At 53.2% G+C, this 86,672-nt stretch carries 76 protein-coding genes and 1 pseudogene (1 of these 77 running past the window's edge); 19 read left to right on the forward strand and 58 right to left on the reverse strand.

Annotation, left to right across the window (positions count from 1 at the left end):
• Both prfB and secA read right to left on the reverse strand, forming a co-directional pair.
• Positions 1-252, reverse strand: a protein-coding gene (gene prfB / locus C6I21_RS08775; protein ID WP_105959081.1) for a peptide chain release factor 2 whose coding sequence is annotated in 2 segments (ribosomal slippage) — positions 1-179 and positions 181-252 — 1,101 coding nt in all; it reaches 850 nt to the left of the window's first position. Because the reading frame shifts where the segments join, the coding sequence is not laid out codon by codon here.
• A 25-nt stretch (positions 253-277) separates the two neighbouring features.
• A complete protein-coding gene (gene secA / locus C6I21_RS08780; RefSeq protein ID WP_105959082.1) occupies positions 278-2,812 on the reverse strand; it encodes a preprotein translocase subunit SecA in 2,535 nt (844 codons plus the stop codon).
• Positions 2,813-3,097: 285 nt separating this feature from the next.
• Here secA and glcT point away from each other — a divergent pair, with 285 nt between their 5' ends.
• The 3 genes from glcT (at position 3,098) to C6I21_RS16180 (ending at position 7,218) form a co-directional block, all read left to right on the forward strand.
• Positions 3,098-3,943, forward strand: a complete 846-nt coding sequence (gene glcT, locus C6I21_RS08785; RefSeq protein WP_105959083.1) for a glucose PTS transporter transcription antiterminator GlcT — start codon at positions 3,098-3,100, stop codon at positions 3,941-3,943.
• Positions 3,944-4,127: 184 nt separating this feature from the next.
• Positions 4,128-6,155 carry a glucose-specific PTS transporter subunit IIBC gene (gene ptsG / locus C6I21_RS08790; RefSeq protein WP_105959084.1) on the forward strand — a complete coding sequence of 676 codons (2,028 nt, stop codon included), beginning with the start codon at positions 4,128-4,130 and terminating at the stop codon, positions 6,153-6,155.
• Between the two features lie 826 nt (positions 6,156-6,981).
• A complete protein-coding gene (locus C6I21_RS16180; protein WP_181186190.1) occupies positions 6,982-7,218 on the forward strand; it encodes a hypothetical protein in 237 nt (78 codons plus the stop codon).
• A 171-nt stretch (positions 7,219-7,389) separates the two neighbouring features.
• On the opposite strand, the gene hpf is transcribed toward C6I21_RS16180, so the two are convergent.
• The 3 genes from hpf to C6I21_RS16185 all read right to left on the reverse strand — a co-directional run bounded on the left by hpf (position 7,390) and on the right by C6I21_RS16185 (position 8,560).
• Positions 7,390-7,944: a ribosome hibernation-promoting factor, HPF/YfiA family gene (hpf, locus tag C6I21_RS08795; protein WP_105959085.1), complete on the reverse strand. Its 555-nt coding sequence runs from the start codon at positions 7,942-7,944 to the stop codon at positions 7,390-7,392.
• Between the two features lie 155 nt (positions 7,945-8,099).
• The gene (gene cspD / locus C6I21_RS08800) at positions 8,100-8,297 is read right to left on the reverse strand and encodes a cold-shock protein CspD (protein WP_105959086.1); all 198 of its coding nucleotides are present in this window, start codon (positions 8,295-8,297) and stop codon (positions 8,100-8,102) included.
• Positions 8,282-8,560: a hypothetical protein gene (locus C6I21_RS16185; RefSeq protein WP_142393241.1), complete on the reverse strand. Its 279-nt coding sequence runs from the start codon at positions 8,558-8,560 to the stop codon at positions 8,282-8,284. The genes cspD and C6I21_RS16185 overlap by 16 nt, the downstream gene beginning before the upstream one ends.
• A 55-nt stretch (positions 8,561-8,615) precedes the next feature.
• Between C6I21_RS16185 and C6I21_RS08805 the strand changes: the two genes are divergently transcribed.
• Positions 8,616-9,053, forward strand: coding sequence for a single-stranded DNA-binding protein (locus tag C6I21_RS08805; RefSeq protein ID WP_105959087.1), 438 nt, complete (start codon positions 8,616-8,618; stop codon positions 9,051-9,053).
• Positions 9,050-9,292, forward strand: a complete 243-nt coding sequence (locus C6I21_RS08810; RefSeq protein WP_105959088.1) for a hypothetical protein — start codon at positions 9,050-9,052, stop codon at positions 9,290-9,292. The genes C6I21_RS08805 and C6I21_RS08810 overlap by 4 nt, the downstream gene beginning before the upstream one ends.
• A 49-nt stretch (positions 9,293-9,341) precedes the next feature.
• On the opposite strand, the gene manA is transcribed toward C6I21_RS08810, so the two are convergent.
• Positions 9,342-10,298, reverse strand: coding sequence for a mannose-6-phosphate isomerase, class I (gene manA / locus C6I21_RS08815; RefSeq protein WP_105959089.1), 957 nt, complete (start codon positions 10,296-10,298; stop codon positions 9,342-9,344).
• 187 nt (positions 10,299-10,485) lie between these two features.
• On the opposite strand from manA, the gene C6I21_RS08820 reads away from it, so the two are divergent.
• The 4 genes from C6I21_RS08820 (at position 10,486) to C6I21_RS08835 (ending at position 17,343) form a co-directional block, all read left to right on the forward strand.
• Positions 10,486-12,261 (forward strand): alpha-glycosidase, encoded by a 1,776-nt coding sequence (locus C6I21_RS08820; RefSeq protein ID WP_105959090.1) that lies wholly within the window; start codon positions 10,486-10,488, stop codon positions 12,259-12,261.
• A gap of 263 nt (positions 12,262-12,524) precedes the next feature.
• Positions 12,525-15,500: a formate dehydrogenase subunit alpha gene (gene fdhF / locus C6I21_RS08825; RefSeq protein WP_105959091.1), complete on the forward strand. Its 2,976-nt coding sequence runs from the start codon at positions 12,525-12,527 to the stop codon at positions 15,498-15,500.
• Positions 15,493-15,984: a helical membrane plugin domain-containing protein gene (locus C6I21_RS08830; protein WP_105959092.1), complete on the forward strand. Its 492-nt coding sequence runs from the start codon at positions 15,493-15,495 to the stop codon at positions 15,982-15,984. The genes fdhF and C6I21_RS08830 overlap by 8 nt, the downstream gene beginning before the upstream one ends.
• 81 nt (positions 15,985-16,065) lie before the next feature.
• Complete coding sequence (locus tag C6I21_RS08835) at positions 16,066-17,343, forward strand: L-lactate MFS transporter (RefSeq protein WP_105959093.1); 1,278 nt, start codon at positions 16,066-16,068, stop codon at positions 17,341-17,343.
• Positions 17,344-17,426: 83 nt separating this feature from the next.
• Here C6I21_RS08835 and C6I21_RS08840 read toward each other — a convergent pair whose 3' ends face one another.
• The 8 genes and pseudogenes from C6I21_RS08840 to C6I21_RS08880 all read right to left on the reverse strand — a co-directional run bounded on the left by C6I21_RS08840 (position 17,427) and on the right by C6I21_RS08880 (position 25,110).
• Positions 17,427-18,395, reverse strand: a complete 969-nt coding sequence (locus C6I21_RS08840; RefSeq protein WP_105959094.1) for an alpha/beta fold hydrolase — start codon at positions 18,393-18,395, stop codon at positions 17,427-17,429.
• Complete coding sequence (locus C6I21_RS08845; protein WP_105959095.1) at positions 18,382-18,771, reverse strand: DUF8042 domain-containing protein; 390 nt, start codon at positions 18,769-18,771, stop codon at positions 18,382-18,384. Before C6I21_RS08845 ends, C6I21_RS08840 begins: the two co-directional genes overlap by 14 nt.
• Before the next feature lie 675 nt (positions 18,772-19,446).
• Positions 19,447-19,836 (reverse strand): annotated as a pseudogene (gene fliS, locus C6I21_RS08855) (flagellar export chaperone FliS); the annotation flags it as partial.
• 149 nt (positions 19,837-19,985) lie between these two features.
• Positions 19,986-20,375: a flagellar protein FlaG gene (locus C6I21_RS08860; RefSeq protein WP_105959098.1), complete on the reverse strand. Its 390-nt coding sequence runs from the start codon at positions 20,373-20,375 to the stop codon at positions 19,986-19,988.
• Between the two features lie 78 nt (positions 20,376-20,453).
• Positions 20,454-20,810, reverse strand: a complete 357-nt coding sequence (fliT, locus tag C6I21_RS08865; RefSeq protein ID WP_105959099.1) for a flagellar protein FliT — start codon at positions 20,808-20,810, stop codon at positions 20,454-20,456.
• A gap of 24 nt (positions 20,811-20,834) precedes the next feature.
• A complete protein-coding gene (gene fliD / locus C6I21_RS08870; protein ID WP_105959100.1) occupies positions 20,835-22,637 on the reverse strand; it encodes a flagellar filament capping protein FliD in 1,803 nt (600 codons plus the stop codon).
• A 515-nt stretch (positions 22,638-23,152) separates the two neighbouring features.
• Positions 23,153-24,829 (reverse strand): flagellar filament capping protein FliD, encoded by a 1,677-nt coding sequence (gene fliD, locus C6I21_RS08875; protein WP_181186191.1) that lies wholly within the window; start codon positions 24,827-24,829, stop codon positions 23,153-23,155.
• Positions 24,830-24,891: 62 nt separating this feature from the next.
• Positions 24,892-25,110 carry a hypothetical protein gene (locus tag C6I21_RS08880; RefSeq protein ID WP_142393242.1) on the reverse strand — a complete coding sequence of 73 codons (219 nt, stop codon included), beginning with the start codon at positions 25,108-25,110 and terminating at the stop codon, positions 24,892-24,894.
• 64 nt (positions 25,111-25,174) lie between these two features.
• Between C6I21_RS08880 and C6I21_RS08885 the strand changes: the two genes are divergently transcribed.
• Entirely contained in the window at positions 25,175-26,053 is an 879-nt protein-coding gene (locus C6I21_RS08885) for a sulfurtransferase (RefSeq protein WP_105959103.1), read from the forward strand.
• A gap of 42 nt (positions 26,054-26,095) precedes the next feature.
• On the opposite strand, the gene C6I21_RS08890 is transcribed toward C6I21_RS08885, so the two are convergent.
• The 4 genes from C6I21_RS08890 to C6I21_RS08905 all read right to left on the reverse strand — a co-directional run bounded on the left by C6I21_RS08890 (position 26,096) and on the right by C6I21_RS08905 (position 28,644).
• Positions 26,096-26,998 carry a nucleoside hydrolase gene (locus C6I21_RS08890; RefSeq protein ID WP_105959104.1) on the reverse strand — a complete coding sequence of 301 codons (903 nt, stop codon included), beginning with the start codon at positions 26,996-26,998 and terminating at the stop codon, positions 26,096-26,098.
• 282 nt (positions 26,999-27,280) lie between these two features.
• A complete protein-coding gene (locus C6I21_RS08895) occupies positions 27,281-27,709 on the reverse strand; it encodes a hypothetical protein (RefSeq protein ID WP_105959105.1) in 429 nt (142 codons plus the stop codon).
• A 129-nt stretch (positions 27,710-27,838) separates the two neighbouring features.
• A complete protein-coding gene (locus tag C6I21_RS08900) occupies positions 27,839-28,198 on the reverse strand; it encodes a DUF4870 domain-containing protein (RefSeq protein ID WP_245411582.1) in 360 nt (119 codons plus the stop codon).
• A gap of 185 nt (positions 28,199-28,383) precedes the next feature.
• Complete coding sequence (locus C6I21_RS08905; protein WP_105959106.1) at positions 28,384-28,644, reverse strand: hypothetical protein; 261 nt, start codon at positions 28,642-28,644, stop codon at positions 28,384-28,386.
• 184 nt (positions 28,645-28,828) lie between these two features.
• On the opposite strand from C6I21_RS08905, the gene C6I21_RS16515 reads away from it, so the two are divergent.
• Positions 28,829-29,092, forward strand: a complete 264-nt coding sequence (locus tag C6I21_RS16515; RefSeq protein WP_181186192.1) for a hypothetical protein — start codon at positions 28,829-28,831, stop codon at positions 29,090-29,092.
• Between the two features lie 77 nt (positions 29,093-29,169).
• Here the strand turns inward: C6I21_RS16515 and C6I21_RS08915 are convergent, their stop codons facing one another.
• Together C6I21_RS08915 and C6I21_RS08920 are read right to left on the reverse strand one after the other, a co-directional pair.
• Positions 29,170-30,792: a hypothetical protein gene (locus tag C6I21_RS08915; protein WP_105959108.1), complete on the reverse strand. Its 1,623-nt coding sequence runs from the start codon at positions 30,790-30,792 to the stop codon at positions 29,170-29,172.
• Positions 30,793-30,818: 26 nt separating this feature from the next.
• Positions 30,819-31,190: a DUF8042 domain-containing protein gene (locus C6I21_RS08920; RefSeq protein ID WP_105959109.1), complete on the reverse strand. Its 372-nt coding sequence runs from the start codon at positions 31,188-31,190 to the stop codon at positions 30,819-30,821.
• A gap of 207 nt (positions 31,191-31,397) precedes the next feature.
• Here C6I21_RS08920 and C6I21_RS08925 point away from each other — a divergent pair, with 207 nt between their 5' ends.
• Positions 31,398-32,699: a mechanosensitive ion channel gene (locus C6I21_RS08925; RefSeq protein ID WP_105959110.1), complete on the forward strand. Its 1,302-nt coding sequence runs from the start codon at positions 31,398-31,400 to the stop codon at positions 32,697-32,699.
• Positions 32,700-32,862: 163 nt separating this feature from the next.
• Here the strand turns inward: C6I21_RS08925 and C6I21_RS08930 are convergent, their stop codons facing one another.
• From C6I21_RS08930 to C6I21_RS08945, 3 genes are all read right to left on the reverse strand, one after another.
• Positions 32,863-33,048: a hypothetical protein gene (locus C6I21_RS08930; RefSeq protein WP_105959111.1), complete on the reverse strand. Its 186-nt coding sequence runs from the start codon at positions 33,046-33,048 to the stop codon at positions 32,863-32,865.
• Positions 33,049-33,868: 820 nt separating this feature from the next.
• A complete protein-coding gene (locus C6I21_RS08940; RefSeq protein ID WP_245411583.1) occupies positions 33,869-34,825 on the reverse strand; it encodes a SurA N-terminal domain-containing protein in 957 nt (318 codons plus the stop codon).
• A gap of 179 nt (positions 34,826-35,004) precedes the next feature.
• The gene (locus tag C6I21_RS08945) at positions 35,005-35,550 is read right to left on the reverse strand and encodes a YusW family protein (protein ID WP_105959113.1); all 546 of its coding nucleotides are present in this window, start codon (positions 35,548-35,550) and stop codon (positions 35,005-35,007) included.
• Positions 35,551-35,749: 199 nt separating this feature from the next.
• Here C6I21_RS08945 and C6I21_RS08950 point away from each other — a divergent pair, with 199 nt between their 5' ends.
• Together C6I21_RS08950 and C6I21_RS08955 are read left to right on the forward strand one after the other, a co-directional pair.
• Positions 35,750-37,117, forward strand: coding sequence for a YjiH family protein (locus tag C6I21_RS08950; protein ID WP_105959114.1), 1,368 nt, complete (start codon positions 35,750-35,752; stop codon positions 37,115-37,117).
• Between the two features lie 119 nt (positions 37,118-37,236).
• The gene (locus tag C6I21_RS08955; protein WP_105959115.1) at positions 37,237-38,529 is read left to right on the forward strand and encodes an aspartate aminotransferase family protein; all 1,293 of its coding nucleotides are present in this window, start codon (positions 37,237-37,239) and stop codon (positions 38,527-38,529) included.
• Between the two features lie 555 nt (positions 38,530-39,084).
• Here the strand turns inward: C6I21_RS08955 and C6I21_RS08960 are convergent.
• The 28 genes from C6I21_RS08960 to C6I21_RS09105 form a co-directional block, all read right to left on the reverse strand.
• Positions 39,085-39,285, reverse strand: coding sequence for a cold-shock protein (locus tag C6I21_RS08960; protein WP_105959116.1), 201 nt, complete (start codon positions 39,283-39,285; stop codon positions 39,085-39,087).
• 177 nt (positions 39,286-39,462) lie between these two features.
• Positions 39,463-39,654: a DUF6366 family protein gene (locus C6I21_RS08965; protein WP_105959117.1), complete on the reverse strand. Its 192-nt coding sequence runs from the start codon at positions 39,652-39,654 to the stop codon at positions 39,463-39,465.
• A 405-nt stretch (positions 39,655-40,059) separates the two neighbouring features.
• Positions 40,060-40,260 carry a cold-shock protein gene (locus C6I21_RS08970; protein ID WP_105959118.1) on the reverse strand — a complete coding sequence of 67 codons (201 nt, stop codon included), beginning with the start codon at positions 40,258-40,260 and terminating at the stop codon, positions 40,060-40,062.
• Between the two features lie 224 nt (positions 40,261-40,484).
• Positions 40,485-40,958 (reverse strand): hypothetical protein, encoded by a 474-nt coding sequence (locus C6I21_RS08975; RefSeq protein ID WP_142393243.1) that lies wholly within the window; start codon positions 40,956-40,958, stop codon positions 40,485-40,487.
• Positions 40,959-41,008: 50 nt separating this feature from the next.
• Complete coding sequence (locus C6I21_RS08980) at positions 41,009-42,151, reverse strand: AAA family ATPase (protein WP_181186193.1); 1,143 nt, start codon at positions 42,149-42,151, stop codon at positions 41,009-41,011.
• 218 nt (positions 42,152-42,369) lie between these two features.
• Positions 42,370-45,531, reverse strand: coding sequence for a type I restriction endonuclease subunit R (locus C6I21_RS08985; RefSeq protein ID WP_105959121.1), 3,162 nt, complete (start codon positions 45,529-45,531; stop codon positions 42,370-42,372).
• Positions 45,532-45,540: 9 nt separating this feature from the next.
• Complete coding sequence (locus C6I21_RS08990; protein WP_105959122.1) at positions 45,541-46,764, reverse strand: restriction endonuclease subunit S; 1,224 nt, start codon at positions 46,762-46,764, stop codon at positions 45,541-45,543.
• Complete coding sequence (locus C6I21_RS08995; protein ID WP_105959123.1) at positions 46,754-48,349, reverse strand: type I restriction-modification system subunit M; 1,596 nt, start codon at positions 48,347-48,349, stop codon at positions 46,754-46,756. Before C6I21_RS08995 ends, C6I21_RS08990 begins: the two co-directional genes overlap by 11 nt.
• A gap of 250 nt (positions 48,350-48,599) precedes the next feature.
• Positions 48,600-51,953, reverse strand: a complete 3,354-nt coding sequence (locus C6I21_RS16850; protein ID WP_105959124.1) for a flagellin — start codon at positions 51,951-51,953, stop codon at positions 48,600-48,602.
• Between the two features lie 192 nt (positions 51,954-52,145).
• Positions 52,146-53,555 (reverse strand): flagellin N-terminal helical domain-containing protein, encoded by a 1,410-nt coding sequence (locus C6I21_RS09005; protein ID WP_105959125.1) that lies wholly within the window; start codon positions 53,553-53,555, stop codon positions 52,146-52,148.
• Positions 53,556-53,751: 196 nt separating this feature from the next.
• The gene (locus tag C6I21_RS09010; protein WP_105959126.1) at positions 53,752-53,988 is read right to left on the reverse strand and encodes a carbon storage regulator; all 237 of its coding nucleotides are present in this window, start codon (positions 53,986-53,988) and stop codon (positions 53,752-53,754) included.
• A 1,059-nt stretch (positions 53,989-55,047) separates the two neighbouring features.
• Complete coding sequence (locus C6I21_RS09015) at positions 55,048-56,475, reverse strand: flagellin N-terminal helical domain-containing protein (RefSeq protein WP_105959127.1); 1,428 nt, start codon at positions 56,473-56,475, stop codon at positions 55,048-55,050.
• Positions 56,476-56,700: 225 nt separating this feature from the next.
• On the reverse strand, positions 56,701-57,387 hold the full coding sequence (locus tag C6I21_RS09020) for a response regulator transcription factor (RefSeq protein WP_105959128.1): 687 nt from the start codon (positions 57,385-57,387) through the stop codon (positions 56,701-56,703).
• Between the two features lie 194 nt (positions 57,388-57,581).
• Positions 57,582-57,818, reverse strand: a complete 237-nt coding sequence (csrA, locus tag C6I21_RS09025) for a carbon storage regulator CsrA (RefSeq protein WP_105959129.1) — start codon at positions 57,816-57,818, stop codon at positions 57,582-57,584.
• On the reverse strand, positions 57,819-58,256 hold the full coding sequence (fliW, locus tag C6I21_RS09030) for a flagellar assembly protein FliW (RefSeq protein WP_105959130.1): 438 nt from the start codon (positions 58,254-58,256) through the stop codon (positions 57,819-57,821).
• A gap of 412 nt (positions 58,257-58,668) precedes the next feature.
• Positions 58,669-59,250, reverse strand: coding sequence for a DUF6470 family protein (locus C6I21_RS09035; protein ID WP_105959131.1), 582 nt, complete (start codon positions 59,248-59,250; stop codon positions 58,669-58,671).
• A gap of 33 nt (positions 59,251-59,283) precedes the next feature.
• A complete protein-coding gene (flgL, locus tag C6I21_RS09040; RefSeq protein ID WP_105959132.1) occupies positions 59,284-60,429 on the reverse strand; it encodes a flagellar hook-associated protein FlgL in 1,146 nt (381 codons plus the stop codon).
• Between the two features lie 19 nt (positions 60,430-60,448).
• Entirely contained in the window at positions 60,449-62,116 is a 1,668-nt protein-coding gene (flgK, locus tag C6I21_RS09045; protein WP_105959133.1) for a flagellar hook-associated protein FlgK, read from the reverse strand.
• A 47-nt stretch (positions 62,117-62,163) separates the two neighbouring features.
• Positions 62,164-62,655, reverse strand: coding sequence for a flagellar protein FlgN (locus C6I21_RS09050; protein ID WP_105959134.1), 492 nt, complete (start codon positions 62,653-62,655; stop codon positions 62,164-62,166).
• Between the two features lie 18 nt (positions 62,656-62,673).
• The gene (gene flgM, locus C6I21_RS09055) at positions 62,674-62,931 is read right to left on the reverse strand and encodes a flagellar biosynthesis anti-sigma factor FlgM (protein WP_105959135.1); all 258 of its coding nucleotides are present in this window, start codon (positions 62,929-62,931) and stop codon (positions 62,674-62,676) included.
• 859 nt (positions 62,932-63,790) lie between these two features.
• A complete protein-coding gene (locus C6I21_RS09065) occupies positions 63,791-64,783 on the reverse strand; it encodes an NERD domain-containing protein (protein WP_105959137.1) in 993 nt (330 codons plus the stop codon).
• A gap of 60 nt (positions 64,784-64,843) precedes the next feature.
• Positions 64,844-65,029: a hypothetical protein gene (locus tag C6I21_RS16520; RefSeq protein WP_181186194.1), complete on the reverse strand. Its 186-nt coding sequence runs from the start codon at positions 65,027-65,029 to the stop codon at positions 64,844-64,846.
• A 625-nt stretch (positions 65,030-65,654) separates the two neighbouring features.
• Positions 65,655-66,089, reverse strand: a complete 435-nt coding sequence (locus C6I21_RS09075) for a TIGR03826 family flagellar region protein (protein ID WP_105959139.1) — start codon at positions 66,087-66,089, stop codon at positions 65,655-65,657.
• Between the two features lie 67 nt (positions 66,090-66,156).
• Positions 66,157-66,822, reverse strand: a complete 666-nt coding sequence (locus C6I21_RS16190; protein WP_142393244.1) for a ComFC family protein — start codon at positions 66,820-66,822, stop codon at positions 66,157-66,159.
• A complete protein-coding gene (locus C6I21_RS09085; RefSeq protein ID WP_105959141.1) occupies positions 66,819-68,138 on the reverse strand; it encodes a helicase-related protein in 1,320 nt (439 codons plus the stop codon). The genes C6I21_RS16190 and C6I21_RS09085 overlap by 4 nt, the downstream gene beginning before the upstream one ends.
• A gap of 112 nt (positions 68,139-68,250) precedes the next feature.
• Positions 68,251-69,138: a DegV family protein gene (locus tag C6I21_RS09090; RefSeq protein ID WP_245411584.1), complete on the reverse strand. Its 888-nt coding sequence runs from the start codon at positions 69,136-69,138 to the stop codon at positions 68,251-68,253.
• 415 nt (positions 69,139-69,553) lie between these two features.
• On the reverse strand, positions 69,554-70,246 hold the full coding sequence (locus tag C6I21_RS09100; RefSeq protein ID WP_105959143.1) for a response regulator: 693 nt from the start codon (positions 70,244-70,246) through the stop codon (positions 69,554-69,556).
• 30 nt (positions 70,247-70,276) lie between these two features.
• Positions 70,277-71,410, reverse strand: a complete 1,134-nt coding sequence (locus C6I21_RS09105) for a sensor histidine kinase (RefSeq protein ID WP_105959144.1) — start codon at positions 71,408-71,410, stop codon at positions 70,277-70,279.
• Between the two features lie 375 nt (positions 71,411-71,785).
• Between C6I21_RS09105 and C6I21_RS09110 the strand changes: the two genes are divergently transcribed.
• Positions 71,786-72,445, forward strand: a complete 660-nt coding sequence (locus tag C6I21_RS09110) for a YigZ family protein (RefSeq protein WP_105959145.1) — start codon at positions 71,786-71,788, stop codon at positions 72,443-72,445.
• On the opposite strand, the gene C6I21_RS09115 is transcribed toward C6I21_RS09110, so the two are convergent.
• Complete coding sequence (locus tag C6I21_RS09115; RefSeq protein WP_105959146.1) at positions 72,440-73,018, reverse strand: hypothetical protein; 579 nt, start codon at positions 73,016-73,018, stop codon at positions 72,440-72,442. The two genes, C6I21_RS09110 and C6I21_RS09115, sit on opposite strands and share 6 nt — an antisense overlap.
• Before the next feature lie 125 nt (positions 73,019-73,143).
• Between C6I21_RS09115 and C6I21_RS09120 the strand changes: the two genes are divergently transcribed.
• Together C6I21_RS09120 and C6I21_RS09125 are read left to right on the forward strand one after the other, a co-directional pair.
• The gene (locus C6I21_RS09120; RefSeq protein WP_105959147.1) at positions 73,144-73,440 is read left to right on the forward strand and encodes a helix-turn-helix domain-containing protein; all 297 of its coding nucleotides are present in this window, start codon (positions 73,144-73,146) and stop codon (positions 73,438-73,440) included.
• Between the two features lie 208 nt (positions 73,441-73,648).
• Positions 73,649-74,680, forward strand: coding sequence for an LCP family glycopolymer transferase (locus C6I21_RS09125; RefSeq protein WP_105959148.1), 1,032 nt, complete (start codon positions 73,649-73,651; stop codon positions 74,678-74,680).
• 726 nt (positions 74,681-75,406) lie between these two features.
• Here the strand turns inward: C6I21_RS09125 and C6I21_RS09140 are convergent.
• The 5 genes from C6I21_RS09140 to C6I21_RS09160 all read right to left on the reverse strand — a co-directional run bounded on the left by C6I21_RS09140 (position 75,407) and on the right by C6I21_RS09160 (position 81,970).
• Complete coding sequence (locus C6I21_RS09140) at positions 75,407-76,468, reverse strand: glycosyltransferase family 4 protein (protein WP_105959151.1); 1,062 nt, start codon at positions 76,466-76,468, stop codon at positions 75,407-75,409.
• A 236-nt stretch (positions 76,469-76,704) separates the two neighbouring features.
• Positions 76,705-77,763, reverse strand: coding sequence for a polysaccharide pyruvyl transferase CsaB (gene csaB / locus C6I21_RS09145; protein WP_105959152.1), 1,059 nt, complete (start codon positions 77,761-77,763; stop codon positions 76,705-76,707).
• Positions 77,760-79,664 carry a DUF5693 family protein gene (locus tag C6I21_RS09150; RefSeq protein ID WP_105959153.1) on the reverse strand — a complete coding sequence of 635 codons (1,905 nt, stop codon included), beginning with the start codon at positions 79,662-79,664 and terminating at the stop codon, positions 77,760-77,762. The genes csaB and C6I21_RS09150 overlap by 4 nt, the downstream gene beginning before the upstream one ends.
• A 12-nt stretch (positions 79,665-79,676) precedes the next feature.
• Positions 79,677-81,248, reverse strand: coding sequence for a putative polysaccharide biosynthesis protein (locus C6I21_RS09155; RefSeq protein ID WP_105959154.1), 1,572 nt, complete (start codon positions 81,246-81,248; stop codon positions 79,677-79,679).
• Positions 81,245-81,970, reverse strand: coding sequence for a WecB/TagA/CpsF family glycosyltransferase (locus C6I21_RS09160; RefSeq protein WP_105959155.1), 726 nt, complete (start codon positions 81,968-81,970; stop codon positions 81,245-81,247). Before C6I21_RS09160 ends, C6I21_RS09155 begins: the two co-directional genes overlap by 4 nt.
• 266 nt (positions 81,971-82,236) lie before the next feature.
• Here C6I21_RS09160 and secA2 point away from each other — a divergent pair, with 266 nt between their 5' ends.
• The gene (gene secA2, locus C6I21_RS09165) at positions 82,237-84,618 is read left to right on the forward strand and encodes an accessory Sec system translocase SecA2 (RefSeq protein ID WP_105959156.1); all 2,382 of its coding nucleotides are present in this window, start codon (positions 82,237-82,239) and stop codon (positions 84,616-84,618) included.
• A gap of 13 nt (positions 84,619-84,631) precedes the next feature.
• Entirely contained in the window at positions 84,632-85,555 is a 924-nt protein-coding gene (locus C6I21_RS09170) for an accessory Sec system S-layer assembly protein (protein ID WP_105959157.1), read from the forward strand.
• Here the strand turns inward: C6I21_RS09170 and C6I21_RS09175 are convergent.
• Positions 85,522-86,672: transposase (locus C6I21_RS09175; protein WP_142393245.1), on the reverse strand; the 1,151-nt coding region annotated here is incomplete at its 5' end. The genes C6I21_RS09170 and C6I21_RS09175 overlap by 34 nt on opposite strands.

The following is an 86,672-nucleotide window of genomic DNA, read 5'->3' on the forward strand; positions in this document are numbered from 1 at the left end:
TCATAAGAAACATCCATGTTGTCGATCTTTTCTTCAAGCGAACGGAAGGCGGTCGTGACGGACTTTAAATTGTTCGTCTCGCCGATGACCTTCTGCGCTTCGTCCTGGTTATCCCAGAATCCCGGCTCGGCCATCCGCTCTTCCAGTTCGGCGATGCGGGTCTCTTTTTCTTCTAAGTCAAAGAGACCCCCTGAAGTCCGCCAGCGTGCTGGCCATTTTGTCGAGCTTTTGTCTCATTTCTGCCATTTCCATGACAATTCACCTCTACTGATAGACTTTATTCTTCACTGCCGTGGCAGTTTTTATACTTTTTGCCGGATCCGCACGGACACGGATCGTTTCTGCCGACGGTTTCGCCTTTCACATACGGCTCCGCTTTCGGCTCGGCGTCCGCCTGCTGTTGCTGCTGCTGCGCCTGTTCGTGGACGGCTTTTCCTTCCGCCACCTGCTGACGCTTCATGTTCGACTGGATCTGTGCTTTCATCACATAGCGGGATACTTCTTCTTCGATCGAGGCAATCATTGTCTCAAACATCTCATACCCTTCGAACTTATACTCCCGCAGTGGATCATTCTGCGCGTATGCACGCAGGTGGATACCCTGACGGAGCTGGTCCATCTGGTCGATATGGGACGTCCATTTCTGATCGACGGTACGCAGAAGAATAACGCGTTCGAATTCACGCATTTTTTCCGGCGTAAACTCTTCTTCGCGGCGGTTGTAATCCTCAAGCACTTTGTCCATGATCGTTTCGATCATCTCTTCCGGCTCCATGCCGTCAAGCTCTTCTTTTTTCAGTTCCTGGTGGGCCATGACAGTAAGGTTCATGTACTCCACAAGTCCGTCGAGGTTCCAGTCCTCCGGCACTTCCTCCTCCGGCGTGTAGGAATTCACGACACGGGCGACGGTCGATTCCAGCATATCCTCCACAACCGGGCGGAGATTTTCAGAAACGAGCACTTCGTTCCGCTGCTCGTAGATGACATCGCGCTGCTCGCGCATGACATCGTCATACTGAAGCAGCTGCTTCCGCGCATCGAAGTTGTTTCCTTCCACACGCTTCTGCGCCTGTTCCACCGCTTTCGTAATAATCCGGCTTTCGATCGGCTGATCTTCTTCCATGCCGAGACGCTCCATCATGCGGCTCATGTTTTCCGAACCGAAGCGGCGCATCAGCGGGTCTTCCAGTGACAGGTAAAAGAGCGACTGACCCGGATCCCCCTGACGGCCGGAACGTCCGCGCAGCTGGTTGTCAATGCGGCGCGATTCGTGGCGCTCTGTACCGAGAACGAACAGTCCGCCGAGGTCGGCTACACCGTCTCCGAGCTTAATGTCCGTTCCGCGTCCGGCCATGTTCGTCGCAATCGTCACCGCCTGCTTCTGGCCAGCCTGCTCAATAATTTCCGCTTCCCGCGCATGGTTTTTCGCGTTCAGTACGTTGTGCGGAACTTTCCGCTTTTTCAGCAGCTTGGAAATCAGCTCGGAATTATCGACACTGACCGTCCCGACGAGGACCGGCTGCCCTTTTTTGTAAAGCTCTTCGATTTTATCTATGATTGCGCGCTGCTTGGACTCGAGCGTTTTATAGATTAAATCGGACTGGTCCTCCCGGATGATCTCTTCATTTGTCGGCACAGAATACACGTTCATGTTGTAGATGTTCCGGAATTCTTCTTCCTCTGTTTTCGCTGTACCGGTCATCCCGGACAGCTTTTCATACATACGGAAGTAGTTCTGGAACGTAATCGATGCCATCGTCATGCTTTCGCGCTTAATTTTCACGCCTTCTTTTGCTTCGATGGCCTGGTGCAGACCATCGCTGAAGCGGCGCCCTTTCATCAGCCGTCCGGTGAACTGATCGACAATGGCAACCTGCCCGTCATCGACGACGTAATCCTCATCCCGGATCATCACTTTGTGCGCTTTCAGCGCCTGATTGATGTGATGGTTCAGCTGGACGTGGTCCGAATCGAACAGGTTATCGATATTGAAAACACGCTCTGCCTTGGAAACGCCGTTTTCTGTCAGCTGCACAGACTTTGCTTTCTCATCCATCGTATAGTCATCATCTTCTTTGAGCATACGAACGAATGAGTTCGCCGCACTGTAAAGCTCCGACGTCCGGTTGGCAGCGCCGGAAATGATAAGCGGTGTCCGCGCCTCATCGATCAAAATGGAGTCCACCTCATCGACGATGGCAAAATGAAGATCGCGCTGCACCATCTGATTTTTGTACGTCACCATGTTGTCACGCAGATAGTCAAAACCGAATTCGTTATTCGTCCCGTACGTAATATCCGCCGCATAGGCTTCACGCTTCGCATCTTTGGACATGCCGCCGGAGTTTAAGCCGGTCGTCATGCCGAGAAACTGATACAGCTTCCCCATGTCCTCTGCGTCACGGCGCGCGAGGTAGTCGTTCACCGTGACAACGTGAACACCTTTCCCGGTGAGCGCATTCAAATAAACCGGGAGTGTCGCGACAAGCGTCTTACCTTCCCCGGTTTTCATCTCGGAAATATCGCCGCGGTGCAGCACGATACCACCGATCAGCTGCACACGGAAATGCGTCATGCCGAGCACGCGCGTCGACGCTTCACGGACGACCGCAAATGCCTCTGGAAGCAGGTCATCGAGCTTTTCTCCGTCCTGATACCGCTTCTTAAATTCTTCAGTCTTGGCACTGAGCGACTCATCGCTCAGCTGTTTCATTTCGTCGGCACGTGATTCAATCTGCTCCACGAGCCGGTCCAGTTTTTTCAGGTGACGGGCATCGGAATCCCCGATCACTTTTTTGAGTAATCCTATCATCCACCATTACTCCCTTATCCCTTTATTTTCAGTGAAAATGAAGCCGGGCCGTCCCCACGTTCAGCGTGGGACAGCCCGCAACAGGCAGAAACTTCTTCTGATGCTGCCGGATGCGCGTCCTGCGCTGCCGGCACCTCCGTTCTCATGCTGAAACGCTGCTCTTTATTTTATCAGGTTGCTCCCGGGCTTACAAGGAAGACTCCGCTTTCCCGATTGAATTATACAGGTCTTCATGGCTATAATGAGACGCAGCAGTGAAAACGGATGCGGAAGGGGGACGGGACGATGGTCACCGTCATCAAAGTATTAAACAATAACGTCGTCATCGCCTCCCACCCGGAGCATGACGAAGCCGTATTGATCGGGAAAGGACTCGGCTTCGGCAAAAAGCCCGGAGATGAAATCGCCGGAGAGCACGCAGAAAAGTTTTTTGTGCTCCGCGATGCCGAGGAACAGGAACAGTATAAAAGCCTTCTCGCCTACGTCGATGAATCGTTCATCGCGCTCATGAATGAGGAAATTGAACGCCTGGAAACCACGTTTCAGTCGTCGCTGAACGAACATATTCACGTCGGACTGACGGATCATCTTTATTTCGCCGTCAAGCGCCTGCAGCAGGGCCACGGCATTAAAAACCCGTTTCTCCGCGAAACCGAGCTCGCCTATCCGCAGGAGTATCAGGCCGCCGTGGAGCTTGCCGAACGGTTTAACAAGGCGCTCGGCATCCGGATTCCGGAAGGGGAGATCGGCTTTATTTCGCTTCACATCCACAGCGCGCTCACGAACCGGGATCTGGCACAGATCAACCGCCATACGCAGCTGATCAGCGAACTCGTCGAGCGGATTGAGAATGCCTTTTCCCTCTCCATCGACCGCGAGGATTTGAATTACCTCCGCCTCGTCCGGCATTTAAACCACGCCATCGAACGGGTCGAGCAGGAAAACTACGCGGAAAATCAGGATCCTCTCTTAAAAGTGTTGCAGGCCGAATATCCCGTGTGCTACAATCTGAGCTGGAAGCTGATGAAAATCATGCAGCAGCGTCTCCAGAAAAAAGTACCGGATGCCGAAGCGGTGTATTTAACGCTTCACATTCAGCGGCTCGTTTCCGGAGAGCAGACAAGAACATAAACCGATAACGGTATCTTTTTCCGTGTTACTGGTCAAGCAGGCATGAGAGAAAAGGATGGCCATGGCAGAATGGATGACCCTTTGGGTGTCGTCTATCCATTACGCTGTGCCTCTTTTTCTTTCATGCCTTTTTTATGTTCTGCTGCGGGTTTCATCACACATTAATCTTCAGGAGGTTTTTTACATGAACAGTGCATTTGGCGTTCTTCAGCGGATCGGCCGCTCCCTCATGCTCCCGGTTGCGCTTCTTCCGGCCGCAGGTCTTCTGCTTGCGATCGGTGATGCGATGCAGAACCCGGACATGATCGAAGTAGTCGGATTTCTCGCTAATCCGACAGTAGAACTGATTGCAACATTGATGCAGGAAGCCGGGGATATTGTCTTCGCGAACTTACCGCTCTTATTTGCGGTCGGTGTTGCCATAGGTCTTGCGGACGGAGACGGCGTAGCCGGTCTCGCTGCGATTATCGGTTTCTTTATTATTAACGTAACGATGAGTGTACTCGGAGGCATTGAGCCGGACATGGTTTCTGCCGATGCCCCGGAGTACGCGATGGTGCTCGGGATACCGACACTTGCCACCGGGGTCTTCGGCGGAATTATCGCCGGGCTGATCGGGGCCTATATGTTCAAGAAATTTTACAACATTGAGCTCCCTTCCTACCTCGGCTTTTTCGCCGGAAAACGGTTCGTTCCAATTGTTACAGCCGGCGCGTCCATTCTTGTCGGTGCACTGATGTTTTTCGTGTGGCCGTTCATCCAGGATGGTCTGAACACGTTCTCGATTTTCATGACTGAATCCAACCGGACGCTCTCCACGTTTATTTTCGGTGTCATTGAGCGTTCCCTCATTCCATTCGGCCTGCACCACATCTTCTACTCGCCGTTCTGGTTTGAATTCGGCACGTACACGAGTGCTGCAGGGGAAGTCGTCCGCGGGGATCAGCAGATCTTCTTCCAGCAGATCCGCGACGGTGCAGAGCTTACTGCCGGCGCCTATATGACAGGAAAATTCCCGTTCATGATGTTCGGTCTTCCGGCAGCGGCGCTTGCAATTTACCACTGCGCCCGTCCGGAAAACAAGAAAGTTGTAGCAGGTATCATGGGGTCTGCGGCGCTGACGTCCTTCCTGACAGGAATTACCGAGCCGATTGAGTTCAGCTTCCTGTTTGTCGCACCCGTTCTGTTTGCGATCCACGCTGTTTTTGCCGGACTGTCCTTTATGACGATGCACCTTCTGGATGTCCAGATCGGCATGACGTTCTCCGGCGGCGCGATCGACTACTTCCTGTACGGCATTCTGCCGAACCGGACGGAGTGGTGGATTGTCATTCCAGTCGGTCTCGTTTTTGCTGTCATCTACTACTTCGGTTTCCGCTTTGCGATTACGAAGTTCAACCTGATGACACCGGGACGTGAAAAGCCTGAAGAAGACGCCGACGGTCAGAAAGCCGGCAAAGCCGGAAACGATGAGCTTCCTTATGAAGTACTCAAAGCATTCGGCGGCAAGGAAAACCTGTCCCACCTGGATGCATGTATCACGCGTCTCCGCATCAGTGTCAATGACACCGATGCTGTGGATAAAGACCGCCTGAAGCAGCTCGGTGCCTCCGGTGTTATGCAGATCAACAACAACGTTCAGGCCATTTTCGGCCCGCGTTCGGAGACAATTAAAGGCCAGATGCAGGATATTATTAAAGGAAAAACGCCGGCAGAACCTGCTTCCACACCGGAAGAGACAGGCGGACCGGTAAAAAGTAAAATTACGGTTTCCATGCCGCTTCAGGGAGAATTGAAGCCGCTCAGCGACGTGCCGGATGACACATTTGCCCAGAAGATGATGGGTGACGGCTTTGCCATTGAGCCGAGTGAAGGTCTTGTTGTCTCTCCTGTTGACGGGAAAGTCGTGCAGCTTTTCCACACGAAACACGCCATCGGCCTGGAAGCAGAAGACGGTACCGAAATTCTCATCCACATCGGCATTGACACCGTCAACCTGAACGGCGAAGGCTTTACGGCATTTGTAGACCAGGGTGATACCGTCAACATCGGCGATAAGCTGATCGAATTCGATCTGGATAAAATTCAGAGCGAAGCCAAATCCGCGATCACTCCTGTCATCTTCACGAACCTCGAAGCTGGCCAGAGTGTCGAAATCGACGATCAGACAGACGTCGACCGCGGGGATACCGGCCAGGTGCGGATTTCGTAGCCGGATAAGTATTATATAGAAGAAACACGTTTCTTCTCATTCGAATCAGAGCCAGCCCCTTCCCCGGAATCCGGAAAAGGGGCTGGCTCTTTGTTTATCTGCCGTTTGAAAAGCTGCGGCGGAGTCTTCCTTCAGAGCAGATTAGTCTCACAGCGGACGCTGCCAGTCTAACAACTGTCTCTTACAGTCCAACAACGAGGCGGCCTATTCTTACTTCCCTGCCATAATCTAACTTCTCCCGCTTCTATTCCAACTTCTCCATGCAGCGTCAAGCGGCTGAAAGCTCGGCTTTTCTTCGGAAGGCATACGGTTCCAGATGCCAGCCAGGCCCGCTGCCCCTCTGTCTGCTCTCAAAATGGTTCCAGCACCCTGCTTGCAGGAGGACCGGTCTGATAACCAGGCCAGCGAAAGTGAAGAGCAGATGCTGCAGCTGCTTTATCTACCGCTCCGCTCATGCATTGCAGCCCTTGGCATACATATGTAAAAGAGCATTTGGATTTTTTACATTCCTAAACTAAAATAAACCAGATAGAAACCGACTGGTCTTAAAAGCAAAGGGAGGTTTACTGAATAGGTTCCCGCTTTCTGCCTGCACCTGCAGCCGTACAACGCTTTTATTACAAGCAGCACGGCTTCGCGCGGCCGCGGCGCATGGCAGAAGTTCGCTGCCCTGCGCCTTAAACCATAGGCCGGCTCCGCTCGCGCTTTCAGCCGCTTGACGCGGCGTGGATTTTCGCCTCGTTCGGATCCTCCCGGAGTCGACGGCCTCCGGTTTCGGCAGGGAGAAAGAAAACACTTGTTAGAAGCGATCCCTTTTGCGCAGCAAATGCTGTCATTCAATCGAATTGGAAGAGACCATCATTATCTTATAAACATCGTTTCTGCTATAAATCCTTCGTATTTCACCTCTATTTTACTGCGCTTCGAATCGTTCGGCAGAGACGCCGGTGGGATTCGTTCTTCGTTTCAAGAAGCATGGCTCCCAGCGGCTCCGCTCATGCTATACAGCCGTGCAAACAGCGCCCGGCTGAAAGACAAGCCCACGCAGGCTTCTGCCGAGTAGCGGAGAAGCTCTATCAACAGAAAGTAACGATGAATAGAACAACGGCTTGAAATGCTGCAGCCCTTGGTATACCTGCTTGGAAGAGGCTTTGGATTTTATACATTCTTATTAGTGTAAAAAAAGAAGGCCGCGGCAGGGCACCGGCGGCCTTCTTAAAACATGTGTTTATGATTAGGATTCGGGTTCGATCAGGCCGTAGCGGCCGTCCCGGCGGCGGTACACCACGTTCGTGTCGCCGTTGACAGAGTTCGAGAAGACGAAGAAGCTGTGGCCGAGCATATCCATCTGCAGGATTGCTTCCTCGGCATCCATCGGCTTCAGATCGAAGCGTTTTGTACGAACGATTTCCAGCTCATCATCATCCGGCACTTCCTCTTCTGCCAGAGGTTCGAGTTCATTTTTAAACATATACTTCAGGCTGTCGTCACCGCGGAACTTCCGGTTTACTTTCGTTTTGTGCTTCCGGATCTGGCGTTCCAGTTTCTCAATGACAAGATCTACAGCCGCATACATATCCGCGTGCTTTTCTTCTGCACGAAGAAGGAGTTTTGGCATCGGGATCGTGATTTCCACCTTTTGCTCGTTGTTGAGGACGCTCATTTTCACGTGAACATCGGAAGAAGGTGTGGAGTCAAAATAGCGTTCAAGCTTACCAACTTTCTTCTCAACGTGATCTCTGAGCGAATCTGTGATCTCCAGGTTTTCGCCACGAATGTTGAAATTCATAAGCTAACAACTCCTTTCGGTTATACGTACACTATTCGACGTACCCTGACAGGTTCCCTGCCGAAACATTCATTTTCTTAATGAAAATTTTATATTTCGGATGGCTCTGCCGGTGAAAAACCGCCCCGGACATTTTCCGGGACGCATGATGCAGCCTATTTCTTTACAACGTTCGATGCCTGAGGACCCCGGGCCCCTTCAACAACATCAAATTCCACTTCCTGACCTTCATCGAGCGACTTATAGCCGTCTTCATCAATCGCCGAATAGTGTACGAAGACGTCTTCACCGCCGTCCACTTCGATAAAACCGAACCCTTTTTCTGCGTTAAACCATTTTACTTTTCCGAGCATAGGTTATCCCCATTCCCTTCATTTGAAAAGTGTGATTCAGTTCCACTATACCAGCCGGAGTGTTTCAGCGTCAATTTAATTGTCAGATAATTATCCGCCGTAATTATCACACTATTTAGGTCATTTTTCCTATTGTTATCCATTCCATTTCGTTTATGATGGAAAAAGGATGTAAAATCATCCAATTTTTCACTACTTTTATCTGCCTGACCGGCAGTTGGAAAGGAGGGCAGCTCTGCGGCAGAGGCCGCTTCTACACTCACTAATCAGACCCAGCTTGCATCGCACTAGTATATCAACGACAGGAGTGGATGAATAATGTTTAACCAATTTCTCTTTATCGGCCGTGTAGCAAAGACCCCTCAGCTCGTCACGACGCAGAACGGTGCGGCGTTAACCCGCTTTACGCTTGCCGTCCGGCGTTCATTCCGCAATGCCCGTGGAAATTACGATACCGACTTTGTACAGATCGCCTGCTGGAACAAACTGGCCGACCGCGTTGCCGACTACTGCGGCACCGGTTCCATGGTTTCTGTAAAAGGCCGTGTTCAGATGCGCGAACTTCATATAACTGATGATAAACAGATGATGATTCCGGATATTGTGGCCGATACCGTCACATTCTTAAAATTAAACCGAAACAGCTCCGACGTCCCGGAAGAAGCAGAAGCGGCGCTTCAGGCTGCGGAGGCGCAGGCCTCGGAATCACGTCCGGAGGACAGCCGGCCGCCTGAAGAAGAAGGAGCGGCGCGATGAGCGAACGGGAGCTGATTCAGACGATCCTCCGCCGCATCGCCAAGCTTGAGCACGCGGTGGCTACTCAGGAAGGGCTCGAGGACATCTCCGATCAGATGGATGAACAGTCCGACGCCATCCGTCACCTGCATATGACACTCGCTGAACTGAAGGGTGATATGCAGATGCAGCACATGGAAAACGTCAATTCGGATGATTTACTGATGCGTTCGTTCCTGCACCATTCTCTTGATAAGTAAATGAAACCACGGAAGGCCCCCGCTGTTTTTTCAGCGGGGGCCTTCCAGTTTATGCTTCCGGACCGGGTTCAGCGACGACAAGGTGAAGCTCTCCGTGCCATTTCACTGTCGGCACGTCGGCCGGAACGAGGAAGTGATCCCCTTTCTGCACCGGGATGAAGCTCCCGCTTACCTGCGCTTCCCCTGCTCCCTCCAGCACGCTGATCAGCTGATACGGGGCACGCCGCCGGAGCATCATAAAGCCATTCAAATGCATGCTGCGGACGTTAAAATAATCGTTTTCCACGAGTTCCTCCACGCGGACATCGCCTTCATGCCACACGCGGCGCTCCGGCGTCTGATCCTCGTGCGGCACCGTCGCACAGTTGATAGAATCCTCCAGATGCAGCTCCCGGAGATTCCCATCCTGCCCCGGCCGGTCATAGTCGTAGACGCGGTAGGTGATGTCTGAACTCTGCTGGACTTCAAGAAGAACGATGCCCGCACCGATAGCGTGCACTGTGCCGCTCGGAACGTAGACGAAGTCACCTGCCTTTACCGGCACGCGCCGGAACAGTTTTTCCCACTCACCGGCCTCTGCCAGTTCCCGGAACTCCTCCCGCGTCGAGGCGTGGTGCCCGAGCACCAGCTCCGCCCCTTCCTCCGCGGAAACAACATACCAGCATTCCGTTTTTCCGTAGGCATATCCTTCGTTTTCTTCGGCGTAGGCATCATCTGGATGCACCTGCACCGATAAATCATCGGCAGCATGGAGCAGCTTGACGAGAAGCGGAAACTCTTTCTTCGCGGTGATGCCGAATACGGAAGGCTCGTTTTCCCAGAGATCCCGCAGTGTCCGCCCGTCGTAAGGTCCGCCCGTCACCGTGGAGGCGCCGTTTTCGTGTGCCGAGATCGCCCAGCATTCGCCGGTCGTCTCCGATGGCAGACTGTAGCCGAAAAGGTCGCCGAGTTTTGTGCCGCCCCATACTTTTTCCTTCAGTACGGGATCGAGTTTTAACAATGCCATGTCCCATTTCCCCCTGTCGTTTCGTGGACACGCTTTCAGAGGCGTGCTACACTTAAAGAGATCCGCTTCTTTTAGCGCAAACGGTTGCGCTTTCTGTTGCTGCGGATGCTGTAAGCTATTCTGACATTACTATTTTAATGCGAACCGCTCCGCGTTGCAATAACGCCTGCGGACGAGGAGGTCTCTTATGCTGTTGGAAGCTGTCTATCACCAGCCGAAATCCCAGTATGCCTACGCATACGACAATGAAACACTTCACATCCGGGTGCGCACCGGCCGCGGAGACATGGACCGCGTGTCTATCGTGTGGGGCGATAAATACCATTTCACCGAAGACACCGTCACCACTACCGATATGTACATATTTGCACAGGATGAACTGTTCGACTACTACCAGGCTGAGGTGAAACCACCGTTCCGCCGCTTCGCCTACGCCTTCCGGTTTGAGAAGGGCAGCCGGACGGTCTTCTGGAATGAAACCGGCTTTACCGAAGGAAAACTCGCTTCCGGCGGCGTCGGCATGCTCTGGTCCCCATCCGGCATGTTCGAGTTTCCATTCTTAAATGAAACCGACGTCGCCCGCCCTCCCGAATGGGTGAAGGATGCCGTCTTTTATCAGATCTTCCCCGAGCGTTTTGAAAACGGCGATCCATCGCTGACGCCGGAAGGAGCCGAAGCATGGACACCGGACGCTGTACCGCAGCGGGATAACTTTTTCGGCGGCGATCTGCAGGGTGTCATCAACCGGCTGGATTACCTTCAGGATCTCGGCATCACGTGTATTTATTTTACGCCGTTCTTTGAAGCGTACTCCAACCATAAATACGACACGATCGATTATTTAAAAGTTGATCCTCAGTTCGGCGACAATGAAAAAGCGAAAGAACTCGTAGAAAAAGCCCACGAAAAAGGCATCCGTGTGATGCTGGACGCCGTGTTCAACCATTCCGGCTACTACTTTCCTCCGTTTCAGGACGTGCTGAAACACGGAAAGTATTCGCGCTTCCGGGACTGGTTCCACATCCGCAGCTATCCACTCGCGAACGATCCGCTCAACTACGACACGTTCGGTTTCGTTCCGGAGATGCCGAAGTTAAACACCGAGCATCCGGAGGTGAAAGCGTACCTTCTGGAAACGGCGCGCTACTGGATTGAAGATATCGGTGCGGACGGATGGCGGCTCGATGTCGCAAATGAGGTCGACCACCGCTTCTGGCGGGAATTCCGCGACGTGGTGAAAACGGCCAATCCGGATGCCTACATTCTCGGCGAAATCTGGCACAACTCGCTCGCCTGGCTCGGCGGCGACCAGTTCGATGCCGTCATGAACTACCCGGTGACGAACAGCATTCTCGATTTCTTCGTAAAAGACGAGATCGATGCGGAAAACTTCATGGGACGTCTCGACGCGATTCAGGTCTCATATCCGAAGCAGGCTAACGAAGCCGCATTCAACCTGCTTGATTCCCATGATACGCCGCGTCTTCTTACAATCGCAGATGGAAACAAAAAGCGGATGAAGCTCGCCGCGCTGTTTCAGCTCACGTTTACCGGTGCGCCGTGTATTTACTACGGCGATGAAGTCGGCATGGACGGCGGCGCCGATCCCGGCTGCCGGAAACCAATGATCTGGGACGAAACGGCACAGGATCATGATCTTTTCGGCTTCTACAAAGACATGATCGCACTGCGGAAAGAAAACCGTGCGTTCCGGGACGGCTCGTTTCAGTTTTTATCTGCCGAAAAAGGCGCCGATACCGTCGTCTACGAACGGTCCGATGAGAAAAACCGCTTCGTCATTCTCATGAACAAAGGCAGCCGCAGACAGAAAGTCCGCCTCGCGGACGAAGCCGGCCGCACGTATGAAGAAGTGTTCGGCAGCCGCTCTGCGGAAGTGAAAAACCGCCGTCTGGACTGGACGCTCGAACCGCTCGAAGCCGTGATTTTAAAACAGAAAGATTAATTGGTTTACCTGCCGGAAGGATTTCTTCCGGCAGGTTTTTTACGGTTTCTGCTCCACCTTGATCATCGTTTGTCCCTCTCCCTAAGTCGTGTATTCTCTACAGAACGTCGTTTTCTCTCCTTCTTAATGCCTTCTATTATCCCTCCTTTTCACCTGGTAATCAGGAAATTCGTTCATGTTACCGCTTACGTGAACGTTTTGTGTCGGGAAAATTTGGGTATTGGACACCCATCGGCACTTTAACGGGCTGAAATACGGAATGGATGGAAGGTGACAACGTGAGCAGGGATGTGACTATTCAAGTGAACGGCACCCTCGTCAAAGCAAAAGAGGGCGATACGGTTCTCCAGCACTTGAACAAGAGCGGCAAAGAAGTACCTCAGGTGTGCTACCACCCGAGCCTCGGCGCTGTCAAAACGTGTGATACGTGTATCGTGGAAGTCAACGGTGAGCTCGTGCGCGCGTGTGATACGCCGGTCGAAAAGGGCGCAAAAGTGGATACGAACCAGCAGGACGTGAAGGACGCACAGGGCATTGCAATGGACCGGATTTTACATAACCACGAGTTATATTGCACGGTGTGCGATTATAACAATGGGTCGTGTGAGATCCATAACACCGTCAAAGATATGAAAATAGAACATCAGACGACGCCGTTTGAACCGAAACCGGCGGAAAAAGACAATTCCCATCCATACTACCGCTACGATCCGGATCAGTGCATTCTCTGCGGACGCTGCGTGGAGGCGTGCCAGGATGTCCAGGTGACCGAAACGCTGTCGATCGACTGGGAAAGCCCGAACCCCCGCGTGATCTGGGATAATGACGTTGCCATCAACGAATCCTCCTGCGTTTCCTGCGGCCACTGCTCCACGGTCTGCCCGTGTAACGCGATGATGGAAAAATCGATGGAAGGCCGCGCAGGCTATATGACCGGCATGGACCAGAAAACGCTCCGTCCGATGATCGAGCTGACGAAAAATGTCGAGACCGGCTACGGCTCTATCCTTGCGATTTCTGACATGGAAGCGTCGATGCGCGATGCAAAAATTGAAAAGACGAAAACCGTCTGTACTTACTGTGGTGTCGGGTGCAGCTTTGATGTTTGGACCCAGGGCCGCGAAATTTTGAAAGTGGAACCGCAGGCGGAAGCCCCTGCCAACGGCATTTCCACGTGTGTGAAAGGGAAATTCGGCTGGGATTACGTGAACAGCGACGAGCGTCTGAAAAAGCCGCTCATCCGTGAAGGCGACCGTTTCCGCGAAGCAGAATGGGATGAAGCGTATAAGCTCATCGCTGAAAAGCTTACCGGAATCAAAGAATCCCACGGCAGTGATGCCATGAGTTTCATCAGCTCCTCCAAAACGACCAACGAGGAATCCTACCTCATGCAGAAGCTCGGACGCAGCGTGTTCGGCACGAACAATATCGACAACTGCTCCCGCTACTGCCAGACACCGGCAACGATGGGGCTGTTCCGCACCGTCGGACACGGCGGCGACTCCGGAAGCATTACCGACATTCAGCAGGCAGAACTCGTGCTTGTCATCGGCTCCAACACGGCAGAGTCGCACCCGGTGCTTGCCACCCGCGTCAAGTCTGCACAGAAGCTGCACGGTCAAAAGCTGATCGTATCGGATCTGCGCCGCCATGAAATGGCCGACCGCTCCGATGTCTTCATTCAGCCAAAGCAGGGCTCGGACCTCGTCTGGCTCTCCGCTGTGACGAAATACATCGTCGACAACGGCCTGCACGATGACAGCTTCCTGAACGACCGCGTCAACGGCCTTCAGGAGTACGTCGACAGCCTTGATAAGTTCACGATGGCCTATGCAGCTGAGAAAACGAGCATTTCCGAAGACGAGCTGAAAAAAGTGGCCCACATGATCGCGGAAGCAGACACAGTCTGCAGTCTCTGGGCAATGGGCGTCACGCAGCACAGCGGCGGAAGCGACACGAGTACAGCTATCTCCAACCTCATGCTCATTACCGGAAACTACGGCAAGCCGGGCGCCGGCACGTACCCGCTCCGCGGTCACAACAACGTTCAGGGTGCTTCCGACTTCGGCAGCATGCCGAATAAGTATCCAGGGTATGAAGATGTCACAGACGACGATGTCCGTAAGCGCTACGAAGAAGCGTGGGGCACGCCGCTTTCATCTGAAATCGGTCTGAACAACCACCAGATGGTGGATGAAATTCATAAAGGCAATTTAAAAGCAATGTACCTGAAAGGCGAGGACATGGGAATTGTCGATTCCAATATCAACTATGTGCATGAAGCGTTCGAAAAGCTTGATTTCTTCGTCGTCCAGGATATTTTCCTCTCAAAGACGGCTGAGTTTGCCGATGTCGTTCTTCCAGCTTCACCGAGCCTGGAGAAGGAAGGAACGTTCACGAATACCGAACGCCGCATCCAGCGTCTGTATCAGGTAATGGACCCGCTTGCAGATTCCAAGCCCGACTGGAAAATCATCACGGAGCTTGCCAATGAGCTCGGCGCAGGCTGGAACTATGAGCACCCATCCGAAGTGATGCACGAAGCAGCAGGTCTTGCCCCGCTGTTCGCAGGTGTCCACTACGATCGTCTGGAAGGGTACAACTCCCAGCAGTGGCCTGTAGAAGCGGACGGCACCGATACACCGCTTCTGTTTGAAAAAGAATTCCCATTCCCGGATAAGAAGGCACGCCTGTATCCGGTGGACTGGACGGAGCCGCTTGAATACGATGCGCAGTACGATCTGCATGTGAACAACGGCCGCCTTCTGGAGCACTTCCACGAAGGGAACATGACCTATAAAGCAGAAGGCATTACGAGCAAAACGCCGAGTACGTTCCTTGAAGTATCACCGGAGCTTGCCGAAGAGCGCGGTCTGGAGGACGGCACACTCGTCCGCCTGACATCGCCTTACGGATCGGCCAAAGTGCAGTGTATCGTCACCGACCGCGTTAAAGGGAACGAGCTCTACCTGCCGATGAACGATAACGGTGAAGGCGCGATCAACCAGCTGACGAGCAGCCAGGCGGATAAAGATACCGATACACCGGCCTACAAAGAAGTATCTGCGAAAATGGAGATTTTAAAACGCACCGGCGAAAGCCCGCTGCCAAAGAAAATCCACCACCGCTACGGCAATCCGCAGCCGCAGATCGGCGTCAACGTCGAAGCCAAGTGGAAGCGTAAAGACTATGTCTTCCCTGGTGATATCGTCAGGAAGGGAGCGAAGACGAATGGCTAAACCGATCCGGGATATCGAACCGATCCCTATTTCCAAAGAGCAGGAACGGGAGAACGCCATCAACGAAATTCTCGATAAGCTGGCTGACAATCAGGAAGCGGTCCACTCGACGCTCGACCTGATTGCAAGCCTTCAGAAAAGCGGGATTCTTCATATTCTCACAGGCCTGTTTTCTGAAGGTGACAAAGTGCTCGATGTCATCGTTCAGGAGGCCGCGAAAGAAGAAAATACGAACGCGATCCGCAACCTTCTTCTTCTCGGCGGAACGCTCGGAACGATCAACGTGAAAGAGCTCGAGCCGCTTCTGTTGAAGATCAACCACGGCGTGGCCCGTGTGGCGGAAGATCCGGATCCGGACGAGAAAACGGGCTACGTGGATCTCGTCAAAAAACTCAAAGATCCACAGATCAATCGTTCCCTTACGGTATTGTTCCGCTTTCTCGAAGGTATGGGAGAAAAGACAGAACAGGAAGAACGGAATTAACGGCCGGCGCTCCGGTCCTGTACCGGAGCGCCCTTTCTATGCCTGATTGCGTTCATTATATTCAGCAAAGGAGTGTCCTTCATGGCAGTTGAAGCAAAAAAGAATCGATGGCTGATTGCACTTGCTGCCGTCAGCATCCATATTTCCATCGGCTCCGTCTATTCCTGGAGCGTCTTCAGTAATCCGATGAACGAAACGTACGGGTGGGGACTCACCGCCATTTCTGCAACATTCAGTATCGCTATTTTATTTCTAGGTTTATCCGCCGCCTTCATGGGGCACTTTGTGGAAAAGTACGGTCCCCGCATATCCGGTATCGTTTCCGCTTCCTTTTTCGGCGTCGGGATGCTTGCATCCGGATTCGCCGCACAGATCGAATCACTCTGGCTGATGTACTTCACGTACGGCATGCTCGGGGGGATCGGTCTCGGGATCGGCTACATCACGCCGGTATCCACGCTCGTGAAATGGTTTCCGGACCGCCGCGGCCTTGCGACGGGTATGGCCATCATGGGCTTTGGTTTCGCCTCGCTCATCGCAAGTCCTGTGATGCAGCGCCTGATTGAGGGTGTTTCGATCCCGGGCACGTTCTATATTCTCGGTGCCGTTTACCTCGTCCTCATGCTTGCCGGTGCCTCTTATCTGGAGAAACCGCCGGAAGGCTGGGTGCCAAAAAGTATGCGCGGGCAGGATACAGCCAAGGAATCCGCCGAAGACCGCGATCTTTCCTACCTGACTGCCAATGAATCGTTGAAAACGCGCCGCTTTTACTTATTGTGGATCATGCTGTTTATTAACGTGACGTGCGGTATCGCGATTCTCTCCGTTGCTGCTCCGATGGGTCAGGAGATTGCCGGACTTTCCGCAGCGGCTGCTGCAACGATGGTCGGCATCATGGGCTTCTTCAATGGAGCCGGACGCCTCGCATGGGCGACCATTTCCGACTACATCGGCCGGCCTAACGTCTACACTGTCTTTTTCGTCATTCAGATCGCGTCGTTCTTCATTCTGCCGACGATTACACAGGCACTCATGTTTCAGGCAATTCTCTTCCTTATCATGACGTGCTACGGCGGCGGTTTCGCCTCCATCCCGGCGTACATCGGCGATATTTTCGGCACAAAGCAGCTCGGTGCGATCCACGGCTATATTTTGACAGCCTGGGCCGCTGCCGGACTCGTCGGTCCGATTCTCGTGTCCTGGCTCCGGGAGACGACCGAAAGCTACACACTGACGCTCTATATATTCGCCTTTGCCTTCATTGTCGCCCTGGCCGCTTCGCTTCTCATCCGAGTGGATATTAAGAAGCTGAAGCAGGAAAAGGCCAACGGCAGTTCGCAGGCCGCAGTAAACGAATAAGAGCCTATTGAAGAGACCCTCACCGCAACGTGGTGAGGGTCTCTTTCTATGCAGCTATAAAGGCAAGCCTTATTTGTCGACAGTTACTGATCCATTAAAAACGTCCAGATTTTATCGTGCATGCCCGGCAGTGCTTCATGGGTGAAGTCGGGATACAGGACGATGTTTTTCTCTGCCTCGATCCGGTTGTACACCGCAAACTGCGTTGACGGCGGACAGATCGTATCCATCAGTCCGGTTCCCATCAGTACCTCGCCTTTAATCCACGGCGCCAGGTGCTGCACGTCGATGTAGCTGAGCCTGCGGAAAAATTCGTCAAACTGCTCATGGGTCGGATCAAAGCGCCGGAAGTGGCGCCGCATCTCCTTGTACGCGTCGATGTCGAGATCCATTTCCCAGACGCGCTTGAAATCACTTAAGAACGGATAGACCGTCACGACTTTATGGATACGTGGCTCCAGCGCAGCACAGGCGACAGCGAGCGCGCCTCCCTGCGACCATCCGGTAACGGAAACGCCGGTTTCATCGATCGTTTCCATCGCCATGACGAGACGGGCAAGCTGAACAGTGTCAAGATACACCTGCCGGTAGAAAAGCCGCTCTTCCCCGTCTGCAAGCCCGCGGACGATGTGGCCTTCGAGCGTGTTGCCTGTGACACCTCCGGGATCTTCCGACAGGCCGCCCTGTCCGCGGACGTCCATGCTGAACACGGCGGTGCCGGCTGCGGCGTAGTGGAGCTTCGACGTCCAGTCGCCGGAGTGCATCGAATAGCCGTGAAATTCGAGCAGCGCAGGGAACGTAGTACGTCCTTTTGGCAGAGTGTTCGGCTGTATGTATTTGGCGTGGATGCGGGCGCCGCCGACGCCGGTAAAGTATAAATCAAAGCATGTGGCAAACGGCGTCTCCACGCCGGAGCGGACGACCTCCACTTCCGGATCGACGGAACTGAGAAGCTGAAGTGCTTTCTCCCAGTATGCCTCGAAGTCCTCCGGCCGTTCTGAGCGGCCTGTGTACTGTTTTAATTCCTCTAATGGCATATCAATCTGCGGCATGCAGATCCCTCCTACGCTTCTCAATTTGTTCCCGCCACGCTTTCAGACGGGGAAGAAAAAACTCCTGGACGAAGTAATAGCGCTGGCCTTCCGGCGCCGGGTCCTCCTCAAGGGAAGCAGCCGTCTGCACCGTTTGAAAGTGTGCTGCCAGCGCCTCTTCCATTTCCCGGTCGCCTGTTACGATGGAGACGAGTGTCATGTTCTCCGGATGGTACGGCAGCAGCCCTTTGCTTACGGATGCAAGCAGCCGGTCCCCGATATCCTCATCCCCGCGCACGTAGCAGTCGCCGGCGTACACCGCGGCCTCCTCCACTTCCTGCAGAAGCCCTTCATACTGCGTCAAAAACACACGCTGCTTCTCGGTCAGCTTTTCCATGCATCCCCCTCCTTTTCCATTATCGTACCATGTTTTTTGGCAGAGCGCCGCCCTTGGGCGCTTCTGCTTATGAGCCGACTCTGGTTTGGAAGTGAAGGGCTGCGGCGGGGTGGGCCGCTGCAGTTGTCAGGGGGTTGAAGCTCTGCGGCGGAGTCTCATTACGAACGGAGCTAGTCCCATAACGGCGGCTCCCAGTCCCATAACTCCCACTGCGATTCCGATAACCTGAGTATCCATTCCCAAACCGGCTGGAAAGTCCAACTTCCGGTACGGAAATTCCCACTTCTCCTGCACCGATTCCCATAACACAGCGGCAAATTCCAACTTCCTCACCGACCTTCATCCACCGGCCGCCACACACCGGCGGCTCCTCTAACCCAAACCGTTCACTGTTCGGAAGCAGGTTCGACCGAACGAAAAAGCCCGATCCCGGAATATACCGGAAACGGGCTCTGACATGATAGTCTACGAACGGACAGCTGCAGCCTGCGCTGCCTGCTTTGCTTTCGCATAGGGATTGTTTGATGCAGCTTTCGCATACGGATTCGACGGTGCCTGCTTCGGCACAGCTGCTGCAGTGGCTGAAGCAGTTGGCGCCTCTTCTGCCGGAACTTCCTTTTGCACCGGCGTGATCCGCCCGACCGGCTGACCGGCCGCTTTTGGTGCTTCTTCTTTCCCGCCGCCGTAACGGTTCTGGCGGTCGAGTTTAATCACTTCTTTCCACGTATCGCGGAAATCTGTCGTAAACGACTCTGCATTCTTCAGCGCAGCCAGGTCGTTCTGTGTATTTGCTTCAATCAGCTGATTTAAAATATAATCATACATCGGCATCATATCGGCACTGACTGCCGCTTTCTCATCAAGCGTCACCATCAGTTCCCGGATAATATTCTGCGCTTTGATCAAATTCGTATTTTTCGCTTCCATCTTCCCCTGCTCGATCGCTTCACGCGCACGGCTGATAAATGTCAGGCAGCCATCGTAAAGCATCAGTGTCAGTTCTCCTGCAGACTTCGTTTCAATCGATGTCTGTTTGTACTTCGCGTATGGATTGTGCATCGCCATGGATATGGACACCCTTTCCTTTTAAAAACGTCCTTCAGCATGATTGGTACTATATGTACTATCGGCATAACTGGTTCTAAGGTTTAGGTTTATTTCCGGAAAATACACGCGCAACGAAAAAAAGCGCTGCAGCAGGCGCTTTTCCCGGGCTAGATTTTTTCGTCGATCAAAATACCGGCAAATTCCAGCATCGATGAAATCATATCCAGAAACTTTTCCGGAGGAATTTCCCGGACGATTTCATCCGTTTCCTGATCAACCACCTTCACCATCGTACGATCGAGCTTTTCATGCTGTTCAAAGCTCAGGGAATGTTTCTTGAACATCGACAGTTCATTCATCGCAGCGAGCCCTTTATCGAGCTCGGACTGCGTCCATTCCGCTGGCTTGTCCATCGACTGGGCCGATGCCGTTTCCAACCCTGGTCCGGCACTTCCATTCGCCGGGTCTGCCTGGTGCGGCCGCGTGCTGCCCCGCTCTGACTGCACCTGGTCAAACAGGTCATGGACGGACATTGATCCGGTTGATTTCACTTCCATGTGATCAACTCCCCATTTGGAATCCAAGCTCACTGGTAGTATCGGCATGGTCTAAAAGAATCTCAAGTGAAAACGCATTTATTTTTTCGAATCAAAGAAGATCCCGTCCACCGTCGGCCCGGTATACGGATTTTCGTACCGCTGCGACGTTTTCCGCTTCCGTCCGAGCCCCTGGATATTCTGCTGAATCTCTTTCTGCACTCCTTCCAGCCGCGGCTGGATTTCCTGATTCAGGCGGATTATTTCCCGGGCAATTTTTTCTTCCGCCTCCGACTGCGGACGCCCCGCCGCATCCAGGTGCTCCTGCCGCTCTGAAAGCAGCGCCGTCACCCGCTCAATGTAGGCGTCCCGCTCGTCATCTTCCTTCGGATACGGCATCTGTACATGCGCATGAAGCGCCTTCGTCGTCTGATACAACCCTTTAAAACCTGCCACCACAGGACCTCCTTTTTCCACCAATTACTGCATTGAGAACATCTGCGCGTAGAACAGCTCCGCCTGCGAATTTGCCTGAGCCACAGCCTTCTCCATCGCCGTAAACTGCGACCAGTACCGCTCCTCCACCTGCTTCAGCCTCCGCTCAAACCGGTTCATCTGCTCTTCGATATTGTTGATTTCACGCCCGAGCGTAAACTGCTGGTTTACCGTCCGGCCGCGCATTCCGCCCGCACGCTGGGAGATCGATTCAATCATCGCATCCGCCCGGTCCCGCACGCGCCGCGCAATCCCCTTCTCTGCCGTCTGGGCCCCGTCGGCCGCAAACAGCTGAAACACACCTTCCGCATCCGTCTCAATCGCCTGCCGCAGACGGTCCTCATTAATCTCAAGCTTTCCGCCGTCCCGGAAATTCCGCGTCGTCGTAATCCCGATCTGCGTCAGCTGGACAAACGCGGACGATCCATCGCCGTCCACACGGCCATACAGCTGCTGGCGGAAATCCGTCACCCCGCGCCGCAGAAGCGAATCATTCCGCAGAAGGCCGCTCATCGCCTTCTCATCCCAGAGCTCCGCCTCCCGCTCCGACAGCTCCCGGCGCTGCTCTTCCGTCAGCGGCGCATAATCCCGGTAATGCTCCTCGCCGACCTTCCCATTAATCAGCTCAATCAGCGAATTATATTCCTCCACAAACGACGTAATCGTCTCCATAATCTTATCCGTATCCCGGCTCACCCCGAGCTGCACGTTCTTCCCGGAGAACGTATCCTGAAGCGTCACCTGCACCCCGTTAATATCAAACGTATTCGACCGCCGCTCCGTCGTCAACCCATTCACCGTGAAAACGGCGTTCTCAGCCGCAGTTTCGGCACTGTCATCCAGCTTCAACGCGTGTTCAAGAAATCCGCCTGAAAAACGCATTTCCGCCCCGGTTTCTCCTTCAGGAACGTGGATGCCGCTGTCGCGGCGGATGATGGAAACGCGGTCCGACCCGTCGTCAAAAAACGTACTGACACCGGCAGGAGAGCGGTTGATCAATTTCAAGACATCGTTCATCGACTGATCGCTCGTTACAACGAACGTATCGGTGATTTCATTTCCTTTTGCATCGAATGTCGTCATCGTGTTCAGTGAAAAACGGGAATCTCCTGCTTCATCCGCCGTCAGTGCTGTCACTTCCACTTTCGCATTCGCCGGCAGATCACTTCCGAAAACGAGCTCGTTCGTTTCCGTATCAAGCATCACCTGCGTCGCTTTTAAATCCCCCTGCTGCAGCCCTTCCACGACTTTGTACGACTGGCCGTTCACGCGCACAACGATCGAATCCGGATTGCCGAGCTCTTCATTTAAACTTAAACGCGACTGGGACTGGTTTACCGTAATCGTCTGCCGGTTCACAAACCCTTTCGTCCAGACGTCGTCTTCCGCGGCCGCAAAAGACTGATCGCCGAGTTTTCCGGACGCGTTGATTTTCGTTCCGGAGGAAATCCGCTCCGTGCTCGCATTGGAAGCAGCTGAGGCGAGCGACTGCACTTCGGTGAAGCGGAGTGATGCGGTGTCCGACGCGGCCGTCGCCGAGGCGGTTACCAGGGAACTGTTGGAGCTCGATGCTTTGTTCGCAAGCATGTTCGAGCGGCGGAGCACCGAGTCAAAAATCGACGTCCGAAATGAATCCAGCTTCGTATTAATTTCCCGGTAGCCATCCATCTTCCATTCCGCACGAATTTTCTGCTGCTCCATCTTGTTCATCGGCAGACGCTCCGCCTGCATCAAATCTTTTACCATCTGATTAATGTCCATCCCTGTAGCAAAACCCGATAGGCGCATAACCCCATCTCCTTCACGCTATTCTGTTTTCCGTCCCATAATCGTCTGCCCTTATATCGGTGCCATAGAGCCGTTTGTGAAGCCTGCAGGCGAAAACAGTACCAACGGCACAATAGAAACAGGGACCATTTACGTATATGCGGTTTTGAAGCAGATGGCTGCGGCGGGGTCGGCCGCAGCGGTTGTTTGGGGTTTGGTTTTCGGCGGAGTCTCATTTTCTCGGGAGGCAGTCCCATATCGGCGGCATCCATTCCCATAACTCCCGTGGCGATTCCGATAACTCCTGCCTCCATTCCCATACGGACGAAAATTCCCACTTCTCCTGCATGGATTCCCACAACGCACCGGCAGATTCCCACTTCCACACCGGCCATCATCCACCGGCAGCACACCCCGCTGCCCATCTGCCAAAACCGGCTTTCGGACTTGTTCAGCGGTGGGCGCCTTCCAGCCCGCGGTCTTCCGTCCTGTGCCCAATCAAAAAAGCAGGGACCCGAAGGCTCCTGCTCGTTTTTCTACATCATCTGGCCTCCGCCGCCCATCTGCGACATCAGCTGCTGCATCTGGCTGTTGGCGTCCGCCATCGCTTTTTCCATCGCCGTAAACTGGCTCCAGTAGCGGTCCTCAACCTGCTGCATCCGGCGCTCGAAGTTGGAAATATCATCTTCCTGAGATTCGAGCTCCCGACCGAGCGTAAACGACTGGTTTGCGGCAAGGTCGGTCCGTCCGGCACGCTCGCCGATCTGTGTGATCGTGTTGTCGAGCGTATCCCGGAGGCGGCGCGCGATTCCCTGCTCTGCCGGCGTGTCGCCGTCGGCCGCAAACATCTGGTACACCGATTCCGGATCTTCTTCGACCGCTGCCCGCAGCTGTTCTTCATCGACTTCCAGAACGCCGCCGCGGCGGAAATCGCTCGATGTGGTGATCCCGAGCTCGGCAATTTGATTGAATGTCTGATTCGGAATATCCGCATCCACCGTTTCATAAAACTGCGAGCGCATGTTGGAGATCGCGCCCTGCAGGATGCTGTCCCGCTGCAGGAGGCCGCTGTTGGAGCGCTCCTCCCAGAGCTCAACTTCACTTTCCGACAGCTCGCGGCGCTGTTCTTCCGTCAGCGGCGCGTAGTCCCGGAAATATTCCTCGCTCACTTTATCCTGCGTCGTTTCCACCATGTCGTTGTAATCCTCGACAAAGCTCATCACCGTATCCACGATCCGGTCCGTATCACTCGACACCCCGACCTGGACTTCTTCGGTGAAATCCTGGTTGAGCGTCATTGTCACGCCGTTCACATCAAACGTATTGCTCCGGCGTTCGACCGCATCGAGCCCGTTTAAGCGGAAGGACGCATTCGATGCTTCTGTCTCCACGGTGTCGTTGTTGCTGAAGCCGAACACCGTCGACAGTGCGCCGTCATCTGCCTCCGCGAACGTCTCCCCGTCCATTGTGCCGAAGCGGATTTCTTTTCCGCCTTCGCTGTACACACCGGTATCGCTCCGCTGCATCGACATCCGTCCCGAGAAATCATCGTAGAACAGCTGGACGCCGGCACCGGAACGGTTCACCTCGTCGACGATGTCATCAAGCGAATCCGTCGCATCGAACGAAAACGACGTCGTCTGCTGATCGCCGTTTTCATCATAAACGGCCAGAGCAAAGGAAAGCTCCGTCTCCGTACCGTCGAGCCCTTTCACATTATCGGCCTGCGTCAAAAACGACGAGCGGCGGTCAAACGCCCCGGCATCATCCAGAAAGGACCCGCCGTCCCCCGTGCCGTTGGTCGTGCCGAAGTCACTCGTACGGCGCTCACTTTTCGCCGTCACCGCATCCGAAATCGTGTACGTTCCTTCCGGAGTCGCCGCACTCGCACTCGCCGAAAGCGCCGACTCATTCGAGCTCGTCGTCTCGCGCGACTGCATGTTGGAGCGGCGCAGCACTCCGTCAAACGTGTCGTTTCGAAACTCTGAAAAACGGCGGTTCATTTCCCGGTACTCGTCAATTTTCAGCTGCGTCTCGACCGCATTCTGCTGCATCGGCTGCAGTGGCTGGCGCTCCGCATCCATTAAATCCCGCACCATCTGATTAATATCCATGCCCGACGCAAACCCGGTCATCCGGTTGACACTATCCACCATCGAATCGCTCCCTTCCAAAATAAAAAACAGAGAAGCAGTCTGCTTTTCTGTTTTCAAACGTCCGTTCATCTGTTCCTTATATCGGCACGTCCGTCCGGAAGTTAACCCTTTTTAAAAAATTAATGCCCCGGCGGATACAGCTTCCCGTACAGCACCGCCGCCTCCCGGTTCCACGCATCCACATCCTGCTGGAGCTCCCGGCGCCTCGCAGCCGTCGTCCACGGCGAGGCCGCCTCTTCCGCCGCCCCGCGCATCAGCAGCAGAAGCCGCTCCAGCTCCGCAAGCATCGCATCCTGCTCCCGCACCCACTCGAGAAGCTCCTCCTCATCCAAAGCCATCCACTCCTTTTCCCGGATTATACCACAGCCCCGGCGGGTACATAGACCCCGAGGAGGAATACACATGACACACCCACTCGTAACAACCGACTGGCTTTTCGAACATCTGGACGACAAAAAGGTCCGTATCCTGGACGCCACCGTCTTCATGGAAGAAACCGGCGATGGCTTAAAGGTCACGCCCGGCGCGGACGCATACAAAGAAGCACATCTGCCGAACGCGTTTTTTGCGGATTTACTGCAGGATTTCTCTGACCCGGACGCCCTGCACCCGCTGACCGCGCTTCCGCATGACGCATTCGTCGAACAGGCCCGTGCCCTCGGCATCGATGACGGCACGACCGTCGTCATTTACGACCGCGGTCCCGTCGTCGGCGCCTCGTACACCGCTTCCGACTGGGCGTCCCGCCTCTGGTGGCAGTTCCGCCTTTCCGGCCACGACGACGTCTACGTACTCGGCGGCGGCCTACCGAAATGGGAAAAAGAAGGGAAACCGCTCACGAACGAGATTCCGCTTACCACAGCCGGCACGTTTACCGGCACGTACCGTCCGGAGCTTTATGCCAAAGAAAGCGACGTGAAGCAGGCAGTCACGGACAGCTCCATCGTTCTCATGAACTGCCTCTCCGGCGCCGATTTCCGCGGCGAAACGAACAATTACCCGAGAAAGGGGCACATCCCCGGAAGCGTCAACGTCTTTTTCGGCGACCTCGCAACGGACACCGGCGCACTGCCCGGCCAGGAAGCTCTCGAGCAGCAGCTCACAGAGAGCGGGGCGCTGGAGCCGGATAAAAAAGTAATCACTTACTGCGGCGGAGGTGTTGCCGCCACGTGGAACGCCCTCGTCCTCCACGCCCTCGGCAGAGAGAACGTCGCCGTCTACGACGGCTCCATCAACGAATGGTCCGCCGACAAAGAGAACCCGATGACGACGGAAACGTGAAAAAAAGCCCCTCTTCAGGGGCTTTTTTTCATTTTCACGCCATTACGGCATGGCTGCAAGGGTCTCTGTAAACCAGTTCCGGAATCCTTCGGTATCCATATCCACGGTGACGCGGCAGTTCGGCTTTCCCGGAACTTCCATCGTCATGCCGCGTGCGGCTCCTTCCGTGACGACTTCCACCCGCTTTTCAACCGTCGTAAATAGATCCGGTCTGTCGGTAAAGGCAACGGCGCACGAGTCATGCATCGCAACACCCGCTGTCATGTCACCGTCTCCGTAATGCCGGAACGTGGAATCGAACATAGCTGCTGCTTTTGAACGGCTTTTATATGTAAGGAGATCCTCTTCCGTAATCAGCGCGGTTTCCGTTACGTCGAGACCGACCATGACGAGCGGGGCACCGGAAGCGAACGTCATTTTCGCTGCGTGGGGGTCGGCCCAGATGTTGAATTCAGCTGCGCTTGTGACGTTGCCGCCGGAGAGGCTTCCGCCCATAAGGACGACGGCGTCGAGCCGGTCGATGACTTCGGGGTAGAGCTTGAATAAAAGGGCGATGTTCGTCAGCGGGCCGATCGGGATCAGGGTGACGTGTCCGCTGGACTTCATGATGATGTCCCTCATGTGTTCGATGGCGTGGCCGGTTTCGACCTCACCCGGCGCTTCGGTAAAGGTCCATCCGTCGAGTCCGCTCACGCCGTGGACGCCGCTGCTGTTGTTCTCACGCGGCGGATAGAGAAGCGGTGCGTCGAGGCCTGCGGCGACGGGCGTATCGGTTCCGAAAAAAGCTTTCAGCCGGCGCGCATTCAAAAGCGTTTTTGCCAGACTGACGTTGCCGTGCACGACGCTCAGCAGCTTCACGTCGAGCGCCGGGCGGAACAGCGCCAGGCCGATCGCCGCTGCATCATCAATACCGGGATCCGTGTCGATAATAATCGGTTTACTCATGGAAATCTCCCCCTTTTTCTTACAGTGTAGCGCATTTCTGCGGGGCGGAAAAGGAGCGCACAGGGGCGGATTGGGAAACGGACGTTTTTCAGATGAAGCGGACCTTCTGCTGAAGCTGTGAACGTTTCAGCTGGAGAAGTGGTGCATATTTAACGAAGTGAACGTCCGTGCCTTCGTTACGGACGTCGGATCATCCGCTGCGGACGTTCCGCACGGAGTTATGATACATTCCCCTCTCCGTAGTGAACGTTTTTTCAAACGGCCCCTGACTTGAACGAAACGTTATTCTGCGCCGTCATCCACAACGAGAATGCTGGATTCCACTGCTGGAAAATAATAATCGTCATGATCATCCAGTTCATTATGGACCTGGGCGCTTATCTCATAATCGACGTAGGCCGGGACAGGGGCATCTTCTGCTGCCAGTTCTTCTATTTCTTCGCCGCTTATGGATTCATTTTCCATCGTGATAATGTCGAGGCCATCTGTGCGCGAAACCGCAATTTGTTTTTCGTCGCCGTCATAATCTAAACGCTCTTGTTCTGCGTAGGACGAATAGGCATCACTCACATTTACAATAAAATGATCCTCATTGATGGATACAAGTCTCCCCTCCACATAGTCGTCCACCTGCACCTGGCTGCTCTCTTCCTGGCATCCGGCTAATACCATCGTGATAACGATTGCAGTGAATAGAAAATAGGACTTCATGGCAATACCCTCCTTTCTTTAAAGGGTATCACGAAAAACCATATATCTGGAAACACGTGCATAAGAAAGGAACATGTCAGTTGACTATGCTCCATACAAAAAGCGCCCCGCTGAACGGGACGCCCTGACTTATGGCTGACTCATTTTGTTGACTTGATCTCTGGAAAATGGACCGGCGACCGGGAATTCAAACCACTGCCCCTGATACGCTTTGACCATGCAGACAATCCACACGATCAGTGCGACCGGTGACAGAAGGGCTCCGAGCAGCCATCCGATGATCGGGATAAAGCCGAGGACGGTGCTCAATACGAGAAACGCGACAGAAAGAACGATCGACTGCATCGCATGGAAACGCACAAACTTGTTGTCTTTCTCCATAAAGAGAAAAATCAGGCCGGTAATAAACCCTAACACGTAGCTGAGCGTAGCGGCTGCATTCTGGGACAAACCTGAACTGCTTGTCTGCGGCGACTGCTTTTCTGACACGACGCATCCCTCCATAAAGGCATAGTCCAACAGGTTCACCTTCACTATAGCATGATCGGACGCTTTTTTAATCTGAATTTTCAGATTTTATGTAAAAACACGCCGGAAGTCCAGTATTTCCGGAATAAAAAGGTAGTTTATGCATAGAGAAAGAACGCTCCCGAAGGAACGTCCTTTTCCCTGCATTAGACGAAAACATCAATGCTGCCGCCAAGATACGGCTGCGCCTGCTGTTCCATCTGCTGACGCTGCAGAAGAGCCTGCTCGTGCTGCTTCTCCTGCTGGTCATTTCTGGCGTGGGCTGTATCTCCCATCGTCTCCACGGTCGAGCGCTGCTGCACCGTTTCCGCGGCATCTTCCACCCGGCCATACTGCTGCATGATCTCGGTGGCCTGATGATTCGTCTGTACCTGGCTTGCCGCCATTGACATACGGTTGACATCCATGGGATACGCCTCCTTTCCACGGGATGAGCTCCCTTATCGATATCTTACAAAAGCCTCAGAAAAGAAGCAAGCACCTACTTCTCCAGAACTATGAGAAAATCTATGAAAACACCCAGAAACGTTTTACATATCCTGCTCCCGGCAATAGTCCTCCCAGCACGCATTATTCGAGGAGGAATTTTTCATGAAAAAAACACTACAGATTTCCGCACTATCCACCGTTCTTGCAGCCGGCGTACTGGCAGGCTGCGGCGGCGGAGAAAACGACGGCACCGGAAACACAGGCAATGATCCTGCCACAAACGATACAACGAACGTAGAAAACGACCCGGCAGCCGGCGCAGATGATGATGACGACGATGACGACATGATGAATGACGACGATGACGATGACGATGACGACGACATGATGAATGACGATGATGACGATGACGACGATGATATGTAATACTTCTTCCACTGCGCCACGGCGCAGTGGTTTTTTATGCAGAAAGCCTGATCCGCGTCGAATCAGGCTTTCTGCATTTATTCATTTTCGAGCAGTTTTACGTATTCATAAAAACTCGATACGTTGTGCTGCGTGTAGTCGTTTCGGATTTCTGCATCCTGTGTACTCGCCTGAAAAGCGCCCATCAATAGATGCGAGGGTTCATAGTACAGGACGGACACCGGCGTAAACTGCAGCTTCATCTGGAAGGCGATGCCTTTTGCCGCTGCTTTCCGGTATGTTTCCGAACGGTCTGCTTCGCCTGCGCGGCGTGCGGTCTGCACCGCTGCACACAGCCCTTCGGAGCGGCATGCGACCGGCGTGGAGCGCGGAGCGCCTTTCATTTCATACGAGCCTTCCCATTCGGGATCGTCGGTTTCCCCGCGCTGGGCCTGGACGATGGCGTCGGCGATGAAGAAGGAGTGCGATTTGTAGTCGTCATTCGGACGCAGCTGGTCGAGTTCGTTTAAGGCATACAGGAGCCAGTGGTCGTGGGCGATAGTATCATATGTTTCATTTTTGTCGCGGTCATGGATCAGGTAGGCGGCTTCTTTTTCGGCCGTGTCGAGCCAGCGTTCGTCGGCTTCGAGCTGATACAGGCGCACGAGGGACAGGATGGCTTCCCCAGAGTAATAGTGGGAGGTGAAGCCGGTGTCTTTTTTGTCCGGCAGCGTCTGTTTATGTAGTTTCAGGCGGCCGTGGGTTTCTGCCATGTCGTGCATCCATTTGGCGAGTCCGCGCATGATCGGCAGGTCGTCGTGATCGCCGGTGACTTCGGCGTATTTAACGAGCGCGATCAGTGCCAGTCCGTTTCCGCCCAGCTTTACAGCCTTTTTCTCAACGGCCATGTACGTATCGTTTTCCTGTTTCATCTGCTGGACGAGGTAGCGCCTGGCTTTCTGGATCGGCGGGAGAAGGCCTGCATCCGGGAGCGTTTCGTGCATCTGAAGCATGGAAAACAACGTTCCGGCATGGCGGAGCAGGTTGTATTTCGGGTGGCGGTAGCCGGTGTGCGGATCGTAGGAGTACAAAAAACGTCCCTGGAAGGACACCGCGTGCTGAAAATATCCTTCGGAAGCAAGCGTCATCGCCCGCATCAGTTCTGCTTTTTCGGCAACGCGTCCGATTTCCTGTCCGCGCTCCACACGCTGAATGCCGGTGTCGTCCACGTAGTACGAAACGGTTTCAAACCGGTAGACATCCAGCCATTCCTCGGTGAGGAAAAGCTCGACCGCTTTCTCATACGCTTCGTTCCCGCGGCGTGACGCGGCTTCCAGTACGCGTTCCGGCTGCAGCTTTCCGTCTTCCGTGACCATGCCCCAGGCAGCGACTTCCTCGGGTAAAAAAGCGAGCGGGCTGTCTTCTTCGCCGAAAAGCAGGCCGTATTTCCTCGGCGGCAGCGCCAGGCGAACTCTCCGCGCGTGCTGCCAGCTCACACCGGCGGCTGCTTCCGGCGCGCCGGCGATGTCGATTTTGTAGGAGGGGGCTTCCGGATTTCCGTGCGCCTCCCAGAGCTTATCCGCCGCTTCCGCTGCCGTTTCTCCGCGTGCGAAAAAGACCGGCGCGCGGCGGGAGTGGCCGCCTTCCGTTAAGAAGACGCCGCCCGGCGCTTTTCCGGTTTCCGGCAGAGAGGCTTTGCTGCCGCTCCGCTTCTGCCACACCCATTCAATGAGCTTTTCTACGTCTGTTACTGTGTTGTGTACGATTGGAAAGCCTCCTCCATTTCAGCACGCAGCTTTGTCAGACGCGGAGCCAGTGTCGTCCGGGTCTGTTCCTGTGCCTCCTGATGGTCTTTCTTTTCGTACGCCTCTACGAGCTGTGCTAAGGCCTGCTGCACGTCATCCGATGCGGTGATGACACCGGAGAGATCGAGAATTTCCTGATCCAGCGGCTGCAGCGCTTCCTGTACCGCGGTAAATCCGCTCAGAAGATCCTCCACCAGATAAAACGTGTCGTTTAATTCTCCTTCCGCCAGCTGATGCTGAATGTGCCCCGCCGCGTCTTCCAGCGTGCGGACCAGGCTCAGGCTCTGTGTCATTACGGGAATCTGTTTTTCCATCGTCGGCCACCTCATTTCGTCAATTTCTTTCCATTGTACCCTATTCCCCATCCGCCTTCCGTCAAACGCGTGAAAATGTGCGTTCTATTCCATCATCGATTGTTTTATATTTTATCCTGAATAATTTCATTATTTTTGAAATAACAGGTTTGAAATGACGGAAAGCGGCTATGGAAGTACTATCAAATACCATAGGAGGTTTTTGAAATGAATGATCTCGGTACGCAGTTTCAGGTGCTTTTAAGCGATCTGATCGGTGCACTCGCAAACGTGGTCGCAGCGCTTCTCCTCCTCCTTCTGGCATGGATTGTCGCTCTTGTGGCGAAAAGTATCATCAGCAAAGGGTTAAAAAAGATCGGGGCACACAAAGGCCTGGCAAAAACACCGCTTATCCGTGATGAACAGCAGGGTGCCGCCATTTTGGAAACAGCCGCTAAAGTTGTTTACTTCCTCGTTTTTATTCTGTTTCTGCCGGCGATTCTCGACGCATTAAATATGGAATCAGTATCCGGACCGATTGCGAACATGACGGAAACCTTCCTCGCTTTTCTGCCGAACATTTTTGCCGCAGCGATCATCCTCTTTATTGGTATATTCATCGCCCGCCTTGTGAAAGACCTTATCTTCCGCCTTCTCGAAAGCATGAAAGTGGATCACTGGTTCAACAAATGGACCCGGTTTGAAGGCCCCTCCCAGACAAAGCTATCCTCGATCCTGGCAAACATTGTTTTCATTCTCCTGTTGATTCCGATTATTACCGTAGCGCTTGAAACGTTAAATATTCAAATGATTTCGCAGCCGATCACCGATATTTTCGACCGGATTCTGGCGATCATTCCGAACATTTTTGTCGCGATCATTCTCATTCTCGCCGGTTATTTCATCGCCCGTTTTGTCGGCGACCTGCTCGTGAACCTGCTGCAGCGTACCGGTGTTGATAACGTGTACAGCTTTTTTGACATAAATGGCCCATCCTCGTCTTCCTTTAAAGTGTCGGCGATTCTCGGGCAGCTCGTAAAAATCGTGATTATTCTGTTCTTTACCATCGAAGCACTGAACGTCCTCCAGCTCGATGTGCTGAACAGCATCGGAAATGCCGTTCTGTCGTACCTCCCGCTTTTAGTCAGTGCGCTCGTCATTCTGCTTCTCGGACTGTTTGCCGGCCACTACCTCGGCGCCATCGTGAAGCGGTATTCCGGGAGCGGCTTCTATGCCGGTCTGGTAAAGTATACGATCATTGTATTTGCCGCGTTTATGACATTTGATCAGCTTCAGTTTGCCACCACCATTGTGAATATGGCGTTCCTTCTCATTCTCGGTGCGGTCGCGGTTGCTTTCGCAGTCGCCTTTGGCATCGGCGGACGGGACTATGCGAAAACGAAGCTTGCGGAGCTCGAGCGAAAGATGAAAAAGGAAAAGGCCAAGCCCGCCGATCCTTCGGCAGGGCCTGCAGCTCCAGGAGCAGACGTAACAGACCACGGACCACCGGAAGATCCGAACACTCCGTAAGACAAAGAAAAACCAGCATGGCCGGATCCTGAGTCGATTCCGGTCATGCTGGTTTTTTTGTATGGGGCGGACGTCAATTTAATAAAAAAGCCATGAAGTCGATTTCTCCATGGAGGAATGTGCGCATGCAGCAGTCCGGTGTATTATGTAGCTGCAGCAGGTATTATCCGTTTTTTACTAGTTTGACAGCGTACTGCGGATAGCGGGCTGTATAGTTGGCATGGGCCTCTTCGGCAAAACGGCGGTCCGGAAAGCTGATTTCATCGACTTCCTCCCGGGTTACAGCATGCCGGAACGACTGAACGGCGCCTTCACGGTTAAGCATCATTAATACATACTGCTCCTTCAAGATAAATCATCCTTTCCTGGAAACCAGAAATTCCCGGAGCCCATACGGCCACAGGTATCTATCACTTACCCGGATAATGAATATATGAAACACTCCTTTAGGCTGGTCAAAGCAAAAGAGCAGGGAGACCGCGGGCTGGAAGACGCCCGCCTCTGAGCAAGTCCGAAAGCCGGTTCTGGCAGAGGGGCAGCGGGGTGTGCTGCCGGTGGATGATGGCCGGTGTGGAAGTGGGAATCTGCCGGTGCGTTGTGGGAATCCAGGCAGGAGAAGTGGGAATTTCGGTGCCGGTAGTTGGACTTTTCATCAGGTTTGGGAATCGGTACCCGAGTTGTCGGAATGGCAGCGGGAGTTATGGGACCGGGAGTTATGGGACCGGGAGCCGCCGTTATAGGACTCACCCCCGGCGAAGTGAGACTCCGCCGAAAACCAAACCCCAGACAACCGCTGCGGCCGAAAACGCCGCAGCCATCTGCTTTCGAACGGGGAACAGTTTGAGGCCGAGGGGCAGCGGGCTGTGCTGCCGGTGGATGATGGCCGGTGTGGAAGTGGGAATCTGCCGGTGCGTTGTGGGAATCCATGCAGGAGAAGTGGGAATATGAGTACCGGAAGTTGGACTTTTCGTCCTGTATGGGAATGGTGACGGAAGTTGTCGGAATGGCAGCGGCAGTTATGGGACCGGGAGCCGCCGTTATGAGACTCACCCCCGGCGAAGTGAGACTCCGCCGGAACGAACGACCTCTTCCCAATAACCGCTGCGCCCCACCCCAGCCGCACAAAAAAAAACTGCGGCAAGGGGGCCGCAGTTTTCGTAAGCTGTTACTTAAATATTAACCGTTACGTCGCCTTCTTCACGAAGCTGCTCGACGAGTTCCTGTGTTGCTTCGCTTTCTTTCTGGCCGCGGATCTGCTCTTCCAGATCACCGCGGATTTCGTCGAGTTCAGGGATTTCAGAGCCTTCCGGCGCTTCGCCGCCCTGCTCTTCCATCATTGCTTCCTGCTGTGCAACGAGTTCTTCATACTGCTGCTCAACTTCTTCATCCGTGACTTCAATATCACCGGAAGCCTCTTCGATCAGCTTATCGATCTTCACCTGCATCTCAACTTGATTCATCACTTCTTCTTCCGGCGTGCCCTGCTCAACGATGGCATTTACAAGCTCATCGCCGGATTCAAGACCGCTCTGCTCTGCAAGCTCATCCAGTGTATTCTGGATGTCCTCTTCCGACGCTTCCAGATCCCGGTTTTCCGCTTCCTGTACAAGAAGCTCCGTGCCGATCAGCGTGTCCGCCACCTGCTGCTTCAGCTGGTCCTGGTCGACTTCCTGACCCATCATCATGGACTGCTGCGCCATCTGCATAAACTGGCCTTCGTACGCTGTTTCAAACTCTTCCGCTGTAATCTCTTCGGAATTTACTTCCGCGACAACGTCCGGAATATCTTCTAGATCCGGCTCAGGCATTTCCTGGTCGCCGCCCATGGCGTCATCCATCGAAGTTTCGTCGTCTCCCGCTTCACCTTCGCCTTCACCGTCTGCGGCAGGATCTTCTCCGTCCGCATCCGGATCCGCGTCTTCTGCTTCAGGATCTTCTACATTATCCGAAGCGCCTTCCGCGTCCGGCTCGTTTCCTTCACTGTCTGCATCTTCATTTACTTCAGTGTTATTCGTGTCAGCGCCGTTTTCCGCGCCGTTATTTCCTTCAGTGTTGTCACCGCCGCACGCTGCGAGAAATGCTGCGCTTAGTCCCAGTACGGCTGTCAGTGTTTTTACTTTTTTCATTAGTGTAACCACCCCTTCATCGAATCTGTGATTATTCTAACATGTACATACTATTTGTAAACACAACCACGCCTGTCCCCGCGCGCCTTCTCCGACTTTCTGCCCCAATGTCAAAAACAAAACACCGCCGGAATACGCTTCCAGCGGTGTTGTTGAGAAAATGTGTAACATGCTATGAATCAGGCCTCGTCCTCCATCTCCAGCTCCTCATCATCCCGGAACTCAATATCAATGTCCAGTTCCTGGTAATCATCCTCCAGACCAAACGCCTCCAGAACCGCCTGCTGCAGCTCCTCCTCCGAAGTCTCCGGCGTCACATCAAGCTCCGGCAGCACCAGCTGCATCTCATCCAGCGCATCCTGCCCCGAAAGATCAATCGACTCCCCGCCGCGCGAATCCTCAATCTCCGCCTCCGGCTCGCCGCCGTTATACTCATAATCGGCATCATAACTGCCATCCTCATACTCCGCCTCGACCTGCACTTCATCAAAATCGAGATCCTCAAACCAGTCCTGCGTATCCGTCTCCTCTTCCTCCAGCGGCTGCTCGCTGTCCTCCAGCGCCTCATTCTCCTCCTCCGGATTCACCTCTTCCGACGTCGTCACATCATCCTCCTGCACCTCCGTCGTATCCTCCGTACCCTCATTCTCGACCGGCTCCACATTCTCCGAGCCACAGGCCCCGAGGAAAACGACGCTCGTTAGCAGCATATATTTTTTCATCATTATCTGCCTCCTTTATTATCTGCCTTTTCTATTCCCTGTCTCCCGCTCCGAAAACGTCCACCCGGCAGGAACAGTCGTCCGCACTGAATAAATATTCGGTATTATTTTTATTTAATACGTATTTTTATGAATTCATTATTGATTTTTATGCATTTACTTGCTATATTTATTCACAGACGTTACTCAGGAGGGACACACTATGACGACAGAAGCAAACACACAGACAACGGTAAACGAGGAGAGCTCGCTTCTCCGCTTTTTTATTCCATCTCTCATCGGGATCGCGCTGTTTCTTATCCCGCTGCCGTATAATGATACAATCACGATCGGTGTGGGTATTCTCGCTGAATCGCTGCAGACATCGCTTGCGGATGTTATTCCTGCATTTATGACGGCGGTGATTATCCTCTCCGCAGCCGGAGCGGTGTACACGAAAGCAATCTCTCCCGCCTTCGTCGAGAAATCGGCTCCGTTAAAAGGGCTGTTTGACATTTCGGTTTTCTGGACAACGGTTCGGATCATCGGCGCCGTTTTCGCCGTCATGGTATTGACGGGAGCGGGCCCGGAGGTCATTACGGCGTCGTTTACAGGAGGGACGGTACTGTTTGACCTCGTGCCGGTATTGATGGCGTGGTTTTTGTTCGCGGCGCTTCTCATGCCGTTCCTGCTTTCGTTCGGCCTCATGGACTTCATCGGCACGATGCTCCGCGGCGTGATGCAGCCGGTATTCAAGCTGCCGGGACGCTCGGCGATCGATGCGTCGGCGTCGTGGATGGGTGCAGGCCCGGTCGGCGTGTTGATTACGACGCAGCAGTTTGAGCAGGGCTACTACACGAAGCGGGAATCGTCCGTGATTGCGACGAATTTCTCGATCGCGTCGATTGCGTTCAGCCTCGTCATTATCGGGTTCGTTGATTTAGGGGCGTACTTCGTGCCGTTTTATGCAACAGTATCCCTTGCGGTGTTTGTCGCTGCGGTCATCCTGCCGCGCATTCCGCCGCTTTCCAGGAAGAAAGACGAGTACCACGCACCGGTCGGCAAACAGATCGAAGAGGCGCCGCCGCAGAACGGATCGGCGTTTGCCCACGGCATTCAGGTCGCTTCGCAGAAAGCCGCCTCTGCAGGCAGCTTCGGCGGTGTATTCAAGAAAGGGCTCGTCAACGTTGCGGACATGTGGGTCGGCCTCATTCCGATCGTCATGGCGCTCGGTACGACGGCACTTATTCTCGCCGAGTTCACGCCGATCTTCACGTGGCTGTCCATGCCGCTCGTGCCGGTGCTGCAGGCGATGCAGATTCCGGAAGCGCAGGCCGCGGCTCCGGCGATGATCGTCGGCTTCGCTGACATGTTCCTCCCGGCCGTGCTTGCAAGCGGCATCGAGAGCGAACTGACGCGGTTCATCATCGCAGGCGTATCGATCACGCAGCTGATTTACATGTCGGAGATCGGGGTGCTGATTCTGCGCTCGAAGATTCCGCTCAACTTTCTGGAGCTGCTCGTCATCTTCATTCAGCGCACGGTCGTCACGCTGCCGATCATTACGATCGCCGCGCACCTGCTTTTTTAATACGATCTGCCAGGCTGGAGCCGAGCGCTTCAGCCTGTCTTTATGGAACACCGGGTGTCTCCCCGTGAAGAGGCGTGATACAATAGCGGAAGATTTGTTTTGAACAGGAGGATGCTGGTATGACAAGCAATGTGGAGTCATTAATGAGCCGGATGAGTGAGCGGCTCGCGCCGAGTATGGCGAAGGATCACCCGAACCTGCCGGTGATTAAGGAGGAAGGCTGCTACTACTATGGTGCAGACGGGCGCACGTACCTCGATTTTACGTCGGGGATTGCGGTGACGAACACGGGGCACCGCCACCCGCGTGTCGTCGGAGCGATTAAAAAAGGGGCGGATCTATTAACGCACGGACCGTCCGGCGTCATTATGTACGAGTCGATTTTAAGTCTCGCCGATAAACTCGCGGAGATTATGCCGGGCTCGATCGACTGCTTTTTCTTCGGAAACAGCGGCACGGAGGCAGTGGAAGGCGCACTGAAGCTCGCAAAGCACGTCACCGGCCGCCCGGCGGCGGTGTCGTTTATCGGCGGCTTCCACGGCCGCACGTACGGCGCGATGGGTGTAAGCACATCGAAAAGCAAATACCGCTACCGCCAGCAGCCACAGATGAACGCCTTTCAGGTACCGTATGCAGACCCGGCGCTGACCGAAGCGGAAAACATCGCCGTCCTCGATAAAGAGCTCGACCGCGTGTTTTCGCATCAGGTCATGCCGGAGGAAGTCGCGTGCATGATTCTCGAGCCGATTTTAGGCGAAGGCGGCTATATCGTGCCGCCGGCCGGCTGGGTGAAGCGGATCCGCGAGCACTGCGACAAGCACGGCATTCTGCTCATTTTTGATGAAGTGCAGACCGGCTTCGGACGCACCGGAAACTGGTTCGCTGCAGACGGCTTCGGCGTCGAGCCGGACATCATCGCAGCCGCAAAAGGCATCGCCTCCGGACTGCCGCTCGGAGTCACCGCGGCATCGAAGGAACTGATGCAGCAGTGGCCGCTCGGCGCGCACGCCACCACGTTCGGCGGCAATCCGATGGCCTGTGAGGCGGCGAACGCCACGATCGACGTGCTGCGCGACGAAGACCTGCTCGAAAACGCGGAGAAAATGGGCAGCTACGCGCGGGAGAAACTGGAAGCGATGCAGAAGCAGCACGACGTCATCGGCGCCATCCGCGGCAAAGGCCTGATGATCGGCATTGAGATCATCAATCCGGAAACCGGCGAAGCCGACGGCGGCGGACTGATGGAAATTCTCGACCTCGCCCTCGACGAAGGGGTGCTCTTCTACTTCTGTGGCAACAAAACCGAAGTTATGCGCATGATCCCGCCGCTCATCGTCACCAAAGACCAGATTGACGACGGCCTCGCCAAACTCGAGCGCGCCATCGAGCGGTACAAAGCAGCTGGAAAATAAACGAAACCAAGCCGGAGAGCGCAGGAAGCGCCTCCGGCTTTCAGATTGTAGATAACTTCGGTTTTTATCCATACTTATTGGAGCACTTCTCCGCTGTCCGGCAGAAGCTTGCCGTGGGGCTTGCCTTCAGCTATTTCTCCGGGCTTATGCCCGGAGAAAGGATCTTCAGACTGCGCTTAATCCCACCGGCGTCCCTGCCGACGCTCCGAAGATATGTAACTCAGAGGTAAGAATCCACGGTTATTAATAAAAACAGCAGGATAGCCGGCTGAACTGTCCAACAGAAAGTTCCAGTAGAAACGGGCTTTTCCTATGCACAAGCTGTTTCACCAGCTATTTTCGTTGGTCCTTCTGCCGAAACCGAAGGCCACAGGCTCCGGGTGAAGCCGCCGGGCAGTTCTCTTGTGTCCAGCTGAACGTGCAGGCAGATGCATTGCTATTCACTCTTTATTACTTTGTATACAGCTTGAAAGCCGGAGAGCGTGGAATACGCCTCCGGCTTTCTCATGGAAAACAAAAAAGACCCCGCCGGAGCGGAGTCTTTTTGAATCAAGCTTACTGCTTTTCTACGTTAGCAGCCTGTGGGCCACGCTGGCCTTGCTCGATGTCGAAGTTTACAGTCTGGCCTTCGTCAAGAGTCTTGAAGCCTTCGCCCTGGATAGCGGAGAAGTGAACGAATACGTCGTCCTGTCCTTCAACCTCGATGAAACCGAAACCTTTTTCTGCGTTAAACCATTTTACTGTACCTTGTGTCATACAATATTCCTCCTGTTGCGGATGTTGTCCGCGTTGTATTGCTTGTTGAGCTCTTCATTTATAAATCCAGAGGAATATTCTTTGAAACATTTCTCTTTCATGCATATCCGAACGTCAATTCGCTTTCTTTAGTATAACCCGTGTACCTGAAAAAAGATACCCCTAAATTGAAATTCATTAAAAAAGAAAATAACCAGCCGCAATAAGACTCCCGATCACGATCAGCAGCCCGGGCCAGCTGAAGCTGCCGGTCAGCTCCGTCAGGCTTCCGAGCTTCGACCGCTCCCCGGCGTCCTTCGCCGTACCCGTCGGATTGTTATTCCACTCTTTTTGACGCATCTTCTCCCGTTCCCTTTTGGGATCAGCCATGGAACCCCTCCTCTTTGGTCATAGACTACCATATGACAATGCAGGAAACCAGGCAGGATCGCAATTGGTTTGTTTCAGGCAGACAGCTGCAGCGGCCCAGTGAAGGAACGTCCGCTTCTGACAAGAGAATGTATCATAACTCATGGCTGTACGTTCGTAAGGAAGGGGTCAACGTCCGTAACTCAGGCCCGGACGTCCACTTCGTCAATAGTGTACCAGTTCTCCCCTCAAAACGTTCACAACTCTACAAAAAGGTTCACTACTCCTGAGAAAGGTCCGTTTGAAATGCAAACTCAATAGACACCACCGATACCGGGCGGTCCTGCTCAGAATGGGTTTCGGCTCTCTTCATTTCAAAAAGCACAAAAAAGACCCCGCCGGAGCGGAGTCTTTTTTGAATCAAGCTTACTGCTTTTCTACGTTAGCAGCTTGTGGGCCACGCTGGCCTTGCTCGATTTCGAAGTTTACAGTCTGGCCTTCGTCGAGTGTCTTGAAGCCTTCGCCCTGGATAGCGGAGAAGTGAACGAATACGTCGTCCTGTCCTTCAACCTCGATGAAACCGAAACCTTTTTCTGCGTTAAACCATTTTACTGTACCTTGTGTCATACAATATTCCTCCTGTTGCGGATGTTGTCCGCGTTGTATTGCTTGTTGAGCTCTTCATTTATAAATCCAGAGGAACATTCTTTGAAACATTTCTCTTTCATGCATATCCGAACGTCAATTCGCTTTCACCAGTATAACCCGTGTGATTGAAAAAAGATACCCCTTAGCCAAAATTCTTTTTTTGTTTCTGCTGAGCCTTCGAACGCAAAGAGTTCAGGTGCAGATTATTCACTTAGTAAATCCGCTAAAGGAATCGCCTTCTTTTCCTGGGGGTGGAGCCGGCGGTATTCTCTGATCGCTTCTGTCAATTTAGTCACATCGCGAAAGTAGTCATTAATGAACGCGGCCGACTTGGCATGCGGATATTTCAGCTGTGACTTCACGTAGTCACTCGGCTTTCCGTAACGCCCGGCTTTGTTCTGGTAATCATCATATTTTCCTTCTGCAATGATAATAAGCATTTCAATTTCTGGTTTCGTCACGACGTTGACGATCTCCACCTTATGCTCATTCACTTTGGATAGTTTGAATTTTTCTTTGTTGGAATCCACGACTCGATAGACGGTCATCTTATCGGGCATTGCTTTATTTAGGTGACGCTTCTCAAACGATTTGGCACTTCTGATTTTCAGCGCCCGCTCTTCCAGCAGCTGCTCTTTCGTGCAGAACAGCAGTCCGGCATCTAAAAGTTTATTCATGATCTGTTGTTCTGCGTTCCCCTCACACAGAATAGCGTAAAAGGAAGACACTATACGGTTTCTTCCACTTTCGACTGAATGTTTTTCACTAAATCTCGTTTCAGTTCCATATACCGTGAATAGGACGGGGCCGTTCCTTCCAAACGGTTGGACAAAAACAAGTCGCTTTTCTTCATGTCATTCCGGACGTTTTCGCTGCTGAAACTGCCTACGGTAATGCCTTCTTCGGTCTTCCGTGTGATGTAGATCGTGTCTTTCCGATCCATGGATTCAAGTATCTCCACGTAATGAGTGGAGAAAATGAGCGTTGCACCGAACGCGTTCACTTCCGGATCTGCGAAAAAATGAAGCAGAATTTCCACGATCGCCTTATGGAAATGGTTCTCTATTTCGTCTACGATAAAATATCCGCCGGATTGAAGTGCCAGGTAGCCGTACCCTAAAAAGTTCAGCCCTTTCACTGTACCTGAAGATAAGTACAGCTGCTGATCTTCTTCCGGAACGGTAATTTCCGGACGGCCGTGAAACTTCATGCAGACATTCCCTTCCTGCTTTGGATCTCTACGGATATACTCAATCGATGGATCCAGAAGCTGCGTAAACTTGGTTGGGATATCTCCAGAAATACCGAGCTCATTATGCTCCGTATAATGCATATGATCGATCGCTTCTGTTTTCGAATGTTTTAACAAGGACGTGAGCATCGTCACGTCGTCCGGAAGAAAGCGCGTATCTTCTTTTGAGCGCTTCATGAGAAGGTCTTTGTCTGTGAACACAAACAATTTTTTGCGCGTATTTCCACGGGAAACGGGCTTCTTACGCAGCTCTTCCTCCTCGAACAACCACTTTTTATCCACCTTTTTCAATTGGGAACGAAGCTCGTAAATGGCGTTATCCTGATAAAACCAGATCGTAAAAACCGTGTTGGCAAGATACCGGTCTGCCTGGATGAACTCCCGTACGGATCTGCCGTTTACAAAAATGTTCGTTACGGTCCGGAGCACTTCAAGCAGCGTCGTTTTCCCGGAAGCATTCACACCGCATACAGCCATCGCTGTTTTCGTATAGATCGATCCGAATAAATGGTTTACTTCATACTCCTCCGTCACCCGGTCCCGGGCGATAAAATCCATATCCACCAGGTGATCTTTGAAAAATGTGTGGCCGTCCACCTGGATGCGTAACAGTTTCATGACCGCACCTCCCTCTGACCTCATCATATCAATTTATGTAGTTATAAACAATATTTATGGTTATAACTACGTGAAATATATTTATTTACGTAGATAATATCTGTTTCGATGCTTATATTTCTATTCAAATGAAAAAAACCTTCCTCAAAAGAGAAAGGCTGAATCACAGTCTTATACGCAGCCGGCCACTCACCGCAGGCCTCACATGGATAACGCCTTTACCTCAACTCATCGTCCAGCGGCACGATCTGCTCATCCAGCACGTGCTGCCACTCCCGCTTCATTTTCTGCGGGTAGGAAAATGGCTTGATTTCCGGGTGTTCCGCCTTGAAGGCATCGTAATCCTTACTTTCAATAATGCTTTTCATATTCGGTATGCTGTCCGTGCCGATTACGTATTGAATCGCCGACGCATGGAGTTCATTAATAGAGACATGCCAATACGTGCTGAAGGCGTGGATGATCGCTTCTTTTTTCTCAGTGAAAAAACGACGTTTCACTGCAAAAATGTCCTCCGCTGCATCGATCTCATCCGCATCAATCGCATTTAAGATACTCCGGTACACCTCTTTGACGAGATCGGCTTTGTTTAATTTCTGCAGCGCTTGTTCTATTTCTTCCCGTACGTCGGGATTATTGGCTTCGTAGGTGCCTAACAGCTGATCGATATATTTTGAATCAATGTCATACAGCTTCGTGTTGGCATCGCTGTAAAAGGACAATCCGGTAAATTCCGGCTCTTCACCGTCATTTTCCCCGCTGTCGAGATCAATCAGCGATCCTTTCACCGTTTCATAGACACCGACCTCTTCTTTTAAGATATCCACCTGTCCCTGCAGGTCCCCGGAATCGTAAATGTCAGTATTGTAATTGTCATACGTGACGAGTGCTTCATACGAATTGTTTAACTCCTGAAATGCCTTAACGTAATCAACGCGGGTTTCCACCGGGGACTGGTCACTTACATCCCCTTTTTCTTCCAAAATCGCAGCGAACTGTTGATGCGCTTTTTTGAACCGTTTTTTTGCTTCATCATAACTCGGGTAAATCAACCCGGATTCTTCTTTCACTTCCGAATACAGCTTCGTTGCGTCTGCCACATGCTGCTCCATCGTATATGGCTTACGGTACGTAACGATCAACCCTTTCGTTTTCTCCGGATACGTCCGGTTTGTACGGGAGAACGCTTGAATGAGCCCCGCGTATTCAAGATTCCGGTCGACAAACAACGTTTGGATCGTCGGTGCATCAAATCCGGTCAACAAGCGGTCGACGACGATGACAAGGTCAATCTGACGCCCGTGCTGCTGAAATTCTGCCCGCTTTCTCGCCAGGCGGTTGTTAATATCTCCGTTGTAGCGCTCCATATCCCGAAGCGACCAGGATGTATGATAATAATCGTTGTACTCATCAATAATGCCCTGCATTTCCTCCTGCTGATCTTTCGCATCTTCTGTATTCTCATCCAGGGAATACGTGATCGCGATTCTTGGGAAGTCAGGATCATCAATTGTGCGCCCTTCACGGATCGGCCGGTCCGAAAACTCCCTCTCCATCCAACTATCCTGCCCGGTCATCCTTTTCATGGCTTTGTAATAGCGTTTAGCCATATCGATAGAGCTCGTTGTTAAAATTGCGGACTTTGTCGGTTTCCCGTTTTTAAAATCAAATTTTGTATAGGCATTGTCCGGCTGCAGTATTTTTCTAATCACCTTATCAATGTGCTCGTCCTCTTCATACATACTGCTCTCAATATACTTCTCTTTCTCTACGCCGGTCATGTTGTCAATCCGCTTATTGATGGCCGCAGGAGACGATTTTCCTTCGGTCTGCTGCAGCTTATGGTAAATCATGTTGTCCAGTGACGTCGGATCGATCGTCGTTTCATGCTCCACCTGAAATCCAAGCACCGAGCCGTCTTCCAGCGCATTTTTTATTGTATACGTATGCAGTACGTCCCCGTATTGATCAAACGTCGTCCGCGCAAGCTGGCCCTTCGCCTGCTTTTTGTTTTCTTCAAAAATAGGTGTTCCGGTAAAGCCAAACCACGTCGAATTAGGAAAGAACGATTTAATCTCTTCCATATTCTCTGCACCAAGCGCACGGTGACATTCATCGACGATAAAAACGATATGCTGCCCCATCAGCTTCTCGTAGCGGTTTGTTCCTTTTTTCTCTTCGCTCTGCTTTGCATATTTCAGCGCGGAGTCAAGCTTCTGCCGCGTGGTAATAATAACGACATTCGAATTAGCATCCGCGAGCAGTGTCTTACTTAATTCTTTGGAGCTTCCTGTACCGACGATCAAACTGTTTGCAGGCGTATTTCCAGATGAAATGCCCGTGTTAAACTCAGACGCAAACTTCGTAAATTCACTCGTCGTCTGGTTGTCTAAATCTTTCCGGTCAACGAGCATGATCGTTCGGTCGATACCGGATTTTTTGGCCAGCAGCTTGGTGGACACAAAGCTCGTCAGCGTTTTTCCTGAGCCGGTCGCATGCCAGACGTAGCCGGATTGATGTTTATTCGCTGAAGTAAACAACGCTTCAATGGCGTGGATCTGATACGGCTGCAGTACCATTAACGCTTTGTTATCCTGATCCTCACTGACGATCGTGTAATTGGCGATCAGCCGGTGGGCGTCGGGAATATTCAGCGCCTGCTTGCAGAATTCGTACAGGTTTTCCACCTTTTTGTTGTCTTTCGTGCGCCAGCTGAACATCAATTTCCGGTGCATGTTTTTTGGCATCGCATTTGCAAAATAGCGCGTTGTCGATTCGTTGGAAACGACAAAAAGCTGAAGTGTCGAGAAAATGTTGTTTCGAAACATGCCTTCTTCTGCATATTTTTTCACTTGATGAAACGCCTGATACACACCGTCTTTCGCTGTTACTTTTTTCAGCTCAATCTGCACGATCGGGAGGCCATTAATAAGCAGCGTAACATCAAACCGCCGGTCCCGTCCTTCGCTCCGGTCGCTCTTTTTTGCAATCTGGTTGACTACCTCATAGCTCGAAATCCCACCGCCAATGTCCTGGTTGGAATACAATACGAGAGAAACCGACCCCAGGCTGCTGTCTTCCCGTTCGATCGTGATTCGGGCGATGCCGTTCTCGCCTTTTAACCATTTCGCCGCATCAAACGGCGTCTGTGTGCGGAAAAGAAGCTCTGTTTTAATAGCTTCAAACTCTTTATCCGTCAGCAGCGTGTCGCCGAGTTCGGACAGGTTGTTTTGCGTAATTTTTTGTCGAAGGTTCTGCCAGAGGTCGGCTTCAGATTTCAGATCAGCACGGAAAGTCCACTGGTTGTGGCCCTCCCCCAGCACCTCGATCAAATGGGATTCAATTTCCGCTTCCGAACGGTGCGATCGGCTCTGTAACATAGGTACCTCCTAAACGAACATTTTCTGTAAGAATCCTCTTTTCGTTTCCTGTAACAGTTCGAGTTCTTTCTCGTGAGCAGCAATAGAATCATCAAGTTTTTTGAAGAACTCGCCGATTTTTTGTTGTTCTTCAACAATAGGAACTCTAAATTTCAGTGTTGAAAAATCACTAAAACTAATACTTTTTCCATCTCGTATACCATAAGTTACTGTTTCTAACCTTTTTATAAAGGAATTGCTAGTAAACACAAATTTCCAAAATAAATATGCATGTGAATCTTCATTTTGAAAACCCAATATTGTATAAGCTGGTGAAGTTATACCTTCTATATTAGAATATGCAAATCCGCCCTGAAAAGATCTTAAATGGATAACAAATTGACCCGGTTGAACACGTTTATAAGTTTTAATAGATTTTTCTTCATACTTTATATCGATGCCTATATCATCTCGCAAAATCATACCTTCTTTCTGTGAAGCAGAAAGTACTGGGAGACCAATGTGATTTTTATCAGAAACACTCTTAAAGATAGAATCCGCTTTAATTTCCTCCCACTCCCCACTAAACCCATCAAACCGAACCTCCGGCACGCGTTCGACATCCTTCGGAAACATTTTCTGCAAAAAGCCTTGTTTTGTTTGTTTAAGTGTGGTTAATTCTTGCTGATGAAGAGCAATGGTTTCGTCTAGATTCTTTAGAAATTGACCAATTTTTCTCTGCTCATTAATATCAGGTAAACCGATATAAAAATCACTTAGAGCCTCTTTATTTATTGTACTAATTGTAGCCCCCCAAGCTCTTTCTTTTTCTCTATGAAATAGCTTTTGAATAACCTGGGCAAAATAATAATTATCAATATCTACTTTATAGCTCTCGAAAATTAATATTGTTCTATCAAAGAAAGCGGGATATTGTGTTACCGCTACTCTTCCTATACTTTTTTCTATACTTCCTTGCAGCGCTACAACAACTTTCCCTTTTTCAACGAACCTACTTTTATGCTCTGCAATTTTACTTATATGCAACTTAGTATCCTTATTTAATTTTAAATCAAAGCCAATATCAGCAACTTGTACAAAAGGTTGCCCATTTTCTTCATCATACCAATCCGGATTTGTATAGGGTTGTGGGAAAGAACCTCTAATAAAATTAGCTACATGTTTCAACTTCTGCTCTTCCCACTCATCACTATAATTATCAAACCTAACTTCTGGCACTCGCTTACTTCCCACGATTAAACACCTCTAACGCTCCCTGAATCCATTCCGCATCTTCCTCACTGTATTGGAGGGAAGAAATATCCTCAAACAAGCTTTTTTCCAGTGCTTGTTTACTCTGTTGAATTTCTTTCATTTCTTTGCCAACTGCCTTCATATCCACAGGTTCTTCTTCCTCAAACGTATCCACGTATCTTGGAATATTTAAGTTATAGTCGTTCTCCTTGATTTCCTCAAACATCGCAAGATGCGCGTACTTATCGACATTTTCACGTTTATTGTACGTAGCGACGATTTTCTTTATATTCTCTTTCGATAACTTATTCTGGTTCTTCCCCTTGATAAATTCCCGACTGGCATCGATAAACAGGACATCACGTGTGCTTCGGTTCTTCTTCAAAATCAAAACAGTGGTTGGAATTGATGTCCCAAAGAATAGGTTTGGTGGCATGCCTATGACTGCATAAATGCTACCATCTTCCAATAGCTTTTTACGGATTACGCCTTCTGCGGCTCCTCTGAACAGAATCCCGTGCGGCAGAACAATGGCCATCGTGCCGGTTTCTTTTAAATGATAATAGCCGTGAAGCACAAAGGCAAAGTCTGCTTTCGACTTTGGAGCCAGTTTCCCGTAGCGGTTAAACCGTGAGTCATCGAGGAACGTATCGTCCGCCGACCATTTCGCGGAGTAAGGCGGATTCATAACGACAGAATCAAACGTATACGGCTCATCCGTTGGCCAGTCTTTGTTCAATGTATCTCCGTTACGCACACGCATTTCTTCCGGATCCACACCGTGCAGGATCAGGTTCATTTTCGCGAGGTTAAACGTCGTTGTATTCAGCTCCTGGCCGTGGTACTTTACCTTGTCCGGGTGATGAAGATAGTTCCTCACATTCAGCATCAAGGACCCGGATCCCATTGTCGGGTCAAACACACTGAACCACTTCTTGTCTTCCTGACCAATCGCCACGATCTGCGACATCATGTCGGATACCATGTGCGGCGTGTAGAATTCCCCCGCCTTTTTTCCGGCTTCCGAGGCAAACTCGCCGATTAGGTACTCGTACGCGTCTCCAATGACATCTCCTTCATAGCCAATGAGGTCAACATCATTCAGCTTCTTTAATACATCCGTTACGGTCACATTGCGCTGCTGATCATCAGAACCGAGCTTTTTCGACTGCAGGTCCACATCATCAAATAAGCCATTAAATGCATCATACTTGGTGGAAAGCTGAATAAATGCTTTGTTCAAATCATTCAGCTGAAAAATATTCTGCTTCGCCTGCTCGGCAAGTACGTTAAACAAATATCGTGGCTCGATATCATACCCTAGTGTGTCAACGACCGTGGCAATCAAATCTTCTTTCGTATCGTCGTCCGCAAGCAGATCCTCATATAATTTCGTCTGTTTCTCCGGTGTGCCGTATGTATCCATATCTTCGTCCGCCAGTTCCACTACTTTAAGAAGAAGCTTGTCGGACAAATATTTATAGAAGATTAACCCCAGCAGGTAGTTTTTATACTCCGAGGCATCCATCTTACTGCGGAGGTTGTCCGCGGCGCTGAATAATTTTTGATTCAATTCTGCTCCCATGTCTATTCCACTCCTGTTACTTCTATTCATTTAACGAAAAACAGCTTTACTGCTGTTTTCGAAAGGATATGTGTCCCTACTTTCATTCTATCAGATTCTTCCCCGCGGCTCCGAATATTTCTAGTCACTGAGCTTGGAGGAATGCTGAATTTCTTAATCGGCTTTTAGTAAGGTTCACTTAACATAAAAAACACTCTCCTTCTGAAGACAGGTACACTTTACTACCTGCCTCCATTAAGAGAGTGTTTTTCTAGTTCTCCAACAAACTCAATATCCTCCCGGCGCTCTGGTTGGACTGGGCGATGATGGACTGGCCGGCCTGCTGGATGACGGAGGCTTTGACCTGGTTCATCATCTGTTCGGCGATGTCGGCATCGCGGATGCGGGATTCGGCTGCGGCGGTCGTTTCTGCTGTTGTTTCCGCCACTTCCTGCATCGCCTCCATCCGGTTCTGCATCGCGCCGAGCGTGGAGCGGTGGCCGCTTACTTCCTGCAGCACTTCATCGATAACGGTAAGCGTCTGCCCGGCGGATTCGTGGCAGTCTACGCAGAACTGGTTCGACAGGCGGAGCAGGTCGTTAAACGACGGGATTTCCAGGTCGACCGACTGACCGGAGGAACCTCCGACCTGATACGTGAAGTCGTTACTTTCAAAACCGGGAACGTGACGGATCCGGTAATCCACTTCGATCTCATAGCTTCGTTCCTCCAGCAGCAGATCCCGGTCATGAAGCGCAATTTTATCGCCGCTGAGTTCGAATTCCTCCCATGCGAGCGGTTCGCCGTCAATCCGGACAGCGATGGCATCGGGGTCCACTTCCGAATACAATGCAGAAATGTCGTTTTCCTCGCAGTCAATGCGCATTTCCATCGGGATCGGCGTGACATCGAGCGGCACGTCGGTGGACTGGTGGTAGAACGCTTCGATCGACGTGCCCTGTTCGTGGAGCGCCTTCGTCACGTCCGGCCGGCTGTCACCAGTGAGTGTCACGAGCCCGTCTTCATCGACGGAGTAGCCGTCCTCCGCGACCGCCTCCCCGTTCCATTCCACGCGGTACACGGTCGCCCCCGGCGGCACGCTCGTCTGGATCGCTTTCTCCTCCAGCGTGAACACTTCAAAGTGACCGTAAAGATCCTCAGCCGTCGGACGGTAGTCGCCGTGGAGTGTCAGGCGCCCGTTTTCCGGATCGAGCGTAAAGCCATGTTCCGCACTGTAGGGCACTTCCTCCCCTTTATACAGCACCTGCGCAGACGACGGCCCGTCTCCACCGAACCCGTAATCGAGCGTCTCTTCCGGTACAGCGAAATGGTAAAAGTCATCCTGCCGCTCTGCGGTGCGGTCCTGATAGACGTACTTCACCCGCACACTGCCATCCTGACCGGCATCCGGACGCGCATCGCCGTAAAGCTCGATCCGGTTGGCCGGCTGGTTATATGTATAGCCGTTTTCCTCCGACGCGTCGTAATTCACTTCCTGCCCGTCGACGAGCACGCGGAACGTCTCCGGCTCCTCGTCCCCGTATGTTTCCGGTGTCCTCGGAAGATTCGCATACACGACGTCCCCCATGCTGCCCGTCCGGAGCTCTTCTATATAATGAACTTCATACGTTTCATCCACATCCGGACGCGCATCCCCGAACAGATCAATCCGGTTCGTTTCTTCATTATACTGAAAGCCGTTCACCTCATCGTAGGCCACACGTTCGCGCTCCCCGCCGGACAATTTATACACAGCGATCGATGACGGATCCGTATCCTCCTCCAGCTTATACTGCGTCGGCGCCTCCCCCAGCGGAATGCCGTACACAAGCTCCGGCTCCGGGTCACTTGCTTTCTGCATATGATACGTCACTTCCAGTATCCGCTCCTCCGACGCATCCGGACGCGCATCCCCGTGCAGGAGCACCTCGCCCGTACCGGCATCATACGTAAAGCCGTTTTCTGCATCGTACGCAAGCGGCTCCTCCCCGAGGTAGCGGACCTCCATGCTCTGCGGTCCGTCCTCCCCGAGATTATACGCATACACATCATCCGCATTCGGCAGCACATACGAGAACGCCTCATCGTCACGCTTCGCATCCTCAAAATACGCCACATCCACCTCCTGCGACGCCCCCGGACGCGCATCCCCGTAGAACGTCATCATCCGCGAATCCGCATCCACATACACCCCGCTCTCCCCGTCCGACGGAACATCCGCAAGCAGCGGCTGCACCACACCGTCCACCGTCACCTCCATGCTCGGTCCATCCGACCCGTCGACATTGTACACCGCCGCTTTCTGAGGCAGAGCCTGTGTGAAAACGTCCTCTGCTCCATCACTCGTCATATAGGAAGCAGCATACGTTACGTCCTCCGCAGCACCGCCGTCCGCAGAAGCCTCTCCATAGAGGGTCACCGTTTTTCCGTCCACGGTATAGCCATCAGTCGTGTCGCCGTAGGGTAATACCGTCGTGTCGTCCCCAACGGTCTTCGTTAGAACGAGAGACGCATCGTCTTCATTCATCCGGTACAGATCCGGGGAGCGGTCCAATGTCAGCTCGTAGCGGGAAGACGGTCCGTCGGCCGCTGTTCCTTCGACCACTGCTTCCGGTGCGCTTATCACTCCCGTATCGGTATTCACATCCACACGGTTCAGCGCGCCGCTTTCATCCACGAAGGCAAACGCTGTATCGTGCTCGCCGGTCGTCACCGGGGAGAAAGAAGCCAACTGCTCGATCGACGCGTCCGGTACGGCGTACGTCTCCACAACGTTCCACGAATCATCGGCCTGCTTCTGCTCCAGCGTCAGCGTCCCGGCGTCAGTCGTAAGCCGCATGTTCCCGTCCTCGCTGAAGGCACCAAACGCCGCGGGATCTGTACCAGCCTCCGCATCGCCGCCTGAAGCAGCGACCTGAAACGCGCCCGTGTCCGCACTACTTTCAAACATGATCGTTTCCCCGTCCGCCTGCCACTTCGGGGTTTGATAAACAACCGGCTCCACGCTCTCTTCGGCTGCTGACGTCGCCTGGTAGTTCAAATCACTGCGTGTCTGATGCGTGGAAATCGTACTGTAGCCTTCCACCCCGGCCTGATAGCTCATCGTCTGCACGGAGTTCAGCTGCCTGACCACGTCCTCTTCCGTCGTTCTCGTCTCAACGGACACCGTTTTCGACGCCGTACGCTCATCGTACACGTATCCCGCAGGCTCCGTGTTTCCAATCAGCTGCTGCGTATTGAACTCCGTATTGTTAATCGTCTCCCGCATGCCGCGGTTCAATTCTTCGATTTCATTCTGAATCTGCGACCGGTCAAACGAATTCAGCGTGTCGTTCGCCGCCTGCGTCGACAGCTCCCGCATCCGCTGCAGATATTCCGTCACCTCATCCATGCCGCCCTCCGCGGTCTGAATCATCGCCATCCCATCCTGAATATTCCGAGACGCCTGCTCCGCCCCGCGGATCTGCGCCCGCATCTTTTCACTGATCGCAAGCCCTGCTGCATCATCCGCCGCCCGGCTGATCCGAAGCCCCGACCCAAGCGCACGCGACGCCTCCTGCACCGCTCCCTGCTGCTTCTTCTGATTCTGCAAAACCCCAAACGGAGCCAACTGTGAAATAATCATCGAATAACCCACCACGCATCCTATGTAATCTGATCCTATTCTCTATATCGGGACTATCCCCCGGGACTTTAACCTCTTCTAGAAAATAATTCAAAATAAATCAGATCCCTTCCAAAAAAGCGGGTAAAACAACAACTAAAACACAAAGAAAAAAGACCCCAGCCGAAGCTGGAGCCTGAAAAGGTAAGAATATTAACCAAGAAGCTGAAGAACCGACTGTGGCTGCTGGTTCGCCTGCGCAAGCATCGACTGGGACGCCTGTGACAGAATGTTCGCACGCGTCATCTCCATCATTTCCTTCGCCATGTCTACGTCACGGATACGGGACTCCGCAGCAGAGAGGTTTTCGGAAGAGTTGTCCAGGTTCGAGATCGTGTGCTCGAGGCGGTTTTGGTTTGCACCAAGCATCGAACGCTCCGCTGAAACTCTTTCGATCGCATCGTTAATAGTGGTGATTGCTTTGTCGGCAGATGCTTGTGAAGAAATATCAATACCCTCTCCCGAAATTACTATTTCGTCATTTAATGATAAAGCATCGTTTGCAGATACTGTTAACAATGAAGAGGATGTATCATTTACATCTACCCAGTTAGTCACTGCTGTTGGATCAGCAGTAGAGGCACCAGCCCCAGTAAGTGCAGTCGCTCCTAAGGCAACAATATTCCCGTTTGAATCTGTAAGTCCAAGCTCCCAGTCACCACCATAAGTGGCGTTATCGGAGATATCCGAAACAGTGTACGTTCCAGAGGCCAGTTCAGTTTCTACGGATACTTTAGCAGTTGCTACTGTTCCACTTGATGAAATTTCAATTTCATCTCCAGGCTTTACTTTCCCATCAAAAGAAAAGCTATCTTGTTCAGTCGCGGCATAAGCGTACCATGACTCACCGCCATCTTCACTAGTAGCAGCCACATTACCATCCGAATCATACATAACATGTGTGACATCAGCCGCATCATTCTCAATATTGGCAGAATCCAACGGTGCTCCAGAATAATTGCTCACATCTCCTACAGTATACGTTCCATCTGTAAGCGATGCTGAAGTATCCTGCGTTATAGTAACTTCTTGAGTAAACGTAGCTCCATCTGCGCCAGCTACCCCTAAAGCATCAGCACTCATATCAGCTATGGATAATTTAATATTCTGGTTGCCATTAGCCCCAATATGGAATTTTCCTTCGAAGTCACCTGTTAATAAATTTTGAGTGTTAAATTCCGTTGTTTCTGCAATTCTTGTAATTTCTGCAGAAAGCTGATCCACTTCCTTCTGAAGCTCTTCACGATCCACTTCGACGTTGGTATCGTTAGCAGACTGAACGGAAAGTTCACGCATACGCTGAAGGATCGAATGAGTCTCATCCAGCGCGCCTTCTGCTGTTTGAATAAGGGAAATACCATCCTGCGCGTTACGGCTTGCCTGGTCAAGACCATTGATCTGCGCGCGCATCTTCTCGGAAATTGCAAGGCCTGCTGCGTCGTCGCCCGCGCGGTTAATACGCAGTCCGGAAGAGAGCTTTTCCATCGAGTTCTGCATCGCGTTCTGGTTGATTCCCATCTGACGGTGCGTGTTCAGTGCTGGAATGTTGTTGTTGATAATCATAAGTAAAACCTCCATGTTGGTTGAGGCACATCCGTGTGCGCTCGTAATTTAGTTTCGCAAAAACAAAGGGACGGTGGACGTGTACTGCTCGATACAGGCATCACCTCCTGTATGGAATAAAAAAGGACGAGCAGAAAATAAGAGACAGTCACGCTGTCTTCCTATTCTCCACTCGTCCTTGAATGGTGATTAACTATTATGCAGTTGGTTCTGATTTCCCTTTACCGGCTTTCATTGCTTCAACGCCGGTTTTACCCATATTGCTTGGCGTCACAAGCTTTTGCTCCTCCAAGACTTCCCCGCGGACAATCGGTACGTGCGGCGGGGCGTCGATGGCCAGACGCAGCTGTCCTTTTTTGTTCTTCAGGACCTTCACCTGAATCTCATTGTTAATTACCACATACTCTCCCGGTTCTCTTCCCAGTACTAACATGCGTATCACTCCTCCTGAGTAATGAAAATGAGACACAAAAAAGATGAGTAAACAGGCTAATACCAAATGAACATCGTCGTGCATCCATAAGTACATAAACCGGCTCACTCATCCTTGAATGATCCCTGTTATGACAACGCGTCTGTCCCCTTCGTCCTGAAAGGAAACGCATTTTTGTTTTGGGCGCTTTCCTGTGTCTGTACCTATTATCGGCAGGGTTTTAGAGTTGTTTAGCACTTTCACGAAAAAATATTAAGTTAATTGAATCAATTTCTTAATGCCTCTTTTTGAACATAAATCAGAGAGACAGCATTTATCTCTTTTCATTTTTAACTTATGCAGGCTATTCTATGATATCATTACCAAAAAATCCCAGTTGGATCTGTAAGTGAAAATAGGAAACAAAAAGTTAACTAGACAAGCGCTTCGTATACGTACTGATCTGCTGGTCTTTTCTAACTATATCCCGTGAACATGTTGCCTAACGAAATGCTGAAGCTTTCTTTTCAATTATTTTTATCAAAATTAGGGAAAGCCATTAAGTAACACGTTTTTTACTAAAATGGGTTTCATCCCCAAAAATATTTGGCTCCCCTAATGCACAAGCTATATAAATTTGCTCTTAAATTAATAGAAAATGTTTCTTATTCTTCTTTTCTCATCACTTCACCACAATTATCACATTTACCTGACATAATTGATTTAGCCCCAATTACACCTTCCAACGATAGGTAAACATACTCTCCACATTTTGTGCAAAACATTATCATTTACCCCCTAAGTTTATTCATAGAAATTAATTGTAATTTTCTTTTGACGGTCATATGTAAGGGCACTAATTATTTAGAATAATATAAAAATATAATGAATATTTAAATTTACTATCATTTTAGAATCCAGAACAATCCCATCTTCCCCATAAGACATTCGCTTACCTACATGATTAATTTCTGAAAACGTCCTAGTATAATATAGTATTAATCTGCTTACAATACAAGAGCGCAAAATAAAGAAAAGACCTCAGCCGAAGCTGAAGCCTTTGTAAAAATACCAATCGAATTATCCAAGTAGCTGCAGTACGGACTGCGGCTGCTGGTTCGCCTGCGCAAGCATCGACTGAGAAGCCTGAGAAAGGATGTTCGCACGAGTCTGCTCCATCATTTCTGCAGCCATGTCTACATCACGGATACGAGATTCCGCAGCAGACAGGTTCTCAGAAGAGTTATCCAGGTTGGAAATTGTGTGCTCGAGACGATTCTGGAATGAACCGAGCTCTGAACGCTGAGCAGAGACTGTCTCAATAGCATCGTTGATGTCAGTGATCGCTGAGTCAGCAGAAGCCTGAGACGATATATCAATACCATTACCAGAAACTTCAATAGTGTCCCCAAAACCAAACTGATCGTTTGCATTGTGCTCTAGTACGGTAGATGTAGTATCTGCTGTATCAACCCAGTTAGTTACTAGGTCAGCACTTGTTGCTGAGTTTCCCGAACCTCCGGCTGGATCAGTAGCACCCAATGCTACAATTTCTCCATTTGCATCTTTAAGGCCGACATCCCAGTTATCACCAAATGTACCGTCATTACTAATATCCGCAATAGAGTAAGTGCCCGCTGAAAGGTCACTATCAGTAATTTCGATATCGCCAACAGCTTCAGTACCACCTTCAGTGACAGTTACTTCTGCTGGAACATTGTTAAATTCAATATCGTTATATCCATTGGTATTGTTATCAGTACCATCATAAGCGTAAAATTGAGTCCCGCCATCACTTACAGCAATGGCTTCCCCTTCAGAATCCACCATGAGATGCGATACGTCAGCAGCAGCTCCACTCCCAACTTCAGCATCGCCTGCTAGATCAGTTCCTTCATAGTCTTCCATTTCAACAACAGAATACGTCCCATCTGTAAACTCTGTTTGATCTGTATCTGTTGTGACAGTGCCGTCCTCGGAGAAAGAAGCAGCTTCATTTCCACCCACGCCAAGCGCAGATGAGCTCATATCATCAATTGCAATTTCCATGTTTTGCCCTTCATTAGCACCAATCTGGAAAGTAGATTCTAGTGTGCCATCTAATAATTCTTGAGTATTAAATTGAGTAGTTTCGGAAATACGATCCAATTCTTCAGAAAGCTGGTCAACTTCTTTCTGAAGCTCTTCACGGTCCACTTCTACGTTTGTATCGTTGGCAGACTGAACGGAAAGTTCACGCATACGCTGCAGAATGGAGTGGGACTCGTCAAGTGCACCTTCTGCTGTCTGAATCATGGAAATACCGTCCTGTGCGTTACGGCTCGCCTGGTCCAGACCATTGATCTGTGCGCGCATCTTCTCGGAGATCGCAAGTCCTGCTGCATCGTCACCGGCGCGGTTAATACGCAGTCCGGAAGAAAGCTTCTCCATGGAGCTCTGCTGTGCATTCTGGTTGGCACCCATCTGACGGTGTGCATTCATTGCTGAAACGTTCGTGTTAATAATCATAAGTAATATCCTCCTTGATAGTTGCTTCCGCTCTCGTCCTTGAGTTCGGAAGGATCTTTTTTCAGTAACGATGTTCCCGTCGGCCGCCGGGCTCATCGCCTGATGTTCCTAGTATCGGAGCATAGGAAGAATTGTTTAGGCTATAGAAGAACTTTTTTCAAAAGAATTTTGTGCAGACAAAAAACCGGAGAAAACGGTTCGCCCGCTTCCTCCGGTTTTTTCGGTTTACCTGACGGCGTCGACCCAGCCGTTGCGGATAATCGTTACCATCGCGTCGGTCCGGTCGTTTGCGCCGAGTTTTTTTAGTAAGTGACTGATGACGGTGCTGACAGTGGATGGGGCGAGATACATGAGCTCTGCGATTTTGCGGTTGTTGTGGCCGTCGAGAATGTGCTGGAGCACCGAGCGCTCGTTTTTCGTGAGCCGGTACTGCACGTCTTCTTCGCGGAGCACGAGCCGCTTGATCGGACGGTCGCGCATTTTCTGCTCATGCAGCTCGCGGACGAGGTCACTGTGAAGCGACTGCTCGAGGTAGACGCCGTAGGATTCAATCGTCTCTAGAACGGCTTCTCCGGAAGTATAGAGCGTGTGTAAGGACAAGATGCCGGCAAGCCCATCGGATAAGTATGGAATAAGTCCCTGACCGGGACGGCCGACGGTGACGGCGACGAGCTTTTTGTCTGGATGCTGCTGGATCATATGTTCCACCCAGTGCAGCACGTCCATCGTGGTTGACTCAATGAGCAGCAATATGTAATCAGCGTTCTGCGTGCCTGCCTGATCTCCGTGCTCAATCGTCACCTTCCGGGAGGCGAATGCCTGCTTGATCCGGCGGTCGGCAGTATCCGACACGTACTGGTGATAATCGAGGACGAGGACCTGATGATTCGGTGTACGAGATGATTCGAGCATGAAAACGGATCCTCCCTGCTTGTAGTCTACCCATAAGAATACACCTTAAGAAAAAAAACGACAAGATTCGATATTCACGATTTTTCGGATAACGGAGGAAAACGCTCCCAAAAACAGTTCAAAAAATGGCCGTTCCTGGTGCATCACACCGGGAAAATCCGTCTATAGACTCCGAACAATAGAGGACCGAAGCACTATTTTTCATTTTTTGGGTTTTCCGTAGTCCATTTTTCTAAAATAGACAGGTCCGACCCTGCGGCCTCCGCATTTTCTTCCTGAATCGCTAAATAAATTTCTTTCCGGTGGATGTCGACATTTCTCGGTGCCTCGATGCCGATTTTCACCTGGTCACCGTCTACACTGATGACGCGGATCTCAATATCATCGCCGATTTGAATCGACTGGTTCTGTTTCCGGGAGAGAACGAGCATTTACCTCTCCTCCTTTGCGGTCACAGGAATCGGCGTGCGCGTCTCGTACTGCTGCAGCGCCACCTGGCGTCCGAGGTGCTTTACGTGGTTAATAACCACCGGCCCCCGCAGATTTGCCGTCGACGTCTCGAAGCTGTCTTTCAGCGTCAGGATCACAAACAGCGACACATCCGTCTCCGCTTCAATCTCCAGCATCTCCAGCGTCTGATCTGACAGCGCCACTTCATAGTCCGGAAACGTCGCAAACGGCTCCATCACAATAAACGCCAACCCCGCCGTCTGAATCGACTGCAGAATATAAAACGGACTCGGCCCCTCGCCGAACGGAAGCAGAATAAACTCCTTCTCCTCCTCAAAACTCGGAATCCCCGCAGGAAACCGCGTCACATGTTCCTCATTAATCTCCACCGTGCCGCTGTACTTCGTCTCGATACGCATACGTCGTCCCTCCTGAATAATGCAGACAAGGAGCCGGACAACCGACTCCCCTGGCTGGTGAATAATAACCTAACTGATAAAAATTATGTACCTGTCGCAACAAACTCCCGAAAAAAGAGAATGCAAAAGGACTCTCCTTACCTAAAGTGAATCAATGGTTCTTTTCTAAAACCACAGCAGTATAGCTTGGTTCAGAGGAAGTTTCTAAAGAAAGACTTTAGATCTTAAATAAAAAAAGAGAATTCCGCGCTTCGAAGCGTCGGCAGGGACGCCTGTGGGATCAGCGCAGTCTGAAGATCCATTCTGACGAAGCCCCGCTTCGGCAGAATTAGCTGAAGACAAGCCCCACGGCAAGCCTCTGCCGCTAAGCGCAGAAGCGCACTAATAAACGTTCTTAACCGTCAGGTTAATCTTAGAGTCCCCGATCCACACTCCCGCCGACAGCTTCAAATGAAATCTGGTTCTTCTGCTGCTGGTAGATCGACAGCTCCCAGCGCGGGATGGTAATCTCCGGTTCGTTCACCTGGACGTTGATCTGCGGGTCCGGCCAGTCGGAGCGTATCGTCAGCTCCGACGGTGTGAAATCGATGCGGACTTTCTCCGTTCCGCTCGGCACCGCCGCGTACGTCACCTGTCTCGGTTCGATCAATCCGCGTCCTTCAGCGAGTGCAGCAATCGGATTGCCGCCGTTCTCGATGCTCCGGAGCGCATCACCGTCCTGCACAACTTTGGCAATGTAGGAAAGGACGTTTTGATTCGCACGGTTGGCATGCTCTTCGTTTCGAACGAGGATGCTTTTTACATCCGCGTCGGCAAACGCCGCCGACTGGTCGATGCGGAGCACGGGATCGGTCGTGCTCATTTCAAGCGTTCCCTGCAGTTCCTGCTGAATATCGAGATCCGCCGGCCGCTGCGTAATCTGCATCGGCGGCCGCTCGTGCGTCATGCCGATTTTCGCCGGCTGCTGGTGAATGTGCACCTGCACCATACTCATGCGCCCCGCTCCCTTCCTAGTTTACCAGAATTTCTAGCGTAAGAAATCGACGAGTGTCGGCTGAATGATCCGGGAGCCGGAGGCGAGCGCCGCCCGGTGGACGTTTTCCTGCGACATCATGTCGGTAATGACTTTTTCCATCTCCGCGTCTTCGTTATCCGACATGATCCGCTTGGCGATCACTTCCTGCTCCTGCACGCGGCTGTCGATCATCTCGACGCGGTTCACGCGGGCACCGAGTTCGGCGCGTTCGTTGACGGAGTTATTAATGTGCACGTCCACGACGTCGAGCATCGCCTGCAGATCCTTCGTTTCTGTATCCGGATCCTCCAGCATGTTCTCGAGCGCCTTCAAGTCGCCGAACAGCTGGTTGGAAAACACGTTCTGCGGATTGACGTTCACGTTCACGTTGACGCCTTTTAACAGCTCAATGTTCACGTCACGCCCGTTTGTTGACACGGCATCCTGGTCGGAGAAAATGACTTCACTTTCCCGGACAGGCCGGTCACCGTCCGGTCCGCGGTACGTAATGTTCTGCGCACTGCCGTTTTCCACCGTCATCTCCAGCGTATGCTCGCCGCTTCTAAATGTCATCGTGCCTGTTCCATCGGTAACGTCTGTATTATCACTGTCAAGCGTATACGCATTGCCGCGGTACGTCGTATCGACGGAGAAATCATCCGCCCCGTCGGCAGCGAGGGACTCGAGCATGCCGGTCGTACCGATATCCATGCGGCTTAAATCAATCGGATCGTTCGTCGTATTCGTGCCGTTAAAAATGTATTTGTTGTTATTTTTCGTGTTCCCCAGTGACATCAAGTGCTCTCTCAGCTGCGCCACTTCTTTAGCGATATTGGCGCGCTGCCCGGATTCGTAGCTGTCATTCGATGCCTGTACGCCAAGCTCACGCACCCGCTGCAGCGAGTTCGTCGCCTTATCGAGCGTCGCATCGGACGTCTCCATCCAGTTGTACGCCTCGGACAGATTCCGCTGAAACTGGCCGGTTTCCGTCACCTGCGTGCGGTAGCGCACCCCGTTCATGGCCACGACCGGATCCTGGGAGGCACGCGTTATTTTCTTCCCGGAGGACAGCTGATCCTGAAACCCCCGCAGTTTTTCATAGCTCGTACTCAAATTCGAAAGCGAGCTCTGCTGAATCATCGACTGCGTCACGCGCATCGTTCATACCCCCTGTTCATTAGATCCCGACACGTCCCATGCCGTTAATGACGCGGTCCAGAATTTCATCCATCGCCGTCAGATTCCGCGCCGCCGCGTTGTACGCATGCTGGAACTGAATCATCATCGACATTTCCTCATCGAGCGACACGCTGCTCGTCGACATGCGCCGCTCCTCCACCGCATTGCGGAGTCCCGCCGTATTTTTCTCCAGACGCCCGGCCTCATTCGTATCGACCGCCATCTCCCCGATCACCGACTGGTAGTAGCTCTGCACATTCGCCGTATTCCCCGCAAACGTCAGCTCCTCATCCTTCACATTCGCAAGCGCAAGCGCCCCCGAACCATCTCCGGCAAACGCTGTCCCGTCATCCTCGGACGCTGCCGCAATATTATCCAGACTGTCCTTAATTTCCTGCGACACATCAAAATTCTTCGCCACACCGACGATCGCCTCATTATCCGCCGCATCCGCAAACCGGCCTGCAAGCCCCGTCGAAAAGAAATCCAGACCGTTATGTTCACCGCTTTTAATATCCATCATGTTCCAGTTGCCCTGGTGAACGGCATTAAACTCTTTGGCAAACGACGTGACTAACGTGTCCAGCTCGCTCAGCATATTGGGGAAGATGCCCTCAATACTGCTGACGTCGGTTACTTCACCGTTCTCGTCCGCATCCGTATACCCGTACGCCTCCACGATGCCGCGGAGCGATCCGCCGGCACCGAACGAAGAGAAGTCCATCTCCATTTCCTCGCCGCCGCTCAGTAGGGAAATGCTCCGGACCGGATCCTGGAGCTGTTCCCCCGCGGGACTGCCGTCCGGAAACGATGCGTAGTTTATTTTCACCTGGTTATGTGTGAGGTTGCGTCCGTTGACGAGTACCATGTCCTGTTCATTGCCGTCGGCATCGGTCATTTTGATCGGTTTGCCGTTGTCGTCAATGGCCGTGATATGGTAGCTGCCGTCGGCCTGGTCCTTCGACTGCCCGCCGTTTGCGATCCGCTCGACTTTAATGTTCATCTGGCTGGAGAGCTCATCGACGAGGACGTCGCGCTGGTCATACAGGTCGTTTGGCAGCTGGCCGTGCGGCTCCACTGATGCAATCTGCCGGTTTAAGTCATTTAACTGACGCAGTTTGGAGTTCAGGCTGTTTTCCTGCACGCCGATCTCCGATTTGTAGTCGCGCTGAATGGATTCAAGCGACTGATAGGACGAGCCGATCGTTTCGGCAAGCGCAATCCCGCGCTGGCGCACGACTGAGCGCGCACCGGAGTCCTCCGGGTTGACCGACAAGTCCTGAAGCGATTCCCAGAACCGGTCCATCGTCTGTGCGATGCCGTCATCCGACGGTTCGTTCATAATGTCTTCCATTTTCGTCAGTGCATCCACGCGCGCGCCCCAGTAGCCGTTTTTCTGGTTCTCTTCGCGGTACTGAACGTCTAAAAACGCCTCGCGCACGCGCTGCACGCTTTCTGCTTCCGAGCCGGTTCCCATCTGTCCCGGAATTGCCGGTTTGTTAAACGCCGCCTGCGGGAATGCGAGCGACTGCTGAATGTTGACGCGCTGGCGTGAATATCCTTCTGTATTGGCGTTGGAGATGTTATGTCCGACCGTTTTCAGCGCCGCCTGATTCGTGCTGAGCGCCCGGCGCATCGTCTCCAGTCCACTAAACGTTGAGAGCATATACGTTTCGTCCCTTCTTCGTTATCTCACACTCAAAAAAGAGCGGTCTAGGCTTTCGAATCAAACAAAGACCGCCCTTTATCATCGGAATCATCGCCGCCCCGGCCCGAGTAGTTATCTGAAAGCATCTGTCCGGGCTGCACCGCATCCATCGTCAGATGCACAAACTTCAGCGAATCCTCAATCAGCTGCCGGTTCAGGTCGTTCTGCTCCTGAAGTGCTGTAATCTCTCCGGCGAGCGTTTCGTAAAGCGCACGGAACTCCTCCTGATCATCGCGTGAAAACGCGGGCATCAGCTGTTCCATCGTCGCATCCTGTGCGGCAATGCCGTTTTCACGGAGCCACTGGTGCACGATCGTCTGCCGCGCCTTCTCCAGCTGGTTCAGCCGCGCAATCAAAGGCGTCTCCTGCTTCAGCGTCTGATCGAGTCCGTCGATATCGCCTTTCGTTACCGCCTTCTGCTTCCTGCGTGCCAGCTCATTCAACTGTTCGTGCGTCTGAATCAGCGCACGGAAGATTTTTTTCAGATCCTCAGTCATGCCGGGCCCCTTTCCTGCTTACTTATTCCAAAAGTCGTACATGTTCCGGGCCGTCTGCATCGGGTCCGGCTTGTACGTACCGTCCTGCACCTGCTGCTTCAGCGCTTCCACGCGCTCCTGCCGTGCGGCCTGAAACTCACTCGTCTTCGCCATATTCATCGCTTCGCTGGAAATCTCGAGCTTGTCCGATTTCTGCTGCGCCTTATTTTCCTGCTTCTGCTGCACTTCCTGCAGCTTCTTGTAGGCGTTCACCGACTGCATCGGGTTAATCTTCACAGCTCCGCACCTCCTCTGGTTCTTCTATTTCTTCCATGATAGCAAATCATCCGCATCCATGCTTCTGCCTTTAGTATCGGGTGGCCGGGACAAAATGTTAAGTTTTTCGCCGATTCTTTTGGATGGAGGGGTGCGGTGGGGTTCGGGGCTTTTCGGCGGTGTTCGAAAAAACGTCCGCTTCTCATAGTAGAATGTATCACAACTCCCCGCCGGACGTTCGTAAAGCGGCGTTCGACGTCCGTAACGAGGGCACGGACGTCCACTTCGTGAAAAACGTACCACTTCTCCATGCAAAACGTCCGTATCTCCAGCAGAAAGTCCGCTGCTTCCGAAAAACGTCCACTCCCAAAGCCCCCATCCACCGGCAGCGCACCCCACGCTGCCCCCTCTGCCCGAACCGTCCACCGATTCGGTCGGGGGGCGGGCGCCTCTCAGCCCGCGGTCTCCCAATTCCGTACAATAACCAAAATAACCGGCCGCCACACACCGTCGGCCCCTCTGCGTTCGAACCGTTCACCGTTTGGAAGCAGAGGGCTGCGGCAGGTTTGGCCGCAACGGTTCCTAGTCCATCGGCGTTCGAAAAAACGTCCGCTTCTCATAGTGGAATGTATCACAACTCCCCGCCGGACGTTCGTTAAGCGGCGTTCGACGTCCGTAACGAAGGCACGGACGTCCACTTCGTGAAAAACGTACCACTTCTCCATGCAAAACGTCCGTATCTCCAGCAGAAAGTCCGCTGCTTCCGGAAAACGTCCACTTCCCCATCCACCGGCAGCGAAGACCGCTGCCCCTATGACCAAACAAAAGAAGCGGCAGCCTCTTTGGACTCCGCTTTTTTTGTTTCGGTGCATATCGATTTTCACCGTTTTCTCCTGTCCTGTTTTTCTATGTGCGCAATATGCCTTTCTATGTCATCGCTCTTTAATGCAGATGGATCGTTGCTTCTTTCCCAAAAGTCATTCACCGTGCGGTTCAAGGTGGCTCGCGAACTGATATAAAGAAGAGACATCAGCTCCTTTTTCTTTATCGGTGACTCCAGCAGACAGGACAAATCCTGCAGATAGTAGAGATGCGCTGTTTTCGTCATGTTCCGGCAGCTGCGGCACTGCCATCGACCGCGCCTGCGGGTCATGTCTCTCGCTCCGCACGCTGCGCATGGAAACGGACGCAGTATTTCCTGTACGCTGATCTGATACCTGCTCAACAGATCAAGCCGCTTTTCCGTCGTCATTTTCTGAAGCGTGTCGATCAATTTCCGCTGCTTGTCTTTAGTCATCATCCGCTTCGTGTGGTGCCTCATATACTCTTCCAGCTGATACAGCATTCTCGCCGAATGGTACACCTTTTCCGGGCACTGTTCGTCGCGGATAACGGCTTTTTCATGCGACACAATCACATCCGCTTCGATTGGTATCCGCGGATAGCCGTGCGCCTCCAGCCATTTCGCAAGCTCCCGTTTCTGCCTGTCCACCTGCGCGACCGGACAGGAAAATCCACTCTGCCCTTCACTGTTCGTGCGGAGAAGCTGGCCGTTTTTCACATCAAAATCCAGCGTACCATTCATATGCTTCACTTCACCGATGTATATAAATGAAGGAAACAGCAAAAGAAGGTCGATTTGAAAATAGTGGTCGGAAAAGGTCGAAGGCAGGCGGAGCCCCTGGATAATGGCCGCTTTCTCCTGAAGGTAGGGAAGATAATAGCTGAGGGAATGCTCACCGGCGAAACCGGCTTTGAATTTCTGATAATCGGAGTCGATCTGCGGCCTGCTGCTGTGGGAGAAAGGCAGGCGCCGGAGCAGTGCTTCGTACTGTTTTAACACAAAAGGGCGGGAGTAGGTAGATGGCTGCATTGGAAAACCCCTTTTTATATAAGATACTTTATTATACGTTTATCTGGAAAAGAAATCCACTTATTGTTTGGTCGATGGCTGCGGCGGGGTCGGCCGCAGCGGTCCTTTCCGGCGTCGTTCGAAAAAACGTCCACTTCTAATGGGTGAATGTAGCGTAACGCCCCGCTGAACGTTCGTAAAGCGGCGTTCGACGTCCGTAACGAGGGCACGGACGTCCACTTCGTGAAAAACGTACCACTTCTCCATCCGAAACGTCCGTATCTCCAGCAGAAAGTCCGCTGCTTCCGAAAAACGTCCACTTCCCCATCCACCGGCAGCACACCCCGCGCTGCCCCTCTGCCCGAACCGTCCACCGATTCAGTCCGGGGCGGGCGCCTTCCAGCCCGCAGTCTTCCAATTCCGTACAATAACCAAAATAACCGGCCGCCACACACCGTCGGCCCTTCTGCTTTCGAACCGTTCACCGTTTGGAAGCAGAGGGCTGCGGCAGGTTTGGCCGCAGCGGTTCCTAGTCCATCGGCGTTCGAAAAAACGTCCGCTTCTCATAGTGGAATGTATCACAACTCCCCGCCGGACGTTCGTTAAGCGGCGTTCGACGTCCGTAACGAAGGCACGGACGTCCACTTCGTGAAAAACGTACCACTTCTCCATGCAAAACGTCCGTATCTCCAGCAGAAGGTCCGCTGCTTCCGAAAAACGTCCACTCCCAAAGCCCCCATCCACCAGCCGCCACACCCCGGCGGCCCTCTGCCGAAAACAGCACACTGTTCGGAAGCAGATGGCAGGCGCTCTCCAGCCTGCGGTCTCCCATTTCTGCCGCAGACGAAAAACACCCCCGGGAGGCTGTGTGCCTTCCGGGGGCTCTGTCCTTCTAGCGGTCGCGGTTCACGCGGTCGCCGAGGGAGTGGTAGGTGACGTTTTTCTTTTTTTCGGTTTCGTCTTTGCGGTTCTGGAACGATCGCTCGCGCTCCTGAGTCTTGAGTCCGTCGGTGATGCCTTTACGGCAGTCGTCACAGAGGCGGCCTTCGCGGATCGGCGTCTCGCACGATTCACACGGATACGACAGTCCCGGGAACTGCGAAGCAAGAATCCTGCCTTCGCGTACGAACGTCGCAATCTGCTCTTTCGACACGCCCGTTGCTTCATTTACTTCCTCCATCGTCGCGCGGCGGTTTTCCCGCCTGCGGATGAAGCTGTATACTTTCTCAAAATCCTCTTCGACTTCACGGTGGCACTTCTCACATACCGAGCGGAGCGCTTTGACAAACACGCCGCCGCACTTCGGGCAGTTGGATAATTCGGGCATGGGGTCTCCTCCTTCACGCAGGTCTCTATCCTTTCTATCGACAGAAACCGACGAAATGTGAAGCCTTTTATCCCATTTTCCTGACCGCCCGCGCCGCCGTCACCGCCCCGGCGACACGAAAACCTGCTTCCCTTAATACTGCGGCCGCCGCCTGAATCGTCGCACCGCTCGTATAAATATCATCGACCAGAACGACTGGCCGCCTGCCCGGTTCCGCCCCCGGAGCTTTCGCAAACGCCAGCGCCAGATTCTCCTCCCGCCCTTCCCGCGATGACTTGCTCTGCTTCTCGGAAAACGTCGTCCGCACCAATAACTTCTGCACGTCCGGAAAAGCAGCAGCAACAAGCGCCGCCTGATTGAACCCGCGCTCCCACTCCCGGTCCGGGTGAAGTGGCACCGGCACAGCAACCGCCGCCCCAAACGTCCTTCGAGAGAGCAGCGCGAGATTCGCCGCAAACACCTCCGCAAGCACTGCATCCCCTCGGTACTTAAACCGCGCCATCACCTCCTGCACCGCGTCCGAATACGCATACAGCGACCGCTGCCGCACCGCCTCCTCCCCGCGCGCCGCGCAGTCCGGACACCGCTCCCCCGGATGCCCGCACACGTCACATCCGACCGGAAGCCGCTCCAGCCCCGAGGTACACGAAGCACACAGCCGCGGCCGCTTCTGAAACACCGTCACCCAGTCCGCCGGCGGGACGACACGGTTTCCGCACACGAGGCAGCTCACCGGTTCAGCTCCCGGATCGTCCGCACCGCGCGCCACATCGCGACCGTGGCCCCTTCATGGAAAAACGCCACGTCCCCCGACGGTTCCGACGCGCTCCTCCCCGCCCGGCCCGCGATCTGAATGAGCGCCGTCTCCGTGAAGATCTCCGCCTCGGCGGATAAAACGGCGACCTGTACACGAGGGATCGTCACGCCCCGCTCCAGAATCGTCGTCGTCACCAGCACGTCCACGTCCCCATTTCGGAACGCATGGATTCTGGAAGACCGCTCCGGCTCTCCGGCATGGACTGTCGTGACGGTACGCGGGAGAATGTTGACGGCACAGGCCACCGTTTCCAGATCATCCACGTGCGCCACGAACAGCATCACCGGTCTGTCTGCGTGGCGTTCCAGAAAGATACGGAGTGGCCCGCTGACTCTTCCGGCGGCGGCTTCTTTCTGCCAGCGGCACCACGATAAACGCGGAACGGGGAGATCGGCGCCGTGAAACCGTCTCGGTACGACGGCTGCAGGAAGCTTTCCGCTTTTCTGTAGGCGGCGTTGGTTTCGTGACGGGGTGGCAGTGACGTCGATCCGGCTGCCTCCGGGGGCGGTGATGCGGGCGGCGGCTTTCTTCAGACGGGCGTCGAGGGTGTAGGGGAAGGCGTCGACTTCGTCGATGATGACGAGCGGGAAAACGGGTGCGAGCCGGAAGAGCTGGTGGGTCGTCGCGACGTAGATGTCGGCGGTCGTGTAGCGCGTTTCGGCAGGGATATCGCCGTGAAGGGCGTGCACGCGCGCGTTCGGAAAGGCGGACGCGAGGCGCGGGGCGAGCTCCTGGACGACGTCGCGGCGCGGGGCTGCGAGAGCAACGGGGCCGTCCTGGAGCGCGCGGGTGATGACGGGAAAGAGCATTTCAGTTTTGCCGGCGCCGCAGACCGCCCAGAGGAGCTGTTCGGGCAGGCGTTTTTCGTAGCCGCGGACGAGTGTATCGGCGGCGTTCTGCTGCATCGGGGTGAGGGTCCCGTCCCACGTCGTGCTTCCGGCTTCGGGGCGGTGCGGGGCATCGGTGAGCGTGTAGAGCGAAGCGCAGCTGCGGATGGCGCCCATGTCGACGCAGGCGCGGCAGTACGTGCATTCTTTATGGCAGCGCGCGCAGTTTTTTACCGTGCCGAATAGCGCCGCGTCGGTATTGCCGCAGCGGATGCAGATTGTTTTCTGCGCGGGGATGCGGGTGATGGCGTCGTTTTCGTTTAACAGCTGTTCGGCATGGCGGATGGTGGCTGCCTCCAGGTGGGGCGCTGCTTCTTCGGCGGTGATCTGTCGGTGTGGAAACATGAAAAAACCTCCCTATACGTTATAGTGGAGGGTCCTTGGGTAATGGGGCTTGTCGGCGTTCAGTGGAAAGTTTCCGGCGGCGGGACGGACCCCGGTGCCGCCGGTATGTCGATCAGTTCTGGTGCATCCAGCCGATGCCGAGGCTTCCCGGCCCGAGATGGGTGCCGATGACCGGGCCGAAGTAGCTGATGTAGACGGTCGCGTTCGGGTAGCGGCTCCGCAGATCGTCTGCGATCGGTTCGGCTTTTTCCGGGCAGTTGCCGTGAATGACGGCGATGAGGACGCGGTCGTTTTCGTCCACGTCTTCGTCGAGAAGCTGGCGCATGCGGGCGACGGCTTTTTTCTCGGTGCGCACTTTTTCAAACGGCACGATCTTTTTGTCTTCGAAATGGAGCACCGGCTTGATTTTCAGCATGCTGCCGATAAAGAGCTGCGCGCCGTTCAACCGGCCGCCGCGGTGCAGGTGGCTTAAGTCGTCGGCCATGAAGTAGGCGCGTGTTTTCTCCCGGCGGCTGTGGAGTTCCGTCATGATCTCGGCAGCGGACCGGCCTTCTTCCGCAAGACGCGCGGCTTCGAGGGCGAAGAAGCCCTGGATCATGCAGCTGATTTCGGAGTCGAAAATGTGAATCGGCAGGTCGTCGTACATTTCTGCGGCAGCTGTTGCGGTCTGGTACGTGCCGCTGATGCCGCTCGACAGCGTGATGACGATGATTTCGTCATGCTCGGCGCCGAGTTCGCGGAACGTTTCCTCGAACAGGCCGATGCTCGGCTGCGATGTCGTCGGCAGCTGCTCCGTCGTTTTCATTTTATAATAGAAGTCTTCGGTCGTAATGTCCCATTCTTCCTGGTATGTTTCTTCGCCGAAAACGACATTCAGCGGCACCATCGTGATGTGGTGTTTCTCGCGCACGTCTTTCGGTATATAGGCCGTGCTGTCTGTCACAATCGCAACTCTGCTCATAGCGTAATCCCCGTTTCGTAAAATATCCTGTTTGTTCATAGTACCAATCCCTGCCAGCCGTGTCTATACGGACAATGTGGTTTTTTGCCGGCGGGACGGCGTCTATTTTGTTTCCTCCCTGTGGCACGTTCGAGGCAGAGGGGCCGCCGGTGTGTGGCGGCAGTGGATGGAGGGAAGTGGGACTTTGCCGTGCCGTTGTGGGAATCCGTGCAGGAGAAGTGGGAATGTGAGTACCGGAAGCTGGACTTTTCGTCTCATTTGGGAATCGGTACCCGAGTTATCGGAATCGCAGCAGGAGTTATGGGAATGGGAGCCGCCGTTATGGGACTGCACCCTGCCGTAGTGAGACTCCGCCGGAAACCACACCCCGAACAACCACTGCGGCCCAACCCGCCGCAGCCATCTGCTCAAAACAAAAAACGCACCGGATATCCGGCGCGCTTTCTGGGATGGATCAGTTTACTTTGACCCAGCCGTTTTTGATGGCGTCTACGACAGCCTGCGTACGGTCGTTCATGTTCATCTTCTGCAGGATGTTGCTGACGTGGTTTTTGACGGTTTTTTCGCTGATATAGAGCGCTTCGCCGATGGCGCGGTTGCTCTTGCCGTCGGTCATGAGCTGCAGTACTTCGCACTCGCGGCGCGTCAGAAGGTGCAGCGGGCGGCGGTATTCGACTTCGCGGAAGCCGACTTCGGTTTCGCCTCCGCCGTCGCTTGCCAGACGGCGGTATTCTTTAATGAGGTTGTACGTGACTTTCGGGTGGATATACGCACCGCCCTCGCCGACGACTTTCACGGCTTCGATGAGTGCTTCGGTGTCCATCTCTTTAAGAAGGTAGCCGGAGGCGCCTGTCTTGAGCACGTGGGTGACGTACGTTTCGTCGTCGTGGATGGAAAGAATGAGTACTTTCACATTCGGGAACGTTTCGACGAGCGTTTTTGTTGCTTCCATGCCGTTGACTGCCGGCATGTTAATATCCATGAGCACGACGTCCGGCTGGTTCTGGCGGACGAGGTCGAGTACTTCGTTGCCGTCGTTTCCTTCGGCGACAACTTCAAAGCTGTCTTCCATGGAAAGGATCCGCTTGACCCCTTCACGGAAAAGCTGGTGGTCATCTATTAGGACAATGCGTAGTTTATTTTCCATAATTCCATTCCTCCTGCGTAGTTGGCTTCGTTATTCTTCGGAATCGATGGGAATCTGCACAATGATGAGCGTCCCTTTTCCGGGACTGGACTCAATACTGATTTTGCCGTCGAGCATGTTGATGCGCTCTTTCATGCCGACCAGACCGAAGCTGCCTTCTTTTTTCTGGTCGAGGTCGAAGCCTCTGCCGTTGTCTTTAATCACCGCGGTGACTAAATTGTCTTTTACATCCAGTTTGACCCGGATGGCATCGGCTCCGGAATGCTTTACTGCATTCTGCACGGCTTCCTGCACGAAGCGGAAAATGGCAACTTCCATTTCCGGCGGATACCGGATCTCTTTACCGAGATTCGTCAGCTCCACGTGTATTCCGCTCCGCTCTTCGACATTCTTTAAATATTTCACCAGGGTCGGCAGCAGGCCGAGGTCATCGAGCGTCATCGGCCGCAGATCGTAAATGATCCGCCGGACTTCAGCGAGGGAATCCTTCACCATTTTCTTCAGGTCGCGGATTTCGACTCTCGCCTGCTCCACTCCCTGCTTGTCCATGACGCGGTCGACGATTTCCGAACGCAGTGCGACGTTTGCCATCATCTGCGCCGGACCATCATGAATCTCCCGCGACAGCCGCTTCCGCTCTTCTTCCTGTGCCTGAATAATCTGCAGGCCGAACTTCTGCATCTGCTCGGCATCTGCAATCATATCGGACACCTGCTGCAGGTCCCCCGTCAAATAATTGATTACTACGTTGATCTGATTGATCAGCTGATCGGCACGCTCAATCGTCTCCTGAAGCTTCAGGAGGCGGCGTTCGATCTGGTCGCGGCGCTGGCGCAGCTGTTTTTCCTCCTGCTGCATGACCGCGAGCTTCACCTGATAATCATTCGCCTGTTCGTACGCCTCGCGCACTTCCTCATCGGCATAGTCCTCAAAGTTTTTACTGACTTCAGCAAGCCGGTTTCTCGCCCGGCGGGACCGGATTTCTGCCTTCTCGCCTTCCTCTATCACTTCAATGACCTGCGCTTTGATGATTTCCAGTTCTTTTTTCAACGAGTCATATTCCTGACGGGAGTCCTCCCCGATGTCAAAGATCTGCTCTTTGCTAGTGGCCACTGTGTCCATCATGTGGCTCAGGACGGTCTCCATGGCTTCCAGAGAGCTCATAATGACCCCTCTCTTTCTGCTGCAGTTCTGCCTGCATCCATATGACTCGTGCGGCAGACACCGTTTATGGGGGTATAGTCACACCCGTTTGTACAAAAGATTCATCCACAGGCTTCATGAATGAAAATTCATTTTCCAGGAACGTGTCGAAATGTTGAAAACTACTTCCTGAAATATCTAGCCTTGTACCTATTTTCTCCTATTCAAGGCGTTTGGTCAAGCGTGAGGAGATACTCTGCTTGACAGTATCTCATATTCCATCATACCCTAATAAGAGCCATTTTCCTCGCCTTTACCCTACTTTTCTATATTTTTTTACAATCCGACTTAAGCGCTAGTCAAATCGGGCGCTATTTTCATTAAAGGAGCCGACCCATGCTGACCACCTATGAAACCGTCCAACCCTACGGGGAAGCGGAAATAGTCATTCAAAAGTCACGCTTTCTTGCCTTTGTCAAACGCACGGAAACCGCCGAAGACGCCCAGGCGTTCATTGCCGAAATCAAGGCTGCCCATCCGGGTGCCAACCATAACTGTTCGGCCTATATGATCGGAGAACACGATCTAATCCAGAAAGCCGACGATGACGGCGAGCCGTCCGGAACAGCCGGCGTGCCGATGCTGGAAGTGTTGAAAAAGCGCGGCTTAAAAGATACGTGCGTCCTCGTCACACGCTACTTCGGCGGCATCAAGCTCGGCGGAGGCGGACTGATCCGCGCCTACGGATCTGCTGTGAGCGCGGGGCTTGAAGAAACCGGCCTCGTACGCCGCGATTTGTCGACCGTCCTCTCCGCCACGTTTGATTACAGCATGCTCGGCAAAGTGGAAAACGAAGTCCGCTCGTCGAGCAGCTATCCGTTAAAGGAAATCGCCTACGAAGAAAACGTCCGCCTCACCTGTTGGGTGCCTGCAGGCGAAGAGGACACGTTTGAAGGATGGATTCAGGATCTGACGAGCGGCCGGGCGTCCTTTTCGCGTGACGGCGTGGAATACCTGGAAACGCCGGTTCCGTTTAAACGGGACAAGCGCTTATAGACGTTGACCGCCGGAGGAAATGCTTCCGGCGGTTTTTGTATGCTCCATCACCGGAAGCGTCAGCTCGAGGCCATGCAGTCCTCCATACAGCTTCCACCCGCAGCGCACGGCTTCCTCCTCTGCCTGGGCGAGCACGTCCGCCGGCAGAAAAGCGCCCTGCAGAAGAATGCGGATCCCCGTTTCCTTCTGTCGGCACTGAACCTCTGTTTTCCGCTGAAACGAATCTGCCAGAAGCAGAAACAGCCGCCGGGCATCGACGCTGTCCGCAAACACGAAGACTCCCGGCACGTTCCCTTCAACAGACAGCTCCTTTTCCCCGGCGAGAAGCCGCTCCCATACAGCGAGCAATGCCGGAAACAGAACCGGCTTCACCGCCGGGACCTCTGCCCAGTGGAGTGTGACGAGGCGGATGTCGTCTATAACTGTCTCCTGGACGTTCCAGGAGATATCCCCGCTGGCTCCGGTTTTCTCATACTGTGAAAGCGCCGCTCTTCCCCCGCGCGGAACGCTGCTCCATTTCCCTGAAGCGATCACATTCTTTCCTTTATAAAGCTGGTACATTGAAGGCTTCATGCGACGTTTCCTTTCTGTTTCTGTTTTCTTTAGTATAGTTCACGTTTTGTGGACTTTAAACACCTATTGTCAACTTCCGCCTGATTTCGCTTATTGTATGCTATTTTCAGTTCAGGTGATCGCCCATGCAAATGATTGGAGAACGCATCCGCTCCTTCCGCCGGAAGCAGGAATGGACGCAGCAGGAGCTTGCTGAAAAGCTGCAGCTCAGCAAAAGTACGATCAGCAATTATGAAAAGGGCATCAGGGAGCCGAATGCGGAAACGCTCGTCGCTTTGAGCCGCTTGTTCGATGTGACGCTGGATGAGCTGTTCGGGATCGAACGCGGCGAAAGCCGCCTCCTTCCGCAGACGGAAGCGGAGAAAACGCTCGTTGCCGAGATGCTGGAGGTATACCGGAAAGAGCGGAAGAACGCCGAGTAATACGCTGTCTCTGCCGGCCGGCCTGTGCGTTGTGCACAGACCCGGCCGTTTTGTCGTGCCAAAAACGGGGATTTAATGGAAAATGCGTCGTTTTCCTGATTTACAGTTTTGGAATTATCCGCTATGATGAAAGAAGTTTTGTAACGTTTCTTCTGAATTGGCGTCTGTTGATGCAGTAGAGGAAGCTAACGGTAAAGGAGATTGGGTAATGGTTCAATCGAGAGTAGATATGAAGCGGGGACGGAAGAAGCGTTCGCCGTTCCGCCGGTTTGTGAAGATAATGATGATTGTGTTTGTGCTGCTGCTTGTGACGGCAGGGGGCGCGGCGGCTTATATGGCGACACAGCTGAATAATGTGACGACGAGTGCGAGTCAGGAATTGGAGCGCGGGGAGCGTTCGGAAATGCGCGAGGAGGCGGTGACGCCGTCGAGTGACAATGTGTCGATTTTGTTCCTCGGTGTGGATGACCGTGACGGCGATTTAAGCGGGCGTTCGGATGCGCTTTTATTGGCGACGTTCAATCAGGAGGAAGGTTCGGTCAAGGTACTGAGCATTCCGCGGGATACGCTCGTGGATATTCCGGGGCGCGGCGAGGATAAGATCAATCATGCCCACGCGTATGATGGTGTGGATTTGACGATTGATACAATTGAAGGCCTGCTTGATATTCCGGTGGATTATTTCGTAACGCTGAACTTCGTGTCGTTTGTGGAAATCGTCGATATTTTCGATGGTGTAACGGTTGATTCGCCGATGGCGTTTACGGAAATGGACAGCGATGACAATCCGGGTGCGATTGAGATCGAAGAAGGCGAGCAGACACTGGACGGCGAAGAAGCACTCGCTTACGCACGGATGCGGAAGATGGATCCGGAAGGCGACATCGGCCGCGGCGAGCGTCAGCAGCAGGTGCTGGAAGCATTGATGCGTAAAGGTGCTTCGTTCCGTTCGATTACGCGCTTTGATGATGTGATGGGCAGCCTCGAGGAGCACTTGAAGACGAACCTGTCGTTCAATGACATCGTCGGCATGCACAGCTACGCGACGAGCATGGACAGCATTGAATCGATTAATTTTGAAGGAAACCACGCGACGTACAACAACATTTATTACTACGAGCTGACGGATGCGTCGGTGGAGGAGATCTCCACAGAGCTCCGACGTCACCTGGAGCTGGAAGACGGCCCGGATGAAGACGAGTCGGACGATGAGGAAAACGATAACGAAGAAACCGAATAACAATTAAGGATAGCCCTTCTGCGCGCAGCGGAAGGGCTTTTTTGTGTGGAGGCGGAAGTGAGCACGTGCTGGGAGGCGCCCGCCTCCACCTTCGTGCGGTGGGCGGTTTTGGACATAGGGGCAGCGGGGTTTCTGCCGCTGCCGGTGGATGAGAGGAAGTTGGACTCTGGCGGTGCGTTGTGGGAATCCGTGCGGGTGAAATGGGAATCTGAGTACTGGAAGTGGGACTTTCCGGCGGCTGTGGGAATGGACACTCCTGTTATAGGAATGCCCCCCTGACTTATGGGACTCGCAGCCGCCGCTATGGGACTGGCCCCTGCCGTAGTGGGACTCCGACCCCCATACAACCGCTGCGGCCGCTCCCCGCCGCAGTCATCTGCCTTCGAACAGCATACGGCTTGGATCAGCGGGGCCGCCGGGGTGTGGCGGCCGGTGGATGGAGGGAAGTTGGACTCTGCCGGTGCGTTGTGGGAATCCGTGCGGGAGAAATGGGAATCTGAGTACTGGAAGTGGGACTTTCCGGCGGCTGTGAGAATGGACACTCCTGTTATAGGAATGCCCCCCTGACTTATGGGACTCGCAGCCGCCGCTATGGGACTGGCCCCTGCCGTAGTGGGACTCCGCGCAAAACCAAACCCCCATACAACCGCTGCGGCCGCTCCCCGCCGCAGCCATCCGCCCAAAGAAAAACCGCCTCCCGTTCAGCCGGGAGGCGGTTCATTTTGCTTATGGTGTGGTGCGGCGGACGCCGGTGATGCGGTCGATGATGTTAAGCACCGGCCGGTATTCGGCGTGGATCAGGCCGACGAGCTCGGCGATCAGTTCGATCGCAAACAGCACGACGAGCGTGATGATGACCGTTCCCCACAGCGTTGACTGCGTCAGTACGACGGCGGCCAGTCCGAAGAAGGCGCTGATGCCGTAAATGACGAGCACGGACTTTTTGTGCGAGTAGCCCATCCGCAGGAAGCAGTGGTGCATGTGCGACTTGTCAGGCGCCGACAGCGGCTGCTTGTGCACGAGGCGGCGGATGATGGCAAAGAACGTATCCGAGATCGGTACCGCGAGAATCACGATCGGGATAAGGAGTGAAAACAGCGTGACACTCTTAAATCCGAGAAGCGATACGACCGAGATCATGTAGCCGAGAAACAGTGCGCCGGTGTCACCCATAAAGATCGACGCCGGGTTAAAGTTGTAGAACAGAAATCCGAGCGTGCTGGCAAGAAGCATGGAAGCCAGCGCGATAATGAACATGTTTCCGTCGATAATGGCGATCGCCGTGATCGTCGCGAGGACGATCGACGAGACGCCGGCTGCTAGGCCGTCGAGGCCGTCGATCAGGTTGATGGCGTTCGTAATACCGACAATCCACAGAAGCGTTAGCGGCACGCCGAGCAGACCGAGCTGCAGGACGCCGTCCCACGGCAGGTTGATGAATTCCACGTAGACGCCGCCGGAAATGACGACCGATGCCGCGGCGATCTGGCCGAGCAGCTTCACCTTGGCGGAGAGTTCATACATGTCATCGAGGACACCTGTAATGATAATGATCGTGGCACCCGTCAGAATCGGCCAGAAATACGGACTGTCCGGCATCGAGACAAGCATGCCGATCAGAAACGCCATGTAAATGGCAAGGCCGCCGAGGCGGGGCATAATTTTTTGATGTACTTTACGCTGATTTGGTTTGTCGACTGCTCCGATGTTTACTGCCAGTTTTTTGACGACAGGTGTGAGCAGAATGGCTGCAATAAAGCATCCAAGAAACATGTAGATATATTCCAAGTGTGTCACTCCTTCGTTCACGGCGGTCCGGCCGCGTCCAGTGTTCCGTATCATTTGACGTTAATCGGGCAGAAACGTTACATCGTTTTTTAATCCAACTGCGAGTATAACACGAATCCAGGCTGCACCAAAGGATGCTCCGCCCAGTTTTTTACTTCCCTTTAGAAGATTACCCATTTCAGGCAGTAAAAAACAGGGCCGGAAGTCTTATCTTCCCGGCCCTGAACTGTCAAAGATTATGAAACGACGGCTGCTGCAAGCTTCTGCACGGCTTCTTTCGCCGGCGTTACGTACGCTGCCAGCGCGCGCTGACGCGTGTCCCGCTGGTCCAGCGCTTCATGAACGGCGGCTGTTAAATCACTGCTTTCCCAGTTGTCCTCCTCCACGTGCACCGGTACGGGCTGCCCGCAGAGGGAGGCGAACGCATCGATTTTCGGATCGTAGGAAATCGGTGTAAACGGCGTGTAGCCGGCCGCGGCAAAGATGAGCGCATGAAGCCGCATGCCGACGACGAGCTTCGCCTCCGCAGCGGTCCGCTGCTTCTCTTCAAGCGGTGCATCGGCATCGAGTACGCGTACGTTCTCATGCCCGGAATGCTTCATCGACGCAAGCACCTGGGATGCAGCACGCGCATCCTCCTCCCCGTGCATCGGCAGAAACACAATCCGCTCCCCTTCTTCCAGAAGCCTATCGAGCGTGCCTGCGATTTTACGGAGGTGGGCTCGTCCGGACGGCCAGCTGCGTACCGAAACGGCGATGTAGTCCGCATCCGGCGCAGCACGGATCACTTCCGGATTCATGCCGAGCACCGGATCCGGAACGACATCGATGTCGTTTTCCACGCCGATCTCACGGAGCAGCGCGCGGGATGCTTCGTCACGGACGGTCAGCTGATCGACTTTTTTCATGGTCTGCCGTGTCAGCAGACGGGAAGCCCGGGAAGCGAGCGGCCCGATCCCCTGGGCGTAGACCGTTACCGGCGTCCGCAGCACGTGCGCAATCGCCATGACTCCGCAGTAGTACAGAACACTCTTCGGTCCCGTTTTATCCTGCAGCAGACTGCCGCCGCCGCTTATCAGGCGGTCGGCCGATCGGACAGCTCCGATGACTTCCTTCAGGTTCCAGCGGTTCACGGCATCGACCCCGTAAGACTGCTTCGTTTTCTCCGGCTGGTTGGAGAGGACGGTAATAACGACATCCGGACGTTCGTCGCGGAAAGCGTGGATCATGGAGTGCAGGATGGCTTCGTCTCCGGCGTTGTCGAAGCCGAAGTATCCGGACAGGACGATTTTCATGGCAGGAATCTCTCCTTTACAGCTGGATAGATGAATCGTTTCGCAAGTTCATACAGGCCGATGAGCACGAGGCCGATGATGGCGCCGAGCACGAGGCTGAGCCCGGTGCGTGTGAGCGAGACGAGCAGCGGTGTGTGCAGGTGCGTGAACGTGCCGACCATGGAGCTGAAGGCGAGCGCCCCGCCGAGCAGCAGGAACCACGAATACTTAATTTTGTCGGCCCACATGTACAGGCCGAGAAGGAAAACGGGCAGTCCGATCAGGAACTCGGTCGTCCGCGGGCGGACGCCGAACAGATTCTCGAGTGCCTGCCGCGCTTCGAGTTCAAATGGCAGCGCTGTTCCGGCATTTCCGGTCCGCGACACGTAGAACAGTGCGAGACCGCCGGCACCGCCTAAGACGACGAGATGCCAGAACTTTACCGGTTCTTTCAGCCAGCGGTAGCCGACAAAAATGACGGCCGTAATAAGAAGCGGTGCCACGGACAGAATTTTCACGCCGCGGAACATGTCGAGATGCATGACGTAATCGGATCCGTATAAGAGCGTAATGACGAACCAGGCACCCGTTAACGCGATGCCCGCGCCTTTCAAATAGCTGACAAACGCCATTTTTCTACCTGCCGGCTGCTGGAGCGACAGAATCGCGTAGGCAGGCGCGATGACGGCAAGCGCCAGCACGATCCCTTTCATGAGCATATCGATCTGCAGCACAGCCACAGCCCAGAAAATGACGAGTGCTGCACCGGCGGCAGGAAGTGCCAGTTTTCGGTGGGCCCAGCAGGCAGCGAGTCCGGTGAAAGCGGCTGCGGCTAGAAGCACGAGCAGCTCAAACCAGAGCGGGGACGAAAACGTCTCATACGGCTCTGCCTGCCCAGGTTCGCCGGCCGTGCGGCGGTGCAGGTCATCCAGAAACGACTGCGTTGTCTCAAGCGAATCAAGCGCCTCCTGCGGCGAGTAATAAAATTCGCCGGCTGCGTGATTCAGTATGTTGACGTAGAGCATCTGAATGTTCCGCTCCTGCACGGCACGCGCCCCGCGGTACACCTCGGTGTATTCCGTCGGATCAAACGCCTTTCCGAGCGTCATGCTGTGCAGGCGGACCGTTTCCCGGTCGAGTTTTTCGTTTAATGTACCGAAGCCGGCCTGCTCCCCCGCTTCGATCATGACGATACCGAGGTCCAGGCTGTTAAACCGTTCCGCCACCGCTTCGGTGATGTCCGGCTCGCCGACGCCGACGACTTCAACGCCTTCAAACAGCATGTAGTCGGCATCTGACGAAAACTCCTCCAGCTGCTCAAACAGAACGTGGTTTTCTTCCTCGGTGTAGAAATTGTCCGCTAAGCGCGGCACGATCCCGAGGTCGTAGGAGCGGATCTCTTCGATCGCATCCAGATCAAAGGTGATCGGCTCGTTTAACGTTCTGCCCGAGCCGAACGGCACGTACAGAAACTCATCGCCTTCAATCTCCATGCGCTCCACTTCAATGCCGTATTCTTCCCGGCCGTAGTTCAAGACTTCCTCAATCGGTTCGACGAGGCGGTGCTCCGGCTCAATCAGCTCCAGGTAAATCCCGGTTTCCTGAGGCACATCCTCCCGCTCCACGTCGTACAGCTGAATCAGCTGACCTGTGGACACGTATTCGATTAAATCCATCTGGCGGAGATCACCGAGCGTCAACGGCTCCACGGCCACCGACTGAATCCCCTCTCCCTCGGTGAGCGAGCTGTACACCTGGCCTTCATCCAGCCCGGTATCGCGGACCATCGCATCAATATCCTGAAACGGCACCGTTACTTCGTACTGATCATTTGCTTCCTCCACCGAAATACGCTCCCAGAGAAACGGGATGGAGATGAGCATGACGACGAAAATAATGCCCCATAAACTCTTTTTAATCACAAATACCTCTCCTTATGATGTCCGCGTCAGCCGGGCAAGTCTCCCGCCGATCACTGGAATTCTGCGAAGCTCTTCTTCTTTCATTGCCCTGAATACCAACAGCAGCACGCCGTAGACGACACCGCCCGCCCCCATTAATACGAGCACATACAGGAGCGCCATCGGCCGGGAAAGCGACGCTGCATCGATCCAGAAGGACGGCGCATACACAAGCGCCCCCATGAGAACAGCCGCCAGCATAATCCGGCCTTCTCTGTTCCCCCACAGCTTGAACGCTGCCGTTTTCTTCATCAGCCACACGTTCCAGACCGTAAGCAGCACGTACGCCGCAAGCGTCGACCATGCGACCCCGATCAAACCGAAATACTGAATCAGCACGATGTTCAAGCCGACTTTCACGACCGACACCGCCGCAACGATCCCCGCCGAATACAGCTGGCGGTTCATCCCCTGCAGAATCCCGGTCGTCAAAATCGCAAACGCCGTCGCCGCCGCACTCAAATGCACGACCGCAAGCACGTCACTCGCCATCGTATCACCGAACAGCGCATAGTTCAGCGGTACCGTCAGCACAAACAGTCCGACCGCCGCCGGCCACGACGTGACGTGCATAAACTTGAGCGCCTGCTCGGTAATAAGCGCCGTACGCTCTGCCTTCCCCTCCGCCATCGCCGCCGTAATCAGCGGAATGAGGGGAAGAATGAGCGCCTGCGCAAACACAACCGCAATCTGCACGAGCGCAATCCCGCGCCCGTAGTAACCGTACTGCGCCGCCACTTCCAGATCCGGCACGCCGATCGCACGCAGCTGCTGCGGCACCGACATCGAATCAATGAAATTGACGATCGCAAGCGCGAGCGCCCCGACACAGATCGGAAGCGCCACGGCAAGAATCGTCTTACTCCACTTCCGGAAGTCCTTTCCGGTATACCGTTCCGCTTTTTTCGGGCGGACCGGACTTTTTTGATAGAACCGCCTCAGGTAGACGAGCGAGGCGAGCGCCCCGAGAATGGAGCCGGTCATGACGCCGCCGGCAACGGCCGGAGCTCCGTACCCCTGGACGGTTAGAATAAAAGCGAATAAGAGAATGAAAAAGACACGGACAAACTGCTCGAGCACCTGTGACAGCGCCGTCGGCCGCATATCATCGTATCCCTGGAAAAAACCGCGGTAGACGGCCATGTACGGGGCGACGAGAAGCGTTGCCGAGACGACGAGAAGCGCCGGCAGCGTAAACGCGCCGCCGAGCTGTACCGACAGCGGCACCGAAACGGCTGCGAGCAGAAGAAACATTCCCGTCCCTATCGATGCGGCGAGAATCGAGGCCGTCACAAAAATGTGGCGGATCCCGGTATCATCGCCGGCTGCCCGCGCTTCGGCAATCAGTTTGGAAATGGCGAGCGGAATGCCCGCCACCGATAAAATGAGCACCGCCATATATACCGGATAGACGATGGAGAAAATACCGAAAACATCATCCCCTGCAATATTCTGCAGGGGAATGCGGAACAGACTGCCGAGAAGCTTGGAAAGGAGCGATGCTGCCGTGATGATCAGCGCTCCTTTCATAAAGTTGGAGCTCATCGCTTCATTCGTTCCCGAAGGACGCGGAGCCCGAACTGCGGCAGTGCGCCCATGCGCTTGACGCGCGACGGCTGCATCGCGAGACGGTAAAACCATTCCAGGTTCAGCTTCTGCCAGAACGCGGGCGCGCGCTTCACTTCACCTGCAAGGACGTCGAAGCTTCCGCCTATGCCCATAAAGACGCCGTGGTCGAACTGATCGATGTGGGACGCAATCCACTGCTCCTGGCGCGGAAGGCCGAGCGCCACGAACACATAGTCCGGCTTCTCCCGCTTAATCTCATCTGGAATTTGGGAATCCTCCCAGTCGAAAAAGCCGTGGTGGCTGCCGGCGATGCGGATGTTTGGAAATTCCGTTTCGACAACGGCCAGCGTTTTCTGCAGCACGTCGTCGGACGCGCCGAGAAAGTAGACCGACTGCTCCATCTCATTGGCCGTTGCCAGAAGGCGCATGAACAGGTCAAAGCCTGCCACCCGCTCCGGAAGATTCTCTCCGAGCAGCTGCGCGCCTTTGACGATGCCGATGCCGTCGGCCGTTATGTAATCTGCTGTCAGTACCGCTTCTTTGTATTTCGGATCCTGATCTGCTTTCATGACGATTTCAGGGTTCGCCGTGACGACGAACGCCTTCTCCTGCCGCTGGGCATGCAGAACGAGCGTCTTCGCCATGTCATCGAGCGTCGTTTTCACAAAGGGGATGTTCACTATATTAATACGGTCCATGAAAAGGTTCACCAACTTCTCTGAAATTTACTCCTTTGCATCATATCAAAATATCCCACCTATGGGAATGGGAGAGCCGCACTGGTTTAAGCCTCCTCCCCCTCCCCGGGCAGGCAGGATCCCGTTTTTCCACGGCGCTTCCCGCCGCTCCTTCGATTGATTCATTTTCCAATCGGAAAACCAAAAGGAACGCCGTTCGTGCTATACTGGACGGTGCGGAACAATCCGGAATATACCCATCCTGACTGGATGAAGGAGAGAGCCTGATGTTGAATTTTGTGAAAAAAGTGATCGGCGACGAACAAGAGCGCCGTCTAAAAAAATATGAAAAATTAGTAGAAGCGGTCAATCAGCTGGAACCGGAACTGGAAAAACTGAGTGATGAGGAACTGAAGCAGAAGACAGAAACCTTTAAAGAGCGCGTGGAAGAAGGCGAAACGGTAAGCGATCTCCGGGTCGAAGGGTTTGCTGTCGTCCGCGAAGCAGCGAAGCGCGTTCTCGGTCAGCGCCACTACGATGTGCAGCTGATGGGCGGATTCACGCTTCTCGATAACGACATTGCGGAAATGGCCACCGGCGAAGGTAAAACGCTCGTCGCTTCCCTGCCAAGCTACGTGAAAGCGCTCGAAGGAAAAGGTGTCCATGTTATTACCGTTAACGAATACTTAGCGCGCCGCGACCGGGAAATGATCGGTCAGCTGCACGAATTTCTCGGGCTGGAGGTCGGGCTGAATATCAACGGCCTTTCTCCGGTCGAGAAGCAGGCTGCCTATGCGGCGGATATCACGTACGGTGTCGGGGCAGAGTTCGGGTTTGACTACCTGCGCGACAACATGGTGTTCGCCGTGCATCAACGCGTGCGCCAGCGGCCGTACCACTATGCGATCATCGATGAAATCGACAGTATCTTAATCGACGAGGCGAAAACGCCGCTTATCATCGCCGGCAAAACGAGCGTGCGGCCGAACCTGTATCATATCTGTGCCCGCCTGTCGAAAAGTTTCACAGAAGAGAAAGACTACATTTACGACCGCGAAGCACGTTCGGTAACGTTTACGGATACGGGCATTACAAAAGTGGAGCGCGCCTTCGGTGTCGACAACCTGTATGATCTGGAGCATCAGACGCTGTACCACTACGTCATCCAGGCACTCCGGGCCCGCGTTATGTTCCACCGGGACGTGGAGTATATTATTGATGACAGTGAAGTGAAACTCGTCGACATGTTTACCGGACGCGTCATGGAAGGCCGGACGCTGAGTGACGGGCTGCACCAGGCGATTGAAGCGAAGGAAGGCCTGGAGATTACAGAAGAAAACAAAACCCAGGCGTCTGTCACGATCCAAAACTATTTCCGGCTGTACCCATCCATCTCCGGGATGACCGGAACGGCGAAAACGGAAAAGCAGGAATTTCAGCAGCTGTACGGCATGGCCGTCATCGATATTCCGTCGAACAAGCCGCGGCAGCGCGAGGATCTCGAAGACAGCATTTACTTTACTGTCGAGCAGAAGTACCAGGCAGTAGGCCGCAAAGTACGCGAACTATACGACCGGCAGCAGCCGGTGCTCGTCGGAACGACGTCCATCATCCAATCGGAAACGATCGCTTCCTATCTGGATGAAAAAGAGATTCCCTACGAAATCCTGAACGCGAAGAGTGTGGACCAGGAGGTAAAGTTGATTTCGCTTGCCGGCCAGAAAGGGCAGGTGACGATCGCGACGAACATGGCGGGCCGAGGTACCGACATTATGCTCGGTGAAGGAGCTGCGGAACTCGGCGGTCTGTATGTGCTCGGGACGGAAAAGCACGAGAGCCGCCGCATTGACAATCAGCTCCGCGGACGCTCCGGGCGTCAGGGCGATCCGGGAACGACGAAGTTTTTCATTTCGATTGAAGATGACATGATGAAGCGGTTCGCCCGGGAGGAGCTGGAGCAGTGGCAGGCATCGCTGACCGCGGATCCGGACGGCCTGATTCATGATAAAGAAGCGGCGCAGTTTATTGAGAAGGTTCAGCGCATGTGTGAAGATGCGAACTACGCGCAGCGGGAATATACGCTGAAGCTGGATGACGTTATTAACGAACAGCGCGATGTGATCTATAAGCTCAGAAACAATATTATGGAAGACCGTCGTCCGCTGCCGTACGCACTGGAGATGATCCGGAAAGCGTCCCAGTCTGTAACGGAAACGTACTGCCCGGACTTTCAGCTGCCGGAGGAGTGGGATCTCGAAGGATTGAACAGCCGGCTGAACCACCTTCTGCCGTATGAGCGGATCGATATCCGGCCGGAAGATGCGGAAAGCGCCCAGGATGTTCACGACATGGTGTCCGAGGCGTGTGAGAAGTATATTGCGTTTATTGAAACGCACGCGTCGAACCTGCGTCTGCAGCAGGAAGCGAAGCAGGTGCTTCTTATGACGATCGATATCCGCTGGCTCGGCCACCTGGATGACATGGCCCGCCTGAAAGAAGGCATCGGCCTGCGGAGCTACCAGCAGGAAGACCCGCTCCGTATCTACCTCCGGGAAGGATACGAGATTTTCCAGAAAACGTTCGATATGATCCAGCGCGATGTCGCGATGAACATTCAGCGTCCGCTTCGCCCAATGCTTCATCCGGAAGAGAAAACGAACAAAGCCTGAAGGAGGAAACAGCATGCTGCCATTTTTTAATAAAAAGAACAAGGACGAATTGGAACTGGAAGGATCCGAATCCTCGGTTTCATCCGAGGAGATGCTTCAGGAGAGCGGGGAAAGCAGCGAAGAGAGTGTGGAAACAGAGCTGTCGATCCACCCTTCCTGGAACCTGCCGGAAGAGGATATCTACGCGTTCCGCTTTTTAAATATGGAATGCGAGCCGCTGAAGCCGAATCAGCTCTCCCTGTACGGCATTAACGTGGACAAGCAGGAGGACGGCACGTTCAACTTCAACGCGTTCGTCCGCCACAGCATCAACAAAAAGATCAAGCTGGAAAACGCCGTCATCGTCCTGCTTGATACCGATGATTCCATCCTCGGCAGAAAAGAATTCGATCTGAGTAAACTCGGCGAGATGCCGCCGAACAGCAGCCGTCCGTGGACGTTTCCGTTCACAGCAAAGGATCTGTTTGCCGATTCGGTGCCGCAGAAAGGATGGAAGCTTGCGTTTCAGCTGAAGCCGTCCTCCCGGAAACACTCGCTCGAGCTGACGGACTCCTGGAAACGGTCCCTCGCTGTAGAGGAGCAGAAAAAGCTGGAGAACGTCGTCGATAACATGGAGCCGCCGAAGCACGGTGAGGTAAACTTCCTCGGGCTGAAAGCGACGCTTCTCGATGAGCAGCAGGAGCTGCACGTCACGCTTCTCGTCCGGAACGGCGGCGAGAAAAACATCAACCTGGAACAGCTGCCGCTGCAGGTTGAGGACGCGGAAGGGGACATTATCGCCAAAGGCGGATTCAAGATGGATCCGAAGCTTCACGTAAAGGCGAACACGAGCACGCCGTGGAACTTCGTTTTCCCGCAGGCCATGCTGTTGAAGGACAACCCGGATCTCTCCCGCTGGAAGGCCTACCCGCCGAACCGGCAGAAAACGAACGGATAAGTGGGAATAACGCGCACGCCGACAAGGGGGCCGCTGAAAAAGTCTCTATTTAGAGGCTGAGACAAAAGCCTTCTAAACATGTAAAAAGGAGAATCGATGCGCGAATCGATTCTCCTTTTCTTATCATAGGGACCAAAATAACCTGAGGAAGCCTGGTACTTCCTCAGGTTAACGGCCATGAAGGCAAATCCAATTTCGTTTTTCACCTTCTCTGTTCCACGAACAGAGAAGCGAGTGAAACGCAAATTAGCCTTCAAAAATCCAAAAACTGGTTCCACGTCTACTTTGCGTTTCGCGTAGACAGAACTAGCTTTTTCATTTGAAAGCAGGTCACGAATCATTTGTTTGTGACTTTCCCATTCTGTGTTGATCCGAACCTGTCGGTTCCGACCTTCTGCTGCTTTGGTACAGTAACTTCGGACAGGGCACTCCTGGCAGCTCTCACATTCGTAAACGCGGAAACTCCGTTCAAATCCTGCCTTGTCTTTGCGTTTACTGACATATTGAAAGGTTACTTGTTTATTAGTTGGACACGTAAATTGATCCGTTTTTTCATCATAAGGCCAATTTTGAACGTGATAGGCATTTTTCTTAAAGGCTCTCGACTTCTCATTTCGGAACATGGAATACGTGACTAATGGAATCGAATCGTACGCAGATCGGATCGTTTTATAGTTTTCTTCACTCCCATACCCTGCATCTCCAACAAGATATGTAGGGAGGGAAAAGAACTTTTCTTCAATCGTTGAAAGAAACGGCGCTAGTGTGCGGACATCTGTCGGATTAGGAAACACATCGTAAGCAAGCGCATATTGCCCTTCTGTTGCGAGTTGAATATTGTATCCAGCCTTCAACTGGCCATTCTTCATATAGTCATCTTTCATACGCATAAAAGTGGCATCATGATCTGTTTTCGAGTAACTGTTGCGTTGTTGCATGATCGCAAGATCACGCGCATATTTCTGCTTTCGTTCGATAAAATCGCGTACGTTTTTCAATGCTTGTTTCGGTTCTTTCCGATCGGATCGAAGCTGTTTCCGTACTGTTGTGTCTTTCGAGGCGTCCATTTGATCCGTCATCTCTTTTATTTTCTTCTCGAGGTGTTGTTCCATGTGTT

The sequence above is a fragment of the Alkalicoccus urumqiensis genome, from assembly GCF_002993335.1.
GTDB classification, from domain to species: Bacteria; Bacillota; Bacilli; order Bacillales; family Salisediminibacteriaceae; genus Alkalicoccus; species Alkalicoccus urumqiensis.

Excerpts from the sequence above, each read along its gene's own strand:
- C6I21_RS09035 (WP_105959131.1), bottom strand. The coding sequence starts at position 59,250 with ATGAGTATGGTGCAGGTGCACATTCACCAGCAGCCGGCGAAAATCGGC.
- C6I21_RS09085 (WP_105959141.1), bottom strand. The coding sequence starts at position 68,138 with ATGTTTCCACACCGACAGATCACCGCCGAAGAAGCAGCGCCCCACCTG.
- C6I21_RS08880 (WP_142393242.1), bottom strand. The coding sequence starts at position 25,110 with ATGGCTTTGGATGAGGAGGAGCTTCTCGAGTGGGTGCGGGAGCAGGAT.
- C6I21_RS09075 (WP_105959139.1), bottom strand. The coding sequence starts at position 66,089 with ATGCCCGAATTATCCAACTGCCCGAAGTGCGGCGGCGTGTTTGTCAAA.
- fliD (WP_105959100.1), bottom strand. The coding sequence starts at position 22,637 with ATGCGCCTATCGGGTTTTGCTACAGGGATGGACATTAATCAGATGGTA.
- C6I21_RS08835 (WP_105959093.1), top strand. The coding sequence starts at position 16,066 with ATGGCAGTTGAAGCAAAAAAGAATCGATGGCTGATTGCACTTGCTGCC.
- C6I21_RS08940 (WP_245411583.1), bottom strand. The coding sequence starts at position 34,825 with ATGAAAAAAGTAAAAACACTGACAGCCGTACTGGGACTAAGCGCAGCA.
- C6I21_RS08945 (WP_105959113.1), bottom strand. The coding sequence starts at position 35,550 with ATGATGAAAAAATATATGCTGCTAACGAGCGTCGTTTTCCTCGGGGCC.
- C6I21_RS09110 (WP_105959145.1), top strand. The coding sequence starts at position 71,786 with ATGCTGACCACCTATGAAACCGTCCAACCCTACGGGGAAGCGGAAATA.
- C6I21_RS08830 (WP_105959092.1), top strand. The coding sequence starts at position 15,493 with ATGGCTAAACCGATCCGGGATATCGAACCGATCCCTATTTCCAAAGAG.
- C6I21_RS08820 (WP_105959090.1), top strand. The coding sequence starts at position 10,486 with ATGCTGTTGGAAGCTGTCTATCACCAGCCGAAATCCCAGTATGCCTAC.
- C6I21_RS09020 (WP_105959128.1), bottom strand. The coding sequence starts at position 57,387 with ATGCTCGAATCATCTCGTACACCGAATCATCAGGTCCTCGTCCTCGAT.
- C6I21_RS08965 (WP_105959117.1), bottom strand. The coding sequence starts at position 39,654 with ATGGCTGATCCCAAAAGGGAACGGGAGAAGATGCGTCAAAAAGAGTGG.
- C6I21_RS08985 (WP_105959121.1), bottom strand. The coding sequence starts at position 45,531 with ATGTTACAGAGCCGATCGCACCGTTCGGAAGCGGAAATTGAATCCCAT.
- fliW (WP_105959130.1), bottom strand. The coding sequence starts at position 58,256 with ATGCGTATCGAGACGAAGTACAGCGGCACGGTGGAGATTAATGAGGAA.
- secA (WP_105959082.1), bottom strand. The coding sequence starts at position 2,812 with ATGATAGGATTACTCAAAAAAGTGATCGGGGATTCCGATGCCCGTCAC.
- C6I21_RS08970 (WP_105959118.1), bottom strand. The coding sequence starts at position 40,260 with ATGACACAAGGTACAGTAAAATGGTTTAACGCAGAAAAAGGTTTCGGT.
- C6I21_RS09065 (WP_105959137.1), bottom strand. The coding sequence starts at position 64,783 with ATGCAGCCATCTACCTACTCCCGCCCTTTTGTGTTAAAACAGTACGAA.
- C6I21_RS08860 (WP_105959098.1), bottom strand. The coding sequence starts at position 20,375 with ATGGAAGTGAAATCAACCGGATCAATGTCCGTCCATGACCTGTTTGAC.
- fdhF (WP_105959091.1), top strand. The coding sequence starts at position 12,525 with ATGGAAGGTGACAACGTGAGCAGGGATGTGACTATTCAAGTGAACGGC.
- C6I21_RS08840 (WP_105959094.1), bottom strand. The coding sequence starts at position 18,395 with ATGCCGCAGATTGATATGCCATTAGAGGAATTAAAACAGTACACAGGC.
- flgK (WP_105959133.1), bottom strand. The coding sequence starts at position 62,116 with ATGCTCTCAACGTTTAGTGGACTGGAGACGATGCGCCGGGCGCTCAGC.
- C6I21_RS08950 (WP_105959114.1), top strand. The coding sequence starts at position 35,750 with ATGACGACAGAAGCAAACACACAGACAACGGTAAACGAGGAGAGCTCG.
- C6I21_RS09170 (WP_105959157.1), top strand. The coding sequence starts at position 84,632 with ATGCTGCCATTTTTTAATAAAAAGAACAAGGACGAATTGGAACTGGAA.
- C6I21_RS09100 (WP_105959143.1), bottom strand. The coding sequence starts at position 70,246 with ATGGAAAATAAACTACGCATTGTCCTAATAGATGACCACCAGCTTTTC.
- C6I21_RS08955 (WP_105959115.1), top strand. The coding sequence starts at position 37,237 with ATGACAAGCAATGTGGAGTCATTAATGAGCCGGATGAGTGAGCGGCTC.
- C6I21_RS09050 (WP_105959134.1), bottom strand. The coding sequence starts at position 62,655 with ATGACTGAGGATCTGAAAAAAATCTTCCGTGCGCTGATTCAGACGCAC.
- C6I21_RS08925 (WP_105959110.1), top strand. The coding sequence starts at position 31,398 with ATGAATGATCTCGGTACGCAGTTTCAGGTGCTTTTAAGCGATCTGATC.
- C6I21_RS08960 (WP_105959116.1), bottom strand. The coding sequence starts at position 39,285 with ATGACACAAGGTACAGTAAAATGGTTTAACGCAGAAAAAGGTTTCGGT.
- C6I21_RS09160 (WP_105959155.1), bottom strand. The coding sequence starts at position 81,970 with ATGGACCGTATTAATATAGTGAACATCCCCTTTGTGAAAACGACGCTC.
- C6I21_RS09015 (WP_105959127.1), bottom strand. The coding sequence starts at position 56,475 with ATGATTATTAACACGAACGTTTCAGCAATGAATGCACACCGTCAGATG.
- C6I21_RS09105 (WP_105959144.1), bottom strand. The coding sequence starts at position 71,410 with ATGAGCTCTCTGGAAGCCATGGAGACCGTCCTGAGCCACATGATGGAC.
- flgL (WP_105959132.1), bottom strand. The coding sequence starts at position 60,429 with ATGCGCGTGACGCAGTCGATGATTCAGCAGAGCTCGCTTTCGAATTTG.
- C6I21_RS08805 (WP_105959087.1), top strand. The coding sequence starts at position 8,616 with ATGTTTAACCAATTTCTCTTTATCGGCCGTGTAGCAAAGACCCCTCAG.
- secA2 (WP_105959156.1), top strand. The coding sequence starts at position 82,237 with ATGTTGAATTTTGTGAAAAAAGTGATCGGCGACGAACAAGAGCGCCGT.
- C6I21_RS09010 (WP_105959126.1), bottom strand. The coding sequence starts at position 53,988 with ATGTTAGTACTGGGAAGAGAACCGGGAGAGTATGTGGTAATTAACAAT.
- C6I21_RS09120 (WP_105959147.1), top strand. The coding sequence starts at position 73,144 with ATGCAAATGATTGGAGAACGCATCCGCTCCTTCCGCCGGAAGCAGGAA.
- cspD (WP_105959086.1), bottom strand. The coding sequence starts at position 8,297 with ATGCTCGGAAAAGTAAAATGGTTTAACGCAGAAAAAGGGTTCGGTTTT.
- C6I21_RS08890 (WP_105959104.1), bottom strand. The coding sequence starts at position 26,998 with ATGAGTAAACCGATTATTATCGACACGGATCCCGGTATTGATGATGCA.
- C6I21_RS09155 (WP_105959154.1), bottom strand. The coding sequence starts at position 81,248 with ATGAGCTCCAACTTTATGAAAGGAGCGCTGATCATCACGGCAGCATCG.
- C6I21_RS08905 (WP_105959106.1), bottom strand. The coding sequence starts at position 28,644 with ATGGATGTCAACCGTATGTCAATGGCGGCAAGCCAGGTACAGACGAAT.
- C6I21_RS16520 (WP_181186194.1), bottom strand. The coding sequence starts at position 65,029 with ATGGAGAAGTGGTACGTTTTTCACGAAGTGGACGTCCGTGCCCTCGTT.
- ptsG (WP_105959084.1), top strand. The coding sequence starts at position 4,128 with ATGAACAGTGCATTTGGCGTTCTTCAGCGGATCGGCCGCTCCCTCATG.
- C6I21_RS08895 (WP_105959105.1), bottom strand. The coding sequence starts at position 27,709 with ATGAAGTCCTATTTTCTATTCACTGCAATCGTTATCACGATGGTATTA.
- C6I21_RS08885 (WP_105959103.1), top strand. The coding sequence starts at position 25,175 with ATGACACACCCACTCGTAACAACCGACTGGCTTTTCGAACATCTGGAC.
- C6I21_RS16850 (WP_105959124.1), bottom strand. The coding sequence starts at position 51,953 with ATGATTATTTCACAGTTGGCTCCGTTTGGGGTTTTGCAGAATCAGAAG.
- C6I21_RS08920 (WP_105959109.1), bottom strand. The coding sequence starts at position 31,190 with ATGGAAAAACAGATTCCCGTAATGACACAGAGCCTGAGCCTGGTCCGC.
- manA (WP_105959089.1), bottom strand. The coding sequence starts at position 10,298 with ATGGCATTGTTAAAACTCGATCCCGTACTGAAGGAAAAAGTATGGGGC.
- C6I21_RS08975 (WP_142393243.1), bottom strand. The coding sequence starts at position 40,958 with ATGAATAAACTTTTAGATGCCGGACTGCTGTTCTGCACGAAAGAGCAG.
- C6I21_RS16515 (WP_181186192.1), top strand. The coding sequence starts at position 28,829 with ATGAAAAAAACACTACAGATTTCCGCACTATCCACCGTTCTTGCAGCC.
- C6I21_RS08995 (WP_105959123.1), bottom strand. The coding sequence starts at position 48,349 with ATGGGAGCAGAATTGAATCAAAAATTATTCAGCGCCGCGGACAACCTC.
- C6I21_RS08980 (WP_181186193.1), bottom strand. The coding sequence starts at position 42,151 with ATGAAACTGTTACGCATCCAGGTGGACGGCCACACATTTTTCAAAGAT.
- C6I21_RS09125 (WP_105959148.1), top strand. The coding sequence starts at position 73,649 with ATGGTTCAATCGAGAGTAGATATGAAGCGGGGACGGAAGAAGCGTTCG.
- C6I21_RS08845 (WP_105959095.1), bottom strand. The coding sequence starts at position 18,771 with ATGGAAAAGCTGACCGAGAAGCAGCGTGTGTTTTTGACGCAGTATGAA.
- C6I21_RS08810 (WP_105959088.1), top strand. The coding sequence starts at position 9,050 with ATGAGCGAACGGGAGCTGATTCAGACGATCCTCCGCCGCATCGCCAAG.
- C6I21_RS16180 (WP_181186190.1), top strand. The coding sequence starts at position 6,982 with ATGCTGTCATTCAATCGAATTGGAAGAGACCATCATTATCTTATAAAC.
- C6I21_RS09090 (WP_245411584.1), bottom strand. The coding sequence starts at position 69,138 with ATGAACAAACAGGATATTTTACGAAACGGGGATTACGCTATGAGCAGA.
- csrA (WP_105959129.1), bottom strand. The coding sequence starts at position 57,818 with ATGCTCGTTCTCTCCCGGAAACAGAACCAGTCGATTCAAATCGGCGAT.
- csaB (WP_105959152.1), bottom strand. The coding sequence starts at position 77,763 with ATGAAAATCGTCCTGTCCGGATACTTCGGCTTCGACAACGCCGGAGAC.
- C6I21_RS09005 (WP_105959125.1), bottom strand. The coding sequence starts at position 53,555 with ATGATTATCAACAACAACATTCCAGCACTGAACACGCACCGTCAGATG.
- C6I21_RS09115 (WP_105959146.1), bottom strand. The coding sequence starts at position 73,018 with ATGAAGCCTTCAATGTACCAGCTTTATAAAGGAAAGAATGTGATCGCT.
- hpf (WP_105959085.1), bottom strand. The coding sequence starts at position 7,944 with ATGAATTTCAACATTCGTGGCGAAAACCTGGAGATCACAGATTCGCTC.
- glcT (WP_105959083.1), top strand. The coding sequence starts at position 3,098 with ATGGTCACCGTCATCAAAGTATTAAACAATAACGTCGTCATCGCCTCC.